A 107,313-nucleotide genomic window follows, 5' to 3' on the forward strand; every position below is an offset into this window, starting at 1 on the left:
GACCCACCCGCGCGCAGTCGTTCTCCCGCCCCGTCTGCGACACCTCGTTCGCCTACGGGGTCTCCCAGCAGACCGCGGGGCACTGACCACCGGCTCCCCGGCCGACCCGCCTATCGTTCACGGCATGATGACGTTTCCGACGCAGGCCGTGGTCCTCGCGGGCGGCCAGGGGTCGCGGCTGCGCCCGTACACCGACGACCGTCCCAAGCCGATGGTCGAGATCCCCGGCACGGGGACCCCGATCATCGGCCATCAACTCGCCTGGCTGGCCGCCGAGGGCGTCACGGACGCCGTGGTCTCGTGCGGCCATCTCGCCGAGGTGCTCCAGGAGTGGCTGGAGGCGTCGGAACTCCCGCTGCGTGTCACGACCGTGGTGGAGAAGGAACCGCTGGGGCGCGGTGGTGGCCTCAAGCACGCCGCCGCCCGGCTGCCCGAGCCCGGTCAGCCCTGGTACGCCACCAACGGCGACATCTGGACCCGTTTCTCGCTGCGCGAGATGGCCGCGTTCCACGCGGAGCGTGATGCCACCGCGACGCTCGCCCTCGCCCGGCCGCGGATTCCCTGGGGGGCCGTGGAGACCGACGAGTTCGGCCATGTACTGGACTTCATCGAGTCGCCGCCGTCGCCGTATCTGATCAACGCCGGTGTGTACGTGTTCTCCCCGGCGTTCGCGAGTCTGCTGCCCGAGCGCGGCGACCACGAGCGGACGACCTTTCCCGGGCTGGCGCGCGAGCGCAGGCTGGCGGGCTTCCCGCTGCCGCAGGGCGCGTACTGGCGGGCCATCGACACCGCGAAGGACCTCACGGAGGCCGCCAAGGAGCTGGCCGCCGCCGCCCGTTGACGTTCCTGTCGACGCCGAGCCTGTCGACGCCGAGGCCGAATCGGCGCGGGCGTTCCTGTTGGACGCAGAGCGGGCCTGACGGGGTTCGTCGCGGGCCGCGCGACCCCGGAGCCGTATCGGACGTCCCAGGCCCGTAGACGGGCGCACAGCACGCATACGAGGGCGGCCACCCCCTCATGCGGGGTGGCCGCCCTCGTACATGCGCCCGTGCGTCAGCCGAGCAGGCCGCCGATCGGGTTCTTGGCTCCGCCACCGCCGCCGGTGGACGAGCCGCCTCCGCCGCCCGTGGTGCCGCCGCCGTCGCCTCCGCCGGTCGTGCCGCCACCCTGGCCGCCTCCGCCGCCCGTCGAACCACCGCTCGTCGCGGGGCCCTGGCTGCTCGACGGCGGGGGTGCCTGCTCCGACGTCTGCGGGGGTGCCTGGCCGGTGCCCTGGGACTGGCTGGGCTGTCCGCCCGTGCCGGTCCCGCCGGGCTTGCGGGCCGGGTCCTCGCCCGGCTTCGACCGCTCGGCCGCCGGGCCGCTGGTCTGGCCGGCCGTCGGCGCCGTGCTGCCGCCGCTCTGGCGGGCCTCGCCGGTGGGCGTGCCGGACGCGCTGCTCTTGCCGGGCTTCTGTGGGAGCGGCGATCCGGGCAGTTGGTTGACCGGGTTGTTCGGTCCGGGCACGGTCACCATCTCCGTGGACCGTACGGCTCCGCCGAGCATGGAGCCGATGAGCAGCGTCAGGCCGATGACGACGGTCGCGACGACCGCGCCGCGGCGCAGGACCCGCCGCCGCAGGTCCCTCAGGGGAGAGCGCGGGCCGAGCTTGCGCCAGGCCTCGCCCGCGAGTCGCCCGTCCATCGAGTAGACGGGGGCGCCCGCGATGATCAGCGGGGACCAGGCGGCCAGGTAGATGATGTCGGGCGCGTCGTACGCGGGGACGGTGCGCCAGCTCACGGTGAGGATCAGCGCGGCCGAGAGCAGCGCCCCGAAGGAGGCGGCGAGCCGCTGCCAGAGACCGAGGACGGTGAGCACACCGGCCACGACCTGGAGGAACGCGACGCTGAGTCCGGCGCCGACGGGGTGCGAGAGGGCGAAGTCGCGCAGGGGCTCGGCGAGGGCCCACGGCTGCAGCGAGGTGAGCCAGGCGACCATGGAGCCGCGCTTGCCGCCGTCGAAGTAGACGGGGTCGCAGAGCTTGCCCATGCCCGCGTAGATGGAGATGAGACCGAGGAAGACGCGGAGCGGCAGAAGCACCACTCCGAGGTTCATGCGGCGGCCTGGGTAGTAGGCGTGGCGTACGGCGGCCTCGGAGGCCGCGATGTCGTAGCGCGCTGCGCGCCGGTCGCCGTCGTAGCCGCGGCCGTCGCCGTCCCGGTCGAAGTCCCGGTCGAAGTCGCGCTCGTACTCACGGTCGTCGCGGTCGTCGTGTCCGCCGCGGTGGCGTGCGCCGCCCGCGCCGTACGGGTCGGCCGGGTCGCCGTACGTGTCGTACTCCGGCGCGTCGTACGCGCCCACGGCCTGCCGCATGGGGGGCAGCAGCGGGGTGTCGGACCCCGCGCCGCCACCGCGCGGCGGTACGCGGGGCGTCGGCATGGTGTCGTCGCCCAGGTCGATCCGCGGAATGACCTGCGTGGAACCGCCGGCCCCCGTGTCGTACGGGCCGCCCGGCGCTTCGGCGAGGGCCGCGCCCGCCGCTCTCGCGGAGGAGTTCCGTACGGCCTGGAGGAGCCCGGTGGCCCCGAGGTCGCCCGGTTCCGACCTGCCGCTCCAGACGACGGGGGCCCGGCGGCGTGCCGCACCTCCGCCGCCGCTCATCGCGGGGATCCGCGCGGTGTCCGCCGTGGCGCGTGCGGGGCTGGGGCGCTGGCTCGATGCGAGCTTCACCCGAAAGCTGGCGTGGTTCACGATGACCTGCGCGGGATCGCAGTCCACCTTGACCATGCTCAGCGGGGGCTGTTCTTCGAACCCGGGCCGGGGCGTTCTGGTGTCCACACTCATCTAACCGAGTGACTTGTGTTTAGGACACTGCCTTGACGGCCGGTAAATGTCCGAGACCCGTCAAGAGTGCCGGGATGGGCACATCTGTACGGAGATCACGCCATCCGGCCCACTGCCGCGCCCACCACTCGACCGGAGCCGGGCCCACGCCCGGCCCGGCCGCTCAGGCGCGCCGGCGGGCCGCCTCGTACAGCACCACTCCCGCGGCGACACCCGCGTTCAGCGATTCGGCGCCGCCCGGCATCGGGATCCGCACCCGGTAGTCGCACGTCTCGCCGACCAGCCGGGACAGGCCCTTGCCCTCGCTGCCGACCACGATCACGACCGGGCCGCCGAGCGCCGGGAGGTCGCCGACCTCGGTCTCGCCGTCGGCGGCCAGACCGACGACGGTCAGGCCCGCCTTCTGGTAACTCTCCAGCGCGCGCGTCAGGTTGGTGGCGCGGGCGACCGGCGTACGGGCGGCGGTGCCGGCCGAGGACTTCCACGCGCCGGCGGTCATCCCCGCGGCACGACGCTCGGGCACGACGACGCCGTGACCGCCGAAGGCGGCGACGGAACGGACGACGGCGCCGAGGTTGCGCGGGTCGGTGATGCCGTCGAGCGCGACGATCAGCGGGTCCTCGCCCTCGTCGAAGGCGGCGGCGGCCAGGTCCTCGGGGTGCGCGTACTCGTACGGCGGGACCTGGAGCACCATGCCCTGGTGGTTGAGGCCGTTCGTCATACGGTCGAGCTCGGGCCTGGGGGCTTCCATCAGGTGGATGCCACCGCGGTCGGCGGCGAGCTGAAGGGCCTCGCGCACGCGCTCGTCGTTCTCGATGTACTGCTGTACGTAGAGCATCGTCGCCGGTACGCCGTCGCGCAGCGCCTCGAAGACCGGGTTGCGGCCGACGACCATCTCGCTGGTGCCCTTGCCGCCACGGCGGGCGACCTGGCGGCGGGCGGTCAGCTTGGCCTTGGCGTTGGAGGCGCGGTTCTGCACATGGCCCTTGCGGGCGGACGCGGGCGGCGTCGGGCCCTTGCCCTCCAGGCCGCGGCGTCGCTTGCCACCGCTGCCGACCTGCGCGCCCTTCTTGTTGGACGTGCGGCGGTTCCTGCGTTGGCTGTTCCCGGCCATGACCTACCTGTTTCGTTGCTTTCGTCGGTTCGTGAGAACTTCACTTCGTTCACGCGAGTGTGCCGCCCGGCGGCCGGACAGCACAATCGGGGCCCCGGCCGGGGCCCCACGGCATTCCGCGCGCCCGCCTCCTCAGGAGGTCGCGGCGGTCGCGGCGTTTGTTTCGTTCAGCGCGGGCCCAGCGTCCACCGCGGGCCCGCCGGACCGTCCTCGATGACGAGTCCGGACTGCTGGAGCTGGTCGCGGATGGCGTCCGCCGTGGCCCAGTCCTTGCGGCCGCGCGCCGCCTCGCGCTGGTCGAGCACCAGCCGTACGAGGGTGTCGACGACGCCGTTCAGGCTGTTGCCCTCGCCGTCGGGGCCGCCCTCGCCCGCGCCCGCTCCCGTCCAGTGTGCGTCCAGCGGGTCCAGACCGAGAACACCGAGCATCGCGCGGACCTCGGCGAGACGGGCGACCGCCGCTTCCTTGTCGTCGGCGGCGAGCGCCGAGTTCCCCTGCCGGACCGTGGTGTGGATGATCGCGAGGGCCCCGGGGACACCCAGGTCGTCGTCCATCGCCTCGGCGAAGGCGGGCGGCACCTCGCCGGCCGGCTCGACGGTGTGCCCGGCCAGCTCGATGACGCGCTGGACGAAGCCCTCGATCCGTCCGAAGGCGGACTCGGCCTCGTGCAGGGCCTCCTCGCTGTACTCGATCATCGAGCGGTAGTGCGGCGTGCCGAGGTAGTAGCGCAGGACGATGGGCCGCCACTTCTTGACCATCTCGCTCACCAGGACCGAGTTGCCGAGCGACTTGGACATCTTCTCGCCGCTCATGGTGACCCAGGCGTTGTGCACCCAGTACTCGGCGAAGTCGTCGCCGTACGCCTTGGCCTGGGCGATCTCGTTCTCGTGGTGCGGGAAGACCAGGTCGAGGCCGCCGCCGTGGATGTCGAAGGCGCTGCCGAGGTACTTGTGCGCCATGGCGGAGCACTCCAGGTGCCAGCCGGGCCTGCCGCGGCCCCACGGCGTCTCCCAGTCGGGCTCGCCGGGCTTGGTGGCCTTCCACATCGCGAAGTCGCGCTCGTCGCGCTTGCCGGTCTCGCCCTCGCTCGACGGCTGCCTCAGGTCGTCGATGTCCTGGTTGGTGAGCTGGAGGTACTCGGGGAAGGACCGCACGTCGAAGTAGACGTTGCCCTCGCTCGCGTAGGCGTGGCCCCGCTCGATGAGACCGCGCATCATCTCGATCATCTCGGGGATGTGGCCGGTGGCGCGCGGCTCGTAGGTGGGCGGCAGGCAGCCCAGGACGTCGTAGCCGGCGTTGAAGGCGCGCTCGTTCTCGTAACCGATGGCCCACCAGGGGCGGTTCTGGACGGCCGACTTCGCGATGATCTTGTCGTCGATGTCGGTGACGTTCCGTACGAAGGTCACGTCGTAGCCGCGGTAGGCGAACCAGCGCCGCAGGATGTCGAAGTTGAGCCCCGACCTGATGTGCCCGATGTGCGGTGCGGCCTGCACGGTGGCGCCACAGAGGTAGATCGAGACACAGCCCGGAACGAGCGGGGTGAAGTCACGGATCTGCCGGGCGCCGGTGTCGTACAGCCGAATGGTCACGCAACAAGGGTAGTGCTCCGGAGGCAGTGCCCCGGGCCCCTTGGGGCCACGGGACACCGAAGCGTGACGTTGGGCGCGCCGGACGGCCCTCGTCAGAGGGTTTCGGAGGGCCGTCGGAGAACTGTCCTGGCGCTGTCCGGCATCGGACAGCGGCGGACGCGGCACGAGCACCAAGGGATGCGGCGCGGGCGCCGGGCCGTGCCCGGTGGCGCGTCAGATGCGGCCGACGACCTTGCGCGGCGTGATCCGGACGGTGACGCGCTGCCCCTCCTGCGCCCCCTTCGGGTTGAAGTCGGCGTACAGCTTGCCGGTGTACTTGATGGACAGTTCGTCGATGAGTTCCTGTCCGCCCTCCGTACTGAGGGTGGCCGAACCGCGGATCTCGGCGTACCGGTACGGGTCGTCGAAGGGCTGGAGCATGACCGTCACCCTCGGGTCGCGGCTCAGGTTCTCCGCCTTGCGGCGGCCGACGGCCGTCGAGATGAGGATGTCGTTGCCCTCGCGCTTCACCCATACCGGCGAGACCTGGGGGCTGCCGTCGGGCTGGACGGTGGCGATGGCGACGAAGACGGTGCCGTCGAGGAGCTGCTTGAGCTCGTCGGAGAGAACAGCGACTGCCATGGATGGTGCCTTCCTGAGGAGGGGGTTCACTGCGGTACGCGTACCCGGCGATGTTTCCTCAACCGGCGTCGGCCCGGCGGTATTTCGGGCCACGCCGATCGCGGGGGAAGCCCGTGGCGGAAGCCCGTCGGGGAAGCCGGTCGGAGATGCTCGTCGGGGAAATACCTCAGCGCTCGCGTACGAGCAGCGCCGTGGCGATCGCCGCCAGGCCCTCGCCCCGTCCGGTCAGCCCCAGCCCGTCGGTGGTCGTGCCGGACACGGAGACGGGCGCGCCGACGGCTTCCGACAGCGTCTTCATGGCTTCGGCGCGCCGCTTGCCGACCTTCGGCCGTACGCCGATGACCTGGACGGCGACGTTGCCGATGGCGAAGCCCTCTGAGCGGACGATCCTGGCCGCCTCCTTGAGGAGGGTGACGCCGGAGGCTCCGGACCACTCGGGCCGCGAGGTCCCGAAGTGCGCGCCGAGGTCGCCGACGCCGGCCGCGGAGAACAGCGCGTCGCAGGCGGCGTGGGCGGCGACGTCGCCGTCGGAGTGCCCTGCGAGGCCGTAGCCGTCGTTCTCGGGGCCGTCCCACAGCAGGCCGGCGCACCACAGCTCACGCCCGGCCTCGAAGGCGTGCACGTCCGTACCGATGCCGATCAGCGGCAGTCCGGCCGGCGCGGGTCCTGTGGACTCAGAATCCATCGTTGGCCCTCCTGCGGGCGAGTACGGCCTCGGCGAGCACCAGGTCCAGCGGCCGGGTCACCTTGAAGGCCTCCTCGTGGCCGGGCACGACCACGACGGGCCGGCCGAGCTGTTCGACGAGCCCGGCGTCGTCCGTGGCGCCCTGGCCGGCGAGCGGCACGCTCAGATGCGCGCGTACGAGCGTGTCCCGGTCGAAGCCCTGCGGGGTCTGTACGGCACGCAGCCTGGCCCGCTCGGGGGTGGCGACGACCGGCTCGGGCTGGTCCTTCCCGCCCGGCTCGACCTCTTTGACGGTGTCGGCGAGCGGCAGGGCGGGGACGACGGCGGGCGCTCCGGCCCGTACGGCGTCGACCACCGCGTCCACCGTGTCGACCGGCACGAGCGGCCGGGCCGCGTCGTGTACGAGAACGGTGGTGATGTCGTCCGGCAGGGCCTCCAGGCCGCGTCGTACGGACTCCTGGCGGGTCTCGCCGCCGGGCACCACGAGGTAGTCGGTGCGTACGGGCAGCGAGTGCTCGCCGAGGAGCAGCTTCACCGCCGCGGTGTCTTCGGGCGGGGCCACCACGACCACGAGGGAGACCGCGCGGGAGGCCGCCATGGCCCGTACCGCGTGGACCAGCATCGGGGTGCCGCCCAGGGTGCGGAGCGCCTTGGGGGCGCCGGGGCCGAGCCGTATGCCACGGCCCGCGGCGGGGATCACGGCGGCGGTGCGGTGTCGGCTCGATTCGTCTGACATCGGTTGCACTCCGGCAGGTTTGTTTCCTCGGCCGACATGGGTATGGCCTCAAGCGTGCCGGGCGCGGCACCTTGACCGGACCCTTCCGTGACACTGGTCGAGACCAGCTGCGCCAGCTGCCCCGGGCCCGGCACACCAGGATCTCGCCAGGATCGGGCGGGGAATTCGGTTGGTGTGACGGGGTGTCACAGCCGAACAGATCTTAAGGGCCAGAGGGGCCCGTGAAGAGATTCCGGTTGTGAGGTTCACCAGAGGCGACTGAGGTGAAGCTCTCCGGGCATGCCGCAGTGCCCGGCGACGCAGCATGGGAATCACTACTGGTCAGCGGGCACCGCGGCATTGATGCAATTCGCGCGTGGCCTCGTGCGTGGCCTGTTTCACGCCGCGCCTATTTCACGCCGCCTGGTTCACGCCTCGGCTGCTGATCGGTCCAGATGCGCGAATGACGCGCACATCGACCGTGTAGGACAGCCGGGACGTCCGGGTCAGGACCCGGTCAGGACGCGAGAACCTCGTCGAGCAGAGCCTCGGCCTTGTCCTCGTTCGTGTTCTCCGCGAGAGCCAGCTCGCTCACCAGAATCTGGCGCGCCTTGGCGAGCATGCGCTTCTCACCTGCGGAGAGTCCACGCTCTCGTTCCCGACGCCAGAGGTCACGGACCACTTCGGCGACCTTGATGACATCGCCGGAGGCGAGCTTCTCAAGATTTGCCTTGTAGCGCCGGGACCAGTTCGTCGGCTCTTCTGCGTACGGCGCCCTCAGAACCTCGAAGACCCGGTCCAGCCCATCCTGACCGACCACATCGCGCACTCCGACGAACTCCGCATTGTCCGCCGGGACACGAACCGTCAGGTCGCCCTGGGCGACCTTGAGCACCAAGTAGGTCTTGTCCACGCCTTTGATCTGACGAGTTTCGATAGCCTCGATCAGCGCGGCCCCGTGATGGGGATAGACCACGGTGTCGCCAACCTTGAACGTCATGTGACAGGTACCCCTTCCGTGGCTATCCAGGGTAACACGGGAACGGCCTGTTCTGAATGGCGTTTTCGCAGGTCAGGGCGCATCTCGGGGCTTGACAACAGCAATAGGAACGTGCTGCGAGCGGCTTCCGGAAGCGGGTATTCGCAGGTGGGAGCCGCTGCGAAGCCGGACGGAAACACGCATGTTCCACCGCCCCGAAGCCCATCCCGATGGGGTGAACCTCCGCATTTGTCGGGTTCCAAGAGCCGAACTTCCCATGCTCCGTTCGGATGTCGGTCACGCGTACGGACGGAAGTGTGAACCCAATCCGAATTTGATCACCGGAGTCCTCGCGGCCCTATGCGGAGCTATTCGTAAGGAATGTGTGTCGGGTCGGGGAATTGATCACCGGAGTTATGTGAACGGCGTACTAAACATGCCGTCGACACTCACTTCCGCCCTCCACCAAGTCCAGCGGGCGCAGTTGAGGGCGGGTCGGGTGCGAAGGCGCGACGGGGGCTCGGTAACCTGAGCCCGCTGAACCATCGTTAGCCGTCCTCAGCCCGCCCGTACGTCCAAGGAGTTGCCGCCACCGTGAGCCGCAGCCTTCGACGCGGCACTCTCGCCGCGTCTGCCATCGCGTTCTCGATCGCCTCACTCGCCGCGTGCGGTGCCGGCAACGACGCGCAGACGCTCGGCGTCCGACCTGACAACGCCGCGACCTCGATCGGTGACATCACCGTCCAGAACGCCACGGTCGTCACCCAGCCGAAGGCCGGGGCCGAGGGCCCCGCCGCCGTCACGGCGAAGCTCTTCAACAACGGCCGCAGCCAGCAGACGCTCGACGCGATCACCCTGCCGGGCAGCGGCGCGACGGTGAAGATCACCCCGGCCAAGGGCAAGGGACCGGTCACGGTGCCCGCCAACGGCTCCGTCCTGATCGGCGGCAAGGGCAACGCCTCCGCCGTGGTCGACGGCGGCGGCGAGGCCGCGCGGAACGGCGACGCCCAGCGGGTCGTGTTCCAGTTCAGCGACACCGGCGACGTCGAACTCGACGCCTTCGTGGTGCCGGCGACCGGCCCCTTCACCGACTTCGGGCCGAGCGCGCTGCCCACGCCGTCGACCAGTCCGTCGGCGAAGCCGAGCGGATCCCCGTCGGGCACCGCCGACGAGGAGACCGGGGAGACCGGCGAGACCGGGACGCCCGGCGGCGACGCCGAGGACACTCCCGGGGGCACCGCCGAAGAGGGCACCGCCGAAGAGGGCACCGCCGAAGGCGCGGACCAGGGCACCGACGAGGGCGACGCGTCCACGGCGACGGACGCCGCCTCCGCGTCCTCGGACACCGAGCACTGAGCCGCTGAGCCACTGAGTCGCCGAGCACCACCGCGCCGCCGAGACCGACGGTCGGCAGTCGGCGGTCGGCGGTCGTACGTGTGAGGGCGCCGCACCGGGATTCCGGTGCGGCGCCCTCGTACACACGACGGGTGGGGTTTCGCGGTTTACGGCTCGAACTTGTAGCCGAGACCGCGCACCGTCACCAGATACCGCGGCGCGCCCGGATCCGGCTCGATCTTGGCCCGCAGCCGCTTGACGTGGACGTCGAGGGTCTTGGTGTCCCCCACGTAGTCCGCGCCCCAGACCCGGTCGATCAGCTGCATACGGGTCAGCACGCGGCCCGCGTTGCGCAGCAGCATCTCCAGGAGGTCGAACTCCTTGAGCGGCAGGTCGACCTTGCCGCCGGAGACCGTCACGACGTGGCGGTCCACGTCCATCCGGACCGGCCCCGCCTCCAGCGCGGCCGGCGCGACCTCCTCCGGCTCGCCCCTGCGGCGCAGCACCGCGCGGATGCGCGCCACCAGCTCCCGCGAGGAGAAGGGCTTGGTCACATAGTCGTCGGCTCCTATTTCCAGGCCGACGACCTTGTCGATCTCGCTGTCCTTGGCGGTCACCATGATCACCGGGACATTGGACTTTCCGCGCAGCTGCCGGCACACCTCGGTGCCGGGCAGACCGGGCAGCATCAGGTCGAGGAGGACGAGATCGGCGCCGTTGCGTTCGAACTCGTCGAGCCCCGCGGGCCCGGTGGTCGCGATGGCGACCTCGAAGCCTTCCTTGCGGAGCATGTAGGAAAGAGCGTCGCTGAAGGATTCCTCATCCTCGACGACGAGCACTCGGGTCACGGAAGGACCTCCGGGGCAGGGATCTCAGTCGATTGGTCAAGATCGTTGACGTCGTGATGAAAGCGGCGCTGGGCGACTTCGTCCGGGCCGGTGGGTGTGCGGTCCCGTCCGGCGCCCGCCTCTGGGAGCCTCAGGGTGAAGGTGGAGCCCTGGCCTTCGGAGCTCCACATCGTGACCTCCCCGCCGTGCGAGGCGGCCACGTGCTTGACGATGGCCAGGCCGAGGCCCGTACCACCGGTGGCCCGGGAACGGGCCGGGTCGACACGGTAGAACCGCTCGAAGACGCGCTCGCGGTCCTTCTCGGAGATGCCGATCCCCTGGTCGGTGACGGCTATCTCGATCAGATCCCCGCCGGGTACGGCCACGTGCCGGGCCGCGATGCCCACACGGGTGCGGGCCGGGGAGTAGTTGACGGCGTTCTCGACGAGATTGCCGAGGGCGGCGGCCAGCTGGCCGCGGTTACCCCAGACTCGCAGATCGGCGGCGCCACCGGCGGCCATGGTGATCTGCTTGGTGGACGCGGCGTGCCGGGACCTGTCGATGGCCTCGGCGACCAGTTCCTCCACCCGTACCGGCTCGGCGTCCTCCAGCGGGTCGTCGTTCTGCACCCGCGAGAGGTCGATGAGTTCCTGTACGAGATTGGTGAGCCGGGTCGCCTCGATCTGCATACGGCCGGCGAAGCGGGTGACCGCCTCGGGGTCGTCGGAGGCGTCCATGACGGCCTCCGAGAGCAGGGAGAGCGCCCCGGTGGGGGTCTTCAGCTCATGGCTGACGTTCGCCACGAAGTCACGCCGGACCGCTTCGATCCTGCGCGCCTCCGTGAGGTCCTCGACCAGGAGCAGGACGAGACGGGAGCCGAGCGGTGCCACCCGGGCCGATACGGCCAGGGCCTCGCCGCGGCCGGTGCCGCGCCGGGGCAGATCCAGCTCCACCTGGCGTATCTCGCCGTCGCGGCGGGTGTCGCGTGCCATGTGCAGCATCGGGTCGACGGCCAGTTTGCCGCCCCTGACCAGGCCCAGCGCGTACGCGGCGGAGCTGGCCTTGACCACCGAGTCGCTCTCGTCGAGCACGACGGCGGAGGAGCGGAGAACGGAGAGCACGGTGTCGACGCCGGGTGGAAGCCCGGCCTCCGTATGCAGTGAGCTACGGGTGGGCCTGGCCTGGTCGCGCTCGCTCCAGCGGAACGCCAGCATGGCGATCACGCCGGTACAGGCCCCGGCGATCGCTGCCAATGCGGCGACTGCCGCGTTCACGTCCATGCATCCAGGTTATGCGTGGTAGGGGACACTCTCCCAGCCGTACAGGTGTCTCCTCGAACACTCGTCGCCCAGAGTTCACCGTGGAGAAAGTGCCGGTTCACTTGGGAGGGAGCATCCGGACTCCTGACGGGCCGAACGTGGGAGCGTGGGGGTGCGACAGCCCCCGACCCCTGGCGGTCAGTCGGCGTCCGTACGACGAGGACAGTGCTGTTCGGGGGCCTTTCGACGTACTCGGACACCCCGGATCACCAGCAGGAAAATCCAGAGAGGGACACCCATGCGGGACGCGTACCACGAGGAACTTGACTCGATCGGCGAGGGCCTGGTCGAGATGGCCCGACTGGTCGGGTCGGCGATCGGGCGCGCCACCACGTCCATGCTCGACGCGGACCTGAAGCTCGCCGAGAGCGTGATCGCCGGCGACCAGAAGGTCGACGACCTCCAGCACGACCTGGAGGCCAGGGCCATCGCGCTGCTGGCGCGGCAGCAGCCGGTCGCCACGGATCTGCGGATCGTGGTGACGTCGCTGCGGATGAGCGCGGACCTGGAGCGCTCGGGCGACCTGGCGCAGCACGTCGCCAAGCTGGCGCGGCTCCGCTTCCCGGTCAACGCCGTGCCGCACGACCTGCACGCGACCATCCTGGAGATGGGGCAGCTCGCGCAGCGGCTGATGGCGAAGGCGGCCGAGGTCATCATCACCAAGGACGTCGATCTGGCGCTTCAGCTGGAGCAGGACGACGACGAGATGGACCTGCTGCACCGCACGCTGTTCCAGCACCTGATGGACGACCGCTGGAAGCACGGCATCGAGACGGCGGTGGACGTGACGCTGCTCGGCCGGTACTACGAGCGGTTCGCCGACCACGCGGTGTCGGTGGCCAAGCGTGTCGTGTACCTGGTGACGGGTGAGCACGCGGACGAGATCCAGCAGGCGGAGGCGCCGGTCGAAGGCGCCTGACGGCCTTGACGGCCGGCCGCGCCGGCTCGGCGGTCGGCCTGGCGGTGGGCCTGTCGGGTTGGCCTGTCGGTCGGCTCGGCAGTTGGCTTGTCGGTCGGGGGCGCAGGGGGGCGTATCGGGGTGGCATTGGGGGGCGCCTGCGCGCATGCGCCGTTGATGCGCCCGCCACCCGGGGGATGCAATGGGCGCAGACGCCACCCCGTACGCCCGTGCACCCCTTCGAGGAGGAACCCATGGCCGAGTCCCCCATGACCGATACCCAGCAGGAAGCACCTGGCGAGCGGGTGCGGCTGCCGATCCTCGGCGCCTGCGGCTGCGGCTCGGGCTGCGGCTGCGGCTGCCAGTCGGGAGCGCCGTGCGCCTGCGGGGGCAGCTGCGGCTGACATGGACAAGGGCCCGGTCCGGTGGTGGACCTCCACCCGGACCGGGCCCTGCTACGTACGGCCCCGCTTACGTACGACGGGCTCCGCCCGCCGTACCGCTACTGCGTGAAGGCGGCCGCGACCCGCTGCACGGCCTCGACCACCGGGACGCCCACCCCGCCGACCATCGTCGCCACCCCGGCGATCCCGGCCAGAGCCCGGCGGAAACGGCCCTCGTCCCCGTCGCCCGCGGTGAGTTCGTTCAGGGATTCGTCGATCACGGCGCGGTCCGCGGGATTCACCTGTCCCCGCAGAATCTGCACCGCCGCGATCATTTCGCGGAAAGCCACCTGCGGGTCGGCCGGCGCCGAATTCTTGATCATGCCGATGTTGCCGTCACCGTGCTGCTCGACGGAGTCCCCGTAGTAGTTGTTCGTACTCAAGTCGTCGCCTGCTTCCCCACGTTGCGGTCCCCGGTCTGCTTGATCACATCACCGTGATAGTGCTTCACGTTGTAGGTGAACGCCGCCTCGGCATTGTCGATCGCGCCCATGATGTCGTGCACGATTCGGATGACCAGATCCCTGTCGTCACTGGTCAGTGCGTGATTGGGCGATCCCGCGGTCTCGATCACCAACGAGTAGAGCGTGGGCGTCGACAGGACGCGGACGAGCGTGAACAGCTTGTAGGCGAGGACGGCGAGGACGACCGCGATCATCGCGATCCTGATGTCCGAGGTGTCATCACCGCCGAGGCTCAACGCCGCCCAGCCGATCGCGCCCAGAACTCCCCACCTCAGAACGGCTTTGACGAAGGCCCATATCGCGGCCCCGCGATTGACGAACGTCTCCAGGGTCGACGCCCGTGCGATGTTCTGCAGCGGATAGGCCTGACTGCCCACCCACAACACACGTCGGCTCACTTGAACTTGGATGTCTTCGCTCTTGTACGACACCGTGCGTACCCCCCTGCGATGGAGATTCAGGATCCTCCACCGGGGCTCTCTTCGCCAGGAAATCGCATTACTCCGCGGCACGTATTTTCACTGGTCGTGGCGGTGCGCCGACCTTTGGGACAGGAGTTAACGCAAGTGACCACCGGGAATACGAAAAGGGGAACACGAAAAGCCCCCTGCCGCGCGGAGAATCCGTGCGGCAGGGGGCTGTGACGACAGGTGAATGCTTACTTCTTCTTGCCCTGGTTCTTCACGGCCTCGATCGCCGCCGCCGCCGCGTCCGGGTCCAGGTAGGTGCCGCCCGTCTTGACCGGGCGGAAGTCGGCGTCCAGTTCGTAGGCGAGCGGGATGCCCGTGGGGATGTTGAGGCCCGCGATGTCCGCGTCCGAGACGCCGTCCAGGTGCTTCACCAGCGCGCGCAGGCTGTTGCCGTGCGCGGCGACCAGGACGGTGCGGCCGGTCAGCAGGTCCGGGACGATGCTGTCGTACCAGTACGGCAGCATGCGGACGACGACGTCCTTGAGGCACTCGGTGCGCGGGCGCAGCTCCGGCGGGATCGTCGCGTAGCGCGGGTCGTCGCTCTGGGAGAACTCGGTGCCGTCCTCCAGCTCCGGCGGCGGGGTGTCGTACGAGCGGCGCCAGAGCATGAACTGCTCCTCGCCGAACTCGGCGAGCGTCTGCGCCTTGTCCTTGCCCTGGAGCGCGCCGTAGTGCCGCTCGTTCAGGCGCCAGGAGCGGCGGACGGGGATCCAGGAGCGGTCGGCGGACTCCAGCGCCAGCGTGGCGGTGCGGATCGCGCGCTTCTGCAGGGAGGTGTGCAGGACGTCGGGCAGCAGACCGGCGTCCTTCAGCAGCTCACCGCCGCGCACGGCCTCCTTCTCGCCCTTGTCCGTGAGATTGACGTCCACCCAGCCGGTGAACAGGTTCTTCGCGTTCCATTCGCTCTCGCCGTGGCGGAGGAGGATCAACTTGTACGGTGCGTCGGCCATGGGCCCGAGCCTAATCGAACGTTTCCGATTGACGCCTGCCGTCAATTGACTGGTGGCCGAGGGACGCGCGTACGTAAGTTGCGGTTGACCAGTCGGCCACTTACACCGCCGGACCGGCCCCCGCGGGCCGGTCCGCGGCACCTCGGGGGAATGACGCATGTCCATCGCCGGACTGAGACGCGCCACGGGCGAGAGCGTCAGACGGAGTGTCTCGGGGCTGCCCCGGGAGTTCTGGTGGCTGTGGACGAGCACGCTGGTCAACCGGCTCGGCGCCTTCGTCGCCACCTTCATGGTGCTGTATCTGACCATGGAGCGCGGCTACTCGGCGTCGTACGCCGGTCTCGTCGCCTCGCTCCACGGCCTCGGCGGTGTCGTCTCCTCGGTCGGCGCGGGCGTGATGACCGACCGGCTCGGGCGGCGGCCCACGCTGCTGATCGCGCAGTCGTCGACGGCCGCGTCGGTCGCGCTGCTCGGCTTCATGCAGCATCCGGCCGCCATCGCGGGCGTCGCGTTCCTCGTCGGTATGACCTCCAACGCCTCGCGCCCCGCCGTCCAAGCGATGATGGCGGACATCGTGAAGCCCGAGGACCGGGTGCGGGCCTTCTCGCTCAACTACTGGGCGATCAACCTGGGGTTCGCGATCTCGTCGGTCGCGGCGGGCTTCATCGCCGAGTTCAGCTATCTCGCCGGCTTCCTGGGCGAGGCGGCGATGACGCTGGCCTGCGCCGTACTGATCTTCCTCAAACTGCCCGAGTCCCGGCCCGAGCGCGTCCTGGTGGACGGGAAGAGCGAGCCCGAGGTCGGGATGCGGACCGTCCTGCGGGACGGCCGCTTCATGAGTGTGGTCGGTCTGTCGTTCCTGGTCGCGCTGATCTTCCAGCAGGGGTTCGTGGGACTGCCGGTCGCGATGGGCACGGACGGGTTCAGCAGCTCCGACTTCGGGATGATCATCGCGTTCAACGGCGTGCTGATCGTCGCGCTCCAGATCCCCGTCACCCGTTTCATCGAGCACCGTGACACCCGCAGGCTGCTGATCCTCTCCTCGGCGCTGGCGGGGTACGGCTTCGGGCTGACGGCCTTCGCCGGGTCGCTGGCCGTCTACGCGCTGGCGGTGTGCGTGTGGACGTTCGCCGAGATCATCAACGCGCCGACGCAGACCAGCATCGTGGTCCGGCTCTCGCCGGTCCACGGGCGGGGCCGCTACCAGGGCATGTACACGATGTCGTGGGCGGTGGCCGGTCTGGTCGCCCCGCTGATGTCCGGCTTCGTGATCGACCACTACGGCGCCGACTGGCTGTGGGGCATCTGCGCGGTGCTGGGGACGCTGGCCGCCGGTGGGTACTGGCTGCTGATGCGGGGGCTTCCCAAGGAGGGCGTGGACGTCGGGTTCGACCGCGACCCCGGCGCCGACGCCGATGCCGACGCCGGCTCGCGTACGGAGCCGGCGCCGGGGCGGGAGGATGTGGCGAAGTCACCTGTCCCGTAGGGGCGTTCAGCGCACCTTGAGCCCGCGCTGCGCCTCGTACAGATTGCTCGGCCGCAGGTCCTGCGGCGTGCCGTACGCCTCCAGCCGGGTGTTCAACTCGCCCTTGAAGTCCGGGACATCGATCTGCCCGAACTCGCGCACCTCGCTGATGCCGGCCGTCACGCTGTACGGCGCGATCCCGTCGATCTTGATCAGACCGGCCCGCTCGTTCTGGACAGTGACGTTCCAGTGGGTGAACCGCGCCCCGTACAGCGGTCCCGCGGACGCGTCGCCGCCGTGCGTCCCGTTGTTGTCGAGCGTGATCTCCGTACGGAGGTTGGCGAACGGCAGGCCCCGGTGGGTGTCGAAGGTGCCCATCTCCATCACGCCGCGCGACCAGACGTTGTAGCTGGAGAGGCCCTCGACGTTGATGCCGTGCAGTTGGGTGCCCGCAGGGGCCGGGACGGTCCGCGCGCCGATGAAGAAGTCCTCGACGAGGTTGTCGTGCGAGGCCTCGCGGCAGAAGTACGGATGGTGCGAGCCGCGCCCCTCCACCCGGGTACGGCGCAGCGTGCAGGCGGAGGCGGCGACGAGACCGAAGCTGTTGTCGCAGTGCCGGACGGTGACGTCGTCCGCCCAGCAGTCGTACGCGCACTGGAAGGTGACGCCGTTGTGGCCCTTGTCCAGCAGGTGCGGCGACTGCGGCGTCTCGACCGCTTCGAGCGTAAGCCCCTCCACACCGGAGCCGGTGAGCGGTGTGACGAGCGTGGTGATCATGGTGTTCCACTCGGGGCGGATGTCCACCGGGAGCGGTCGTTCCAGGGTGACTTGGCGTCCTCTTACAGAGGTGACGCGCACGGGCCACTCGTACGGCACGTAACTCAGCAGCTTCGACTTGTCGGACCAGTCGTACGCCTCCGTCGCCGGGCCGCCGCCCGACATGTGCTCCAGGAGCGTGTGGTCCGCGTCGTCGGCGACCCGGAAGAGGACGATCTCGCCGCGCTTGATCCTCGACGCGTCGTCGACGGTCACGGTCAGATCGCCGCGGCGGGCGGGCGCGACGGCGGTGAGGGGCTCGAACTCCGTGCGCTCGTTGCCCGTCCAGCCCTCCAGGGGCCACTTCTTCGCCTTGATGGACTCGATGAGCGAGTTGAGCCGCGCTTCCGGGGCGAGCCAGATGAGGCCGCCCGCCCAGGACCAGCTCGACTTGTCGCCGCCGAACCGGCTGCCGTACGGGCCGATCAGCTCGGTGAGGTTCTTCGTCGCGTACAGCTTGGTGCGCTTGCTGCCCGCGCCGCGCAGCACCACGTTGCTGTGCGAGATACGGATGATGTCGTCGATGCGGTAGGTGCCCGCCGGGACGAGGACCGTGCCACCGCCGCGCCTGCCCGCCTCGGCGATGGCGCGGTTGATGGCGGGGGCCGCGTCGGCGGAGCCGTCGCTCTTGGCGCCGTACGCGCGGACGTCGGCGACCACGCGGGGGCGCGGGAAGCGCTCGGACCCGGCGCGCTGGCCGGCCCGGCCGACGTAGGGGATCTGGGGGTGGGTGAACGGTGACTCGGTGAACTCACGCCAGAGCGGGGAGATACGCGGGGCGCGGGGTGACCGGGGTGACCGGGGCGCTCGCGGCACGGCCGCAGAGGCGGAACCGCTCGCGGCACCGGCCGCCGCCACGGCGATGGCACTGGTGAGCAGAGCCCGTCTGCTGATGGTCCGTCGAACGTTCCCCACACTCATCAACCTCCACATATATGAACTCAGTTCAGGTCTGCGGTCATCGTGAGCATGCCACGGTGCGAGGGAGAGAGGGAAGAGTCGTGCAGAGGATGCCGGGCGGTCAGCTCGACGGGCGTTCGGGGCGCTGCGTCAGATGCGTGAAGGCATCGAGATTCCGCGTGGACTCGCCACGGGAGACCCGCCACGCGTACTCCTTGCGGATCGCGCTCGCGAACCCCAGCTCCAGCAGTGTGTTGAAGGATCCGTCGGCCTCTTCGAGTACGGATCCGAGGAGCCGGTCCAGTTCGTCCTCGCCGACGGCGGACAGCGGCAGTTTGCCGGAGAGGTAGATGTCGCCGAGCCGGTCGACCGCGTACGCCACCCCGTACAGCTTGAGGTTGCGCTCCAGCAGCCAGCGGTGGACGGCCCCCTCGTTCTCGTCCGGGTGCCTGACGACGAAGGCGTTGACGGAGAGGGAGTGGCGGCCGACGCGCAGGGAGCAGGTCGTGGAGAGCTTGCGGGTGCCGGGGAGCGTGACGACGAAGGAGCCGGGCTCGGGGCTCTCCCACTCCAGACCGGAGGCGAGCGCGGCGGCCTTCAGGCTCTGTTCCACGAGGTGGGCGGCCTGGGCGCTGTCGGCGGTGTGGGTGGTGTGGTCGGCCCGAGTGGCTTGGGTGGCGTGGGCGGTGTCGCTTGCCTCGGCTCGCGCTTCGTCAGCCATGGTGCGAGCGTACGCGACCTCGGTGATCATGCACGGCGGCCGTGTAGACGTCCGCCGTCGCCGACGCCGCCGTGTCCCAGCCGAAGGACTGCGCGTGCCGCGAGGCCGCCAGTCCCATCCGGTCCACCAGCTCGGGCCGGTCGATGAAGCGGGCGAGGGCCTGGGCGTACGCCTCCGGCTCGTGGCCGGGGATCAGGAAGCCGGTCTGGCCGTTGCGTACGGCCACCGGGAGACCGCCCACCGCGGCCGCGACCACCGGGGTCCCCGCCGCCTGCGCCTCGATGGCGACGAGGCCGAAGGACTCGCTGTACGACGGCATGACCAGCACCGACGCCGCGCGGAACCAGTCGGCGAGCGCCTCCTGGCCGACCGGCGGGCAGAACCGTACGACATCGGCGATACCGAGCCTGGCCGCGAGCTTGTGCAGCCCCTCGGGCTTGGCCAGACCGCTGCCGCTCGGGCCGCCCACGACCGGGACGACCATCCTCTTACGGAGGCCCGGACATCGCTCCAGCAGGACGGCAACGGCACGCAGCAGGACGTCCGGGGCCTTGAGCGGCTGGATACGGCCGGCGAAGAGCGGCACGAACGCGTCCTGCGGCAGCCCCAGGCGGGCGCGCGCCGCCGCGCGGCCGTCGGCCGGGCGGAAGACGTCCAGGTTCACGCCGGGGTGGACGACGGCGACCTTCGCGGGATCCGCTTCGTAGAAGCGGACGAGTTCGTCGGCCTCCTCGGAGGTGTTCGCGATCAGCCGGTCGGCGGCGCGCACGATCTGCGTCTCGCCTATGACGCGGGCCGCGGGCTCGGGGGTGTCACCTTCGGCGAGCGAGGCGTTCTTGACCTTGGCCATCGTGTGCATGGCGTGGACGAGGGGCGCGCCCCACCGCTCGGCGGCGAGCCAGCCGACATGGCCGGAGAGCCAGTAGTGGGAGTGGACGAGGTCGTAGTAGCCGGGGCGCTGCCCGGCCCAGGCCTGCATCACGCCGTGCGTGAAGGCGCAGAGCTGCGCGGGCAGCTCCTCCTTGGCCAGGCCCTCGTACGGACCGGCGTCCACATGCCGTACGAGCACGCCCGGCGCCAGCTCCACGCTGGGGGGCAGCCCGCCGGTGGTCGATCGCGTGAAGATCTCGACCTCGATGTCGATGGCGGCCAGGCGCTTGGCCAGCTCGACGATGTAGACGTTCATGCCGCCCGCGTCGCCGGTCCCCGGCTGGTGCAGCGGGGAGGTGTGGACGCTGAGCATGGCCACGCGCCGCGGTTTGCGGGGGTGGCCGGGGATCCGGAGCCGGGGTGGTGACACCAGGGTGCCGGCAAGCCTGGACACGTACTGGCTCACGTCGACTGACCTCTCGCTCGGAGCATGACTAGGGGAGGGTGTGGGGACCCTCTGGGACGCGACAACACCGGAACGCGCCCCTTCATTTCCGGCTTTGCCGAATCGTTGCCGTTTACTGCTCAACCCTGGGCGCGGGTTCGTCGGCGCCGGCGTGGGCTGCCCGCCGCCGTTCGTCACCGTCCGTCGCGTCGTTAGGCTCACCGGCATGCCCGCGCGCCCGCCCTCCTCGCCCCGCCGCCGCCCCCTGGGCACGGTCACGCGCGGCACGACCAACCCGAACCGGCTGCGCCGCATGGACCGCTGGATCGCCGCTGTGCACGGGCCGGTACTGCGCCGCTCGGCCGACCCCGTCGCGGTCGACCTCGGGTACGGCGCCGCGCCCTGGACCGCCGTCGAGCTGCTGCGGCGGCTGCGGGCGGCCGAGCCGCGCACCGAGGTGGTCGGCGTCGAGATCGAGCCCGCGCGGGTCGCGGCGGCGCTTCCGTACGAAGAGGACGGGCTCAGCTTCGTACACGGCGGCTTCGAGATCCCGCTGCCCCCGGGGCCGGGCCCGGACCCGCGCTCCCCGGACGGCCGCAGACCGCTGCTGATTCGGGCGGCGAACGTCCTGCGGCAGTACGACGAGAGCGAGGTCGCGGCGGTCTGGACCCGGCTCCGTGCCCGGCTCGCGCCCGGCGGCCTGCTGGTCGAGGGCACGTGCGACGAGATCGGGCGGCGCCATGTCTGGGTCGCCCTCGGTACGGAGGGCCCGCGCACGGTCACCTTCGCCACCCGGCTCGGCTCGCTCGACCGTCCTTCGGACCTGGCGGAGCGGCTGCCGAAGGCGTTGATCCACCGCAACGTGCCGGGCGAGCCGGTGCACGCGTTCCTGCGGGACTTCGACCGGGCGTGGGCGGCGGCGGCCCCGTACGCCTCGCTCGGCGCCCGGCAGCGGTGGATCAGGACCGTGGAGGATCTGTCGGCGGACTGGCCGCTGGCCGGCCCGGCGGCCGGCGGCGGCAGGAGCAGATGGCGGCAGGGTGAAGTGACGGTGGAGTGGAGTGCTCTGGCGCCGAACTCCAACGAAACGGATGCGTTCAAGGGAACGTGAACGGCGGGTCGTTCGTCCCTGACGGGTAGACGCGGCCGTGTGAACAGGCGCTGCCCCCTGTCGTTCCGGGGGTGGGCATGGCACGATCGCGTCGGCGGAGAACAGTTACTGACAGTAAGTCAGATGTATTCGTCCGAAGTCCGGAGGGGGAGCTTGTGAACCGACGCCGCTGTGTCACAGCCGCGATCACGGTCGTCTGCGCTCTGTCGGTGCTCACGTCACCGGCGTTGCTGAACCAGGCGTACGCAGCTCCCGCGTCTCCGGCCTCCCCTGCGTCCCCGGCTTCTCCCGCCTCCCCGTCGTCCCCCGCCTCGCCGAGTGACCCGCCGGTGGCGCCCCGGCCGTTCGACCGCACCCTGCCGCCGGGGGCGGACGGCAAGTCCTCCGGCGCGGACGACTCGAAGCTCGAAGCGGTGCGCCGGAAGATCGACGGACTGTACGGCCAGGCGACCTCGGCCACCGACGCGTACAACCTCGCCGAGGAGCGCGCCGACAACCAGTCGGCCGAACTGGTCAGGCTGTCCAGCGAGATCGTCAACGGCCAGGTCCGGATCGACCGGCTCAAGCGCCAGGCCGGCGCCGCGGCCCGCGCGCAGTACCGCGCGGGCGGACTGCCGCCCGAGGCCCAACTGCTGCTCACCGACGACCCTCAGCTCTTCCTCGACGGCGCGGGGCGCGTCCAGCGGGGCCAGAAGGCGACCAAGGACCTCCTCGGTCAAATGACCAAGGCGCAGGACGACTTGACTTCGTACACGAAGAAGGCCGGCGCCGAGTGGACCAAGCTCGAAGCGAGCCGGGTCAAGCAGGCGAAGGCGAAGAAGGAGATCAACGAGAAGATAAAGGCCGCCAAGAAGATCGAGGCGGGGCTGGAGAAGGAGGAGCGCGACCGGCTGCTGATGCTGGAGCAGCAGGACGTGGCCAAGGCGCAGGAGGCCTGGCTGGGATCGGGCGCGCTCAAGGACATCAACGGCAAGGCGAGCGCCCAGGGCAAGAAGGCGATCGCGTACGCGACGGCGCAGATCGGCAAGCCGTACGTGTGGGGCGCCGAGGGTCCGGCGTCGTTCGACTGCTCGGGGCTGACCTCCGAGGCGTGGCGGGCGGCCGGCAAGGTCATCCCCCGCACCTCGCAGGAACAGTGGAGGCTGCTCCCCCGTATCCCCGTCTCGGAGATGCGGCCCGGCGACCTGGTCATCTACCACCAGGACGCGAGCCATGTCGGCATGTACGTGGGCGACGGCTCCATCGTCCACGCACCGCGGCCGGGCCGGCAGGTGACGCTGACGGGGGCGGGCTCGATGCTGATCCTCGGGGTCGTCAGGCCGGACAAGTAGGACCCGAGCAGGACCCGAGCAGGACGCGGCAAGCAGGACGCGGCAAGCAGGTCCGGACAGGCAGGTCCGGACAAGTCGGAGCCTGTCCTCTCCGTGGGCCCCTCCCTCTCCACGTGATGTTTGTCATGGCCGTTTTGGCCGCTTCGGCGGGCCGATCGTGCCGGATGCGTGGCGGGAAGCGGCATATGGCGCGGGATCTCCTCCGTACGGCGTTCCGTACGCCATTCCTTTCGGGCGTCGGCTACCGCTATGGTCCCGGTCGGTGGGGCGTCGATCGGCGTTTCACCGTGCCCTCGGGGGGAGGGAAGGACTCACAGACCGATGGCCGTACCTGTACCGGTGCCGCGACAGCGCACCGCCTCGACAGTCGAGAGTGCGCCCGCCCCGGAGACCTCCGGCGGAGGCGGCGACCTCACACTCCTCGTCATCGAGGACGATCCCGCGGGCACCTTCAGCGCACCGGAACTTCCCGACGCGGCGGGCACCCGGGTCCGTATCCGCACCGCGCGCAACCTCACCGAGGCCGAGCGGCTGCTCACCGACGACATCCAGTGCATCCTCGTGGACCTCGCGCTGCCGGGGCGCTACGACGGCGACGGCGACGGCCTGGCTCCGCTGAAGCATGTGCTGCGGCTCGCGCCCCGCCACGCCGTTCTCGCGCTGGCCGCCGAAGGCGACAGCGAGCGTGCCGCCGCGGCGGTGCGTGTGGGCGCGCAGGACTATCTCTTCCGCGACGAGCTGGACAGCCGGCTGCTGAACCGCGCCATCCGCTACGCCGTCGAACGCAAGCGCGCGGACGTCGCGCAGCGCCAGCTCACCGAGTCCCGGCTGCGGGCGCAGGAGAACGCCCGGCTGGAGCGCGGGCTGCTGCCCACACCGCTCCTCCAGGGGTCGAATCTGCGTTTCGCCTCCAGATACCGGCCCGGCCGCTCCCGCGCGCTGCTCGGCGGCGATTTCTACGACACGGTCCGTACGCCCGACGGCACGGTCCACGTGATGATCGGCGACGTCTGCGGCCACGGCCCGGACGAGGCCGCGCTGGGTGTGGAACTCCGGATCGCCTGGCGGGCGTTGACCTTCGCCGGGCTGAGCGGGGACATTCTGCTCTCGACGCTCCAGAAGGTCCTGGAGCACGAGCGGGAGAGCGAGGAGATCTTCGCGACCCTCTGCACGGTCGACATCGCGCCCGACGGCCGGCGGGCTGGGCTCTGCCTGGCCGGCCACCCGTCCCCGCTGGTCGTCCGCGCCGGCCGGGCGCCCGAGCTGCTGCCGTACGACGAGGGCGGCCCCGCGCTCGGCCTGCTGCCGCGCGCCCGCTGGCCGCGCCGGGAGGTCGAGCTGGGTGAGGCGTGGAGTCTGATGATGTACACGGACGGGCTGATAGAGGGCCGCGTCGGGGCGGGGACGAAGCAGCGGCTCGGCCAGGAGGGCATGGTCGAGATGATCACTGGCCTGCGGACGCTGGGCCTGAGCGGCGAGGACCTGCTGGAGGCCGCGGTGGCTCAGGTGCGGGAGCTGAACGGCGGCGAGCTGACGGACGACGTGGCCGTACTGCTGCTGGACCGCGGGCGGGTGGCGGAGCGGGCGGTCACCGCCTGAGGTCTGACGCAGCGGACGTACTTCACGGGCCTGGCCCGCTCAGCCCGACCCGCCCCGCTCAACGACCGCCGTTGTACGGCCCGTACGGCCCGTCGCTGCTGGAGCCACCGCTGCGGCCACTGCGGCCACCACCGCCGCCGACCTGCTTGATCGCGGGGCGCACATCGACGAAGTACACGATGATCGCGATCAGCCCGATGATCGGCAGGAAGGACAGCAGCGGGAAGATCAGGCTCACCACGAGGGCGATGCCGAGAATGATCAGCCAGAACGGCTTGGTCTGCTTGTCCGCGGCGCGGAAGGCGTCCTCACGCCGGATGAACGCGTCGACCAGCGCGAAGGCGCCGAACACGGTCAGCGGGATGCTCAGCAGAGCCACAAGCCCGTCGAAGCCAGCCATCAACACGTTGCCCACCGCCCGTTTCTGTCCGAATCATGTGCCGCCAAGGTACCCGTACAACGGTCCGGACACCGCTGTGGTGCCCGGACCGTTGTATTGGCCGACGTACTCTCGCTCGTCCTGCTCGCTTCTACTTGCTCGCGGGCGGCGTGGCCTTCTTGGCCGCGGCCGGCTTGCGCGTGGCGGTCGTCTTGCGCGCGGCGGGCTTGGCACCGGTGGCCTTGGCCTCCGGCTTCGCCTTGGCGGGCGCGGGCTTCGCGGGAGCCGGCTTGGCCGTCGACTTGGCGGGAGCCGGCTTGGCGGCCTGCTTCGTCTCGGGCTCGACGGCGATGGCGATCTCCGTCATCTCGTCGGCGGCCTCGCCCCGCCAGGTCCGTACGGACTGCTCGCCGCGCTCGGCGACCTTCTCGTACGTCTCACGGGCCTTGACCGCGTACTCCGCGGCCACGCCCACGCCCCGCAGCGCGAGGTCCTGAGCGGTCTCGCCGAGCTTCTTCAGGTCGGTGTCGAGCGACCCGAGCACCTCGGTGACCTTGGACTGAACGGTCGTCTGCGCTTCCTTGGCCTGCGAGGCGACCTTGTCCTGGACGATCTTGGGGTCGGCGTTGCGTACCGCGTCGATACGGCCCGGGGCCTCCGCGCGGAGCTGCTCGATCAGCCCGGGAACCTTCTTGGCCTGCTCGACGGCGAGATCCGCCGTACCGGCCGCGAAGTAGAGAGGGGTCGGGTCGCTGAACGTCTTGCGCAGGTCATCGGCGATGGCCATGACTGTGTTCCTCCGGATCAGTGTGAGGGTGGGGTGACAGCACCGCCGCCGGCCGTACCGGACGTGTCCCCGTCGGCGTCCCCGCTACCGGTACCGGCGCCCTTACCGGCCGATTCCGCGGTCACCGTCGCTTCCGTGTTCGTCGTCCCGAGCCCGTTCTCCTTACGGAAGGACTCGTAGATCTGCAGGAGCACCTGCTTCTGCCGCTCGTTGATCGACGGGTCGGCGAGGATGACGGCACGCGTCTCCAACTCCTCGCGCTCCCGCTCGTCGAGCATCCCGGCCTGCACGTACAGCGTCTCGGCGGAGATCCGCAGCGCCTTGGCGAGCTGCTGCAGGATGTCCGCGCTCGGCTTGCGCAGACCGCGTTCGATCTGGCTGAGATACGGATTGGACACCCCGGCGGCCTCGGAGAGCTGCCGCAACGACAGCTGCGCGTTGCGCCGCTGCTCGCGCAGATACTCACCGAGATTGCCGACGTTGAGTGATGCCATGACTCCAGGCTGCCCCCTCTTGCTAACTATTGCAAGCACCCGCTTGCAAAAGTGTTCCATGCAACAGGGTGACCGAGCGTGACTCGCAGCGATATCTGGCACCGGGCGCGGCAAGGCACGTGCCCACGCCACGTATATGCTCGCCGCCGTGCGCCGCCGGCCGTGGGTGCGCCGCGTCGGTCGTGCTCGACGCAGCCGCAGTTACGTGTGAGACGCGCGGTGCGCGGACGGCAGAAGCCGACCGATGGCGAACGGAGCGCGGGAATGGTGAGTATGTGGCCCGACACGATCCGGTCCCCGGCCGATCCCGACCGCCGCCGGATCTTCGAGCGTGGTGACGTGATCGGCGCGGGCGCACTGATCGCCTGCGTGGTGGTCTCGGTGATCGCGGCTGACGGGGCGGCGCTGAAGGTCGTCGTCGCCGTGCTCGGGCTCTGCGCGGAGCTGGGCCTCGTGCTCAGTGGCCGGGCCCTGCCGACGCCGCTGACCTGGTTCGGCGTCGCGCTGACCATCGGGACCGGCTTCGCCATCATGGCTCTCGTGCCCGACGGGCTCGGCGAGGTTCCGGTGCTGGCAGGCGCCGCCGTGCTGCCGAGGTGCATCCCGGCCGGGCCGGTGCGCACCGCCTGCGTCGCGCTGCTGGCGGTCGGCTTCGGCGTCGCGATCATGGTGATCTTCGGCAGCGTGGCCGGCCTGCTGTCGGCCGTCGGCGTGTGGCTGCTCGCCGACCGTTCGATCGAGCGGGCCGCGCTCCAGGCCGAGCGGGACCGCGCGGTCGCGCTGCTGGCCGAAGTGGAGGCGTCCCGCGCATCCCGGCAGGAGGCGGCGGCCCTTGAGGAGCGGAGGCGGATCGCCCACGAGCTGCACGACGTGCTCGCGCACAGCCTCGCCGGACTGTCCATGCAGTTGCAGGCGATCAGGGCGATCGCGCGGCGGGACAACGCTCCGGCGACGTTGACCGCGCCGCTGGACCGCGCCGCCGAGCTGGCGCGCGACGGAGTGCAGGAGGCCCGTGCGGCGGTGGGTGCGCTGCGTTCCGTACCGCTCCGGGGCGTGGCCGATATCGACGGCCTGACCAGGAGTTTTCCGGGCGAGGCGCGGCTGCGCGTCAGCGGCCCGGCCGGTCGGCTCACACCCGAGGCCGGGCACGCGGTGTACCGGGCGGTGCAGGAGGCCATGACGAACGCTGCGCGGTACGCGACCGGTAGTGCCATCGACGTGGACCTGGCGTGGGAGGGCTCCGAGATGCGCGCTGTCGTGCGGGACCGTGGGCTGCCGGCCGGTCGCGGCCCGTCGGGAGTACAGGGCAGCGGCACGGGGCTGCGCGGCATGGCCGAGCGGATCGAGGCCGTCGGCGGCTCGTTGACCGCCGGACCCGCGCCCGAGGGACCGGGCTGGCGGATCGCGCTCCGTGTGCCGGTCGTGGAGGACGCCGGCGGCATTACGGCAGACGGGAAGGATGACGCGTGACAATTCGGGTGCTGGTCGCGGACGACCAGGCGGTGGTGCGGGACGGGGTGGTGCTGCTGCTGACCTCGGCGGAGGACATCGAGGTGGTCGGGCAGGCCGGCGACGGGAACGAGGCGGTGCGGCTCGCCGTGGCGAAGCGGCCCGATGTCGCCCTCGTCGACCTGCGAATGCCCGGGCTCGACGGCGCGCAGGTGACGGCCGAGGTATTGGCGGCGGGCATCGAGACACGGGTGCTGATCCTGACGACGTACGCCGACGACGACGCGGTGATGCCCGCGCTGCGGGCCGGCGCACTCGGCTACCTGACCAAGGACGCGACCGGCGAGGCGGTGCTGGCCGCGGTCCGGGACGTGGCGGCCGGTCGGACCGTCCTCGACCCGGCCGTGCAGCGGCGGCTCGTACAGCTCGTCGTGACGGAGCCCAAGGCGCCCGCCGCCACGCCCGCGTCCTCGCCGGCGATGCTTCCTCCCGAGGCCGAGGGGCTGACCAGGCGGGAGGTCGACGTCGTCCGGCTCCTGGCGAAGGGGCTGAACAACCGGCAGGTGGCGCGCGAGATGGTCGTCAGCCAGGCGACGGTGAAAACGCACCTCAACCACGTCCTGGCCAAGCTGGCGCTGGACGATCGCGGCGCGCTGATCGCCTGGGCCTGGCGCTTCGGCCTGGTCGACAACACCGAGCAGTAGCGGCGCGGACTTCAACCCGGACCTCCACCCGGGTTACAACCCTGGGTTGAAGGAGTTCGGGGCGCGTCGGCAGATGCTCTGAGACATGACAACGACCGACTGGTTCATCGACATCGCGCTCCTGCTCATCGTTCTTCGCCAGATGCGCGAGGAGCGGCTGACCACCCGCACCATCCTGCTCCCGCTCGGCATGATCGCCTGGGCCGCCGGCAACTACCTGACCGACATCCCGACCGCCGGCAACGACGTGCCGCTGGCCGTGATCTTCGCGGCCACCGGGGTCGTCTTCGGCCTCGCCGGCGGTCTGCTCACCCGCGTCCGGCACGCCGACGGGCACGTGCTGATCAAGGCCTCCCGCGGCGCGGCCGCACTCTGGATCATCAGCATGGGCTTCCGCCTGGGCTTCGCGGTGTGGTCCACGCATTCCTCCGGCGCCGCACACCTGACCAGCTTCTCCGCCGCGCACAACATCACCAGCGGCCAGGCCTGGGTCGTCGCCCTGCTCCTGATGGCGGTCGGCGAGGTCGTCGTCCGCCTGGGCACGATCGTCATCCGCGGCCAGCTGCTGCAGGCACGGGCCGACCGCGATGCGAACAAGCCGGCCCACCGCCCGGGCGCCTACGTCTGAGCCGCGAAACAGCCCGCCGCACGGCGCTCGACCCGCGTACCGAACCCACAGCTCATCGTGCTCAACACCCCACCCACGCATGATCAGCACGGAGGTCCCTCATGTCCGCACCTCGTGGTGGTATCCAGTCCCATGGACAACCAGCGGCGCGTCCTCCTCGTGGCTTACGACGACGCGCAGATTCTCGACATCGCCTGCCCCAGTGGCGCTCTGGACATCGCCAACCGGTACGGCGCGGCCCCGCCCTACGCCATCGAGCTGGCCACCCTCGGCCGCCGTGCCGCCCGTAGTTCGGCCGGGATCGTGCTCGGGGCGGGGCGAGCGCTGGAAGCGGTGACCGGGCGGCTGGACACGTTGATGGTCGTGGGCGGGGTCGGGTACGAGCGCGCCGCCGCGGACGAACGGTTGCTGGCGCAGGTACGGCGGCTGGCCGAGCGCAGCCGGCGCGTCGCCTCCGTCTGCACCGGCACCTACGTGCTCGCCGCCGCCGGGCTGTTGGACCATCGGCGGGTGGCGACCCACTGGGGGTACGGGGAGCAACTCGCCGCCCGCCATCCCGCGGTGGCCGTCGACGTGGGGCCGCTCTACATCCGTGACGGCAACGTCTACACCTCCGCCGGGGTCACCAGCGCGCTCGACCTGACGCTGTCCCTGATCGAGGACGACCACGGGCCGACGCTGGCCCGCGCCGTCGCCCGTGAACTCGTCTCGTACCTGCACCGGCCCGCCGATCAGGCCCAGATCAGCATGTTCCTGGCCGCCCCACCGCCGGGTGACCGGCTGGTGCGGGACCTCAGCGGCTACATCGCCGGCCACTTGGCCGAGGACCTGACGCCCGGGACGCTGGCGGCTCGGGCGGGGGTGAGCCCCCGGCATCTGACTCGTCTGTTCACCGAGCATCTCGACACGACTCCGACAAGGGCGGTACGGGCGGCCCGTACGGAAGCGGCGGCGCATCTGGTGCGGTCCAGCGGGTTGTCGCTGGCCGCGATAGCCCGGCGGTGCGGGTTCGGGTCGGCGCAGACGCTGCGGCAGGCGTTCCTGGATCACTACGGAATCAGCGGGGACAGGATTCGCAGGATGCCGGACATGCCGCGGGCGCGCGTCCCGTCGGGACAGAAGACTCCCGTGTCATGACGAATTCGACGACACGCAGGACTCTGCTCCGCGGGACCGTGGCCACCGCCGCACTCGCCGCCGCCGGTGCCACAACCCAGAGCGGGGTCGCACACGCCGAGCGGCGGGCCGGCGAGGGGCCGGCCATCGGCATCCTGTTGTACGACGGCTACAGCCTGCTGGACCCCACGGGCCCCGCGGAAGTGCTGTCCCGGCTGCCGGGCGCGACGGTGACGATGATCGCGGAGCGCCGAGGACCGGTCCGTACGGACACGGGAGACGTGGCCGTGATGGCCGACCGTTCCATCGCCGAGGTCGATCGCCTCGATGTCCTGCTGGTGCCGGGCGGCGGCAATCGCGGCACGGTGGGGGCGATGGAGAACGAGGCGCTGCTCACCTGGATCCGCCGAATCGACCGCCACAGCCGGTGGACGACCTCCGTCTGCACAGGAACGCTCGTCCTGGCGGCGGCGGGTCTGCTGGACGGGCGCCGGGCGACGACCTACTGGGCCTCCGCCGGCTATCTGGAGTCCGAGTTCGATGTGACCTATGTGCCGGAGCGCTATGTACGTTCGGGAAAGATCGTCACGGCGGCCGGGGTCTCGGCGGGCCTGGACATGGCCCTGTACCTGGCGTCCCTGATCGCCGGAGACACCACGGCGAAGGCGATCCAACTGGCCGTCGAATACGACCCGCAGCCCCCGTTCGACTCCGGCAACGCAGCGGACGCCGACCCCCAACTCAAGGAACTGGCACTGCGGTTGCTCGCCGAGTCGCAGGTGTGACGGGCCAAGCCCCGTTCTCAGCCGGGCTGTTCGGCCATGACGACCAGGCCTGGGCCGGTGTGCTCGCCCGCGGGGAGCCGGAGTTCGGCGACCGGGCGCAGTCCGGCCTGCTCGATCAGGTCCACGAGTTGTTCCGGCCGCCATTTGTGGGTCGTCCAGCGAACGGGCACACCTCCGTACGCCTCGGTGCGCACCACGTCCTCGTCGCCGACGTGTGTACCGGTGATGAAGTGCCCGCCCGGCTTCAGGGCGCGCGCGAACAGGGCGAGAACCTGAGGAAGCACGTCACGGGGGAGGTTGAACAGTGACCACCACCCGAGTACGCCGCCGAGGGACGCTTCACCGAGGTCGAGGTCGGTGGCGGAGGCGACGTCGAAGCGGCATCGCGGATGGAGACGGCGCGCGTTCTCGATCATGCGAGGAGAGAGATCGACCCCGGACACGTCGAGTCCGCGTTCGGCGAGGTAGGCGGTCACCGTTCCGGGTCCGCAGCCGACATCGAGGACGGGCCCGAGGTCGCGCACGGTGTCGGCGAAGGCGTCGATCGATGCCTTGAGCCATGGCTGGCTGCGGATGTCGCCGACTCCCGTCGTTACCACCATGTGGGCGTAGTTGTCGGCCACGCGGTCGTAGGACTCACGGACCATGTCGAGATCGGCCGGGCGGGCCGGGCGGGCTGGGGTGTCAATGTCGTGGGCGCGCATCGGCCAACGGTATTGCGCGACGGGCCCGGAGGGAAGAATTCCTATGGCGCCCCGGCCCCGGCCCCGCCGCCGCGCAGGTTGCGCAGCCACCTCATGAACGGTCAGACCCGCAGGCCGTCCAGGGTGAGGTCGAGCAGGCGCTCGGCCCGCTCTCGTCGTTCGGGGCTCGCCGAGGTGAGGGCGATGCCTTCGAGTGCGGCGGCCATGTCGGCGGGACCGATGTCCGTACGAATCGTCCCGGCGGCCACACACGTGTCCATCAGGGCGGTGACGGCCGCCAGGATCATGTCCCGGCTGTGGCCGTAGGGGTTGCTTCCTGCCGCGGCGATGGCCCGCAAGGCGTCGGCCATGCCGTACTTGGCGGTGACGTAGTCCAGGAAGAGGCGCGTCCAGGCGCGCAGGGCTTCGTAGGGCGGGTGCGCCGCGAGCAGGCCGGGGACGGCGTCGCACAGCTGGGTCACCTCGTTGCGGTAGACCGCCTCGATCAGTGCCTCGCGGGTGGGGAAGTTGCGGTACAGGGTCGCGCTGCCCACGCCCGCCTCTTTGGCGATGCGCTCCAGGTGCGCGTCCAGCCCCGCGTCGGCGAACACGCGCACCGCGGCCGCGAGGATCTTGTCTCTGTTACGCCGTGCGTCAGCTCGCAACGGGCGTTCTGCACTGCCGTCCATCAGCGGTCGCCGTCCCCTCTCCGGTCCTTCGACTTGCTAAACGGAGGCGCGCCCACTTAGTCTGACGTAAGTGGTGGAGCCCCCACTTCCACTCTAGGTCATGGGCTGACCTGCGCACATCCCCCTTGGAAGGACGTTGATCATGTCAGGCATCGAGGGCAAGGTCGTAGCGATCACAGGTGCCAGCAGTGGCATCGGAGCGGCGACGGCGGCCTACCTCGCCGAGAAAGGGGCCCGGCTCGTGCTCGGGGCCCGGCGGGAGGACCGGCTGACGGCGGTGGTAGACGAGATCACGGCGCGGGGCGGCTCGGCCGTCGGAGCCGTCGTCGACGTGACGCGCCGCGAGGACCTCGGGCGCCTGACGGACACGGCGGTCGACCGGTTCGGCCGGCTCGACGTCCTGGTCTCCAACGCCGGCACGATGGCGGTGTCACCGTTCGACGAGCTGCGCCAGGACGACTGGGACGCCATGGTCGCCACGCATATCACCGGCCTGCTGAACGGCATCGGGGCGGCACTGCCCGTCTTCCGGCGGCAGAATTCCGGCCAGTTCGTCAACGTCGCCTCCACCGCGGCGTACGTCGTGAAATCACCGCAGGGCGTCTACGCGGCCACCAAGACCGCGGTGAAGGTGCTGACGGAAGGCCTGCGGCAGGAGTCCGGTCCCGACCTGCGTGTCACCCTCGTCTCACCGGGGTTCACCAACACCGAGGGCGTCGGCAAGGGAGCGAGCCCCGAGACAGCGGCGGCGATGACCCGGCAGCGCGACGAGATGGCCATCCCGCCCTCCGCCGTCGCGTCCGCGATCGGTTACGCGATCGAGCAGCCCGCCGGCATCGACATCAGCGAGATCGTCGTCCGGCCCACCGCGCAGGCCTGAGTCCCCCGGCTCGTACAACTCAGGCTCCGCACAGACCACTCGGCCCCCGGCTCGTACAACTCAGGCTCCGCACGGACAACTCGGCGACCGGCTCGGACAACTTCAGCGCGATCCGCCCGCGTTGACGCTCTCGACTCCCAGCACGTTCAGCAGAGCCAGAGCCTCGGCGTCCCGGGATCCTTGCGGCGCGCTGTAGAGCACGAGGTGCTGGTCGCTGTCCGTGAGCGCGAGCGAGTCGCAGTCGACGGTGATCTCCCCGACGACCGGGTGCCGGAACGTCTTCGTGAGCATCGGCGCGACCTGTACGTCGTGCCGCTCCCAGAGCCGGGCGAACTCGGGGCTGCCGTCGCGGAGTTCGTCGACGAGTCCGGTGACGGCGGGGTCGGACGGGTACCGGGCGAGTGTGGACCGGAGCCCCATGACGACGTGGTGCCGGAACTCCGCGGTGTCGGAGACCCCGTACAGCGGCGCGTCGGCGCGCACCGGCCCGAGGAACGCGCGGCGCGCGAGATTGCGGTCCTCCGGGGCGAGTTCGGCGAAGTTCTCCATGAGCGCGGCCGCGAGGTCGTTCCACGCGAGCACCTCGAACGCGGCGGAGGTTACGAAGGCGGCCGTCTGCGGCAGCCGTTCGAGGAGCGCGAGGATGCTGGGGCGGACGTCGCGCCGGTGCAGTCCGGTACGGCTCGGGGCGGTGCCCGCGAGCACGTGGAGGTGGTCGGACTCGGCGTCCGTGAGCCGCAGCGCGCCGCCGATCCCGGCGAGGACCTCGCCCGACGGGCGCGGCGCCCTGGCCTGTTCAAGGCGCACGTAGTACTCCGTGGAGATGTGCGCGAGGACCGCCACCTCCTCGCGGCGGAGGCCCGGTGTCCGGCGTCGGGGGCCCGAGGGGAGGCCGACGTCCTCGGGCCGCAGCCGCTCGCGACGGCTGCGGAGGAACGCTCCCAGCTCCTGCTTGTCCATACCCCCAGTGTGCGCGCCGCGTGGCGGCGGATCCTGGTACCGGCTGTGCCTGTATCGGGATCCGGGCGGCCGCGACGCTGTCGGTATGACGAACAGCATCCACACCACCCCCATCGGCCTGCTGACCGGCAAGGTCGTGTTCATCACCGGCGCCAGCCGAGGCATCGGGGCGGCCGCCGCCCGGCTCTTCGCCGCCGAGGGCGCCGCCGTCGTGCTCGCCGCCCGCGGCACCGACGCCCTCGACCGCGTCGTCACCGAGATCCGCGCCGACGGAGGCGTCGCCGACGCCGTAACCCTGGACCTCGCCGACCGTACGAGCATCCGCGCGGCCGTCGACCGCGTCGAGGAACTGCACGGCCGGCTCGACGGCGCCTTCAACAACGGCGCGGCCATCCAGCAGCGGCCCGGCCCGCTCGACACCACGGCCGACGAGGACATCGACGAGCAGTTCACCGTCAACTTCCGCGCGCACTGGACCGCCATGAACGCCGAGGCCGCGCTCATGCGCCGGGGCGGTGGCGGGGCGATCGTCAACACATCGAGCATCGGCAGCCGCCGCGCGAACCCGGAACTCCCCGCGTACGGCGCGATGAAGCGCGCGCTCAACAGCATCACCGAGACCGCCGCGGTGAGTTGGGCCCGTAACGGTATCCGGGTGAACGGCATCACCCCCGGCGGCACCGCGACGGAGATGATCGACGCGTGGGAGGCGGCGTCCCCGGGCATTGTCGAGCGCTTGAAGCCGGCCATCCCGCTCGGCCGGATGGCGGAGCCCCGCGAGGTCGCGGAGGCGGCCGCGTGGCTGCTCAGCGACCGGGCCTCGATGGTGACCGGCGCGATGGTGCCGGTGGACGGCGGCGCTGGCGCTTGAGGGAACGGCCGTTCCGACGTCGGCGCCTGAGGGGATGGCCCCTCCCCGGCGGCCGGGCAGGGCTCCACTACTCCGTGGCGGCGGGTTCCGGCGCGCCGCCCGGACGCGTACCGGGGACGGCCGGCCGTCGTACCTCGTGTCTGCCCAGCGCCGCGAGGGCCAGGGTCGGTTCTGTACGTGCGGACGGCGGCCGGGGTGGTGCTGATGGAGGCGTCGGGCTCATGACTGCCGAGTGGATCGTCGTAATCTGGCACGAAACTTGACACGAACACCGTTCGCACCTAGAACGGTGTTCGTGACGATGAATGTGGAGCAGGAGACGGATGTGACCGTGGTCGGCGCCGGCCCGGTGGGCCTCGTGCTCGCCGCCGAGCTGGCGCTCTCCGGGGCGACGGTGCAGGTACTGGAGCGACGGGCCGAGCGGGACGAGGCGATGAAGGCGCAGTCGATCAACGTGCCGACGGCCGAGGCACTCGACCGCCGCGGCCTGCTGCCCGCCGCCGAGCAGGTACAGCGGGAGACGCTGGAGCGGATGGGGTCGTTCGCTCGCGCGGCAGGCGACAGACCGGCCGACGACAGACCGGCCGGTGCCGGCCGCCCGGCGCGCGAGACGCGATTCACCGGGCACTTCGCGGGCATGGTCCTCGATCCCGACCTCGTGGACTGGACCGACCCCGACCTCGCCGCGCACGCCGCCGCCGACGGCGCGCGGATGGTGCCGCAGCCTCAACTGGAGGCGCTGCTGGCCGAGCACGTCGAGCGGCTGGGCGTCCGGGTACGACGCGGGGTGGAGGTCACCGCGCTCGACGACACCGGCGACGGCGTCCTCGTCGGCACCACGGCCGGCACGGTGCGCACCGGGTGGCTGGTCGGGTGCGACGGCGGACACAGCGCCGTACGCCGCCTCGCGGGCATCGGCTTCCCCGGCACCGACCCCGAACTCACCGGCTACCAGGCGGTGGTCAACATCGCCGACCCTTCGCTGCTCGCCGACGGATGGGTGTGGTCGCCCCGGGGGGTGTACCGCTGCGGGCCGCAGCCCGGCCGGGTGGCGACCGTGGAGTTCGACAGCCCGCCCGCCGACCGCTCGGCGCCGGTCACCCTCGAAGAGGTGCAGAGCGCTCTGCGCCGGATCTCGGGCACCGACGTCACGCTGACCGCGCTGCGCGCCACCCCGACCCGCTGGACCGACAACACCCGCCAGGCCGCGGCCTATTGGTCGGGACGGGTACTCCTGGCCGGCGACGCCGCGCACGTGCACCCGCCGTTCGGCGGCCAGGGGCTCAACCTCGGGGTCGGCGACGCGATGAACCTCGGCTGGAAGCTCGGTGCCGTGATCGCCGGATGGGCACCCGAAGGGCTGCTCGACACGTACGACGCCGAGCGTCGTCCCGTCGGCGCCTGGGTGCTGGACTGGACGCGGTCCCAGATCGGGGTGCTGCGCGGGGACGCCAAGTCGGCCGCGCTCCGGGAGGTCGTCTCCGATCTGCTGAGCACGCGGGACGGCACGACGTACGCGGTGAAGCAGATCTCCGGCGTCACGCAGCGCGCCGACCTGCCCGGCGACCACCCGCTGGTCGGCCGGTACGTCCCCGACCTGTGGCTGAAGGACGGCTCCCGTCTGGTCGACCACGGCCACGGCGGCGGATTCCTGCTGCTCGACCGCACGCCGGACGGCGCGTTCGCCCGCCACGCCGCGGCCTGGGCCGGGCGCGTGAGCGGCGTGACCGACGTGAGCAGCGTGAGCGACGAACACGCGGCGCCGACAGGGGTGTTGGTACGCCCTGACGGGGTGGTCGCCTGGGCCACCGACACCGCCTCCGCCTCCGCCACCACCGACACCGCTGCCGTCACCGGCCTCGAAGCCGCCCTGCGCCGATGGACCGGCACGCCGTAAGCCGCGACTCCGGCCCCGGCCGGTCAGCCAGCGGGCATCGACCGGACCCTCGCCGTCGTCGACTTCGCGGAGACCTTCCTCGGCGGCGTCACCGAGGAGTGGACGCGCGGCTGGAACGACGCCAAGCACCTGTTGGGCTTCCGGGTCTTCGGCGTGGCCGTCGGCGCCCCGCGCGCGGCCGAGGCCGGCTCGGTCCTGGAGGCCCTGTGCGGCAACCTCCGCTCCATCGAGGACCTGACCGACGTGCACGCCGCCGCCGACCTCTTCCGCGTGATCTGACCCGGGCTCCCGTCATGTGGTGGTGACCGCCGGTTCCGTCTCCCTTGCGGGCGTGGGGGGTTGCGGGCGCCGGGGGCCTCGCGTGAGGACGTACACGAACAGGAGAGCCATGACGGCGACGCCCGCCCACATGGCCTGCTGCCAGCCGTCGACGAACGACTCCTGGGCTGCCCGGATCAGGGCCTGTGCGTGCGGGCCGCCGCCCGCCTTGTCCGCGACCTCGACGGCGTTGGCGATGCCTTCGCGGGCGATGCCGGCGGTGTCGGCCGTGGTCTCGGGTACGGCTTCGAGTCGGCCGTCGATGGCGCCGCGGTAGCCGGACGACAGCAGCGCCCCGAGGAGGGCGACGCCGAGCGCGGTGCCGAACTCCCTGGTGACGTCGTTGAGTGCGGACGCGACGCCTTGACGTTCCCGGGGCAGGGCCCCGGTGATGGCCTCGGTCGCCGGGGTCATCGTCAGGCCCATGCCGATTCCCATGGCGAGCATGCCGGGCAGGACGGAGAGGTAGCCGCCGCCGACGGAGACGAGGGTGGCCATGAGGGCCAGACCCGCGCCGCCCAGGAGGATTCCGCAGGCCATGGTGGAGCGGCTGCCGACGCGTTCGGCCACGCGGGGCGCGAGCCCGGAGGTCATCATCATCAGTACGGCCATGGGCATGAGCGCCAGGGTGGACAGGAGACCGGACCACCCGAGCACGGCCTGGAGGAACGGGAACAGGACCACGAAGATGCCGGCCTGCACCCCGAAGACCGCGAGGAGTGCCACGGAGCCACTGGCCAGGCCGCGTTCGCGGAAGAGGCGTACGTCGAGGAGTGGGGCGGGCCGGCGCAGTTCCCACGCCACGAAGCCGACGGCCGCGAGGACGCCGGTCAGCAGGCTGAGGAGGGTCACGGGTGCGGTCCAGCCCCGCTCGGGGCCTTCCTGCAGGACGAAGATGAGCCCGACCACGGCGACGACCGAGGTCACCGCGCCGACGGCGTCGAAGGAGTGCTTGGAGTCCTCGCGCGAGTCGGGAACGGTTCGCACCGTCATGACGAGGGCGACGAGCACAAGCGCGATCGGGAGCAGAAAGAGCCAGCGCCAGTTCGCCACATCGACCAGGGCGGCCGACAGGAACATGCCCAGGATGCCGCCACCACCGGCGACACCGGTCCATACGCCGATCGCCCGACCGCGTTCTTCCGCCGGGAAGGTGGAGGTGATGACGGCAAGGGTGACGGGCATGATCATCGCCGCGCCCACGCCGCTGAGGACGCGTGCGGCGAGCATGATCTCGGCCGATGTGGCGAGGGCGGCGACAGCGCCTGCGACCCCGAAGACGATCAGGCCGGCGATCAGTACCGGCTTACGGCCCCACCGGTCACCGACCGCGCCGAGCGGCAGGAGCAGCGCGGCCAGGCTGAGGGTGTAGCTGTTGATGATCCACAGGATCGTGGGCTGTGAGGCGTCGAACGCGACGGCCATGTCCGGCTGGGCGACGTTGAGGCCCGATACGGACGCGATGACGGCCATCAGGGCTATGCAGACCGTGATCAGGATGGCGCGCCGCCGGCGCGGGTCGTCAATGCCCGCACTGGTCCTTTCGGCGCTTACCTGCGCGGGCGGTTTCGTGGGCCGGTTCGTACTCATGGGGACGGACCTTTCGGATCACTGGAAGCGCGACGTGGCACGTGGGGCGGGATCGGGACGATCGTGGCGAGGGCCGGGCGGATAGGCAAAGATGTTTGCCGATCGGCAAACCGCCGGACAGACTGGCGGCATGGATGACGACGATGTGGACCGCACGCTCGACGCCGTCGGCCCCCGGCTGAAGCAGCTGCGCCTCGCCCGGGACATGACGCTGACCGGCCTCGCGGAGGCGACGGGCATCTCGGTCAGCACGTTGTCGAGACTTGAGGCGGGCCTGCGGCGCCCCACGCTCGAACAGCTCCTGCCGCTCGCCCGCGTCCACGGCGCCACCATCGACGAGCTGGTCGACGCGCCCCGTACCGGCAACCCCCGCGTCAACCTCCGCCCCATCGCCTGCGGAGACGGATCAACCGTGTTGCCCCTGACCCGCAGGCCCGGCGGCATCCAGGCGTACAAGTTCGTCCTGCCCGCTCCTGCGGCGGGAGGCGACGTGGAACCCGTCCTGCGTACCCATGAGGGCTACGACTGGATCTACGTCCTCAACGGCACGCTCCGCCTGCTGCTCGGCGAGCACGATCTCGTACTCAAGCCGGGCGAGGCGGCCGAGTTCGACACCCGTACACCGCACTGGTTCGGCGCGACCAGCTCCGGCCCCGTCGAATTCCTGAGCCTGGTCGGCAAGCAGGGCGAGCGCGCGCATGTGCGCGCGGCGCCGAAGGCCGGTGCCTAGGGGGTGTCTGACGCATAGCGCCGTCCGCCCGCAAGGCGGAGGATCGGCGTCGCAGATGGCCCGGCCGTACGTGGGCGACCGACGACAAGGCAGGGGGCGCCTCCCGTGCCCGAAGCGCTACGGGGGAGAGCGGATCGTCCGGGCGCCGCGCGCCAGGCGGGGCAAGTCGGACACGGCCTGGGGGTGTCTTGTCGATCAGGCCGGATCAGGGAGCGCCCGCCGCGGCAGCGGCCTGGTGTCACGTTGGTGCGTGCGATCGCAAGGCGGAGGAGGGAGGCATGGCGGAGCCATGCCGACCGACGACAACGGAGGGGGCACCTCCCGTGCCCCCTCGGGGGCTACGGGGGAGAGCGTGCGTGCCAGGGACCGCGAGCCCGGCAAGATCGGCAAGACACCCCCTAGAGCGTGACTCGCCGCGCGGCGGCGAGGGCCGCGTCCGTGTCGGCGGTGGCCAGGTCGGCGTTGATGTGCGCACCGGCCAGGGCGCCCGCGGCGGCGGAGGCGCCGACCTGGGCGGTCGGGTCGGTGGCGTTGCCGGCCACCCATACGCCCCGGACCGGGGTGGTCCCGGCCATGCCGGTGGCGAAGTGGCGGCCCATGCCGCCCGGCAGGTCCTCCATCGGCAGATCCAGCCCGGCCAGCCCCTCGGTACGGGCCCGCATGACGGTCGCCACCGCGACGACGCGGCGCGGCACGAACTGCCCGTCGGCCAGCCGCACGCCCGCGATGCCGCCGTCCTGGCCGGACTCGACCGCCGCGACAGGGGTGTCGACGACGCGGATGCCGCGAGCGGCGAACCGCGCCCGGGTCTCCTCGTCCGGGCCGGTGCCGCGGGTGAAGTAGACCAGGTCGTCGGTCAACTGCCGGAACAGCAGGGCGTGGTGGACGGAGGCCGGGCCGACGGCCAGGATCCCGATCGGTTCGTCGCGCACCTCCCAGCCGTGGCAGTACGGGCAGTGCACCACACCGTGTCCCCAGTGCTGGGCCAGCCCGGGAACGTCGGGCAGTACGTCGCGCAGCCCGGTGGCGATCAGCAGCCGGCGCGCCCGCAGGGCGCTGCCGTCGGCGAGCGTGACCGTGAAGCGCGGATCGCCCTCGGCGGTGGGGCCGGCGGACGGGTCGGCGGACGGGTCGGCGGGGACGGCGCTGATCACCTCGCCGGCCACCACCTTGCCGCCGTAGCCGCGCACTTCCTCGCGCCCCCGGCGCAGCAGTTCCGCCGGCGGGACGCCTTCCTGGCCGAGCAGGCCGTGCACGCCGTCGGCGGGCGCGTTGCGGGGCGTGCCGCCGTCGATCACGACGACGGAGCGGCGGGAGCGGGCGAGCATGAGCGCGCCGTTCAGGCCTGCGGCTCCGCCGCCGATCACGACGGCGTCGACGGTCGTGTCGGTGTCGGTGTGGGTGTCGGTGTCGGTGTCGGTGTCGGTCGTTACGGGCATGGCGTACGTCTCCTTAGCGGTGAGGGGGCCCCCGAGCGAGCCCTCGTACGGCCACCCTAAGCACTGTTTGCGCATGCGGCATAAGATGTTGCCTATGACGCAAGACGATGGAGATCTCGACAGCCTGGTACGCAAACGGGTCCGCGCCCTGCGCGTGGCACAGGGCTTGTCCCTGGACGAGCTGGCCACCCGTGCCCGCCTCAGCCCCTCCACGCTCAGCCGGATCGAGAACGGTCAGCGCCGCCTCGCTCTCGACCAGCTCGTCACCCTCGCCCGCGCCCTGGACACCACCCTCGACCAACTGGTCGAGACGGCCACGGACGACGTCATCTCCAACCCGACGATCGACGCCGCCCACCAGCAGATGCGCTGGCCCGTCCGGGCGGACCCCGGCCTGACCGTCATACGTCAGCGCATGACGGACCCCCCGCCCGACAGCCCCTCGCGCATGCGCGCCCACCCGGGCCGCGAATGGCTCGTCGTCCTCTCCGGCACGGCCGTGCTGCTCCTGGGCAACCGGCGCTTCCGGGTGGAGACCAACCAGGCCGCCGAGTTCCCGACGATGCTTCCGCACGCGATCGGCGCGGAAGGGGGACCGTGCGAACTCCTGGGCATCTTCGACCGCGACGCCCGGCGGGGCCATCAACGCGGCGACGACAGCCCGCCGCAGTGACGGCCCCATGGTGACGGCCGCGTTGACGTGCGCTTGCGCGGCGAGCAGGCCAGGCGCCACCTTCTTGCCGTTCCCGAAAGCGACCGGGCAGCACGCTCATGATCCTCATAGCGTGGCCGCCATGACCCACGCCTCGCACGACGCCCACGCTCACGCTCATGCCCTGGACGGCCACGACGACCACGACGACCAGTCGGAGATCCTCGACCTGGACGCCGAGGTGCTCGCCGAGCACATCGCCTCCATCACCGCGTGGCTCCCCGTCAAGGCCGACCCCCGCCACATCGTGGACCTGGGCTGCGGAACCGGGGCCGGCACCCTCGCCCTGCTCAAGCGCTTCCCCCAGGCCGAGGTGACCGCCGTCGACACCTCGACCAGCCACCTCAACCGCCTGCGCCAGAAGGCCGAGGCAGCCGGTCTCGCCGATCGGGTACGCACCGTTCAAACCGACCTCGACGGGGCCTGGCCGGACCTCGGCACGCCCGAACTCGTATGGGCGTCAGCCTCCATGCACCACATGGCCGACCCCGACCGCACCCTGCGCCAGGTCCACGACACGCTCGCCCCCGACGGACTGTTCGCCGTCGTCGAACTGGCGGGCTTCCCGCGCTTCCTGCCCGAAGACGCCCCGGCGGACCGCCCCGGACTCGAAGAACGCTGCCACGCCGCGATCGACCACCACCATGCCGAGCACCTGCCCCACCGCGGCGCCGACTGGGGCCCCAAGCTGACCGCCGCCGGCTTCTCCGTCGAGGGCGAACGCACCATCACGGTCGACCTGGGCCCGCCCCACACCGAGGCCGTCGGCCGCTACGCGCTCAGCAGCCTGACCCGCATGCGGGGCGGCGTCGCCGAGGAGCTGACGCCCGAAGACCTCACCGCGCTCGACCAGCTGCTCGACACGGAAAGCCCTCACAGCATCCTGCGCCGCGACGACCTGACGGTCCGCACCGAGCGCACGGTGTGGGCGGCACGCCGTACCTGAACACCGGGGTGCCACACGGCACATGGGCCGCCCGGACGGGTGGCCCCACCTGTGAAAAGGTGCCGTGTGACCTCTCCTGACGACGACGCCATCGACGAGCAGGCGGGCGTGACCATCCGCTGTCAGGACAACCTGTCCGTCGGTTTGCGGTTCTGCGATCGGTTCAGCGTCGACGAGGACTCCGTGCACTACGCCGTCGAGGCATGGGCTCCCGGGCTGACCGCCCGCGTCGGCGAGGTGGTGGCCTGGGTCTGGGACAGCGATCTCGCGCCGTTCCTGGCCGAGTTGGCCGCCGGCCACCGTGGCTGGGACGGCGAGCGGACCTGGCAGAACGACGACCGGGACCTGGCTGTCTCGGCCGTGTTCCGGTCCGGTGGGCATATCGGTCTGACCTGGACGCTGCGCCCGTGGCCCGACGCCGCCGGCGGCTGGAGTGCGTCGGTGACCACGTGGTTGGAGGCCGGGGAGCAGATGTCGTCCTTCGCCGCCGACGTCCGGCACTTCCTCCGCACCGCCCGGGGCTGAGCCTCGGTCCGCCCCGGTCACCTGGCGAGTACGGCCGGTTCGTCCAGGCGCGTCAGCTTCCCTGGGTTTCTCATCACATAGATCCGGGTGACCCGCCCGTTCTCGACCACGAGGCTCACCGCGGTCGGCTCACCGTCGAACTCGATCCGGGCCGCGGGCGCGCCGTTCAGCCAGACCGGCGTCGCCGCGAACTCGGCCGTCACCTGGTCCGCGTGCTGGTTCGCACGCGCGAGCAGCTTCGCCACCGGTTCGGCCCCATGGATCGGAGCCAGTAGGGCGGCCACCACCCCGCCGCCGTCGGCGACCAGGACCACGTCCGGCGCCATGACCTCCAGCAGTTCCCGCAACTGCCCTGTGCGCAGCGCCGCCAGGAACCGTGCCACCACCGCCTGCTGCTCCGACCGGCTCACCCGCACCCGTGGGCGCCGGGCCGACACATGCTCGCGTGCCCGCCGTGCGATCTGCCGTGCCGTGGCCGGAGACTTCCCGACGACCTCGGCGATCTCGTCGTACGGCATCTCGAAGACCTCGCGCAGCACGAACACCGCCCGCTCCGCCGGACCGAGCGTTTCCAGCACGGTCAGCATCGCGATCGACACGCTCTCCGCGAGTTCCACGTCCTCGGCGACATCGGGGCTGGTCAGCAGCGGCTCGGGCAGCCACTCGCCCACGTACTCCTCGCGGCTGCGCGACAGCGTGCGCAGCCGGTTGAGCGCTTGGCGGGTGACGGTTCGGACGAGGTACGAGCGCGGGTCACGCACCTGCGACCGGTCGACGCCGGCCCATCGCAGCCAGGACTCCTGCACCACGTCCTCCGCGTCGGCCGCCGACCCCAGCATCTCGTAGGCGACCGTGAACAGCAGGCTGCGATGGGCGACGAACGGGTCCTCGGTCATGCCGTGGACGCCGCGCCGGACTTCTCAAGCCGCCCCGGACGAGCGGCCAGCGGGATCTCGCACGCGGCGGAGAAACCCTGCGACTCGATCCCGTGGGCCGAGTTGTTCCTGGTCGCCATGTTGGCGAAGGCGATGAACGCGGTGAGTTCCACCATCGCCGCCGGGCCGAGCCGGTCGAGCAGACTCGCGTGCAGTTCGTCGGTGACGGTCGGCGGTGTGTTCGTCATGGCCTCGGCGTACTCCAGCACGTCCCGCTCCAACGGCGCGAACACGTCCGACTCCCGCCAGCGCGGCACCTGGCTCGCCTTGGCCAGGTCCAGGTTCTGGTTCCGTGCCTGGAAGTACCCGACATCGAGGCACCAGCCACAGCCGACCTGCGCCGCGACGGCCATGTGCGCGAACGACTTGAGGCTCTCGTCGGCCACGTCCCACTCGCCCACCTTGCCACCGAGCACCAGGTTGGCCTCGGCGACCTTCGGGTTGTGCCACGTCACCTCGACGGGTTCGGCGACGGCACCGAACTGCTTGATCATGCTCTCGCTCATCTCGGTGCCCAGCTCCGCCTTCGGAATGCGCAGTGCCACGGTGTTCTCCTTGGTAGGTCTGTCTGTTCGCTCGTTCGACATGAAGACACCGGCGGGCTCCCAGGTGTGACAACCTCCGGCCCCGGCAAGGAGAGCGGGGCCGGAGGCCGAGGGGTTAATTCGGTGGCTCCCGTGCCGCCCGGCGGCGGCGGTACGGGAGTTGCACCGTGTCGACCTGATGGGGGCGTCTCGTACGGGGGACCTCAGCTGGTACCGGGGTGGCAGCCTGCGGGAGTGCGATCAGTGGGTCAGGCGGTCTCTCGCCGACTGCCGGAGCACCGTGGGTACGGAGCTCGACGTCGACACCTTGGAGCAGTTGTGGCGAGCCGCGCTCGTACTGCCCGAGCCTTCCGCGCCGCATGTATGGCTCCACGGCGACCTCAAGCCCACCAACCTCCTGGTCCAAGAGGGCAAGCTGCACGCGCTCATCGACTTCGGGTGCCTCTCGATCGGGCATCCGGACGCCGAGCACTCCGCACTCTGGGATCTGCCGCCCCGGGCGCGGGAGATCTACTGGGGCGCACTCGACCTGGACGATCCGACCTGGCGCCGTGCCCGTGCCTGGGCCATCGCGGTCGGTGTCGGCGGAATCTCGTACTACTGGGCCACCTATCCCGCGTTCGTCGCCGAGTGCCGCGCGCGACTTCGGGCGATTCTGGCCGACGCGGCTGGACGAGGCTAACCCGGCTGACACGGCAGAGCGTTGACCGTCGAGCGAATCAGACGGTCTGCTTCTCCCGACCCCGCGTCTCCTCTTCCGGCTTCTTCTCCTCCGGCTTCTCCTCCTCCTGCTTCTTCGCTTCGGGAGTCGGAGCCGCCTCTACCGCGCCCGAGACCGCCTGCACGGCCTGCGCCGCCTCGGCGGGTGTGGCGCGTTCAAGGAAGCGGAGCAGTTCGACGGGGAAGGGCAGAACGAGCGTGGAGTTCTTCTCGGCGGCGACAGCCACCACGGTCTGCAGCAGCCGCAGTTGAAGCGCGGCCGGCTGCCCGGCCATCTGGCGGGCCGCCTCGGAGAGCTTCTTCGACGCCTGCAGCTCCGCGTCCGCGTTGATCACCCGCGCGCGGCGCTCACGGTCCGCCTCGGCCTGCCGAGCCATCGACCGCTTCATGGTCTCCGGCAACGACACGTCCTTGATCTCGACCCGGTCGATCTGCACGCCCCAGCCGATGGACGGGCTGTCGATCATCAACTCCAGGCCCTGGTTCAGCTTCTCGCGGTTCGAGAGCAGATCGTCCAGATCGCTCTTACCGATGATCGACCGCAACGACGTCTGCGCCATCTGCGACACCGCGAACCGGTAGTCCTCGACCCGGATCAGCGCGTCCGCCGCGTCGACGACCTTGAAGTAGATGACCGCGTCCACGCGCACGGTGACGTTGTCGCGCGTGATGCCGTCCTGTGCGGGGACAGGCATCGTCACGATCTGCATGTTGATCTTGTTCAGCCTGTCCACGAACGGGACGATCAACGTGAACCCGGGCCCTCTGATGCCCTCTCGCAGCCGCCCCAGACGGAAGACCACGCCGCGCTCGTACTGCTTGACGACCCGCGCGGCCGCCAGCGCGTAGATCCCGCACGCGCAAATCACTGCTATGACCGCTATGACCAGTTCCTCGCCCATGATCAACCCCTGACGCCGGACCGAGGTGTCAATAACCACGATATGCCTCAAATGACCGGATGGTCGATCTCCGTCGAACCGTCCGTGGGGAGCAGGGGCTTCCGCGCGACGAATCCCCACTGGTCCACGGGCTCGGGGTCCGGTTCGGTCGGGTGCCAGAGGGAGATGGGGCCGACCGGGGCGAGGAATTCGAGGCCGGCGCCGGCGGGCTCCAGTTGGGCGGCCGTGCGGAGGTAGATCGGTGGGCCGCCGCCCGCCGCGTACGCCGCTGCCGCCGCCCGCATGTCCGGGGAGTCGTACGAGTCGCAGGTGGCGAGATAGCTGCCGGGCGCCATGGCGCGCATATAGCGCTGGGCGATCTCGCTCGCCTCTGCGGGGTTCTCGATGTGCCCGAGCATGGACAGCATCAGGACCGTGACGGGCCGGTCCAGGTCGAGGGTCCTGCGGGCTTCGTCGAGGGTCTTCTGTACGTCGCGGACGTCACCGTCCACGTAGTCGACGGCGCCTTCAGGGGACCCGATGGCCATCAGCGCGCGGGCGTGCTCGATGACGGTCGGGTCGTTGTCGACGTACACGACCCGCGTGTTCTTCTCGATGGCCTGCGCCACCTCGTGCGTGTTCGGTTCGACGGGCAGCCCCGTGCCCAGATCGAGGAACTGCTCGATACCCGCCCGTGCCGTGTGGTCCACGACCCGCTCCAGGAAAGCGTGCGAAGCGCGGGCAGCCGAAGGGACGACGGGAAAACTGTGCCCGATCGCCTCGGCCAGTTCCCTGTCCGCCTCCGTGTAGACGTGGCCCCCGCCCAGGCAGCACCAGGTGCCCGCCGACGACGGGCCTTTCGGCTGAAGGTCGCGCTCACTCATACAAGCCACTCTCTCCGCTATCGGTCGTCGTGACGTCCGGGCCCCGATCCTGCTCCGATCCCTTCCCTCACTGTCAGTGGCGGTCGGTACGCTCGCGGGCATGGTCAGTGATCTCGGCTTCACTTGCTCACGCTGCGGGGAGCACCACTCCGAGCCCCCCATGAACTACTCCACCACGGCGCCCGACGTCTGGGACGAGAGCTGCGCCGACGACCCGGACAGCATGCTCTCCTCGGACCAGTGTGTCGTCAGAGCGCAGCACTATTTCGTCAAGGGTCTGATCGAGATACCCGTGATCGGCGGTACCGAGTCCTTCTCCTGGGGTGTCTGGGTATCCCTGAGCGCGGACAACTTCGCGCGGGCGCTCAAGGTCTGGGACAGGCCGGGTCGTGAGTCCGAGGAGCCGTACTTCGGATGGCTGACCACCAAGTTGGGGCTGTACGCGCCCAGCACGATCAATCTGCGGACCCATGTCCACACGCGTCCGGTCGGGCAGCGCCCCCTCATCGAGCTGGAGCCGACCGACCATCCCCTGGCCGTCGAGCAGCGCACCGGAATCACGCCGGAGCGGATACGGGAGATCACGGAGGCCGTCCTGCACCCGGGCGGCTCGGGCACCTCCGGCGGCTCGGGCACCTCCGGCAGCTCCAGCGAAACCGGCAGCTCGGGCAATCTCGGCACCTCCGGCAGCTCCGGCAGCTCCGGCAGCTCCGGCAGCTCCGGCAGCTCCGGCAGCTCCGGCAGCTCCGGCAGCTGAAGCGTTACGCGTCGAGTACCGCCACCTCCACCTGACCCAGGCGATCCTCGTCCGCGATGATGTCGATCTCGGTGACCCTGCCGTCCGCGATCGTGAACGCGAGGACCAGAAAGAGCCGTCCGCCCGGGGCCATCACCAGTCCGGGCGACCCGTTCACCAGCGCGGGCCGGGTGAACCTGACGCGTTCCGCGGCCATGGACGCGCCCTTCGCCACGTTCTGCGCGCCACGGAGCACGATCGGCGCGCGGGTGGGGCCCGCGGCACGGTCGGCGCGGAGGATCACGTCCGAGTCGAGCACCGCGACCAGCGCCTCGAAGTCCCCGCCCCGGGACGCCGCGAGGAAGGCCTCGACGACCTGGCGTCGGCGCGCCAGATCCGCTTCGGGTACGGGCGAAGCCCCCTTGACCCGGCGGCGGGCGCGGCTCGCGAGTTGTCTCGTCGCCGCCGGTGAGCGCTCAAGCAGTGGGGCGATCTCCTCGAAGGGCACGGCGAACATGTCGTGCAGCACGAAGGCCAGCCGCTCGGCGGGCGTCAGCGTGTCGAGCACCACCAGCAGGGCCAGCCCGACCGAGTCGGCGAGCACCGCCTCCTCCTCGGGGTCGGCCCGACCGACCTGATCGGCCTGATCGACCTGATCGGCCCGACCGCCGCCCCGCTCACCGTGCACGCCGGTGTCGAGCGGATCCTCGCGCCGCGAGGCACGCGTACGCAGCATGTTCAGGCACACCCGCGCCACCACCGTGGTCAGCCACCCGCGCAGATTCTCGACCTCGCCGGTGTCGGCACGGTTGAGGCGCAACCACGCCTCCTGGACGGCGTCGTCGGCGTCGCTCGCGGAGCCGAGCATCCGGTAGGCGACCGCGCGCAGACGAGTCCGGTCTTCCTCGAAACGCTCCAGAAGCCGTGTGCTCTCGTCCATCGGGTTCATCGGTCACATTCCCCGCTCGCCAGGTGTCAGTGAGGTAGATCCTCTCAACCCCGTGGATCCGACCGGGAAAACCCGGTCCGCGAGAGCTTGGAGAAGCCATGACGTCCTCCATCCTGGTCACCGGCGGTACGGGCACCCTCGGCCGCCTCGTCACACCCCTGCTGCGCGACGCCGGCCACAAGGTACGGGTGCTCAGCCGGCACGGCCGCGAGCCCCAGGGCGGTGTCGAGTACGTCACCGCCGACCTGCTCAAGGGAGACGGGGAGGGAGCTGGAGAGAGCGGCGGGATCGCGTCCGCCATCGACGGCACCGAGATCGTCCTGCATCTCGCGGGCGGGCCCAAGGGCGACGACGAGGGGACCCGGAATCTGGTGCGGGCCGCGTCACGTGTCGGCGTACGGCACCTGGTCCACATCTCGGTCATCGGCGCGGACCGGATGCCGATCGGCTACTTCAGAGCCAAGCTCGGCGCGGAGCGGGCCGTGGCGGACTCCGGGCTGCCGTGGACGACACTGCGGGCGGCGCAGTTCCACGACCTGATCCTCACCATGACGCGCACGATGGCGAAACTGCCGGTGCTCCCGGCCCCCGGCGGGCTGCGGATGCAGCCGGTCGACGCCCGCGACGTGGCGGCCCGGCTCGTGGAGCTGACCCTCGGCGAACCGGCCGGCCGGGTGGCCGACCTGACCGGACCGAAGCTGTACGGGCTGAGCGAGCTGACCCGCGGCTACCTCCAGGCACGCGGCAAGCGCCGGCCGACGATGCCGGTCCGCGTGCCGGGCAAGATCGGCCGCGCGTACCGCGCCGGGGACAATCTGACCCTCGACGGGGCCGACATCGGGAAGCGGACCTGGGAGGACTTCCTCGCGGAGCGGGTGAGCGGCAGCAGTCGCTGAGCCGGGGGTGGGACGGGGTCCGTACACGGGGCCATATTGCGTGGCCGACCTCCCGTCCCGTCCGGCACAGTGAGCAACGTGCACCCCCACCCCCGCCCCGACTTCATCCCCGGCCTCGACCTCTCACGCATCCTGTACGAGGAGGCGGTACGGCCCATCCTCGACAGCGCGTATCCGGGGCTGCGCTACGCCGCCGCGCGCGTCGGCTCCGGCTCCGAGGTGCTCGGGTTCGACTCGGCCCGGTCCGCCGACCACGAGTGGGGGCCGCGCCTGAATCTGTTCCTCGCGCCGGACGAGGCCGCCGAGCACGGGGCGGAGCTGCGCCGGCTGCTCGCGGTACGGCTGCCGAAGCACGTACGCGGCTGGCCCACGCACTTCCGTCGCCACGACCCCGAAGTCCCCATCGGCTTGATGGAGTTGACGGAGGGGGAGGTCGACCACCGCGTCTCGGTCGACGATGTCGGTAACTGGCTGCGCACCGAGCTGGGGGTGGCGGCGGCGGAGCCGTCCGTACGCGACTGGCTCGCCATGCCGCAGCAGCGCCTCGCGGAGGTCACCGGCGGCGCCGTGTTCCACGACGGACTCGACACGCACGGCCTCGGCGGCACGCTGGGCGCGGCGCGGGCCCGGCTGGCCTGGTACCCCGATCAGGTGTGGCGCTATCTGCTGGCCTGTCAGTGGCAGCGGATCTCCCAGGAGGAGGCTTTCGTCGGCCGGTGCGCGGAGGCGGGGGACGACCTCGGGTCGGCGGTCGTCGCGGGGCGGCTGGTGCGTGATCTGATGCGGCTGTGCCTGCTGTTGGAGCGGACGTACGCCCCGTACAGCAAGTGGCTCGGCAGCGCCTTCGCGCGGCTCGCGGTCGCCGAGGAGCTGACGCCGTCGCTGGCGGGCGCCCTGGCGGCGACGGAGTATCCGGTACGGGAGCGGCATCTCGGTGACGCGTACGAGTTCGTGGCCACGCTCCAGAACGGGACCGGTCTCGCGGACCCGGTGGACCCGGCGCGCCGGCCGTACCACGACAGGCCGTTCCAGGTGCTGCACGCCGAACGCTTCGCCCAGGCCCTGGCGGCGACCGTCACCGACCCCGAACTGCGCGGTCTGCTGCTCACCGGCGGGGTGGATCAGTGGGCGGACAGCACGGACTTCCTCGGGCTGACCGGCCCCCGACGCGCCGCGGTCGACGCCCTCGCCCTCAACGTCAACGTCAACGTCAACGTCACGAGATCTCCTTGACGACCGCGTTCCCGGCCGCCGCCGCGCGGGCGTAGAAGTCGCGCACCACCCGCAGGCTCTCCGCCAGCGAACCGTCCTCGATCATGCTCATGCGCGTCGCGCGGCCGTCGGGCGATCCGACCAGCATGCGGAAGGAGTACACGTCGGCCGCCTCGATCAGCGCCGCGCGCTCGCGTATCCGGGCGGCGATGTCCGTGTCCCGTGCGGCGAAGGACCGCAGGAACCGCTCCGCCGCGCGCACCTCGGCGGGCAGCAGCAGCCGCGCGTTGCCGAGGCGGAGAGCGCTGTCCTCCAAGTCGTCCTGGCCCTTGCTCATGAGGGGCAGCCCGCCCAGCACCACGTCCCGCGCGGGCACCGGGCCGCAGGGCACCTCGTGGTCCTCGTCGGTGTGGTTGACGCAGCCGGTCAGCAGAACGTGCATGCCGTCCCAGTTACGGGCGATGCCGTGGCTCTCCTCGACGAACTCCAGCGCGGGCGAGCCGCCCGCCCCCTCGTCCCAGGCCTCCCACAGCCGCAGCCGGCCCGCCCGCTCCCCGTCCGGGTGCCGAAGGAGCGCGGCCACCTGCGCCGCGTCGTGCCGCGACAGAGTCATCCAGAAGCCCACCGCGTCCCACCCCTCTCACTTCCGGAGCGTGCCGAACGTGCCGAATGTTCGGAATACGCGGAAGAACTCCCGTACGTCCGCCACCAGCAGCTCCGGCACCTCCAGGGCCGCGAAATGGCCGCCCCGGTCGTACGAGGTCCAGCGCGTGATGTTGTTCGTCAGGTCCGCGATGTGGCGCAGCGGAATGAAGTTGTCGTGCGCGAAGTCGGCCAGCGCGGTCGGGACCGTGGACGGGTCGGGCGGCGAGCCCCAGTAGGCGGCGTGCGCCCGCTCGTAGTAGATGCGGACTGACGAGCCGATGGTGCCGGTCAGCCAGTACAGCATCACGTTCGTGAGCAGCCGGTCGCGGTCGATGGCGCCGTAAGGGCGGCCGTCCGTCGTGTCGGCCCATTCGTGGAACTTCTCGGCGATCCAGGCCAGTTGACCGACCGGCGAGTCCGTCAGGCCGTACGCCAGCGTCTGCGGGCGCGTCGACTGGATGTCGGCGTACCCCTGGCGGTCCCGGGCGAACTCCCGCCCCCGCTCCCACGACGCCTGCGTACGCCGGCGCTCCTCCGGGCTCAGCGGGGCCAGTTCCGCCTCGGTCGGCTCGTGCGGCTGGCCGCCGCCCGGCAGCAGATTGAGGTGTACGCCGACGACGTTGCCGGGCCGGATGCGGCCCAGTTCGCGGGAGACGGCCGCTCCCCAGTCGCCGCCCTGGGTGCCGTACCGCTCGTAGCCCAGCCGCTCCATCAGTACGGCGAACGCCTCGGCCACCCGCCGGAACTCCCAGCCCTTCTCCCGCGTGGGACCGGAGAGACCGAAGCCGGGGATGCTCGGCAGCACCAGGTGGAACGCGTCGGCCGGGTCGCCGCCGTGTGCGCGGGGGTCGGTGAGCGGGCCCGCCACGTCCGCGAACTCGACCAGCGAGCCCGGCCAGCCGTGCGTCATGATCAGCGGCGTCGCGTCCGGTTCCGGCGAGCGGATGTGGGCGAAGTGGATGTTCGCGCCGTCGATCGTGGTGGTGAACTGCGGCCACCGGTTCAGCTCCGCCTCGGCCGCCCGCCAGTCGTACGTGTGCCGCCAGTGGTGCGCCAGCTCGCGCAGGTGGTCGAGCGGGATGCCGTACGCCCAGCCCGCGCCCGGCAGTTCGTCGGGCCAGCGGGCGCGGTCGAGACGGTCGTGGAGATCGTCCAGGTCACCTTGCGGGATGTCGATACGGAACGGGCTGATGGAGGAAGGGCGGGAGAGGTCGGACCCGGACGGATCAGGATCGGACGGATCGGACGGACCAGGATCGGACGGATCGGACGGATCGGGGCTCATGGTCACGCATCGTAATTCCGGCCGCCCGGACAGCCCCACCCATTTTCACCTTGCCTTCGCCTTGACCCTCACACTGATGTCAGTGTCTGAATCTGTGGCCATGGACAACGAACTCTTCGACTACAGCCCGATCACCGAACGTCCCGCCATCCACTGGCCGAACGGCGCCCGTATCGCCTTCTACGTAGGGCTCAACGTCGAGCACTACCAGGTCGACCGCCCCTCCACGAGCATCTTCGCGGGCACCGCCGGCCTCGCACCCGACCCGTTGAACTACGGCTGGCGCGACTACGGCCCCCGGGTCGGCATCTGGCGGCTGATCGACAGCCTCGACCGGCACCGCGTACGGGCGAGCGTGATGCTCAACTCCGACGTCGGCACCCGCTATCCGCAGATCGTCCGCGCGGGCCGCGACCGGGACTGGGCGTGGATCGCGCACGGCAGGAACAACTCCATCTTCCAGGCCGACATGACCGTCGACGAGGAGCGCGCGTATCTCACCGAGGTGGTCGACACCATCGAGCGGGACACCGGCCGGCGCCCGCGCGGCTGGCTGGGTCCGGCGCTCACCGAGACGTTCCAAACCCCGGCGCTGCTGGCCGAGTTGGGCCTGAGCTATCTGCTGGACTGGTCGAACGACGACCAGCCGTACCGGCTCAACGTGCCCGGCATGCTGAGCGTCCCGTACTCCATCGAGGTCAACGACATCAGCCTGTTCGTCGGCAAGAGCCTCAGCGGTCCGGACTTCGTGCGGATCGTCAAGGACCAGCTTGAGCAGTTGTACGAGGACGCGGCGGACAGCGGGCGGGTGATGTCGCTGGTGCTGCATCCGTTCGTCATCAACCAGCCGTTCCGGCACAAGTATCTGGACCAGGCGCTGGAGCACATCGCGAACCACCCGGGCGTCTGGCTGACGACGAGCGACGAGATCGCCGAGCACTACGCGCACCACGCGCACCACGCGCACCACGCAGAGGGATGAAGTCGGTCGCGCCGGGCCGGTGTTCCGTCCTACCGTTCTCGGCATGGACCAGCAGACCGACGCGCCTTCGGCGGTGACCCACGCACGCGCCCTGTGGACCGAACTCGCAGGCGTTCCAGTGGAGTTCACCTCCCCCGCCGACGTCGTGGTCGCGCCCGACTCGCTGCTCTGTCCGCCGGGCTGGGCCGGGATCGTACGGATCGGTGACGCCGCCGTCATCACCGCGCCGGACGCGCGGAGCGCCGAGGCGATGGGCGAGGCGGCACGGCAGCTGTCGTACGAGGAACTGGTCGACCCGGTCCGGCTCGGCGTGGCACTGAGCGGTACGGCTCCGCTGCTCGACGTGCTGGGGCCCGCCGCGCTCAGCTACCTGGAGCGGGGCCGGGATTCGTTCGTACCGTTCGTACCCGCGAAGGCGCGTCCCGAGGAGACGGGCGGCACCGTCGAGCGGGCGGCGAGCGACGCGGGCGCGCTCAACGCGCTGCTGGCCACCGTCGGGAAGGACGACGCGGACGAGGCGGGTCTGGACGAGATCACCTCACCGGCGTTCCTGCTCCGGGAGGGCGGCGGCGGGGGCGAGGGCGGTGACGTGGTCGCGGCGGCCGGTTATGCGGCCTGGCCCCGGTCGGTCGCCCACCTGTGCGTCCTGGTCGCCCCGCACCACCGGGGCCGGGGCCTGGCGACGATCGTGGCGTCGGCGGCGGTGTCGCACGCGCTCGACGCCGGTCTGCTGCCGCAGTGGCGGGCCCGGCCGTACCCCTCGCGGCGAGTGGCGGCGGCGCTCGGTTTCCGGGAGCTGGGCGCTCAGCTCAGCGTGCGGATATAGGTCGTTCCGGGGCGGCCGGTGAGTTCGATCCTGCCGGTGGTCACGAATCCCGTACGCTCCAGCACCGCGCGCGAAGCGGTGTTGTCGTCGGTCGTCTTCGCGCGCAGCTCCGTCAGCCCGTACGTCTCGGCGGCCAGCACACAGATCCGCCGGACGGCGTCCGTCGCCAGGCCCTTGCCGGCCGCCTTCTCGGCGATCCGGTATCCCAGCTCGGCCGAACCGTCCGCCACGTCGACGAGGTTGACGCGCCCGACGACCTCGTTCGTCGTGCCGCCGTCACCGTTCACCAGCACGTGGAAGTAGCACAGCCCGGTCGCCTGCTCGGCGAGCAGGTCCGCGTGCCGCTCGCCGAAACCGGTGAAGTACGCGTCACCCCGGTCGGGAATCGACGCGGCGAAGTAGGCCCGGTTCTCCTGCTCGAAGGCGAGCAGTGCGGGGGCATGGTCGAGGCGGAGCAGCTGAAGTTCGGGCACGTCCGCACGTTAGCGGGCGGCGGCCGGGTCACGCTGGGAATTTCCGGCTCGGAACGCACGTCAGAGGCCGTACGGCGGCATATTCGGTGGGGCCGGCAGCCGCCCACGAGTACCGTTCCGTCGCGTGACTGCTGACCTCGATCATGAACTCGATCATGAACTCGATGATGAACTGGCCGAACTCGTCGACGCGGCGACCCGCCTCGTCGTGGCCCATGCCAAGGGCGACGACCACACCGTGGCCTGCGCCGCCCGCGACCGTGACGGCCGGATCGTCACCGGTATGAACGTGTACCACTTCACCGGCGGTCCCTGCGCCGAGCTGGTGACCATCGGCGCGGCCGCGGCCGTCGGCGCGTACGACCTGGTCACCGTCGTGGCCGTCGGGAGCGACGGGCGGGGGGTGCTGCCGCCGTGCGGGCGCTGCCGGCAGGTGCTGCTGGACTACTTCCCGCGGATCGAGGTCGTCGTGGGGGCGGAGAACGGTCTGCGGGCCGTGCCGGTACGGGAGCTGCTGCCGTACGCCTACGAGGTCGCCGAGCACGCGGCGGACCCCGCATGATGCACGCCGACGAGGTACCGACCGATGTCGCTCTCGTACACCGGCTGCTCGCCGCGCAGTTCCCGCACTGGGCCGGGCTGCCGATCGAGCCCTTCCCGTCCAGCGGCACCGTCAACGCCGTGTACCGGCTCGGGGACGACATGGCCGTACGGCTCCCCCGTATCGAGGGAGGCGTCGAGGACCTGGCGAAGGAGCAGCGCTGGCTGCCGTCGCTCGCCCCGCAACTCCCGGTCCCCATCCCCGTCGTCCTCGGCGCGGGCACGCCCGCCGAGGGCTACCCCTGGCCGTGGTCGGTCTACCGCTGGCTCGACGGGGCCCACCCGGAGGCCGGGCATCTCACCGAACCCGAGCTGCTGGCAACGGACTTGGCCGACTTCGTCCTGGCGCTGCGCCGGATCGACGCCACGGACGGGCCGCCCGCCTACCGGAGCGGGCCGCTGTCCGCGCACGACGACGGGGCGCGCGCGGCCATCGCCCGGCTCCGTGAGCTGGGCGGGCTCATCGACACCGAAGCGGCGACGGCGGCGTGGGAGGCGTCCCTGCGAGCGCCCGAGTGGGACGGCCCGCCTGTCTGGCTCCACTCCGATCTGATGCCGGGAAATCTGCTGGTCGAGGGCGTCCACGGGGCGGACGGGGCCAACGGGGCCAACGGAGCCGACAGCGGACGGCTCAGCGGCGTCATCGACTTCGGCACCGTGGGGGTGGGCGAACCCGCCTCCGACCTGATCCCCGCGTGGAACCTCCTCCCGGCCGGCGTACGGGACGGCTTCCGCACCGCCCTGGACGCCGACGACGCGACATGGGCGCGCGGACGCGGCTGGGCGCTGTTGATGGCGCTCAACCAACTCCCGTACTACCTCCACACGAACCCGCCCCTCGCGGCCAACGCGCGCCATGTGATCACCGAGGTCCTGGCCGATCAGGCCACGTCCTAGGACCTGTCCGGCGGCCGGCTTCGAAGACGCTTCGGGGGGTGACCGGATCTCAGGTGGAGGCGGCCTGGAGAAGAGTCTCGGCCGCAGCCGTGCGGGCGTAGAGAACGGAGCGGCCGGCGCGGTGCGCACTGACCAGGCCCGCGTCCTTCAGCGCGGTGAGATTCTGGGACACCCCGGCGGGGGACAGTCCGGTGCGGTGGGCCAACTGTGTGGTGGAGGCGGGGGTCTGCAGCTCGGTGAGCAGCAGGGCTCGCGAGCGGCCGAGTACGGCGGAGAGCGCACCGGTCCGGGTGGCAGGCCGTGTTGACCACAGCGAGCCGATGCCGCGTGCCGGATAGGCGAGTTGCGGTGGATCGGGCGGCGCCGTCCGGGTGCGCACGCCCGGCCCGGTGAAGGCGGAGGGGATCAGCAGCAGCCCCGCGCCCGCGCTCGTGCGCGTCATCGGCTGCTTTCGGCCGTTGACCCGCAGCACGTCGTCGTCCCAGCTCAGCGAGGCGTGCAGGTCGTTGAGGAGGTGGCCCGCGCCGTGTTCGGCGACCATGCGGGCCCGGTGGAGGATGTCCGCGTCCAGTACGGCCCGGATGCGCGCCCAGTAGGGGGCGAGTGCCAGCTCCCAGTACGTTTCGATCTCTTCGACGAGCTTGGCCAGACGCCCCGGCGGGTCGGCGTGCAAGGCCCGCAGCCGGGGGCCGAGGCCGCCCTCGTGGCGGGCCAGGTGCTCCAGATCCCGGCGTACCCGGTCGGCGGGCGAGGCCCGGATCGCGTCCCACTCGTCCTGCGGTGCGGGAGTCGGCACGAGGGGGGCGGGGTTGAGGAAGTCGGGGACATAGCGGGCGGGCGGCACCAGCTCGGACAGCCAGCCCCGGTCCAGCCCGGCGGCCAGCAGGCGCGGCCGTACCTGGTCGGCCCACGGACGGTGGACCGGATGCACGGTGCCGGACCGCAGCAACCGCAAGCTGGGCGCGACCTCCCACATCGGAGAGACGGCGAACCGCACCCGCGCCAGATCCCCCACCGAGAACGCCAGCGCCGCCAAGACCACCACTCCTCGGGGGATGCGTTCGATTCGGTTCGATTCGGTTCGATTCAGTCATACCTTAATCAATGGCAGGGCGGCCTCCCGGGCGAACATCATCACGCCATGACCACACCGACGACCCCCTCTGCAGCGGCATCCGGCACCTGGACGCTCGGCGACCGCACGGTCCACCGGATCGGCTTCGGCACGATGCGCCTGCCCCAGACCGGCGCGGCCTTCGCCGCCGACACCGTCCCACGCGACCGGGACCAGGCGATCAACGTGCTGCGCCGCGCGGTCGAGCTGGGTGTGAACCACCTCGACACCGCCGCGTTCTACTTCTCACCGCTGCGGTCGGCCAACGAACTGATCAACCATGCGCTGGCCCCCTACCCGGACGACCTCGTCATCACCACCAAGGTCGGCCCCGGCCGCGACCTCGCCGGCCAGTGGCTGCCGCACGCCACCCCCGGCCAACTGCGCGGCCAGGTCGAGGAGAACCTGCGCCAGCTCGGCCGCGACCACCTCGACGTGGTGAACCTGCGCGTCGTCGGCACCGACTCCGTCGCGGAACGCTTCGGAGCACTGGCCGATCTGCGCGCGGCCGGACTCATCAGGCACTTGGGCCTGTCCAACATCCGCCCCCACCACCTCGCCGAGGCCCGGGCCATCGCGCCGGTGGTCTGCGTCCAGAACATGTACGGCGTCGGTGCGTCGGCCGAGCAGAAGGAACTGGTGGACCTCTGCGGCGAGCAAGGCATCGCCTTCGTGCCCTTCTACTCCATCGCCGGCACCGGACGCGACGCCGGCGCGACCACCGACGACAGCCGGGCCGTGCGGACCGCCGCCCGCGCCCATGGTGTGAGCGCGGCCCAGATCCGGCTGGCATGGACCCTGCACCAGGGCTCCCACGTCCTGGCCATCCCCGGCACCGGCGACCTCGACCACCTCGCCCAGAACGTCGCCGCAGGCTCGCTGCGGCTGACCGAGGACGAACTCACGGCCCTGGCCTCGTTTTCTGACCTCGCTCCCTGATCCGGCCTGATCGACAAGACACCCCCTGGGGCGCCTTGCCTCCGGCTCCGCACGCCCAGAACGCCCAGAACGGCCAGAACGGCTAGAACGGCAGCTCCGCGCTGTGCAGCACATGCAGCCGCGACACCGCCCTCGTCAGCACCACGTACAGCCGGTGCGCGCCGCGTCGTTCGGATGCCGCGATCGTGGCCGGTTCGACGGCGACGACATGGTCGTATTCGAGGCCCTTGGCGAGCGACGCGGGCAACAGCGTGACGCGGGCGCCCAGTTCGCCGGGGGCGGGGGACGCGGGCGCCAGGCCCGCCCCGGTCAGCGCCTCGCGCAGGCGCGCGATGTCGGTGTCGGCCGCGATGACTGCGATCGACCCCTCGTACGGCAGCGCCGCCCGTACCGCCCCGACCACGGCCGCGCCCATCCCCGCCGCCTCCGGCACCTTCTCGATACGCAGTTCGCCGTCCGCGCGCAGGGACCGGGCGGGCGGCAGATCCACCTCCAGGGTGCCGAGCAGCCGGTTCGTCAGTGACACGATCGCGCCGGGTACGCGGAATCCGACCGTCAGTTGAGCCACCGACGCGTCGGGCGCCCCCAGATGCGCGAGGTGTTCCGGCCAACTGCGGGCGGCCCACGGGGTGGTGCCCTGCGCCAGGTCGCCGAGCACGGTCAGCGAGCCGAATCCGGCGCGGCGGGCAATGGCGCGGCACTGCATCGGGGAGAGGTCCTGGGCCTCGTCCACCACGATGTGGCCGTAGCTGTCCTGGCGTTCGAGGAGTCCGGCCACCTCGTCCAGGAGCAGCAGATCGGCGGCGGACCACGGGGCCGTACGCGCGGAACGAGGCCGCGCCCACGTCAGCGCGCGCCGCTCGGCCGCGTCGAGGATGCCGTCGGCGGCGTCGGCGGGATCCGCCAGCAGCTCCGCGACGACCTCCTCCGGGCTCACCTTCGGCCAGACCTCGTCCACGAACGCGGAGACCGGCCGGGCGCGGGAGATCTTCTGGAGCCAGGCGTTGCTCCTGACGCCCGAGCGCCGTTCGGCCTGCTGCTGGATCAGCCGTACGGCGCGGGTGCGGACGCGCTCGCGGCCGATCGCGTACGGCGGCGCCTCCTGCCGTACGTCGGCGACGATCTGCTCCAGGTCGGCGACCGGCAGCCGCCAGCGGTACGAACCGTCCGGCAGCTCAAGGGAGTTGACGGGGGCGCGCACCCGCCCGTACAGCGCGCGGCGCAGCACGGCCGCCATCCGCACGTCGTGTTTGACGAGCGCGGCGGCCTCGTCGTCCTCGGCCCGGACCGGGTGGCGCGCGACCTCGTCCTCGACCGTCGACTGGCGGACGCCCGTCTCGCCGAGGGAGGGCAGCACCTCGGCGATGTAGGAGAGGAACGTGCGGTTCGGCCCGAGGATGAGCAGTCCGCCGCGCTTGATCCGGTCGGGGTGGGTGTAGAGGAGGTACGCGGCGCGGTGCAGGCCGACGGCGGTCTTGCCGGTGCCCGGGGCGCCCTGGACGCAGACGGACGTGGCGAGTTCGTCCCGTACGAGATCGTCCTGCTCGGGCTGGATGGTGGCGACGATGTCGCGCATGGGGCCGACGCGCGGGCGCTCGATCTCACCGGCGAGGATCGCGCCGGGGGCCGAGCCTGGGCCGGGGACCGAACCCGGTCCGGTCGTCGCATCGGTATCGCCGGCCGCCTGGAGGGATTCGTCCTCCAGGCCCGTCAGATCCTCCGACACCCCCCTGCTCCACGGCGCCCAGCCGAACCGGCGGCGGACGGCTACGCCGCGCGGATCGGCGGCGCGGGCCTGGTAGAACGCCCGGGAGACGGGGGCACGCCAGTCGATCACGAGGGGCGGGGACGCCGGGTGTTCGCTGATCCGGATACGGCCGATGTGGTAGCTCTGCCCGGCGTGATCGCCACCGCCCGGTCCGAAGTCCAGGCGCCCGAAGAACAGCGGGCCGTCCGGAAGTTCGGCCAACTCCTTTGCCTGGCTGCGGAATTGGTAGCCGAGGACTTCCGCGTCCGCCCCGGAGGCGGAGACGTCGGCGCCGGTGGCGACCCGTTCCTCGGCGCCGTCGATCATGCCCTTCAGGGCCGTACGGCAGGTGTCGTGGTAGGTCCGCTCTGCGCCGAGCGCGTGGCTCAGCTCATGGTCGAGAGGGTCGAGTGACGTCATTCCATCGAGAATAACGCAACCGAGTAAAGTTTATTACCGAGATTCAGTTCACCTGCGGCCCGAAGGTGAGCCCGTCCCGCAACTGCCCGAACCCCAGCTCCGCCGCCGCCACCGCGTCCGGATACACCCCGTCGGCGCTCTCGCCTGCCGCGATCCGCCGCCAGTTCTCCTCGGCGAGTACGCGCTGCACGGCGACGATCTGACCGGCCGCGAGCCGTGCGGCCACCACCGGCCCGCCCGGGAGGCGTGCCCCCATCAAGGCCCCCGTCAACGCGCTCGCCAGCACGGCCTCCGACCGGCCCTGATACGCGTACGCCCGCGCGACCAGCGACGGAGTCCCGTACAGCAGACCGTGGAAGGCGAGCACTCGCGGATCGTCGTTGAGCCCGGTCACCGGGTCCCGGCGGGCCAGCCCGTCCGCGAAGTGCCGGTGCAGCGCCTCCAGCGGCGCCCCCGCCCCCTCGCCCGCGACCACCCGCGCCGCCTCGTCCTCGTGGTCGGCGAACCGGTGCAGGACCAGGTCCTCCTTGGCGGGGAAGTAGCGGAAGAGCGTCGGCTTCGAGACGTCGGCGGCAGCGGCGATCTCGGCCACCGACACCTTCTCGAAGCCCCTCTCCAGGAAGAGCGCGATCGCCGTCTCGGACAGCCGCTCGTACGTCTGCCGCTTCTTGCGCTCGCGCAGACCGTCCACCGCCGCCCCCGTCGTCTCGCCCTTCGCACCCGTCGTCTCGCTCATGGGGATGAAGCGTACGCAGCACGGGGCAGGTCGGAGCGCCCGGAAAATCCCCTTCCGGATAATCCGTCACGGACCGAATTGTTACGCTGGTGAGCATGACCGCCATGACGCCCGCCCGCACCGAACCGGATCTCTCCTACCTCCTCGACCACACCAGTCACGTCCTGCGTACCCGCATGTCGGCCGGGCTCGCCGAGATCGGGCTCACCGCGCGCATGCACTGCGTGCTGGTGCACGCCCTGGAGAAGGAGCGCACCCAGATCCAGCTCGCCGAGATCGGCGACATGGACAAGACCACGATGGTCGTCACCGTGGACGCCCTGGAGAAGGCCGGACTCGCCGAGCGCAGGCCGTCCAGCACGGACCGGCGCGCGCGGATCATCGCGGTCACGAAGGAGGGCGCCCGGCTCGCCGTGCGGAGCCAGGAGATCGTCGACGGCGTGCACCGGCAGGCACTGTCGGCCTTCTCCGACGCCGACCGCGAGACCTTCCTGCGGTTCATGAACGGCCTGACCGAGGGGGAGTTGGCGACGCCGTCCGAGACTCCGCGAGCGGCGCGACGGGCGCGCCAGCGCGAGAAGTAGCCGCCGGGAGCGCCGGCGACCAAGGAAGACCGAGGAACTTCCGAGAGAGATAGTCTGCAACGGAACTATCCGCTAGAGTTCTTTCCTGTTGCCCCATTGAGGGCGAGCCATCGACAGGAGAGACCCATGTCCACAGAGACAGACGCAGAGACAGGCGCAGGCACGAGCGCCGGCACAAGCGCAGACACAGCACTCACCACCCCACCCCGGACCTCACGCCGCACCCGCGCGCTCGCCCTCGGCGTCCTCGCCTCCGGCATGCTGATGATCGTCCTCGACGGCTCCATCGTCACCGTCGCGATGCCCGCCATCCAGGACGACCTCGGCTTCTCCCCCGCCGGCCTCAGCTGGGTCGTGAACGCCTACCTGATCGCCTTCGGCAGCCTGCTGCTCCTCGCGGGCCGGCTCGGCGACCTGCTGGGACGCAAGCGCATGTTCCTCGCGGGCACCGGCGTGTTCACCGCCGCCTCGCTCCTGGCGGGCGCTGCCACCTCCCCCGCCGTACTGATCGCGGCCCGCTTCCTGCAAGGCGTCGGCAGCGCGATGGCGGCGGCGGTCAGCCTCGGCATCCTCGTCACGCTGTTCACCGAGCCCGGGGAACGGGCCAGGGCCATCGCCGTCTTCAGCTTCACCGGCGCGGCCGGGGCGTCCATCGGCCAGGTGGTGGGCGGGCTCCTCACCGACGCCCTGAGCTGGCACTGGATCTTCTTCATCAACCTGCCGATAGGGCTCGCCGCTCTCGCCCTCGCCGTCCGCGTACTGCCCCGCGACGTACTGCCCCGCGACGTACTGCCCGGCGACGTACTGCCCGGCGACAGAGGCACGGGCAAGGGCCGCAACCTCGCCTCCGGCGCCGACGTCATCGGCGCGCTGCTCATCACCGCCGGGCTGATGCTGGGGATCTACACCGTCGTCAAGGTCGAGCAGTACGGCTGGGTCTCGGCCCACACCCTGGGTCTCGGCGCCCTCGCGCTCGCCCTCATCGGCGCGTTCGTCGCCCGCCAGGCGACCGCCAGGACCCCGCTCCTGCCGCTGCGGATCTTCCGTTCGCGCAGTGTCGTCGGGGCGAACGTCGTCCAGATGCTGATGGTCGCCGCGCTGTTCTCGTTCCAGATCGTCCTGGCGCTGCACCTCCAGCGGGTGCTCGGATACGACGCAGCCGAGACCGGTCTCGCGATGCTCCCGGCCGCGGTCGTCATCGGCGCCGTGTCGCTGGGGGTCTCCGCCCGGCTGAACGCCCGTTTCGGCGAGCGCAACGTCCTGCTGACCGGCCTTCTGCTGCTGATCACTCTGCTCGTACTGCTCACCCGGGTGCCCGAGCACGCGAACTACGCGACCGATCTGCTGCCGCTGATGCTGCTGGCCGCCGGTTTCGGGCTCGCCCTCCCGGCCCTGACGTCGCTCGGGATGTCCGGCGCGGGGGAAGAGGACGCGGGGCTGGTGTCGGGGCTGTTCAACACGGCGCAGCAGATCGGTGGCGCGGTGGGCGTCGCCGTCCTGTCGACGCTGGCGGCCTCGCGGAGCGAGAGCCTGCTGGCGGACGGTGCGAGCGGGGCCGCGGCGCTGACCGGCGGCTACCACCTGGCCTTCGGCGTCGGGGCCGGACTGCTGATCAGCGCGTTCGTGGTCGCGTTCGCGGTGCTCAGGCCTCGTACTCGGTGAGGTCGATGGAGTGGATGTTCAGCGCGAAGCCGTACTCGGGGTGCTTCGTCTCGCGGTCGAGGACCAGGTCCAGCTTGCGCAGCACGTTCTCGGACTCGTCGTTGCCCATCCGGTTGACGGCGACGACACGCTCCAGACCCCGGTCCTGGAGGGCGAACTCCAGCACGGCGTGGGCCGCCTCGGAGGCGTAACCCTGGCCCCAGAACTGGGCGCCGAGCCGCCAGCTGATCTCCACGTCGGGCAGCACCTCGGGCAGGTACTCGGGAACGGAGAGGCCGGCGAAGCCGATCATCTCTCCCGAGGCGAGCAGTTCGATCGCGAAGAGTCCGAAGCCCTCCTCGTCCCACTCCTCCTCCCAGCGCTCGATGTCCTCGGCCGTCTCGTCGAGGTCGCGGACCGAGCCGTCGCCGATCCAGCGCATGACCTGCGGGTCCGAGTTGATCTCGGCCATGGCGGCGAGGTCGTCGTCGGTCCAGCGGCGGAGGAGGAGGCGGGGCGTGCGGATCTCGGTCATGCGCCCCATCCTGTCAGGGGTTCAGGGGTGCACGAGCGAGTAGTCGGCCGTACGCCACGCGGCGCGGAAGCCGTCGTACGCGCCGTGCGTCCCTCCCTCGTCACCCGCCCCCCAGATCCGTACGGTGTCCGTCCCCCAGCCCGGCTCGCCCGTCGCGGCGAAGTCCGCCCACGCCCGCACCATGCGGCGCGACAGCTCGTGGTCCTCGGCCGTCGGCGGGCCGCCGATGAGGAACGCGACCTCGGGGAGGTCGACGGTGCCGAAGGCGAACGGAACGTCTGCGCAATGCCATGGGCGTACGACTCCGTCCTCAGTCGCGACTCCGTCCTCAGTCGCGACTCCGTCCTCAGTCGCGACTCCGTCTCCCGTCGCGACTCCGTCTCCCGTCGCGACTCCGTCCTCCGTCACAACCCCCACTTCCGTTACGACTCCGCCTGCCGTGCCGCGCTTCCTGGCGAAACGGGAGAGATACGTCCTGCGGCCCGCGGCGGCGTGCCGCTCCGCGAGGCGGCTGCTGTACTCGCCGAAGGACATGTCGCCGTAGATCGCGAGGTACACGTCGAGCACCGGCGCGTCGGGCAGCAGCGCCCGATACGCCGGTACGAGATCGTCGGGCAGCCCGAACTCCTTCGCGAACGCGGCCAGTTGGCTCTCCGTCGTGATCTTCTTGCTGCTGCCGACCGCGTCCAGCAGCCAGTACTCCTCCGTCGTGTGGCAGACCAGCAGATCGACGTCGGCGCGGTCCGCCGCGCCGACGGCGAGAGGGTCGGCGGGCAGCAGGACCCCGTCGGCGACCGGGCCGTACAACACCGGGTCGTAGTGGCGCGCTCCCGCCGACGGGTCGTCGCGGAGGCGGGCGACCACCTGGTCGGACGCGCGGACCAGGTCGTACGGCGACGCGGCCGTCAACCCGGCCGCCGTGGGCGGGACTTCGGCGGCAGCCGCCACGAGCTGCGTGGTGTCGGCGGCGAGCCGGGGCGAGTAGACCGGGCCGACCACGCTGTGGGCGATGGCGCGGTGGAACAGCCCGCGTGCCCGTTCCATCACCGTGAGACAGGCGATGGACGCGGCGCCGGACGACTGACCGGCGACGGTGACGTTGGCGGGGTCGCCGCCGAAGGAGGCGATGTTGTCGCGTACCCACTCCAGGGCGGCGATCTGATCGAGCAGACCCCGGTTCTCCGGGAACTCGGAGTCCGGGATATGGCCGAACCCCTCGAAGCCGAGCCGGTAGTTGAGGCTGACGACGACCAGTCCGGCGCGGGCGAGCGCCGTACCGTCGAAGTCGGGCTGGGCGGACGAGCCGAAGGTGTAGGCGCCGCCGTGAATCCAGAAGAGAACCGGCCGCTCGCCGGCCTCGTCATCCGTCCAGACGTTCAGGTTCAGCACGTCCTCGTCGCCGGGCGACCACGACGGCGCGCCCGGCAGTTCGGCGGACTGCGGCGCGACCGGCCCGAAGGCGACGCACTCCCGTATGCCCTGCCATGAGGGCGCGGGCCGGGGCGCCTTGAAGCGGTCGGGGCCGAACGGCGGTGCGGCGTAAGGAATGCCGAGCACCGCGACAACGCCGGGGGCGGTCCGGCGGCCCCGTACCGGCCCGTTCAGGGTCGAGAAGAGACTCACCGGGCCATACCCCGCCCACCCACACCGCTGTCCCCGCCGCGCTCCCGCACCAGCAGGTCGATTCCGTCCAGCATCCGTTCGAGTCCGAAGACGAACTCGTGGTCGGGGCCCTCCGGTTCGTCCGGTACGTCCATCACTCCGGCCGCCAGCATCTCCGCGACGGACGGGTAGCGCGCGGGGTCGGCCAGCTTCTGGATCGTGCGCCCGTATCCGGCGAGTACGTCCTCCGCCGACCTGCCGCTCGCCGTCACCGCGGCGGCCAGGTCCGCCATCAGCGTCGCCTCGTTCCGCACATAGCCGTTGACCATCAGCATCACCGACAGCTTCTCGCCCCAGTCGAGCCGGGTCCCCTCCAGCGCGACCAGCCCCCACTCCCACCAGGCCACCATCCGGGGCGTGGCGGGCGGGCTGGAGACGGGGATACGGAGCGCCCACAGGTTCTCGTAGATGATCCGGCGCATCGCCCAGGCCCAGTCCGCCATCGCCGTACGCCAGTCGGTGCCGGGCGCGGGTGGCGCCGGCGGGTCGCCGATGATCGCCTCCTGCATCAGCACGTACAGCTCGTCCTTGGCCGCCACGTACCGGTAGAGCGACATCGGCGAGACGCCGAGCTTCTTGGCGACGCGGCCCATCGAGACCGCGGGCAGCCCCTCCGTGGCGGCGACGGTGACGGCCGTGTCGACGATCCGCGCCAGGCTGAGGCCGGGCTTGCGCCCCTTCGTCGGGCGCTCGCGCAGTCCCCAGGCGGCTTCGATGCTGGCCGGCAGCCCCGTACCGCTGTCGCCGCCGTCGCCGTTCTCGTCCGTCACGTCTCCGCCTTCCCCGCTCACACTCCCGCTTGACGCCATCCTAGTTATGCGTAACCCTTACACATCAAGCGTAAGGGTTACGCATAAACGTCTCGACGTCCCGCAACGGAGGAGCGACGCCCATGAGCCCACCCATGAGCCCGCCCATGACCCCCCAGCAACGAGCGATCAGCGCCATCGGCCTGGAGAAGTCGTACGGGCGCGGCGACCAGCGGGTGAAGGTGCTCGACGCCATCGACCTGTCCGTCGAGCGCGGCACGGTCTTCTCCCTGCTCGGCCCGAACGGCGCGGGCAAGACCACCGCCGTACGGATCCTCGCCACGCTCGCCGACGCCGACGGCGGTACGGCCAGGGTGGCGGGTTACGACGTACGGACCCAGCGGCGCCAGGTGCGCCGGGCCGTCAGCCTGACCGGCCAGTTCGCGTCGGTCGACGAGAAGCAGACCGGCGAGGAGAACCTGCGCATGATGGCGCGCCTCGGCGGCCTGCCACGCGCGGCCGCGCGCCGCCGGGCCGCGGAACTGCTGGAAAGGTTCGACCTCACGGCCGCGGGCCGGCGGCTCACGGGCACGTACTCGGGCGGTATGCGGCGACGGCTCGACCTCGCCGCCGGGCTGGTCGGCGAGCCGGAGGTCATCTTCCTGGACGAGCCGACGACCGGGCTGGACCTGCGCAGCCGGCAGGAGCTGTGGCAGGTGGTGCGCGACCTGTCGGCGGGGGGCTCCACGGTCTTCCTCACCACCCAGTATCTGGAGGAGGCCGACCAGTTGTCGGACCGTATCGCCGTACTCGACGGCGGCCGGCTGGTCGCCGAGGGAACCGCGGCGGAGCTGAAGGGCCGGGTCTCCGGGCACCGTCTCGATCTGGTGGTCGCCGACGCGGCGGCGTACGAGCGCCTCGCGCCGCTCGCCGTACAGCGGTCGCCCGACACGCTCACGCTCGGCCTGCCGACGGACGGCACGGCGGCGCGGGTGCGGGCGCTGCTGGACGAGATCGATCCGGAACGCCGGGACGTCGTGAGCTTCGCCGTGCACAGCGCGACGCTGGACGACGTGTTCATGGCCCTGACCGGCCGCGGGAAGACCACCAAGGAGCCGACCCATGTCTGACGCCGCGACGATGTCCCCGGCGGGCCGGGCGCTGAACAACTCCCTTGTCATGACGGCCCGTTCGATCCGCCTCAGCACCCGCAACGTGGACGCGATCTTCACCTCGCTGATGCTGCCGGTCATGCTGATGCTGATCTTCGTCTATCTCTTCGGCGGCGCGATCAGAACCGGTACGGGCGAGCCGTACGTCGCCTACGTCGTACCGGGCGTCCTGCTGCTCTGCGCCGGCTTCGGCTCCTCCAGCACGGCCGTGAGCGTCAACGAGGACATGAAGGGCGGCATCATCGACCGGCTGCGCTCCCTGGACGTCGGCGGCGCGTCGATCCTGGCCGGCCACGTCGCTTCGAGCACCGTCCGCAACGCCGTCTCGACGGTCCTGGTCCTCGGCGTGGCCCTCCTGATCGGCTTCCGCCCGTCCCCGACCCTCCCGGCCGCCCTGGCGGCGGCGGGCCTGCTGCTCGCCTTCATCGTGGCGATCTCCTGGCTGGCGGCGGTGGTGGGCCTGCTCACCAAGTCCCCGGAGGCGGCGGGCTCGTTCTCGTTCTTCATGATGTTCCTGACCTACCCGAGCAGCACGTTCGCCCCGATCGACACGATGCCGACCTGGATCCACGGCTTCGCCTACAACCAGCCGGTCACCCCGGTGATCGAATCCCTCCGCGGCCTCTTCCTGGACCAGCCGGTGGGCTCGGACCCGTGGGTGGCGCTGGCGTGGTGCGCGGGGATTCTGCTGGGGGCGCTGGGGCTGTCGGGGCGGCTGTTCAGGAACCGTACGGCCTAGTCGGATCAGCCACCGGCTCCGATCAGGTCCCCGCCCGGCAGCGCCCGCGCGAGATACGGATGGGCGAGATGCCTGGCCCGCAGCCCCAGCGAGGCGGTGGCGCCGGAGAGCGTCAGGGAGTACGAGTCCACCGCCCGGCGGACGTTGGGCGCATCGAGGCTCACGCCCGTGAGGAGCCGGTCCAGGTCGATGTAGGCGGAGCGGACGATCTCCATCCAGCGGTAGAACCTCCAGTCCTCCTCCCAGCCCTTGGTGTACTGCGCGTCGAGTTGCCTGTTCCACCGCCTGAGCATCCGCTCCCTCGTCTGCGGGCCGTGCGGCGTCAGATGGAGGTGCCGGACCAGATCGTAGAGAGGGTCGCCGACCATCGCCATCTCCCAGTCGATGATCGTCAGGCGGTCGCGTGTCTCGCTCCTGATGAGATTCCCGGGGTTGAGGTCACCGTGCAGCAGCGCGGGAGTGCGAAGGAGGACGCACCTCCGCCCCACAAGAAGCTCCCGCAGCCGGTTCGCGTTGGGCAGCCCCAGCACAGCCGCGAGACGGAGCGACTCCTTCGGCAGGTCGGCGACCATCTCGATGAGCCGACCGCTGAGCCACTGGTAGAAGTCGTCGTACATGGCGTCGGGATCGACAGCGTCCGTCGGCACCTCGATGAGTGCGCACAGTTGGTCAACCAGATCGTCCGCCTCGCGCAGGCTGAGCCCGTCGACGGGATGCTCGGGCGGATGTGTCCCGCCGACCGGCCCGACGTAGGAATGGATGACGAACTGGTCGTCGAGGTTGCTGATGCCACGCGCCAGGACCTCCGGAGCGCGCACCCTGGGCCACACCGGTTCCAGCGCGCGGAGTACGAGGTGCTCGTCGAGGAAACGGCGCTCCCGCCTCTCGGCGTCCAATCGCTCGCGCCGTATCACTACGCACTGACTGCCCCGGCCTGCTCTAACGACGGTGCTGCGGTGCCGACTGCCGTCGAAGACGTACACGCTCTCTCCCGCCGCCTCCGCCGACAGTGCGGCCGAGACGGCTTCCGCCGAAAACCCGCTCCGCTCAAATGCCCCCGCGTCGGGCACCCAGGGCACCGGGCGGACGGAATAGGGCACTTGAGCCGCCCTGCCCGACTGGGCCGCGTGCCAGCGGCAAAGGGCCCTGCTGATCTCCATCGCCCCCGCGACGCGCTTGAGCCGCAGCGGCTCACGCGCCAGTTCGAGGGCTGTCTGAAGCACTTCGGTGGCCCGCTCCAGACCGACGGGCTCAGCGGCGAGGCCGAGCGACTGAGCGGCCCGCATCACAGCTGGGTAGACGGACTGGGCGCGCTCGAAGTTGATGTAGTGCGGGAGATCGGTCTCCAGACCTTTCACCGCCTGTGGACGAGAACGCCGCGTCGCCTCAGCCCACGCCGCCTTGACCTCGTCCCACTGGTTCGCTGGGTATCGCATACGTACGAGATGGGTGGCGAGGCCGTGCAGCGGGTCTCCGTAGGAGGCCAGCTGCCAGTCGACGCAGATCAACGGCGCCTTGGGTTTGAAGTAGGAGAGGATCACGTTGTCGCGGTGCAGGTCCGTGTGCAGGAGGCTGAACGGCCTGGCGGACATCGCGGGAACCCGCCCGGCGAAGTCGATCAGCGCTCCCTCGGGCACGCCGAGGGCCGCGAACAGCCCTCCGAAGAGAGCCCGGTTGGGCCGACAGATCTGCTGGTCCGTCAGCACCGCGAGGGTCCGGAGAAATGAACGACTCGCGCCGTCGGGCGGCCAACCGGCGGGCAGTTGTGGGAGGTGGCCCCGGTGGATGGCGGTCATCTCGGCCAGCAGGCCCACCAGTGCTTTGAGCAGCAGGCTGTCGAGCGGCCGACCGCCGGGACAGATAGCGGAGAGCGGAACACCCTCCACGTAGCTCTGCACGGTGAATTCGTCCATCTTGACCAGGCACTTGGGGACGTACTTCAGCAGATCTTGGATCGAGCGGAGGATCTCCGACTCGTCGCGCCAGGTCCGGAGCGCCACCGGCAGCACACCCGGATTCCTGCGCCGCAGCATGACGCGCGCTCCCGGTTCCAGGCCCAGTGAGCCCGCCAGTTGCTCGGTCGGCGCGGCCAGATAGATGTCGTGGTAGCGGCCTCGTTGTTGGACGCCCTCAGCCAGGGCGTGGCGCACGAAATCGCTGTACAGATCCGACGATGCGTCTTCGGACATTTGAGTTGCGCACCTCACGGGGGAATGCCCACGGAGGCGGCTCCGGGTGGACGGCCGACATTCGGTGGGGTGCACATCCTAGCCACCAATTCGTTGGCGTCATGTGCCACTTGGATCAGAACACTGCCAACCGGGTGGACGGTTACTCCGGACGTACTGACGGTGACTGTACAGACGAATCCTCGCCAAGTATTGTCCAGTGCTTGTCGAACCACGTTTGCGCGGAATCAACAAAAAGTGACCCTTGGGAATCCTCCTGATCTTTCATGTAATGGAAGAGCGTCGCGCCGAGTCCCAGAACGTCGAGCGCCTCGACCTCCTCGCCGTCGTCGAGCCGCATCGCCCGTTCCGTCAGCACATACAGGCCGTGCAGTGCCTGGGTCTCGTTGAGCAGGTAGAGCTTGAAGGTGGGCGTGAAGGGCACCGTCCTGACCTGGACGTCCACCGCGTTCACCAGCCCCTCCGTCCGGAGATCCTCCAGCGCGGCCCGCAGGGACTCCGTATGCCGCTGGGTGATCCGGCGCAACCGGTCGAGCGGTCTCGCATCCTCCGTGTTGTCCTTGCCCTTCAGCCGGGGGTAAACGAGCGTGGCGGCCTGCGCCGGCAGGAGCAGCCGCACCGAAATACTCTCCGGATGAATCCTCCCGGCCCGCACCCGTTCCGCCTGGAGCCAGATGTGCGCCTCCAGCGATTCGGAGGTGAGCGTGGCTACGTCCAGCGTGACGTCCTCAGCCTCGAACGCTTCCGCGATGAAGGGCCCTAGCGCCGGACGGCCGCTGTGCGTGGGCAGGGCGGAGCTGGTGTGTACGTGCTGGCGCTCCTCAGTCTGCGCGCTGAGCACCCGGGATCCGATGCCCTGCCTCGACTCGATCACACCGTCCGCGACCGGAACGCGCAGCGCCCGCTGGACGGTGTCACGCGAGACACCGAACCGCACCACCAGTTGACGCTGGGGCGGCAGGTAGTGGCCCACGGGATACATCCCGTCGCCGATCTCCGCCCGCAGCGCATCCGCGATGCGCTGGAACTCCCCGCCTTCAGCACCGGTTGACACTCATACCTCCCCCTGTACCCCCTTGCTTACGGACGACCACGTCCAGCACCAGCCCCATCGACGCGACGACGGTGGTCGCGCCTGCGCTCAGCAGCAGATCCCGCTTCGCCTCGTTACGCGCGTAACCGACGAAGGCGACGCCCGCCTTCCGGGCCGCTATGCAGTCCGCAGGAGTATCACCGATCATCAGCGCCCGCTCCGCGACGACCCTCGTGGAGTCCAGAGCCCGCAGCAGGCAGTCCGGATCCGGCTTGAGTCTCAGCAGGTCCTGTGTACGGCCGTGGATGTGGTGCCCGAAGCAGTCCACCAGGCCATGGCCAGTCAGGTAACGCTCCACGACGGAGGCCGAGTTGTTGGTCGTGATGGCCAGCCCGTAGCCGCGCAACTGAAGGTCGTGGATCAGCTCGTCCGCGGCCGGAGTGGGATCCGCCGTCTCCGTGGCAAGCAGCTCGTGCCTGGTGAGCTCGGCCTCCAGCTCAGCGAGGAACCCACTGCCCGGAGCGGTGAGGGCGACCGCGCGCAGCACCGCGTGGGGGTCGTCCGAGCGGGCCTCGTCCTCAGTCAGCAGGCCTTCCCGTCCTTGCCCGCGGAGCCGGCCCACCAGGTCGGCGGCCACGCCCTCGGCGGGATATCCGGCGAACAGCCGACAGACGGGGCCGTCGAAGTCGAAGAGCACACACGTTGCCGAATCGAAGAGTTCGCGCAGATCGCTCATCGACCGGGTGGATAAAGTTTCAGCATGCCGTGCGCATGCTGCCAGAGCCCGTCGAACTTGGCCCGGAATTCGGTGAAGTAGAGGGGCCCCTGAGTCTCACTGTCGGTTGCCGAATGGTAGAAGAGATTGCTCTGCAGCCCGAGAACATCGAGAGCCAGAACCACTGAATCGTCGTCGAGGATCATGTTGCGCGGCGCCAGCGCATAGAGCCCGAAGAGCAGCGTTTCGTTGTTCAGGATGTAGAACTTGACCGTAGGGGTCAATTCAATGCGTTTGATCTCCAACCGGATGTCGGTGGTCGACCTGTCGCTGTCGCGAACCATCAAGATTTTATTCTTCAGCGTGGTCAAGTGCCCGTCCGCACTCCGACGCCAGCGCTCGAAAGGGCGGCTGTCGCTCTGGTCCACTGCCGCCGGATAGGCAAGCGGGGAATCCCCCGAGGGGACCAGAAGGCGCAGCGTAATACTGTCGGGCCGCAGATCACCCCGACCCACCGCGTCCAGCTGCTTGCCGAGGTGGCGGCCCAGCGACTCGGTGGTGAGGGAGTAGGCGTCCAGCGTCACGTCCTTCTCCAAGAACGCCCGCTGGATGACTGATTCGAGGCTGCGCGCGTCGGCGTCGTCGCGGCGAGAGTCCGTGTGGATCTGTCGGCTGCGGACGACGGAGGTCTCATCTGCCTCCTCGCCCGGGGCCAATACCCCCTGGGTCCGGGTGACCTCGGACCTCGCACCCTGCCGTGTCTTGATGAACCCTTCGCTCTCAAGTCGGTCCAGGGCGCCCTTGATCGTCTCCCTGGAGACACCGAACTCGTGGGCGAGCAAACGCTGGGAGGGCAGCTTCTCTCCCAACGGATAGACCTGATCTTCTATCCGCGCCCTCAACTTGTCGGCGATCTGTAGTGGTAGTGGGGCGCTTGGCCGTTCGGTAGGCATCTCAGCACTCTACAACCGGACCAGCCACCTAGGATAGTTTCCGGCCAACTTACCGATCTGGACTGCCAATCAGAGAAGATTCCTGCCTTACTTGCAGACAAGTAGTCCAGTTGCTAGACAAGTTAACTCTGACAGCGGAGACATCATGGCTGCTTCAGTGCTCTACCAGCTCTGCGGACCCACGCCGCACCACATCCAGACTCCGAGCGATGAACGGCTCGGGCACACCGGCGCCGCGCAGTTCGCGGTACTTCCGCTCATTCCGGGCGTACCCCACGAACGACACTCCTGCCGCCTTCGCCGCCGCCACGTCCGAGGCCCCGTCACCGATCATCAGCGCCCCCGACGCCGGCAGACCGAGCCCGTCCAACGCGCGCAGCAGCGAGTCGGGGTGGGGCTTGAGCAGGTCCAAGTCCTCCGTACGCCCGTGGATATGAGCGGCGCCGAAGTACGGGAGAAGGTTCCTGTGCGCAAGGTAAAGACGGGCGGCATCGGCCGAGTTGTTGGTCGTCACCGCGAGACGGTGGCCGAGCCGCGCCAGGGTACGGATCAAGGGCCCGGCACCCAGGGTCGGTTTGGCGGAACGGGCGGCCTGTACCTCCTCCTCGGTGAACACGGCGTGCAGTACCCGCGTGAGCGGGTGGCCGGGCCTCCCACTCGCGAACAGTCTCAGGACGCGGAAGGGGTCCCGGGTGGACAGCAGGTCGTTCCCCAGCTCTTCGGCCGGAATGTCCCGCAGGATGCGCTCCACGAGCTGACCGGCGATGTCTCCCGCCGGGCGGCCTGCGAAGAGGCGGCACACCGGCCCGTCGAAGTCGAAGAGCACACACCGCGCTTCGGAGAACTGATCACCAATCTCGGTCACTGCGGCACCCTATCCGGCGACTCCGCACGGGTCGCGGCCTCCCGCGCGGGCGCGTACACCCCATCCCTGAAGGAGGGGCCATGTGGCCTCTGATCGGCTTCGCGTTCGAACAGTTCGTCCAGTGGAAGTACGGCACGGTCGGAGCACTCGCGCTGCTCCTGCTGGTCGTCGGATTGAAGATCAAGAACTCCACATGCGCCGGTATCGGCTCGATCGTCCTGGCCCTGCTGGCCATGCAGCCCGGCATGGGCTGACGGGGAGGGAGGGCAACCGGTCCGGCGACAGGACGTCAGTCCAGCGTCAGATCGCTGGCGATCGTCGTCCAGAGCGCGTTGAACCAGGCCTGCGACTGTACGACGAATGCTTGGTCCCGATGGGCCTGACCGTCTCCCGCGCCGAACGAGAAGAGAGGCGACTCGCCCCCCAGCGCGTCGTACATCTCCACCGACTCCCGGCCGATCTGCTCCTCGCGCTCCGTGACCCTGTAGTACGCGAACAGCGCCTCCGCGCCGTTGAGGAGATACAGCTTCACCGGCGGTGTGAAGGGCAGCGCCTTGAACTGCACGTCCACGTCGATGCCGTGCGCCGCGCCCAGCCCCCGCAGATGGTCACTGAGGACGGTCCCGTGCGCGTTGCGCATCGTCAGCCAGCGGCGGTGGACAGGATCGGCCTCCTCGGGGCTGCTGATCATCCGGGGAAATGCCAGATCGATGTCCCGGTTGGGCATCAGCACGCGCACCGTGACGGTGGCAGGCATGGATTCCCGGGTGTGGACGAGCCTGCGCTGCTCGCCGACGGCCGCGCTCAGCGACTCCGCCGTGAGGCAGAGGGCGTCTATCCGGACGTCGGCGGCGCCGAAGGCCGCGGTGATGCGGGGGGCCAGCGCGACCATCGTCTCCCGGGTGCCGTCGGCCGCCTCCGTACGGGAGGAGCGGTCGGCGACGCGGGCCGGGGAGCCTCGCGTGACCTCGGTGAGCAGCCCCTCCTGCTGGAGGATCTTCAAGGCCTGCCGGACCACACTGCGCTGCACCTGGAACTCCGCGACCAGGGCGGCCTGCGTCGGCATGGCATCGCCGACCTCAAGTTCGCCGGACTCCATCCGCCCACGGAGAGCCTTCGCCACATTCTCCGACGTGGGCTTCTCCGTGCCGTTCAGTGCACTGCGTTCAGGGTTCACAGCGCTGACGCTACAACTTCTCCCCATCCATGGGGAGTTGTCAGAACACGTCCGGGCACCAAGGCCTCCGTGACGTGCGGAACAGCGTGTCCGTCCGGGACGCCGCTCCCGGCTTGTCCTCCGTCACCGTGCCCAGCGCCGACAGCCGGACCGCCGACTCGTCGCCCAGGTACAGCGCCCCCAACTCCCGCACGTCCAGCGTCAGATCGGCCGACTCGGTCGTCGGCACGCAGGTCGTGCCCGACGGGGACGTGTCCAGGCGGTAGCGGCCCGAGGCCAGGGACGAGCGGTCGTGGACGGCCAGGACCAGGGTGCCGGCAGTCGCGTACGTGCGGGACTCCAGCGCGCGTACGGTGTCGAGGATCCGCACCCACAGGAAGTCCGCCTGCGTGACGATCCTCGCCGCGCGCGGGTCCGGGAGGAAGAGCGGCAGCAGGTCGTCGGGGGCCCGGTGGCCGGTGCGGACCGTGGTGATCCAGTCGATCGAGCAGACGTAACGCCACAGCGCCCGCTCCGCCGCCGTCGTCACGGCGATCGCGTCGAGCACCGTCGCCGTGTTCAGCGGCTGCTTGGCGTCGCCCCACACCTCGTCCGCCTTGTACGTCAGCAGTCCCTCGACCTCGCCCGACGCCGAGCGGTACACCGCGTAGAACGGCTCGGTCCACGGTGCGCCGTGCGAGGTGGCCAGGCCCGTGTGGACCCGCCACCAGCGCTCGTTGCGGCTGATCACGCCGTGCCGCAGGGAGCGCAGCCGGTCGTGCAGTTCGGGGCCCAGCTTCCGTACGTCCTCGGCGTCGACCAGGTCCACCCGGCCCCCGTCGTCCGGCCGGCCGGACGCGCGCGGGTCGAGGCCCGCGCGGGGCACGTCGATCGACCAGTCGGTGATCCAGGCGGCCGGGCCGAAGCCGTACCGCCCGTAGATCGGGTACTCCGCCGCGATCAGCGTGGACACGACGTCGCCGCGCTCCTTCGCCTCCGCCAGATCGTCGTTGATCATCCGGCTGAGCAGCCCGCGGCGGCGGTGTGTGGCCGAGACCGTGACGTTGGAGATCGCACTGGCCGGCAGCGGGGCGCCGCCGACGGCGGTCAGTTCCTGCGGGAAGGTGCGGTACGTCGCCACGCAGCGGCCCTCGTCGAACGCGCCCCGCATACGGCGCACGTCCATGTACGCCCTGCGGTCCTCGACATCCTCCTCGCTCACCGCGGGCGACCTGAGGAAGCCGGTGTTCAGGGCGCGGAGCCAGGCGGGAAGATCGGAATCGCTGATCACTCGGACGTCGATGGCCATGTCCGTACGCTAAACACAGCAGGGGTGGAAAGTCCTGCGGATTTCCCCCGGTCCGGCGAGGACAGCGAGAACGACGGTGGCGACGCGCGCGGTCAGAACGCCGCGCGCACCTCGCCCACCTCCGCGTCGCCCCCCAGCAGCGGCGCCCGGCCGATCCGCTTCAGCACCGGCCCCTCGACCCCCAGCAGCCCCAACGCCCGCGCCAGCACCGGCCCCAGCGCGCGCATGCCGCCGTCGTCCACCTTGAACGCCAGCGCGCGGCCGTCCGCCAGCGCCACCGCCTGCACGGCCTCCGCGCCCATCTTCGACAGCGCGCCGGGCACCTCGCGCATCAGCCAGGTGTCGGCCCTGCGCGTGCCGGCCACGTACTCCGGGTGGGCGCGCATCGCGTCCGCGACCCGGCGCTCCGCCGTGCCCGGCTCGGCGAGTACGAAGTGGCGGAAGGCGCGGGCGAGTCCGGTGAGGCTGATGGCCATCAGCGGGGCACCACAGCCGTCCGTACCGACCGCCGCGACCCGCTCCCCCGACGTCTCCTCGACCACGTCGGCGACGAGCCGCTGCAACGGATGGGACGGCTCCAGATACGTGGCGAGCGGCCAGTCGTTGCGTACGCAGGCCGCCAGCATCGCCGCGTGCTTGCCCGAGCAGTTCATGGTGACCCGGTCCCTGACCCGCCCCGCCGCCAGATACGCCTCGGCCTCGACCGGGTCCAGCGGCAGATCGGCGGGGTTCAGCAGATCGTCCGCGGTCAGTCCCGACTCGGAGAGCATCTTCTGTACGAGATCGAGGTGGAAGTCCTCGCCGGAATGGCTGGCCGCCGCCAACGCCAGCCGCTGACCGGCCAGTTCGGCCCCGGAGCGCAGCACGGCGGCCGCCTGGAGGGGCTTGTTGCTGGAGCGCGGGAAGACCGGGGCGGCCACATCGCCCAGCGCGAACTCCACGCTGCCGTCGGCCGCGAGGAGCACCAGCGAGCCACGGTGCCTGCCCTCCACGAAGCCGGACCGCACGACCTCCGCAAGTACGGGGACGAGGACGGGGCCAGGGACCGGGACGGGGACTTCGGGCGGCTGTACGGCGCTGGTCCTGCGAGTCGTCATCATCGGCCTTCCGGGCGGGGACCGCTCCGGAAGGCAGTCACGGCATTACGTGAGCAGGTCGTCTACTTGGGCTTCGCCTTCACGGTACCTGCGCGCGATCTCCGCGCTGCACTCGTCCGCCGTCCGCTGGAGGAGGTGCCGACGCTGCGAAACCTGCTGCTCATGACGGACCAGCCGCCCCATCGCGGCCCCCAACTCCTCGTCCGTACGGGCCTCGAGGTCCGACAGCTCCACCTCGGCGAGCGCTTCGGCGGCCAGCAGCCGGAACTCCTCGTTCCGCGGTGTGGAAAGAGTCACATGCCGGGCCGACGACCGGTGGAGGGACGGAGCGTCCGCCAGGATCTCGGACAGCCGGTCCACGACCGGCGTCTCGGGCGCCGCCCGGCGCGCCAGTTCGGCCCGCAGGATGTCGATACGGCCCTGAAGCAGCCGGCGCAGATAGCTGAGGTCGGCCTCGTCGCGCGTCGCGTCCCGCCGTACGGCGCGCAACTCGGGCAGCCGCAGGGCGTTCTCACCGCCCGGTGCCCGCTGTGCGGGGGGCCGGACCGTCGCCGCACCGGCACCGCCAACGGCACCAGCACCGCCACCGGCACCCCTGCCGGACGCCGTACTGCCGATGATCGGTACAGGACCGGGCGACTGCCCGGCACCAGATGTGCTCATGCGCGCTTACTTCCCCTCAGTCCGCCTGCGTGCATCGTGCCACTCCTGCACGTGCACCTGCAGGCGATCTGCACCCGTTCGGCCCTGGATGGGCGTACGTCGGTGCCTGGATAGGTTGGTCCGTATGCGAGCAGTGGTGCAGAGAGTCGACGGCGCGAGCGTCGCCGTGGTGACGGAGTCGGGGACCGAGACGGTCGGCGAGATCGTGGGCGAGGGGCTGTGTGTGCTGGTGGGAGTCACCCACGAGGACACGAAGGAGAAGGCGGCCCAACTGGCCCGCAAACTCTGGACACTACGGATCCTCGTGGGCGAGAAGTCCTGTTCGGAGGTGAACGCCCCGCTCCTGGTGATTTCGCAGTTCACTCTCTACGGGGACGCGCGCAAGGGCCGCCGCCCGACCTGGAACGCGGCGGCGCCGGGAGCGGAGGCCGAACCGCTGGTGGACGAGGTCGTGGCGCGGCTGCGTGAACTGGGGGCGACCGTCGAGACGGGCCGGTTCGGAGCGGACATGCGCGTCTCGCTCACGAACCACGGCCCGTTCACGGTGCAGTTGGAGATGTAGTGGGAGATGCAGGCCAAGGCCGGAGGGGTCGCGCGGTCAGACCTGGACGACCACTTCCTGCGCCGCCGCCGTGTTCCCCGCCATCAGCGGCGCGTCCAGCGGCACATTGCGCTTGACCAGGGCCAGCGCGATCGGCCCCAGCTCGTGGTGGCGGGCCGACGTCGTGATGAAGCCGAGCTGGCGGCCCTCCTCGCCGTCGGCGGCCAGCCGTACGGGCGTCCCGTGCCCCGGCAGCAGCACCTCGCTGCCGTCCAGGTGCAGGAAGACCAGCCGCCGCGGCGGCTTCCCCAGGTTGTGGACGCGCGCCACCGTCTCCTGGCCCCGGTAGCAGCCCTTCTCCAGATGGACGGCGGTGCCGATCCACCCCAGCTCGTGCGGGATGGTCCGGTGGTCGGTCTCGAAGCCGAGGCGCGGCCGGTGGCCCTCGATCCGCAGGGCCTCGTACGCGAGGATCCCGGCCGGCGGGCCGTTCTCGCGGGCGTACGACTCCAGGTCGGCGCGCGGCAGGAAGATGTCACGGCCGTACGACGTCTCCCGTACGACGGCCCCGTCCGGCGCCTCGGCGATGGACCCGGCCGGGACGTGGACGACGGCGAAGTCGTCCGTACGGTCGGCGACGTCCACCCGGTAGAAGAACTTCATCGACTCCAGGTAGGCGATCAGCGCCTCCTGCGTGCCGGGCTCGACATGCATCCACACCGTCTCGCCGTCGTCGACGAGATACAGCGCGTGCTCGATGTGGCCGTTCGCGGAGAGGATCAGCGCCTCGGTGGCCTGCCCGGCGGGCAGCGCGCTGACGTGCTGGGTGAGCAGCAGATGGAGCCAGCTCAGCCGGTCGTCGCCGGTGACGGTGACGACACCGTGGTGCGAGAGGTCCACCAGGCCCTTGCCGTCGGCGAGCGCCCGTTGCTCGGGGAACAGATCGCCGTAGTGCGCGGCGACACCTTCGTCCTGTCCTTCGGCGGCCACGGCACCGGGCAGGGAGAGGAGCGGGCTGGTCGTTGACTGTCGCTGCATGACGACAAGCGTACGACTCGGCCAGGAGTCCCCGCTTTACGAGTCGTCCTACGGGTCGTCTTACGGGTCGTCTTACGACTCGTCTCTCGCCGAAACCGCGGCGGTGCAGTTCTCGCACCTGCCGAAGATCGCGAAGTGCTTCATGTCCGTCGTGAAGCCGAACGTGTCGCGCAGCTTGTCCGTGAAGTCGGTGGCGACCGAGACATCCGCCTCGATGACGTTCGTGCAGTCGCGGCAGACCAGATGGATGTGGTGGTGCCGGTCCGCGAGGTGGTACGTCGGCGCACCGTGGCCCAGATGCGCGTGGGAGACGAGGCCCAGCTCCTCCAGCAGCTCCAGCGTCCGGTAGACGGTGGAGATGTTCACGCCGGACGCCGTCCTGCGTACTTCGACCAGGATGTCGTCCGGCGTCGCGTGCTCCAGGGTGTCGACGGCTTCGAGGACAAGCTGGCGCTGCGGGGTCAGGCGGTAGCCGCGCTGCCTCAGGTCACTCTTCCAGTCGGTGCTCACCACGCGCCCAGTGTAGGCAGGGTCTTCCCGTGGAGCCTCTGGTGCAGCCTCTACTTGAAGAAAGCGATGCCGTCGTCCGGCAGATCGCCGAGGTCCTTCGCCCAGGCCGCGACCTGCTCCGGCGAGACGATCTTCTTCAGGTGCGCCGACATGTACGCGCGCAGCGGGACCTCGGGGGTGGACTTCTCGCCGACCCACATCAGGTCGCTGTTGACGTAGCCGTAGAGCCGCTTGCCACCGCTGTACGGGTCGGCCGACGCCGTACGCGCGACCGCGTCCGTGACGAGGTCGATCTGCGGCTTCTGGTCGGCCAGCTCCCCGTACCAGATCTCCACGATGCCCTGGTCACGCACCATGACGACCTCGACCTTGCGGTCCTTGTCGATGCGCCAGAAGCCGGACTCGGACTCGATGGGGTGGAGCTTGTTGCCCTCGGCGTCGAGCGCCCAGGTGTGCGAGGCGTACTCGATGAAGTCCCGGCCGTCGTGGCTGAAGGAGACTTCCTGGCCGAAGTTGGCCTTCTCCTCGCCGGGGAAGTCGAAGACACCCACGCCCTCCCAGTCACCGAGGAGGAAGGCGAGCGGGACAAGGTCCGGGTTGAGGTCGGACGGGATCTCGATCATGAGCGGCTCAGGCGATCTGTAGAGATGGGAGATGCGGGGCGGGAGGGGACGGGATCAGTTCTGGCCCTGGTAGAGCTTCTTCACGGCCAGCACGGTGAACGCCAGGATCGCCACCGCGATCAAGGCGAGCAGGGCGGAGAAGAAGTTCTCAAGCACGGGGTGCTCCTCGAAGAGTGTCGGGGCGGCCGACGGTGAAGGGCCGGTCCCCAGCCTAATGGGTGGGGACCGGCCACTCTCCGCAGCCCTCGGCCGTCAGCCGAGCAGCTGGTCCTGGAGGATCACCGTCTGGTTGAACGGGACGGCGGGCGCGGAGCCCTTGCGGGACTGGATGACCAGCGCGAGCGTGTCACCGGCGCTGATGTACGCGTGCCGGACATGCACCGGGCCGCGCGGTGCGACCTCGTTGTAGAGGTACGTCTCCGTCCCGTGGACGGCCTTGGCGGGGAACGTCTCGTCGGCGGTGGACAGCTTCTCGACGTCCGTCACCTTCTGCGGTGCGTCCGTGGCGCCCTGGAGATGGCTGCCGAAGAAGAACAGCGTGGACGCGGCGGAGTTGAAACGGAGCAGGTAGACGCGGGTGGAGGTGCCGTCGTCCGCCATGGTCCAGCCGCGCGCCGCGATGTGGCGCAGGCCGTTGTCGCGGAGGTCGGCGGCCATCGCGCCCCGGCTGCTCTTGTCGTACTCCTGCAGGAAGCGGCTGACCGGCACCCGGCTGTTCTTGTCGCCCAGCGCCGGGTCCGGGCGGCTTCCCTCGGGCGCGGGAAGCAGCAGTTGCGCCAGGTCCGCGTAGTGGATCTGGCCGGAGTTGCCGCGGCCGGAGGGGCCGACCGCGCCCGCGGGCAGGGTCGGCTTGGCGAGCGGCGGGTACGTCCAGCGGCCGTCGCTCTTGGTGGCGAGGGTGGGGACGTCCGTGCGGTCGCGGTCGGTCACGACGTACGCGACGGCCGTGCCGAGCACGCCGAAGACGGCCACGGCGGCGGTCCAGCGCAGGGCGGCGAACAGCGCGGCGGTACGGCGGCGGGGCGCGGGCTCCGGGGCGGGTGCCGTGCCCGCGTCCGTGCCTGGGTCCGTACCCGGGGCCGTACTCGCGTCCGCCGGGGCGGTGACCTCTTCGACGGGCGAGATGGCGGTGGTGGTCCGGTCGCTCACGCGGACTCCCCGGAGGCCACGAGGCGGTCGAACTGCTCGGTGAACATGCGGTCGATCTCCTTGGTGTCCAGCTTCGCCGCGCCGTACGCGTACGCCGTGACCAGGACGTCGTCCGTGGTCCACGTGCACAACATGGCGTCGAGCTTCGGTTCTCCGGCGTCCGGCAGCAGGAAGCACTTCTTCGACGGGCCCTCGCGGAGCCCGTCGAGGACCGGCTCGACGTCCGACCGGAACCGGGAGAGCGCGCGCTCCGCCCCGGCCTCCTCGACCTGCGCGAGGTGCATCTCCACGACGAACAGGCTGTCCGCGCCGCTGTAGCTGCGCTGGGCCCCGCCGATGAATTTCAGCTTCTTCAGAGCCTTGGCGAAACGTTCCCGCTCCCCCGCGTCGAGGCCGCGTACCGCGTCCTTGGCGTGCTCGGCGGTGCGCTCGGCGTCCAGCACGTTGTCGTTGCCGAGCGACCCGATGTCCGGGCCAGGCAGATAGCCGTCCGGCTCATAACCGTCGCTCAGCGGCAGCAGCTTGGCGCCGACACCGCCGGGCAGGACGAGCTTCGCGTCGGTGGGGCCCGCCTCGTCCGACAGGGACGCCGGCCAGGCGCGGGTGGCGGCTGTGCGGTCGGCGTCGCCGACCTTGCCGACGGCCCAGATCCCGCCGCCGACGGCGACGGCGAGCGCGAGCACGGCCGAGACCCCGACGACCACCCTCCTGGGGAGGCGGCGCGGCGGCACGGCCGAGCCGATGACGTCCTCAGGAGTCCGCGACGGCTCCGACTGCTCCGACTGCTCCGACTGCTGATCGTGACCGGTCACAGGAGCTCCAACTGTCGCTTGGCGAGGGCCTCGAAGGCCTTCTTCGGGACCGGGCCCCGGTTGTTGTCGTAACGGATGTCCATGACGATGTCACCGCGGAACGCGACGGCGCGCGCCTGGTAGTACGGCTCGTAGCCCGGCCGCCGGTCCGGCTCGTCGAACACCCATGTCCGGCCGCTCCCACTGCCCGAAATGGCCGAGCCCTTGTTGCCGGCCCAGTCGGCGTCACCCATGTACTGCTGCTGGTTCGTCGCGAACGCGGACGCCTCCAGGCTCCGGTCGTCGCGGAACTGGACGATCGTGATCGTCACGTAGATCGCGCCGCCCTCGGACCAGCCGACGGTCGCGGCGCGCCGGAAGTCGGTCTTCGCCAGGTCCTCGAAGATGTCGTCGGGCCGCTCGAACCCGGCCGAGAATTCGGAGAGATCGAGCCAGCCGGCCTTCTTCTCGGTCCGCGCGCCCTCCGGCTTCTTCAGCAGCAGCTCGCGCAGATCACCGTCGGTCTTGTCCCACCGGTTCGCGGACAGCGACCGCGCGGTGGTCTTCCCGTCGGCAGGCAGGACCACCGACATGAGCGGGTCGGCCTGGGCCAGCGGCGGCAGTGGCGTGGGCTCACGCTGGTACTGGACCGCGTATCCGGTGACGGCTCCGGCGAGTACGCCGAGCACGGCGGCCCCCGCGATCAGAGCCGTGGTGCGCCGCCCCCGGCGCGGGCGCGGCGTCCCGTACAGGTCAGGGCTCGTTCCCTGATCGGGCACGGTTTCGGGCGATTCCAAGAGGTCCCCCCACAGGACTGAGGCGCGGATTCCGAATGCCCGCGCAACCAACAGACCTGTCGCGCGCCAACGGGGTTGTACAGGCGCGCATTACAGTTCGGATCATGGCGAAGAAGCTCGTGATCAAGGTAACCGCCGGCGCCGACGCCCCCGAGCGCTGCTCGCAGGCCTTCACCGTGGCGGCGGTCGCCGTGGCGAGCGGGGTGGAGGTGTCCCTCTGGCTGACCGGCGAGTCGGCGTGGTTCGCCCTGCCGGGCCGGGCCGCCGCGTTCGAACTGCCGCACGCCGCGCCGCTGCCGGACCTGATCGAGTCGATCCAGTCGGCGGGCCGGATCACCCTCTGCACGCAGTGCGCGGCGCGCCGGGACATCGCGGAGAAGGACGTGCTGGAGGGCGTACGGATCGCGGGCGCGCAGGTCTTCGTCAGCGAGGCGATGGCGGACGACGCGCAGGCGCTCGTCTACTGAGCCCGCGCTGCCGCCGCACTGAAGCCGCACGCACTGAAGCCGCACGCACTGCCTCCGCACGCATCGCCGCCGCGCAAGGCTCGTCCGAAATCCGGTCGCCGCGCGCCCACCCCGCCTCCTACCGTCACCGCATGACGGCACACGAGCCCTCCCCCTTCGGGCCGCTCCTCGACACCCGCCCCCTGTTCCCGCGCGAACGGCACGCGCTGCTCGAACTGCTCCGGTCGCTGGAACCCGACGACTGGACGGCGCCCACGGTCTGCCCCGGCTGGGACGTGCACGACATCGCCGGGCATCTCCTCAACGACTACCTGCGCCGTATCTCGGGCGGCCGTGACGGCCACCGCGGCGCCGTGTTCGAGAACGACGAGACGCTGCCGGCCTATCTGGCCCGGGTCAACGGCGTCTTCGTGGAGGCCACCCGCCAGATCGGCCCACGCGTCCTGACGGACCTGCTGGCCCACCTCGGCCCCCAGCTCGACGCGCTGTGGGCGACGGTCCCGCTCGAAGGCCCCGCCGGGATCGACGTCTCATGGGCGGGCACCGACGAGCCGAGCCCGGCCTGGCTGGACGTCGCCCGCGAGTACACGGAGTTCTGGGTCCACCAGCAGCAGATCCGCGACGCGGTGGGCCGCCCCGGCGCGGACGGACCGGAACTGCTCCACCCCGTGATCGACACGTTCCTGCGCGCGCTGCCGCACACCCTGCGGGAGCACGAGCGCCCGGACGGCACGTCCGTACGCTTCGAGGTCACCGGCCCGGCGGGCGGCACGTGGTCGGCGGTACGGCGCACGGGCCGCTGGCTGCCGTCGCACACCGCCGCCGACGCCGCGGCGCACGTGACGACGGACCAGGACACGCTGTGGCGCCTGGCCACCCGGGGCATCACGGTCGAGGAGGCCCGCGGGCGCAGCGTCCTCGCGGGCGACGAAGCACTGACCCGCGCGGCGACGACGCTGCTCGCGGTGGTCGCGTAGCGCGGCGACGCATGGCGCGGTGGTGCTCTACGAGAGGCGGTACCGCACGTGCGTCACCGTCGGCGAGGCGACCACCTCCACCGGGTCCAGTGCGAGCCCGGCAGCGCCCTCCAGCAGCCGCTCACCCGCCCCGAGGGTGATGGGCACGATGTGGAGGAGCAGTTCGTCGATCAGCCCGGCGGCGAGGTACTGGCGGATGGCGGTCGCGCCGCCGGCGATCGCGACCTTCCCGTCGCCGGCCGCCTTCTTCGCCTGCTCCAGTGCCGACTCGATCCCGTCGGTCACGAAGGTGAACGTCGTGCCGCCCTCCATCGTCAGCGGCTCGCGCGGGTGGTGGGAGAGCACGAACACCGGAGCGTGGTACGGCGGGTTCGGGCCCCACCAGCCCTTCCACTCCTCGTCCCACTCGCCCGTCCCCGGGCCGAACATACGGCGGCCCATGATGTAGGCGCCGACGCCCCGGCCGGCCTGCGCGAGGATCTCGGCGTCGGCGGAGCGGCCCTCCTGGTCGGTCTCGAACTGCCACTGGGGAAGGCCCATCCCGCCCTCGCCGAACGGGTTCTCCAGGCTCTGGCCGGGAGCTGAGGTGTAGCCGTCGAGGGAGATCGAAACGCGGCACGTCACTGAGGTCATGCTCAAGTAGACGACGGCCGGTCAGGAAAGTGATCGGCGAACCGCCGAACATCATTTCGAAGGCGGCTGGGACGGTGGCGGCGGCGGCTTCTTCTTGCCGTCCAGCTCGTCCCACCACTCGTCCGACTTCGGATTGTCCGACGGGTCGTCCCACCACCGGTCGTCCGGACCCCGCGCGTTCGCGACCATCGCCGCGATCGGGGGGATGACCATCGCGACCACGCACATGCCGATCGCCACCGGCACCGACCACAGGCGCACGAACGCCCACGCGGAGACGAACAGGGCGATGCATCCGCCCATCAGCACGAAGTAGCGGCGACGGCGTCGCGTATACATACGCCGAGCTTACCGACGGCGCGAAGGGCCGCACCCCGTCTCAGGAAGCGTCCAACCCCCTGGGGTGCGGCCCTCCGGCCGATCATGTCCTGGTTCGGCTCAGACCGCGATGGCCACCTCGGCCAGACCACCGGTCTGTGCGACGACCGTACGGTCCGCCGTACCGCCCGGCACCAGCGCGCGCACGGTCCACGTGCCCTCGGCCGCGTAGAAGCGGAACTGTCCGGTCGCCGAGGTCGGGACCTCCGCGGTGAATTCTCCGGTCGAGTCCAGCAGGCGTACGTAACCGGTGACGGGCTCGCCGTCACGGGTCACGGAACCCTGGATGGTGGTCTCACCGGGCTTGATCGCCGAGGCGTCCGGGCCGCCGGCCTTCGCTCCACACATATGGGATCTGTCCTCCGGGTCAGGCGGGTGGTCTCGCGGAACAGGTTGAGCAGGATGGGTCGAACAGGATCAACTCGTCTACCGACCGGGCAAAACCGGGCTACTTCGCCGCGCCCAGCTCGATCGGCACGCCGACGAGGGAGCCGTACTCGGTCCACGAACCGTCGTAGTTCTTGACGTTCTCCTGGCCGAGCAGCTCGTGCAGCACGAACCAGGTGAGCGCGGAGCGCTCACCGATGCGGCAGTACGCGATGGTGTCCTTCGACAGGTCGACCTGCTCGTCCTCGTAGAGGGCCTTGAGCTCGTCGTCCGACCGGAAGGTGCCGTCGTCGTTGGCGTTCTTCGACCACGGGATGTTGCGGGCGCTCGGCACGTGGCCGGGGCGCTGCGACTGCTCCTGCGGGAGGTGCGCCGGGGCGAGCAGCTTGCCGCTGAACTCGTCGGGCGACCGCACGTCGACCAGGTTCAGGCTGCCGATCGCGGCGACGACGTCGTCACGGAAGGCGCGGATGGACTTGTCCTGGGCCTTGGCCTTGTACTGCGTGGCCGCGCGCTCCGGAACCGCCTCGACCAGGTCGCGCGAGTCCAGCTCCCACTTCTTGCGGCCGCCGTCGAGGAGCTTGACGCCCTCGTGGCCGTAGAGCTTGAAGTACCAGTAGGCGTAGGACGCGAACCAGTTGTTGTTGCCGCCGTAGAGGATCACGAGGTCGTCGTTGCCGATGCCCTTCGCGGACAGGAGCTTCTCGAAGCCCTCCTGGTCGACGAAGTCGCGGCGCACCGGGTCCTGGAGGTCCTGCTTCCAGTCGATGCGCACGGCGTTACGGATGTGGTTCTTCTCGTACGCCGAGGTGTCCTCGTCGACCTCGACGATGACGACCTTCGGGTCGTCGATGTGGGCCTCGACCCAGTCGGCGTCTACCAGGACGTCGCTGCGGCTCATTGTGTTCTCCTCCGGGGCAGTGTGCGGCGGGTGGTGCGGGCGGCGGCGCCTTCCGGGCACGGGGGCGCGGCGGGCTGCGTACGGCACGGGGTGGCCCTGACGTGTCAGAAGGCCGGGGAGAGGTGGCGGGACGGACGTATCCCGCTCAGGCGGTGCGACAGAGCATGGCGGCGACGCGGCACAGATCGACTGCCCGCCGCTTCGTGAGGTTCGCCTGTCCCCGCTGCTGGAGACCGCTGATGAAGCACTGCATGCGTCCGATCGTAAGGACGGATACGGTGCGATGTCACCGGCGTGTCGGATGGTGAGACGGGATCGTCCGAGATGTGGGACGGATGAGCGTTCCGGGTGACCGGGAGGCGGCTCCGGCGTCTCTCGTACGCCTGTTCCCGCTGCGGGATGGACATTCGCGTCTCACGATACGGCGGCCGGTGGAACGGGGCCGTCAGTCAGACGGCCCGGCGCGTCGGGCCGTCAGCTCGTCAGGTCGACGTTCTGGCCCGTGCCCGAGAACCGCAGACCGTCCTCCGTCGCCGTGGCCTTGTCGAGCTTGATGGTCGACGGCAGCCCGTCGATCGTCAGGTCGTAGTCGACGACGTCCTTCAGCTTGTCGTCGACACCCGGCACCGGCAGCTCGGGAAGATCCTCGGCGCGCAGCCGGACCTTGTCGCCGTCCTCCAGCGTGACGGTGCTGTACGTCGTGAAGTCGTCCGTCAGCAGCCCCTCGAAGGCGGCCGGCACGTCGATGCCCGCGCCCTCCACCAGGTCGCCCAGCGGCCCCGAGACCTTGACCTGGCCCTTCGCCGCCCGCTCCGCCCCGGCGTAGCCGACCGTCGCGCCCTTCGGCGCGGACTTGGTGAGGTCCTCGTACGAGATCAGTGCCGAGCCCTCCGCGCTGCGCGCGACCGCCGACGAGAAGGTGCTGTTCACCTCGACGTCCCGGAGCTTGCCCTTCACCTCGGTCACCTCGACCTCGCGGCCCTCGGTGGTCGCGGTTATCCCGCCGATGCTGACCTCGATCTCGTCCAGCGACGAGCCGGCGACCTGGGTGAGGAAGGGGAAGCCCTTGATGGAGACCTTGGGCTCGCTGCTGAGTCCCTGGCTGCTTTTGATCTTGCTCGCCGCCTCGCTCTCGGCGAAGTACACCGCGGCCCGGTCGACGGCGACGAACAGCCCGCCGAGGATCACGACGAAGATCAGCAGAATTCGCAGTGCACGCATTGCTCGGTGTCCCCCACCCTGGTCGTACCAGCCCCCATGACGACCGTGAGCCTAATGGCAGCGTTGTCGCTCTGGTCATGCGGATCGATCTCGATGCGGCTGTGCGCCGTGCGGCGGCCGCACTGGGTCGACGTCCGGGGCCGTGGTTCGGTTCCCGGGGCGGGTCTCGCCGGAACGGGCAGGTGTATCAGGCGGGTGTTACGCCAGGGCCCGGCCCAGCAGGTAGATCGCGGGCACGGCGACCGTCAGCGGCAGCGCCACCCCGGCCGTCATGTGGACGAAGCGCGACGGGTAGTCGTAGCTGGCCACCCGCAGCCCGATCAGCGCGCACACACCGGCGCCGAGGCCGAGGAGCGCGCCCTGGCCGCCGATGTCCGTCAGTCCGCCCGCCGCGACTCCGGCGCCCGCGGCGGCCGCGAGCGCGACCACGATCGAGACGAAGCCCGGCAGCGGGAGCGCACGGGCGACGGTCGCGGCGGCGACGGCGATGGCGCCGACCGTCACGGCGTCCGACGAGGCGGCGAGATTCCCGGTGGCGATGATGGCGAGCGAGGCGGAGGCGACGGTGGCCATCAGGCCCTGCATCCGTTCGTCGGCGCCCGCGTAGCTGCGCAGTTGCAGCACGACCGTGAGCAGCACCCACGCGCCGAGCGAGCCGAGGATCGCGGCGAGCGCGTGTTCGTCGCCGACGGCGAGCACCGCGACATCGGCGACGAGCGCGCCGGCGAAGGCGAGCGCGATGCCCTGACGGGCGGGCCACATGCCGTTCAGCCGGAACCAGCCGGCGGCCGTGACGGCCTGCAGGATGACGAGCGGGACGAGGAGCGCGTACGGGCCGACGGCCGCGCCGCCCGCGAGCAGCAGGGCGAGTACGGCGGTGAGCCCGGCGGGCTGGGCACCGGGCGGGATGATCGGCGACCGGCCCTCGGCGCGGGCGCGCTGGGCGTCGGTGATGCGGGGGTTGCCCATAGTGGTGGGCGGGCTGTAGCTGTCCGGGGCGGGGGCCGCGGGGACGGCGGCGGCGGCCGGGGCCGGGGTCGTGGGGGGCACGGGCTGGTAGGGCTGCTGTCCGGCGGCCGGGACCTCGGGCGGCAGCGGATACGCGCCCGACTGCTGCGGCAGATAGGCCGTCTCGGCGGCGGCCTGCGGCTGCTGAGGTTGTGGCTGGTGGGGCTGCTGGTACTGGACCTGCGGCTGGTACTGCGTGTCCCAGGTCTGGCCCTGCCAGGTCTGCGCGTCCTGCGTGTTGGCGGGCTCCTGGTACGGCTGCTGGTGCGGCTGCTGGTAGGGGTCGTACGCCTGGGCCGGTCCAGGTACGCCGTACTGCTGCTGCGCGTACTGCTCGGAGTCGTAACTCTGGCCGTAGCTCTGCCCGTTGCTCTGCCCGTAACCGCGGTTCGGATCATGCTGGTCGTATTGGCTGTACTGGTTGTACTGGTCGTCGCTCATGCTCTGCTGTTCACCCTCCTGCGAACGGCGGGAGCACTTCGACCGTGCCGCCCTCGGCAAGCCGTACGGTCTCATGCCCGCGGGTCCCCACGGGGTCACCGTCGATCAGGAACGAACACCTCTGGAGTACGCGCACCAGCTCACCGGGGTGCTTCTCCCGCGCGACGTCGAGCGCCTGAGCCAGGTTGTCCGCCGTGTAGGGCTCCTCGGCGAGGCCCGCCGCGGCCTTGGCCGCGGCCCAGTAGCGGATGGTTCCCGTAGCCATCGCGACTCCTTCCGCTAATTTCTCGGCAATATTCCCGTCGATTCCCGTCGGCCCTCCATGATGGCCGATCCCCAGCCCCGCCACGGCATCGGCGCCCTTCGGGGCAGGCCCGGGACCGGTCCCACGGGCGGATAACCCACTGTCCGCACCCTCTGACACTGAGCACCTGTGGGTTATTCTGCTGCGGAAGAGGATCCGGGCAATGTAGCCCCCGGGTCCTTTTGCGCTTTCCGACCCCAGGGCGCGGGACGGTCAGCGGTGCCACATACGCCCCCACTCCCTCCGGGTGTGGGAGGTGCCCCCTTGCAGGGACCGAGGAGGAACCACGTAATGGGCGAGCCAAAGACGCGGATGACGCAGATGACGCAGACACATGAAGATTGTCCGACCCGGGCAGGTGGGCGGCGATGAGTTCTCTGCTGCTGCTCACGAACGCCCTCCAGCCGTCGACGGAGGTGCTGCCCGCTCTCGGACTGCTTCTGCACCACGTACGGGTGGCCCCGGCCGAGGGTCCGGCCCTCGTCGACACCCCAGGTGCCGACGTCATACTGATCGACGGCCGGCGCGACCTGCCCCAGGTGCGGTCGCTGTGCCAGCTGCTGCGCTCCACCGGACCCGGCTGCCCGCTGATCCTCGTGGTGACCGAGGGCGGCCTCGCCGCCGTCACCGCCGACTGGGGCATCGACGATGTCCTGCTCGACACCGCGGGCCCGGCCGAGGTCGAGGCACGGCTGCGGCTGGCCACCGGACGCCAGCAGATCTCGACCGACGACTCCCCGATGGAGATCCGCAACGGTGATCTCTCGGTGGACGAGGCGACCTACAGCGCGAAGCTGAAGGGCCGGGTCCTGGACCTGACCTTCAAGGAGTTCGAGCTGATCAAGTACCTCGCGCAGCACCCCGGCCGGGTCTTCACCCGGGCGCAGCTGCTCCAAGAGGTCTGGGGCTACGACTACTTCGGCGGTACGCGGACGGTCGACGTGCACGTACGGCGGCTGCGCGCGAAGCTCGGCCCCGAGCACGAGTCGCTGATCGGGACGGTCCGGAACGTCGGTTACCGCTTCGTCACGCCGGAGAAGGTCGAGCGCGCGGCGGAGGAGGCGAAGGCCAAAGCCGTCGCCGAGGCGACCGCGAAACTGAAGGCCACGGGACCCGCGGAAGCTGCCGAGGACGACACCACCCATTCGGCCGACACGTCCGAGGTACGCGAAGGAGCCGTGCGGCCTGCCGGGCGGTAGGTCACCACGCGTAGACTGCCGCGCGTGGCCAAGGTGACGCGGGACGACGTGGCACGACTGGCGGGGACTTCGACCGCGGTCGTCAGTTACGTCATCAACAACGGACCGAGGCCGGTCGCCCCGGCCACGCGCGAGCGTGTACTCGCCGCGATCAAGGAGCTGGGCTACCGGCCCGACCGGGTCGCGCAGGCGATGGCGTCGCGGCGGACCGACCTCATAGGGGTCGTCGTGCCCGACGCGCGGCAGCCGTTCTTCGCGGAGATGGCGCACGCGGTCGAACAGGCCGCCGCCGAGCGCGGAAAAATGGTGCTCGTCGGCAACTCCGACTACCGCAACGAGCGCGAGGTCCACTACCTGCGGGCCTTCCTCGGCATGCGGGTCTCCGGGCTGATCCTGGTCAGCCAGGGCCCGAGCGAGCGCGCCGCCGCTGAGATAGAGGCGTGGGACGCCCGCGTCGTACTGCTCCACGAGCGGCCCGAGGGCATCGACGACGTCGCCGTCGTCACCGACGACATCGGTGGCGCGCAGCTCGCCACCCGGCATCTGCTGGAGCACGGCTATCCGTACGTGGCGTGCCTCGGCGGCGTCGAGTCGACGCCGGTCGTCGGCGACCCGGTGACCGACCACGTCGAGGGCTGGCGGCGGGCGATGCGGGAGGCCGGTCTGTCGACGGAGGGGCGGCTGTTCAAGGCGCTCTACAACCGTTACGACGCGTACAACGTCGCACTGACACTGCTGGCCGGCCCCGACCGGCCCCCGGCGATCTTCTGCTCCACCGACGACCAGGCGATCGGCGTCCTTCGGGCGGCCCGCGAACTGCGGATCGACGTCCCCGGCGAACTGGCGGTGGCCGGCTTCGACGACGTCAAGGAGGCGGGCCTCACGGACCCGCCCCTGACGACGGTCTCCTCGGACCGCCCGGCGATGGCACGGGCCGCGGTGGACCTGGTGCTGGACGACGGGCTGCGGGTGGCGGGCTCGCGCAGGGAACGGGTGAAGCAGTTCCCGTCGACCCTCATCGTGCGCCGCTCGTGCGGCTGCGCCTGAGCCCGCTCGCCGGGGTCACTCCGGTGTGAACTCGTACCGCAGTTCATACAGATGACCGGCCTTGGCCATCACCGTGACCTCGATGGGGTGCTCGTCGGCGCCGTACACCACGCGCAGTGTGCGCAACACGGGCAGAGCGCCGGGCAGTTGGAGCGCTTCGTACTGCTCCTGCGTCGGTATGCGCGCGGAGACATGGTCGACGCTGAGCCGGGGCGGGTGGCCCAGTTCGGTCAGCAGGGTGGGAGTTCCGCCCTTGATCCGGCGCTGCTCGGCCAGCGGGGTGCCGCGGGCGATGTGCGGCGGGTAGTAGGAATGGACCAGTTCCACCGGGTCGCCGTCGAGTGTGAGTACCTGATGCCGGAGGACCGCCGTTCCGTCGGCGGGCAGGCGCAGGGCCGCCGCGACTTCTGCCGGCGGCGTCACCTCCGTAACGGCGAGAAGTGTGCTCCGGGCCTCCCCGCCGCGCTTCGCGATCTCCCCGAGCCAGGGGTAGGGATCGCCGGTGGCGGCCGGGGCCAGGGAAGAGGCGGGGCGCACGGTCGACTGCCGGTGCTCCCGTACGGTCACGGAGGCGCCCGCGCGGCCGACAACCAGCCGCTCGCCCTTGAGGAGTTGCAGGGCCTTCTGCACCGTGGCGTTCGAGGCGTCGAACCTCTCCTTGAGCCGCACGGTGGACGGCAGGCTGGCGCCGGGGGCGAGATCCCCGGTCATGATCTCGTCACGCAGATCGGCGGCGATCCGCTCGTGGAGCGAGCGCCGGTCGTACCCGTTCTCGTCGGTGCGTGGCACGGTCGTCATCCGATCCCGATCCCGATCTCGTAGCGCAGCCGCTGACGGTGCGCGGGCATGGTCATCACGTCGGCCTGGATGGGCTGTTCGGCGGCGTCGAAGGTGACCCGGACCAGCCGGAGCACCGGCTCACCCGGCTCGGTACGGAGCGTTTCGCGCTCCTCCTCGTCGGGCATCCGGGCGGTCACGTCTTCCCGGACGCGGACTCCGGTGTGCCCCAGTTCGGCGAGGAGCGTGACGGCGCCGCCGGGGATCTTCGCAGTCCCGGCGAGAGGTGTGCCGCGCGCGAGGGACGCGGGGTAGTAGGTGTCCGTCAGCTCGCAGGGCACGTCCTCCAGGAGCATCACCCGCCTCCGTACGACGACGGCCTCGCCGGTGGCGATCCCCAGCAGCCCGGCCACCTCACCGGACGCGGCGACCTCTCCCGCACCCACGATCCGCTGCCCGCCCCGCCGCCCCCGGGCCGCCAACTCGGCGCCCCACGCGTCGGGTTGACCGTCGCGTCGCGGCGTCAGATACGGCATCGAGGTGCTGATCCAGGCGGCGGCGCCCATGACGTCCTCCTGTGCTGCTGACGGGATCTTGGCCTTACCGCTTTACACAGTAAGCGACTCAACTTCGCATCCCCCCAACAGGCAAGCTTGCCGCTTTTCGTGAATAGCAGTACGGTTCCCCCGATCGTACATCGCACGACCAGGCGAAGGCGCCTCGCGCCCCGGCGCACAGCCATCGCCTTGAAGGGGAGTGGAAAATGGGTGGAGTCCTTGCTCGTCTCTTCGGGGCGGGAACCCGGCAGCGCGCAGTCCGTGGCGCGGAGGTCGGCTGATGGGGTGCGACGGCGCGGTGGTACTCCGGTGGCGACGGCATCCGAGTTCCGTGGGATTGGCGCGCCTTGAGTTGCGCAAGGCGCTGGCCGGGTGGGGGCTGTCAGCACTGGAGGACTCGGCGGTTCTGGTCCTGTCGGAGTTGGTCACGAACGCGGTGCTGCATGCTCGTGTGCCGCCGGACCGGGAGATCGAGACGCGCTTTCTGCCGATGGTCCTCCCGGACCCCGACGGCCTGCGGATCGAAGTGCACGACGCGTCCGACCTGCGGCCGTACCGGCGAACGGGGGTGCCGGACGCGTGCGACGGGCGCGGCCTCCTCATCGTGGACGCGTTGGCCGACGCGTGGGGCGTCGCCGACCGGGTGGGCGTCGGCAAGCTGGTGTGGGCGCTGTGGCAGCCCACCGGTGGCGCCGAGGCCCGTGGCCGCAGTGACTGACCGGCCGCTCCGCCGGCTGTGGGCGTTCCTGCGGATACGAGTCGTCCGAAGCCGTGGCAACTGCCCATGGGGATGCTGCACGCTCAACGACGGCCCCCTGGGGCCCCGCTTCACAGAACGGTTCATCGCCTATCGGCGGGACGCGACGGACGCCCCGCCCCAGTAGCGCTCCGGCCGCCTTTATATGGGACATACACGGTTCTGTCGGGCTTCTCAGAACGTCTTCAGACTGCTCTCATCCAGCGGGCGGATTGTCGAAGACATGACCGACAACTACCGCCGCAGCGGCGACGAAGACGCGAACCAGCAGCAGGACTCCGGCATCGGTGGCGGGCAGGCGTACCCGCCACCGCCCCCGTACGACCCGGCCGCGCAGGCCGCGGGTCATCACGCTCAGCCGGGGCACGCGGCCTGGGGCTGGGGTGGGGCCGCGGCGGCGCATGCGCCCAGTCATGCCCGGCGCGCCAAGCGGCCCGTCGCGCTGCTCGCCGCCGCCGCGTTCGTCGCGGCCGTCGTCGGCGGTGGTACGGCCGCGCTGACCGCGACGCTGACGGACAACGACAGCAGCACCGGCGCGAGCACCGTCGCCACCGGTACGACCGTCTCGCAGAGCAGCAAGGGCACGGTCGCGGGCGTGGCGGCCGCCGTCTCCCCCGCCATCGTGGAGATCCAGGCGTCGTCCAACGCCGGGCAGTCCACCGGCTCCGGTGTGGTCATCACCAGCGACGGCGAGATCATCACCAACAACCACGTCATCGCGGGCGCGCAGACGGTGAAGGTGCAGCTCAGCACCGGCAAGTCGTACACCGCGGACGTCGTGGGCACCAGCCCGGACAAGGACCTCGCCCTGATCAAGCTCCAGGGCGCGAGCGGCCTCAAGACGGCGGCCCTCGGCGACTCCGAGAACGTGAAGGTCGGCGACGAGGTCGTGGCGATCGGCTCCCCCGAGGGGCTGACCGGCACCGTGACCAGCGGTATCGTCTCCGCGCTCGACCGGGACGTCACCGTGTCGAAGGACGAGGGTCAGGGCCAGCAGCAGCAACAGCAGCAGGGCGGTGGCGGCGGCCAGTGGCCGTTCGAGTTCGGCGGTCAGCAGTTCAACGGCGACACGGGCTCATCCACGACCACGTACAAGGCGATCCAGACCGACGCCTCGCTCAACCCGGGCAACTCCGGCGGCGCGCTGATCAACATGAACGGCGAGATCATCGGCATCAACTCGGCCATGTTCTCGGCGAGCGGTTCGAGCAGCGACAGTTCGTCGGCCGGCAGCGTCGGCCTCGGCTTCTCCATCCCGGTCAACACCGTCAAGGCCGACCTGAGCGACCTGCGCGCCGGGAACAGCGACTAGGAACACGCCTGACGTGCGAGGCTGAAGTGCCAGAGACCCGAGTGGCAGAGACCCGAGTGCCGGAGACCGGACTGCCGGCCCTCGAAGCCGTTCAGAGAAAGAGCGACGACATGAGCCCCGCCGAAGGCGATCCGCAACGTGTCCTGATCGTCGACGACGAGCCCGCCGTCCGCGAGGCGCTGCAGCGCAGTCTCGCCTTCGACGGGTACGGGACCGAGGTCGCCGTCGACGGTGTCGACGCGCTCACCAAGGCCGCCGCCTACCAGCCCGACCTGATCGTGCTCGACATCCAGATGCCGCGCATGGACGGGCTGACGGCGGCCCGGCGGCTGCGCGCCACCGGATCGACCGTGCCGATCCTGATGCTCACGGCACGCGACACGGTCGGCGACCGGGTCACCGGGCTCGACGCGGGCGCCGACGACTATCTGGTGAAGCCCTTCGAGCTGGACGAGCTGTTCGCCCGGATCCGCGCGCTGCTGCGCCGCAGTTCGTACGCGGGCGCGGCGGGCGGCGAGCCGCCGGAGAACGACATCCTGGCCTTCGCCGATCTGCGGATGGACCTGGCGACGCGCGAGGTCACCCGGGGCACACGCCGGGTGGAGCTGACCCGTACCGAATTCACCCTCCTTGAGATGTTTCTGGCCCACCCGCGTCAGGTGCTGACGCGCGAGCAGATCCTGAAGGCCGTCTGGGGCTTCGACTTCGAGCCCAGCTCCAACTCGCTGGACGTGTACGTGATGTATCTGCGGCGCAAGACGGAGAGCGGCGGCGAGCCGCGCCTGGTCCACACGGTGCGCGGGGTGGGTTACGCGCTGCGCGCCGAGGGCTCGGGCTCCCCCTCCGGCGGACACGGCGGCGCCGAGTGACCTCGCTCGCCCGGCGCTTGCGTACGCTGCCCCTCCGCTCCCGTCTCGCGATGCTCGTCGCCACCGCCGTCGCCGTCGCCGTCGCGGCGGCGGCGGTCGCGTGCTGGCTGCTGACCCGCGCCCAGCTGGAGTCGGAGCTGGACAACTCGCTGCGCAACACCTCGGCGCCCCCCAACGTGGTGCAGGACGTGCTGGGCCGGTGTGCCCCGCCGGAGCCGGCCACCGGAGGGTTCGCGTACGTCCAGGTCGTTCTCCCCGACGGCACACGGTGCGTGGACGCGGGCGCGCAGCCGGTGAAGGTCCAGCCCTCCGACATCGACGTCGCCCTCGGCAGGGAGAGCAGCGCCCTGCACGACTCCACCACCGACGGCGGCGCCCCGGTGCGCGTCCGCACCGTGCCGAAAGCGATCGGTCCGCGCGGCGAGGTTGTGGCCGTCTCCGTCTCCCGCCCCCTCGGCGAGATCGACGCCTCGCTGAACCGCCTCGCCCTGCTGCTGACCGCCGTCGCCGGCGCGGGTGTCATCGGGGCGGGCGCCGCCGGGCTCTGGGTCGCCAGGACCGGTCTGCGGCCGGTCGATGGACTGACCCGCGCGGTCGAACATGTCGCGCGGACCGAGGACCTGAGCCTGCGCATTCCCGCCGAGGGCGAGGACGAGATCGCCCGTCTCTCCCGCTCGTTCAACTCCATGACGGCGGCGCTCGCCTCCTCGCGCGACCGCCAGGCGCAGCTCATCGCCGACGCGGGCCACGAGCTGCGTACGCCGCTGACCTCCCTGCGTACGAACGTCGAACTGCTCGCCCGCAGCGACGAGACCGGCCGCGCGATCCCCCCGGAGGACCGTACGGCGCTGATGGCGTCGGTGAAGGCGCAGATGACGGAGCTGGCCTCGCTGATCGGAGACCTCCAGGAACTGTCCAGGCCGGACGCCCCCGACCCGGGCCCGCTCCAGGTCGTCGCGCTGCACACGATCGTGGAGAGCGCCCTGGAACGCGCCCGCCTGCGCGGACCGGACCTGACGATAGAGGTGACGCTGCACCCCTGGTACGTACGGGCCGAACCGGCCGCGCTGGAAAGGGCGTTGGTCAACGTCCTCGACAACGCGGTGAAGTTCAGCCCGCCCGGCGCGGCCATCGAGGTCGCGCTGAGCACCCAGGGCGAGTTGACGGTACGGGACCACGGCCCCGGCATCCCGCCGGAGGAACTTCCGCACGTCTTCGAACGCTTCTGGCGCTCCCCGTCGGCCCGCGCGCTGCCGGGCTCGGGCCTGGGCCTGTCGATCGTGGCCCGCACCCTGCAGCAGACGGGCGGCGAGATCGCGCTGCGCCGGGCGGCGGGCGGCGGCACGGTGGCGGCGATCCGCATCCCGGGCGCGCCGACCCCGCCGCCGGGCCGGACGGGCTACGGGGAGTCCGCGCCGTAGCGGAGCCCGTCGACAAGCTTCGGCTTCAAGCACCTGAGCGACGAGCGTCGGCCGGAGCCCTGCGTACGGGCCCCGGCCGAGTGGGACGTGCGCGCGAACTCGGCCGTCGTATCGGCCGTCGTGTCAGCCGTTGTGCCGGATCAGGGAATCCACCAGCCCGCCCCTGGTCTCCGGGAAGTCCAGCGGCACGATGCCCAGCCCGCGCCAGCCGGCGCCGGCCGACCCGTCGAGCAGCGTGTGCACCTGCGGGTTCAGCCGGTCGGAGTTCCAGCGGGGCGGCAGCAGCGCGGCCGTACTGACGAAGTTGATGTACTGCTTGCCCGGCTGCGTCGCGGCCTTACGGAAGTGCGCCTCGATCTTGGAGTACTTGGCGATCGGCTCGGCCTGGTAGTCGTCCTGGATGTCGAACAGCCCGCCGTCCCCGTACCGCACACCCGGCAGCCCGCCGTTGTCCGCGAGCAGCTGGACCTTGCCGCGCGCCTGACCGAGCGTGGGCAGATTGCTGTCGAGCCGGAAGAGGGACCGCCACCCCTTCCCGTCCAGGTACGTGTCGAAGATCCGCCGGAACTCCGCGTCGCTCACCGTCGAGTACTCCTGCTTGACGCGCATCAGCACGGTCTCGGAGGGGTGCGCCTGGAGGAAGTTGCGGCAGGCGGTGAGGACGTCGTCGAAGTTGAGGTTCTGGTAGTACGCGGCGTGGTGGATCGGGAACGCGTTCTCGAACGCCCGGCAGCGCACGTCCAGGAACCGGACGCCGGTGTTCAACTGCTCGGCGATGGTGGTCCCTTGGCAGGCGACGTACAGACCGCCGCTGCGAGCACCGGAGTTGTGGGTACCGGGGAGGGTCAGGCTCTGTACGGGGGTGGAGTCGCCGAACCCGGAAAGCCAGTCGGAGGGGGCGAGGGCGCGGCGGGCCTTCGCGCGGGCGGTGTCGGACGCGACGGCTGTCGCGGCGCCCGTACCGACGAGGGCGGTGGCGGAGACGGCAAGAGCGCCGGCGAGGATTCCTCGGCGGCCAAGTCCAGTACTGGTGGGGGAAGTTGTACCTCTGTCTGTGACCATGAGCCGAATTATGACGTGCACGCATCACACAGGGACAGGGCCCGATGCCTGTCTGGCGGATCTTGCCGGACAGGCACCGGGCCCAGGAGGATCTAACGCTTGAGCATGAAGGAGAAGTCGCCGGAGAGCTTGCCGCTCAGACTGACCGCCGAGACGATTTTCCCCTCCGCGATCAGTCTCCCGGCCTCGGCCCGCGAATGGCCGAAACCTTCGGCGATCAGCCGCACCGGCCGGACCGGGATCCGCGCCGCGAAGCGGACCGAGACCTCGATCGCCTCGTCCGCCTCGTCCGCCTCGCCCGCCTCGTCCTCCGACTGATCCGGCTGATCCGGCTGATCCGGCTGATCCGATACGCCGGTGTCGAGGCGCCAGGCGTTGTCCCAGTCGAGGGCGATGCGATTACGGCGCCGTACGACCGGATCCTGAAGCAACTCAGCAGCCAGGCCAAGGTCGTTGTCATGCAGCCGGTCCAGCAGCTCGGGTCGTACGGAGCGCACATTCATCCGCTCCAGGACCGTGAGCTTGGTGGTCTCCCCGCAAACGGTGCAGAGCGCGAGGAGCCAGGCGTCGATGAGCTTGTGGTGTGCGTTGACGCGAAATTTGCCGTTCGCCCGGAAACGCTCGGACGCGCACGTGTGGCATTGGCGGCGAACGAGTGGCAGGCAGGTGGGCATGACCACCCAGATTTTGAGCACAGAAGTACACCGGTTCCAGTGAGAAGTCCGCAGCAAAAAGGAGCGCGGCGCACATGCGCGACGCGCGACGATTCATCGCCCGGGAGGTCTCACTTGGTGTACAACGGCACGTCCTTGCCTTGACGCCTCGACGCCTCGACGCCTCGACGCCTCGACGCCTCGACGGCTTGGTCCGGCAGCACGGTAACGGCGCGCAGCGGCGCTGTTCCACCGGTTTTCGGGCGACGGCCGGCCGTCGCCTTGCCGAAACGGCAACGAGAATGGGCGGGCCCTGATGCGTCTGGCACCTTGACCGTTATGGACATCTTCCTCACCGGCGCGAGCGGCTACATCGGCGGAGCCGTCGCCAGGCGCCTCATCCGCGACGGGCACACCGTGCGCGGCTTGACCCGTACCCCCGGCGTGGTCGACGCGCTCGCCGCGGCGGGCATCGATCCGGTCGTCGGCGAGCTGGACGACACCGCTCTGCTTGAGCGCGAAGCCAAGCGGGCAGACGCGGTCGTCAACGCCGCACACAGTGATCACCGCGGCGCGGTCGAAACCTTCATCGGTGCGCTGCGCGACTCGGGCAAGGTCCTGATCCACACCAGCGGCACAAGCGTCATCGGCGACGACGCCCAGGGCCTGAGCGCCTCAAGCACGGTCTTCGACGACGCCGTGCCCTTCGGTCCGGGCGACCATGAGGTCCGACGGGCCCGTTACGCCATCGATCGCGCCGTGGTCGACGCCGGTGGTGGTGGAGAAGGAGGAGGGGGAGGAGGAGCGGGGCTGCGCACGCTCGTGCTGTGCAACTCGCTGATCTACGGCAACGGTACGGGCCCCCGCCCGCAGACCGTACTGATCCCACCCCTGGTCAACCAGGCCCGGAGCAGTGGCACCGTCCGCGTGGTCGGACGCGGCCTCAACCGCTGGTCGACCGTCCATCTCGACGACATGGCCGACCTGTACGAACTGGCTCTCACCGAACCCGCCGCGGAGGGCTTCTACTTCGTGGCGGGCGGCGAGGACGCCTCGTTCGCCGAGATCGGCCGGGCGATCGCCCGCCGGCTGGGCCTGGGGCCGGTCGAACCGTGGGATCTGGACTCAGCGGCGGCCGCGTGGGGAGCAGGATTCGCCCGCTACGCGCTCGGCGCCAACAGCCGTGTCCGCGCCACCCGGGCCCGCGCCCTCGGCTGGCACCCCTCGCGCCCTCCCGTCACCGCCTGGATCGAGGACGAGATGCCGTTGCCGTAGTTCCCCCACGGCTGCGGGGAACAGCGCATGGTGCCTTACGCGGCTCGGCGGCGGCCCACGACGGACCCTAGGGGGTGTCCCGCTTCCACTCCTCGACCAGGAGACCGAGCAGCACCTCGTCCAGGAACTCGCCCATCACCCAGGCCGCGGAGCGCAGCACGCCCTCGCGTACGAAGCCGTTGCGCTCGGCGGAGCGCAGCATCGCGGCGTTGTCCGACAGCGTGTCGATCTGCAGCCGACGCAGGCCGCGCATGACGAACCCGTAGTGGCACAGCACCGCGACCACGTCCGTGCCGTAGCCCTTGCCACGGGCGGACGGCAGCAGCCCGAGCCCGACATGCGCGGACCGGTTGTGGTTGTCGATGCCCCACAGCGTCGCGGTACCGACCAGCGCGCCACCGTCCAGCTCCACCACGGAGAACGGGACGCGCCCCTCCTCCTCGTTGTCCACCGCGAACCGCGAGCCTTCCGAGCCGGGCGAGATCGGCCGCCACGGCCGGGCGTCCGACCGCGAGGCGTTGACCACGTCGTCGTACAACTCGGTCTGCAGAACCGGAATGTCACCCTCGTGCCGGGCCCTGAGCCCGACCTTGCTACCTCTCAACATGCGAGATTCCTATCCGACCGGGCTCGGCGGCGGCAATCCAATAACCCGCAGGTCATAAGCCACTTCCGAACCGGGCCCCCGCCGCTGCCCCCGCCGCTGCCGCGAGTCGTCCTCGATCAGACGGTCGGCTCGTCCGGCATGATCTCCCGGACCTCCTGCGCACACCGGCACGCCGCAGCGATCTTGGCGGCCCACTCCAGCGCGTCCTCACGTGAGGGCACATCGATGATCGAGAACCCGCCGAGCACCGCCTTGGTCTCCGGGTACGGGCCGTCGGTGACGGTCCCGTCGGTGGCCACCACGCTCGCCCGCTGACTCTCCAGTCCACCGCCGAAGACCCACACACCGGCGTCCTGGGCCGCACGCACCACCGCGTGCGAGGCCTCGGACAGCTCGGGCAACTCCTCCTCGGAGAAGACCATCGAGCCGTCGTCGAACGAGATCAGGTACTGCGTCATCCGTGTCCCCCTTGACCGTTGGCCTCCTTCGGCCGCCCTCACCCTACGACGAACGTCTCCCCTCAGAACCGGCACTTCCCGGTTCCCGAAACACCCCCTAGCCCCGGTCCGGCGGCTCGGCGGGGTCGTGGGTGATCAGGTCTCCCGGCTGGCACTGGAGCACGTCGCAGATCCTCGACAGGGTCGAGAAGCGGATGGCCTTGGCCCGGTCGTTCTTGAGCACGGACAGGTTGACGACGGTGATGCCCACTTGCGCGGACAGTTCGGTGAGCGTCATGCCGCGCTCGACGAGGATCCGGTCGAGGTGGATCCGGATCGCGTGACGTTCCTCTTCGGGCATCAAATGGTCCCTTCGAGGTCCTCTCGCATGCGCACGCCGTCGCGCATGATCTTCCCCATGATCACCGCGGCGAGGCCGGCGAGGACGAGCACCACCGGTCCGGTGACCGTCGGCCCGGAACCCACGATCGGCGCCATGCTCCCCACGAGCCAGGACTGCGACCAGCCGACGACGAGGCCGGTCAGCGGCGTACCCACGGCGACGGACCAGCCGAGAACGGTGAGCCGTCGCGACACGGCTTCGGTGAACGGTCCCTGTTGCAGGACGGCGTCCAGCACCCGGGAGAAGAGCAGCAGGGCGAGTGCGCCGAACAGCAGCCAGGGCAGTTCGCTCCCGAGGTCGGCGGCGCGCTGACCCACGGACGGACTGTCCTGGCACAGGCGCGTGGCACTGGTGGACGCTTCCACGCCCTTGCCGATCGGCAGGCTGTCCGCCGGCGTGCCGTTCGCCCAGAAGTCCGTCCGCACGCAGACCGCCCCGTCGTCGAGCATGTGCGTGAGCCCCTTGCCTATGAAGGCGAGCCCGCAGATCGCCGCCAGGGCGAAGGTCACCGAGGCCAGGATCCTCGTCAGTCGCGTGTTCATCGTGCTCGTGCCCCATCCCATCGATTTTCGATATGCCGGAGCTTAGAGGACCATATCGATATTCGACAAGTCCCGGCCGGACCGGCCTCGGACCGGACCGAGTTCCCCGGAGTCCGCCGCGCGGCGCGCGGCGCTGCGCGGCGGACTCCGGGGCGTTGCTTTCAGCGGGAGCTACGGGAGCTACCGCGTGGAGCTACTTCCCGCCCCCACCACTCGGGGCGGGATCGCGCGGCGCCTCGGGCGGCTTGGGACCTCCGTCGTGCTTGCCGCCGTCGTCGTCGTTGTGCGTCGTGAGCCAGGACATGTCCTGCGAGTGACGGAACGGAACGCCCCGCCACTCCTCGACGTCCGGCGCGCGCGTCTCGTACGTATCGACGGTCTGTGCGCTCATGCGCCGACCTCCTCTTTCGCGTGGGGCCGCGCCGCCGTACCGTCGACGGCGTGACCGGTGAACCGCGAGGCTCAGGCCTCGCGGGTTGGTCATCCGCCCCGACCACTTGACCTGTCCAGGGTTCTCACCGGTCGGGGCGGACGTTCGATGGGGCGCCGGCACGGCTCGCGTCGAGGACCGGATACGGGCGTACGGTCCACTCGATCCACCGCCCCTCACTGCTGAGCGAGAACCCGCACGGCTCCCCGCGATGCAGCGCGGCGACAGCCCCGACGGACCCGCCGTACCCGGTCCACCGCAGCGCGCGATCCCGCTCGACGGCCGCCAACGTGTCCATGAGCGCGCGCACATCGACACGGATCGCGCGGATGGCCTCGGCGGGGTTGGGCATCGAGCAGCGCGAGATGTCGGTGCGGCTGTCGGCGTCGAGCGTTTCGTACACGACCCGCTCACACCAGAAGGCGGTGAGCGGTGGGCCCGGTTGAGGCGGTTGACACGGTTGTCGCATGCCGGAACCTCCTGGGTACGGCGCGGTAGCCGCCCCCTGCTCGTGGCCGGCGTGACGAGCGGCGAGCAGGGGGCAGCCCTTCGAACCGCTCCCCAACTGGCGCAGAGGCGAGGAGCGACGCTTCGAAGTTAGCGTTTGCTGTGCGTGCGTATCAAGTGTGTACCCTCTAACGAGTGATACGGAAACCACCAACGGGCGGCCCCACCTGTCCAGGTGGGGCCGCCCGTCGTGAACACGCCTCGGGTCAGATGAAGTTGTGGGTCACGAGGCTGGCGCGGGGCGCTCGGGGCCTACCAGTAGGTGGCCGGCCCCGCGAGGACCCAGCCCTCGTCGGTGGGCTTGACCCAGAAGCTCAACTCCACCTCGATCACCCGCGCGCGGTAGGCGATCTCGATGCCGACATGGCTGTCGGTGTAGCTCCAGCGGAAGTCCGCGAGATCGAGTTCGCCGAGCCAGGACAGGTCCCGCTCCCACCCGTCGGCGGCGGAGCTGCCGCTCGCATCGACGGAGGCGGTCCACAGCGACTTGAGTACATGCCGGACCGGGTAGTGATCGACGAGTTGTTCGGCCTCAGGGATCCGCCCCGCCCGGAGGAGGCCGAAGTAGCTGCGAAGGACCGCTTCGACGTCGGTCTTGCCAGGGCACTCCGTCCAGATCCTCATCGCGAAATGATAAGAGTTCGGCGCCGCCACGGGCGTCCGGGTTGTCAGGCGCGGTCGTGGAGGGTGATCTGGTAGCCGTCGGGGTCGGCGAAGGTGAATGTCCGGCCGAAGGGGCCGTCGATCGGTGCGGAGACGATGGTGTGACCGTCGGCGACGAGAGCGTCGTGGATGGCCTGGACGTCGGTGGCGTGGAGCCAGATCGCGGCACCGATGCCGGGCTGGGCGACGGACGCGAGATCGGTGCCGGGAATGATGTCGCGGAGTGCGAACGCGATCGGCTTCGTCTCGAAGACGACGGCGTGCGGGGGTCCGGCCTGCGAGCGGACGAGGCCGAGGTACTGCTCGTAGAACGCCTGCGAAGCGTCGAGGTCGCGGGCCTGGAGCGAGATGAAGTCGGGGCCGGTGGCGGGCATGATGATGCTCCTTCTCTTCGTGTCAGATTCCTGACACAGACCAACGTATGTCAGAATACTGACATGAGTCAAAACGACGCCGGCGTCGACCTGGACATATCACTGGGCTACCTGCTGAAACAGGCTTCGAGCGCCCTGCGCGCAGCCATGGAGGAGGTGCTACGGCCACTCGGGATGACCGTGACGCACTACTCCTGCCTCGAGCTGCTGGCCCAACGGCCGGGCCTGTCGAACTCCGAGCTCGCGCGGGGCGCGTTCGTGACACGGCAGTCGATGAACGTGCTGCTCCAGAACCTGGAACGGGACGGATACGTGACCAGGCCCGCGGAGGCACCCGTCGGGAAGGTCCTTCCCACGCGGCTCACGCCTCGCGGCCGACGGAGCCTGGAGAAAGCCTCCGCGGCGGTACGGTCCGTCGAGGTCAGAATGCTGGGAGGCATGACCGAGGCCGAGCAGTCAGGCGCGTTCCAGATCCTGCAGAGCATGATCCATTCCCTGCGCGACGGAAACGACGGCACATAGCCCGCTCCCCCGTGCACGTCTCGCAGCGGGCGGCCCCACCTGCGCCGGTGGGACCGCCCGCTGTGAACGCGCCTTGCGTCAGGCGAGGTTGTCGAACTCGCCCTCCTTGGCCCCGTCGAGGAACGCACGGAGCTTGGCCCGGGAGGTGCGGATGACCACGCCGGGGTTGTCGCTCTCACGCATCAGGATCTCGCCGTCGTGCTCGGCCAACTCCAGGCAAGCGTCGGCCTCGTCGTCTGCGGACTTCGAGGACTTGCGCCACTGAATTGCCATCGTTCTCACGCCTCCATCGTTGTCGTGTGATCTCACGGATGAAGTCCCGCGAACGCTCGACATAGAGCGTCTCGCAGGCACCGGAAACGGGCAACGGGCGGCCCCACCTGCGCCGGTGGGAACCGCCCGTTGCGAACGCGCCTTGTGTCAGGCGAGGTTGTCGAACTCGCCCTCCTTGGCCCCGTCGAGGAAGGCACGCAGCTTGGCCCGGGAGGTGCGGATGACCACGCCGGGGTTGTCGCTCTCACGCATCAGGATCTCGCCGTCGTGCTCGGCCAGTTCGAGGCAGTTGTTGCCCTCGGCTGTTGTCGATTTCGACGACTTACGCCATTGAATGTCCATACTTCTCACGCCTTCATACTTGTTGTGCGATCTTTCGAATGAAGTCCCGTGAACGCTTGGGATCGAGCGAACGCTCCTCGGTCCGGTCCAGTGCGGCCCGGTAGTTCACGAGATGCGTCTCAGCATCCAGGAATGCGGGCCCGTTCGTCGTGTCCGTCTGCACGGTGTCGAGCTGCGGGACGGGGCCGAAAACGTATTGCGTCGAACCACCAGTGTCCACGAAACCGCCCGCCGAGAACGGAATGGCCCGGACCGTGACGTTCTCGCGTTCGGACTCTTTCAGCAGGTAGTCGAGCTGGCCGCGCGCCACCGCGGAGCCGCCGAAAGTCATGCGCAGCGCGGCTTCATGAATCAGAAACGTGAACTCGGGGGGATTCTCCCGGTCCAGGACATCGCGGCGCTTCAACCGGTGCGAAAGTTGACGTCGCTGCCTTGTGACGCTCGGCGGAGGGACCGCCTCGGCCAACACGGCGCGCACGTAGTCCTCGTTCTGCAGCAGCCCCGGCATGGAGAGCATCTGCACACACCGGACGCCGACGGCGTGATGCTCCAACTCGGCCAA

At 70.6% G+C, this 107,313-nt stretch carries 121 protein-coding genes and 1 pseudogene (2 of these 122 running past the window's edge); 47 read left to right on the top strand and 75 right to left on the bottom strand.

Going from position 1 to position 107,313, the window contains the following annotated elements; all coding sequences use genetic code 11:
* On the top strand, positions 1-86 hold the final stretch of the coding sequence (locus tag ACFT9I_RS06270; RefSeq protein ID WP_382561345.1) for a hypothetical protein. Its footprint begins 337 nt before the window's first position; 86 of the gene's 423 nt are visible here — the last part of the coding sequence; the start codon falls outside the window, past its left edge; the stop codon is at positions 84-86.
* 38 nt (positions 87-124) lie between these two features.
* Positions 125-841: an NDP-sugar synthase gene (locus tag ACFT9I_RS06275; protein WP_382561347.1), complete on the top strand. Its 717-nt coding sequence runs from the start codon at positions 125-127 to the stop codon at positions 839-841.
* 212 nt (positions 842-1,053) lie between these two features.
* On the opposite strand, the gene ACFT9I_RS06280 is transcribed toward ACFT9I_RS06275, so the two are convergent.
* From ACFT9I_RS06280 to ACFT9I_RS06310, 7 genes are all read right to left on the bottom strand, one after another.
* Positions 1,054-2,823, bottom strand: a complete 1,770-nt coding sequence (locus ACFT9I_RS06280) for a DoxX family membrane protein (protein ID WP_382561349.1) — start codon at positions 2,821-2,823, stop codon at positions 1,054-1,056.
* A gap of 163 nt (positions 2,824-2,986) precedes the next feature.
* On the bottom strand, positions 2,987-3,937 hold the full coding sequence (gene rlmB / locus ACFT9I_RS06285; RefSeq protein WP_382561350.1) for a 23S rRNA (guanosine(2251)-2'-O)-methyltransferase RlmB: 951 nt from the start codon (positions 3,935-3,937) through the stop codon (positions 2,987-2,989).
* Between the two features lie 167 nt (positions 3,938-4,104).
* Positions 4,105-5,526 (bottom strand): cysteine--tRNA ligase, encoded by a 1,422-nt coding sequence (cysS, locus tag ACFT9I_RS06290; RefSeq protein ID WP_382561352.1) that lies wholly within the window; start codon positions 5,524-5,526, stop codon positions 4,105-4,107.
* Between the two features lie 213 nt (positions 5,527-5,739).
* A complete protein-coding gene (locus tag ACFT9I_RS06295; protein WP_382561354.1) occupies positions 5,740-6,147 on the bottom strand; it encodes a PPOX class F420-dependent oxidoreductase in 408 nt (135 codons plus the stop codon).
* Between the two features lie 166 nt (positions 6,148-6,313).
* The gene (ispF, locus tag ACFT9I_RS06300; protein WP_382561355.1) at positions 6,314-6,832 is read right to left on the bottom strand and encodes a 2-C-methyl-D-erythritol 2,4-cyclodiphosphate synthase; all 519 of its coding nucleotides are present in this window, start codon (positions 6,830-6,832) and stop codon (positions 6,314-6,316) included.
* Entirely contained in the window at positions 6,822-7,568 is a 747-nt protein-coding gene (gene ispD / locus ACFT9I_RS06305) for a 2-C-methyl-D-erythritol 4-phosphate cytidylyltransferase (protein WP_382561357.1), read from the bottom strand. Before ispD ends, ispF begins: the two co-directional genes overlap by 11 nt.
* Before the next feature lie 496 nt (positions 7,569-8,064).
* Positions 8,065-8,547 (bottom strand): CarD family transcriptional regulator, encoded by a 483-nt coding sequence (locus tag ACFT9I_RS06310; protein WP_003953493.1) that lies wholly within the window; start codon positions 8,545-8,547, stop codon positions 8,065-8,067.
* Between the two features lie 573 nt (positions 8,548-9,120).
* Here ACFT9I_RS06310 and ACFT9I_RS06315 point away from each other — a divergent pair.
* The gene (locus tag ACFT9I_RS06315; RefSeq protein ID WP_382561359.1) at positions 9,121-9,882 is read left to right on the top strand and encodes a DUF461 domain-containing protein; all 762 of its coding nucleotides are present in this window, start codon (positions 9,121-9,123) and stop codon (positions 9,880-9,882) included.
* Positions 9,883-10,028: 146 nt separating this feature from the next.
* Here ACFT9I_RS06315 and ACFT9I_RS06320 read toward each other — a convergent pair whose 3' ends face one another.
* Positions 10,029-10,709 carry a response regulator transcription factor gene (locus tag ACFT9I_RS06320; RefSeq protein ID WP_189110519.1) on the bottom strand — a complete coding sequence of 227 codons (681 nt, stop codon included), beginning with the start codon at positions 10,707-10,709 and terminating at the stop codon, positions 10,029-10,031.
* The gene (locus ACFT9I_RS06325; protein ID WP_382561361.1) at positions 10,706-11,968 is read right to left on the bottom strand and encodes a sensor histidine kinase; all 1,263 of its coding nucleotides are present in this window, start codon (positions 11,966-11,968) and stop codon (positions 10,706-10,708) included. Before ACFT9I_RS06325 ends, ACFT9I_RS06320 begins: the two co-directional genes overlap by 4 nt.
* Positions 11,969-12,245: 277 nt before the next feature.
* Between ACFT9I_RS06325 and phoU the strand changes: the two genes are divergently transcribed.
* Positions 12,246-12,926 (top strand): phosphate signaling complex protein PhoU, encoded by a 681-nt coding sequence (gene phoU / locus ACFT9I_RS06330; protein WP_078076550.1) that lies wholly within the window; start codon positions 12,246-12,248, stop codon positions 12,924-12,926.
* Between the two features lie 233 nt (positions 12,927-13,159).
* The gene (locus ACFT9I_RS06335) at positions 13,160-13,309 is read left to right on the top strand and encodes a hypothetical protein (protein WP_382561363.1); all 150 of its coding nucleotides are present in this window, start codon (positions 13,160-13,162) and stop codon (positions 13,307-13,309) included.
* Positions 13,310-13,407: 98 nt separating this feature from the next.
* Here the strand turns inward: ACFT9I_RS06335 and ACFT9I_RS06340 are convergent, their stop codons facing one another.
* From ACFT9I_RS06340 to ACFT9I_RS06350, 3 genes are all read right to left on the bottom strand, one after another.
* On the bottom strand, positions 13,408-13,731 hold the full coding sequence (locus tag ACFT9I_RS06340; protein WP_382561365.1) for a hypothetical protein: 324 nt from the start codon (positions 13,729-13,731) through the stop codon (positions 13,408-13,410).
* A complete protein-coding gene (locus ACFT9I_RS06345; RefSeq protein WP_382561366.1) occupies positions 13,728-14,243 on the bottom strand; it encodes a DUF6232 family protein in 516 nt (171 codons plus the stop codon). Before ACFT9I_RS06345 ends, ACFT9I_RS06340 begins: the two co-directional genes overlap by 4 nt.
* Positions 14,244-14,470: 227 nt before the next feature.
* Positions 14,471-15,232 (bottom strand): phosphoglyceromutase, encoded by a 762-nt coding sequence (locus ACFT9I_RS06350; RefSeq protein ID WP_382561368.1) that lies wholly within the window; start codon positions 15,230-15,232, stop codon positions 14,471-14,473.
* A gap of 157 nt (positions 15,233-15,389) precedes the next feature.
* Between ACFT9I_RS06350 and ACFT9I_RS06355 the strand changes: the two genes are divergently transcribed.
* Positions 15,390-16,718, top strand: a complete 1,329-nt coding sequence (locus ACFT9I_RS06355; RefSeq protein WP_382561370.1) for an MDR family MFS transporter — start codon at positions 15,390-15,392, stop codon at positions 16,716-16,718.
* A gap of 6 nt (positions 16,719-16,724) precedes the next feature.
* Here the strand turns inward: ACFT9I_RS06355 and ACFT9I_RS06360 are convergent, their stop codons facing one another.
* The 3 genes from ACFT9I_RS06360 to mshA all read right to left on the bottom strand — a co-directional run bounded on the left by ACFT9I_RS06360 (position 16,725) and on the right by mshA (position 20,470).
* Positions 16,725-18,434, bottom strand: a complete 1,710-nt coding sequence (locus ACFT9I_RS06360; protein WP_382561372.1) for a glycosyl hydrolase family 28-related protein — start codon at positions 18,432-18,434, stop codon at positions 16,725-16,727.
* 100 nt (positions 18,435-18,534) lie between these two features.
* On the bottom strand, positions 18,535-19,134 hold the full coding sequence (locus ACFT9I_RS06365) for a YbjN domain-containing protein (protein WP_382561373.1): 600 nt from the start codon (positions 19,132-19,134) through the stop codon (positions 18,535-18,537).
* Positions 19,127-20,470: a D-inositol-3-phosphate glycosyltransferase gene (gene mshA / locus ACFT9I_RS06370; RefSeq protein ID WP_382561375.1), complete on the bottom strand. Its 1,344-nt coding sequence runs from the start codon at positions 20,468-20,470 to the stop codon at positions 19,127-19,129. The genes ACFT9I_RS06365 and mshA overlap by 8 nt, the downstream gene beginning before the upstream one ends.
* A 205-nt stretch (positions 20,471-20,675) precedes the next feature.
* Between mshA and ACFT9I_RS06375 the strand changes: the two genes are divergently transcribed.
* The 3 genes from ACFT9I_RS06375 (at position 20,676) to ACFT9I_RS06385 (ending at position 24,490) form a co-directional block, all read left to right on the top strand.
* Positions 20,676-21,560, top strand: coding sequence for a class I SAM-dependent methyltransferase (locus ACFT9I_RS06375; RefSeq protein WP_382561377.1), 885 nt, complete (start codon positions 20,676-20,678; stop codon positions 21,558-21,560).
* A gap of 155 nt (positions 21,561-21,715) precedes the next feature.
* Positions 21,716-22,891 carry a C40 family peptidase gene (locus ACFT9I_RS06380; protein WP_382561378.1) on the top strand — a complete coding sequence of 392 codons (1,176 nt, stop codon included), beginning with the start codon at positions 21,716-21,718 and terminating at the stop codon, positions 22,889-22,891.
* 321 nt (positions 22,892-23,212) lie between these two features.
* Complete coding sequence (locus ACFT9I_RS06385) at positions 23,213-24,490, top strand: PP2C family protein-serine/threonine phosphatase (RefSeq protein WP_382561380.1); 1,278 nt, start codon at positions 23,213-23,215, stop codon at positions 24,488-24,490.
* A 58-nt stretch (positions 24,491-24,548) separates the two neighbouring features.
* Here ACFT9I_RS06385 and ACFT9I_RS06390 read toward each other — a convergent pair whose 3' ends face one another.
* The 3 genes from ACFT9I_RS06390 to ACFT9I_RS06400 all read right to left on the bottom strand — a co-directional run bounded on the left by ACFT9I_RS06390 (position 24,549) and on the right by ACFT9I_RS06400 (position 26,150).
* Positions 24,549-24,896 carry a DUF2516 family protein gene (locus ACFT9I_RS06390; protein WP_382561634.1) on the bottom strand — a complete coding sequence of 116 codons (348 nt, stop codon included), beginning with the start codon at positions 24,894-24,896 and terminating at the stop codon, positions 24,549-24,551.
* A 124-nt stretch (positions 24,897-25,020) separates the two neighbouring features.
* The gene (locus tag ACFT9I_RS06395) at positions 25,021-25,656 is read right to left on the bottom strand and encodes a hypothetical protein (protein WP_382561381.1); all 636 of its coding nucleotides are present in this window, start codon (positions 25,654-25,656) and stop codon (positions 25,021-25,023) included.
* Positions 25,657-25,673: 17 nt separating this feature from the next.
* Positions 25,674-26,150 (bottom strand): helix-turn-helix domain-containing protein, encoded by a 477-nt coding sequence (locus ACFT9I_RS06400; protein WP_382561383.1) that lies wholly within the window; start codon positions 26,148-26,150, stop codon positions 25,674-25,676.
* 264 nt (positions 26,151-26,414) lie between these two features.
* Between ACFT9I_RS06400 and ACFT9I_RS06405 the strand changes: the two genes are divergently transcribed.
* The 5 genes from ACFT9I_RS06405 (at position 26,415) to ACFT9I_RS06425 (ending at position 30,832) form a co-directional block, all read left to right on the top strand.
* Positions 26,415-27,620, top strand: coding sequence for a sensor histidine kinase (locus tag ACFT9I_RS06405; protein ID WP_382561385.1), 1,206 nt, complete (start codon positions 26,415-26,417; stop codon positions 27,618-27,620).
* Entirely contained in the window at positions 27,617-28,303 is a 687-nt protein-coding gene (locus tag ACFT9I_RS06410; RefSeq protein WP_382561388.1) for a response regulator, read from the top strand. The genes ACFT9I_RS06405 and ACFT9I_RS06410 overlap by 4 nt, the downstream gene beginning before the upstream one ends.
* Before the next feature lie 85 nt (positions 28,304-28,388).
* Positions 28,389-28,931 carry a hypothetical protein gene (locus ACFT9I_RS06415; RefSeq protein ID WP_382561390.1) on the top strand — a complete coding sequence of 181 codons (543 nt, stop codon included), beginning with the start codon at positions 28,389-28,391 and terminating at the stop codon, positions 28,929-28,931.
* A gap of 132 nt (positions 28,932-29,063) precedes the next feature.
* Complete coding sequence (locus tag ACFT9I_RS06420) at positions 29,064-30,068, top strand: GlxA family transcriptional regulator (RefSeq protein ID WP_382561392.1); 1,005 nt, start codon at positions 29,064-29,066, stop codon at positions 30,066-30,068.
* A complete protein-coding gene (locus ACFT9I_RS06425) occupies positions 30,065-30,832 on the top strand; it encodes a DJ-1/PfpI family protein (RefSeq protein WP_382561394.1) in 768 nt (255 codons plus the stop codon). The genes ACFT9I_RS06420 and ACFT9I_RS06425 overlap by 4 nt, the downstream gene beginning before the upstream one ends.
* A gap of 17 nt (positions 30,833-30,849) precedes the next feature.
* Here the strand turns inward: ACFT9I_RS06425 and ACFT9I_RS06430 are convergent, their stop codons facing one another.
* Entirely contained in the window at positions 30,850-31,536 is a 687-nt protein-coding gene (locus ACFT9I_RS06430) for a methyltransferase domain-containing protein (protein ID WP_382561396.1), read from the bottom strand.
* Positions 31,537-31,637: 101 nt separating this feature from the next.
* A complete protein-coding gene (locus ACFT9I_RS06435; RefSeq protein ID WP_382561398.1) occupies positions 31,638-32,204 on the bottom strand; it encodes a TetR/AcrR family transcriptional regulator in 567 nt (188 codons plus the stop codon).
* Positions 32,205-32,346: 142 nt separating this feature from the next.
* Between ACFT9I_RS06435 and ACFT9I_RS06440 the strand changes: the two genes are divergently transcribed.
* Positions 32,347-33,084, top strand: coding sequence for an SDR family oxidoreductase (locus tag ACFT9I_RS06440; RefSeq protein WP_382561400.1), 738 nt, complete (start codon positions 32,347-32,349; stop codon positions 33,082-33,084).
* Between the two features lie 102 nt (positions 33,085-33,186).
* Here ACFT9I_RS06440 and ACFT9I_RS06445 read toward each other — a convergent pair whose 3' ends face one another.
* A complete protein-coding gene (locus ACFT9I_RS06445; RefSeq protein WP_382561402.1) occupies positions 33,187-34,044 on the bottom strand; it encodes a helix-turn-helix transcriptional regulator in 858 nt (285 codons plus the stop codon).
* 85 nt (positions 34,045-34,129) lie between these two features.
* Here ACFT9I_RS06445 and ACFT9I_RS06450 point away from each other — a divergent pair, with 85 nt between their 5' ends.
* The 3 genes and pseudogenes from ACFT9I_RS06450 to ACFT9I_RS06460 all read left to right on the top strand — a co-directional run.
* Positions 34,130-34,915, top strand: a complete 786-nt coding sequence (locus ACFT9I_RS06450; RefSeq protein ID WP_382561404.1) for an SDR family NAD(P)-dependent oxidoreductase — start codon at positions 34,130-34,132, stop codon at positions 34,913-34,915.
* A gap of 301 nt (positions 34,916-35,216) precedes the next feature.
* Complete coding sequence (locus tag ACFT9I_RS06455; RefSeq protein ID WP_382561636.1) at positions 35,217-36,812, top strand: FAD-dependent oxidoreductase; 1,596 nt, start codon at positions 35,217-35,219, stop codon at positions 36,810-36,812.
* 15 nt (positions 36,813-36,827) lie between these two features.
* Positions 36,828-37,091 (top strand): annotated as a pseudogene (locus ACFT9I_RS06460) (hypothetical protein); the annotation flags it as partial.
* A 12-nt stretch (positions 37,092-37,103) separates the two neighbouring features.
* Here the strand turns inward: ACFT9I_RS06460 and ACFT9I_RS06465 are convergent.
* Positions 37,104-38,720, bottom strand: a complete 1,617-nt coding sequence (locus ACFT9I_RS06465) for an MFS transporter (protein ID WP_382561406.1) — start codon at positions 38,718-38,720, stop codon at positions 37,104-37,106.
* A 130-nt stretch (positions 38,721-38,850) separates the two neighbouring features.
* Between ACFT9I_RS06465 and ACFT9I_RS06470 the strand changes: the two genes are divergently transcribed.
* A complete protein-coding gene (locus ACFT9I_RS06470; RefSeq protein WP_382561408.1) occupies positions 38,851-39,450 on the top strand; it encodes a helix-turn-helix domain-containing protein in 600 nt (199 codons plus the stop codon).
* 398 nt (positions 39,451-39,848) lie between these two features.
* On the opposite strand, the gene ACFT9I_RS06475 is transcribed toward ACFT9I_RS06470, so the two are convergent.
* Positions 39,849-40,889 carry an NAD(P)/FAD-dependent oxidoreductase gene (locus ACFT9I_RS06475; protein ID WP_382561410.1) on the bottom strand — a complete coding sequence of 347 codons (1,041 nt, stop codon included), beginning with the start codon at positions 40,887-40,889 and terminating at the stop codon, positions 39,849-39,851.
* A 94-nt stretch (positions 40,890-40,983) separates the two neighbouring features.
* On the opposite strand from ACFT9I_RS06475, the gene ACFT9I_RS06480 reads away from it, so the two are divergent.
* From ACFT9I_RS06480 to ACFT9I_RS06490, 3 genes are all read left to right on the top strand, one after another.
* The gene (locus tag ACFT9I_RS06480; RefSeq protein WP_382561412.1) at positions 40,984-41,562 is read left to right on the top strand and encodes a helix-turn-helix domain-containing protein; all 579 of its coding nucleotides are present in this window, start codon (positions 40,984-40,986) and stop codon (positions 41,560-41,562) included.
* Positions 41,563-41,683: 121 nt separating this feature from the next.
* Positions 41,684-42,547, top strand: a complete 864-nt coding sequence (locus ACFT9I_RS06485; protein ID WP_382561638.1) for a class I SAM-dependent methyltransferase — start codon at positions 41,684-41,686, stop codon at positions 42,545-42,547.
* A gap of 66 nt (positions 42,548-42,613) precedes the next feature.
* The gene (locus ACFT9I_RS06490) at positions 42,614-43,072 is read left to right on the top strand and encodes a DUF6228 family protein (RefSeq protein WP_382561413.1); all 459 of its coding nucleotides are present in this window, start codon (positions 42,614-42,616) and stop codon (positions 43,070-43,072) included.
* A gap of 17 nt (positions 43,073-43,089) precedes the next feature.
* On the opposite strand, the gene ACFT9I_RS06495 is transcribed toward ACFT9I_RS06490, so the two are convergent.
* Together ACFT9I_RS06495 and ACFT9I_RS06500 are read right to left on the bottom strand one after the other, a co-directional pair.
* Positions 43,090-43,968, bottom strand: coding sequence for an RNA polymerase sigma-70 factor (locus ACFT9I_RS06495; protein WP_382561415.1), 879 nt, complete (start codon positions 43,966-43,968; stop codon positions 43,090-43,092).
* Entirely contained in the window at positions 43,965-44,552 is a 588-nt protein-coding gene (locus ACFT9I_RS06500; protein WP_382561417.1) for a carboxymuconolactone decarboxylase family protein, read from the bottom strand. The genes ACFT9I_RS06495 and ACFT9I_RS06500 overlap by 4 nt, the downstream gene beginning before the upstream one ends.
* A gap of 118 nt (positions 44,553-44,670) precedes the next feature.
* On the opposite strand from ACFT9I_RS06500, the gene ACFT9I_RS06505 reads away from it, so the two are divergent.
* Complete coding sequence (locus ACFT9I_RS06505) at positions 44,671-45,234, top strand: phosphotransferase (protein WP_382561640.1); 564 nt, start codon at positions 44,671-44,673, stop codon at positions 45,232-45,234.
* 37 nt (positions 45,235-45,271) lie between these two features.
* Here the strand turns inward: ACFT9I_RS06505 and ACFT9I_RS06510 are convergent, their stop codons facing one another.
* Complete coding sequence (locus tag ACFT9I_RS06510) at positions 45,272-46,174, bottom strand: slipin family protein (RefSeq protein WP_382561418.1); 903 nt, start codon at positions 46,172-46,174, stop codon at positions 45,272-45,274.
* A 47-nt stretch (positions 46,175-46,221) separates the two neighbouring features.
* Positions 46,222-47,037, bottom strand: a complete 816-nt coding sequence (locus ACFT9I_RS06515; protein ID WP_382561420.1) for an SAM-dependent methyltransferase — start codon at positions 47,035-47,037, stop codon at positions 46,222-46,224.
* A 100-nt stretch (positions 47,038-47,137) separates the two neighbouring features.
* Between ACFT9I_RS06515 and ACFT9I_RS06520 the strand changes: the two genes are divergently transcribed.
* Positions 47,138-47,794 (top strand): DUF2199 domain-containing protein, encoded by a 657-nt coding sequence (locus ACFT9I_RS06520; protein WP_382561422.1) that lies wholly within the window; start codon positions 47,138-47,140, stop codon positions 47,792-47,794.
* 4 nt (positions 47,795-47,798) lie between these two features.
* Here ACFT9I_RS06520 and ACFT9I_RS06525 read toward each other — a convergent pair whose 3' ends face one another.
* Positions 47,799-48,713: a sigma-70 family RNA polymerase sigma factor gene (locus tag ACFT9I_RS06525; protein ID WP_382561642.1), complete on the bottom strand. Its 915-nt coding sequence runs from the start codon at positions 48,711-48,713 to the stop codon at positions 47,799-47,801.
* A 107-nt stretch (positions 48,714-48,820) separates the two neighbouring features.
* Between ACFT9I_RS06525 and ACFT9I_RS06530 the strand changes: the two genes are divergently transcribed.
* Together ACFT9I_RS06530 and ACFT9I_RS06535 are read left to right on the top strand one after the other, a co-directional pair.
* The gene (locus tag ACFT9I_RS06530) at positions 48,821-49,618 is read left to right on the top strand and encodes an SDR family oxidoreductase (protein ID WP_382561424.1); all 798 of its coding nucleotides are present in this window, start codon (positions 48,821-48,823) and stop codon (positions 49,616-49,618) included.
* Positions 49,619-49,696: 78 nt separating this feature from the next.
* Entirely contained in the window at positions 49,697-50,851 is a 1,155-nt protein-coding gene (locus ACFT9I_RS06535; RefSeq protein ID WP_382561426.1) for a DUF4037 domain-containing protein, read from the top strand.
* Here the strand turns inward: ACFT9I_RS06535 and ACFT9I_RS06540 are convergent.
* Positions 50,835-51,443, bottom strand: a complete 609-nt coding sequence (locus ACFT9I_RS06540; RefSeq protein ID WP_382561427.1) for a DUF1877 family protein — start codon at positions 51,441-51,443, stop codon at positions 50,835-50,837. The genes ACFT9I_RS06535 and ACFT9I_RS06540 overlap by 17 nt on opposite strands.
* 27 nt (positions 51,444-51,470) lie before the next feature.
* Positions 51,471-52,760 carry an epoxide hydrolase family protein gene (locus tag ACFT9I_RS06545; RefSeq protein WP_382561429.1) on the bottom strand — a complete coding sequence of 430 codons (1,290 nt, stop codon included), beginning with the start codon at positions 52,758-52,760 and terminating at the stop codon, positions 51,471-51,473.
* 82 nt (positions 52,761-52,842) lie between these two features.
* On the opposite strand from ACFT9I_RS06545, the gene ACFT9I_RS06550 reads away from it, so the two are divergent.
* Together ACFT9I_RS06550 and ACFT9I_RS06555 are read left to right on the top strand one after the other, a co-directional pair.
* The gene (locus ACFT9I_RS06550; protein WP_382561431.1) at positions 52,843-53,742 is read left to right on the top strand and encodes a polysaccharide deacetylase family protein; all 900 of its coding nucleotides are present in this window, start codon (positions 52,843-52,845) and stop codon (positions 53,740-53,742) included.
* A 43-nt stretch (positions 53,743-53,785) separates the two neighbouring features.
* Positions 53,786-54,568: a GNAT family N-acetyltransferase gene (locus ACFT9I_RS06555; RefSeq protein ID WP_382561433.1), complete on the top strand. Its 783-nt coding sequence runs from the start codon at positions 53,786-53,788 to the stop codon at positions 54,566-54,568.
* Here ACFT9I_RS06555 and ACFT9I_RS06560 read toward each other — a convergent pair.
* Positions 54,547-55,041, bottom strand: coding sequence for a GNAT family N-acetyltransferase (locus tag ACFT9I_RS06560; RefSeq protein WP_382561435.1), 495 nt, complete (start codon positions 55,039-55,041; stop codon positions 54,547-54,549). The genes ACFT9I_RS06555 and ACFT9I_RS06560 overlap by 22 nt on opposite strands.
* Positions 55,042-55,165: 124 nt before the next feature.
* Here ACFT9I_RS06560 and ACFT9I_RS06565 point away from each other — a divergent pair, with 124 nt between their 5' ends.
* Together ACFT9I_RS06565 and ACFT9I_RS06570 are read left to right on the top strand one after the other, a co-directional pair.
* Positions 55,166-55,603, top strand: coding sequence for a cytidine deaminase family protein (locus ACFT9I_RS06565; RefSeq protein WP_382561437.1), 438 nt, complete (start codon positions 55,166-55,168; stop codon positions 55,601-55,603).
* Positions 55,603-56,538: an aminoglycoside phosphotransferase family protein gene (locus tag ACFT9I_RS06570; RefSeq protein WP_382561644.1), complete on the top strand. Its 936-nt coding sequence runs from the start codon at positions 55,603-55,605 to the stop codon at positions 56,536-56,538. The genes ACFT9I_RS06565 and ACFT9I_RS06570 overlap by 1 nt, the downstream gene beginning before the upstream one ends.
* A gap of 49 nt (positions 56,539-56,587) precedes the next feature.
* Here ACFT9I_RS06570 and ACFT9I_RS06575 read toward each other — a convergent pair whose 3' ends face one another.
* Positions 56,588-57,580: a DUF5937 family protein gene (locus ACFT9I_RS06575; protein WP_382561439.1), complete on the bottom strand. Its 993-nt coding sequence runs from the start codon at positions 57,578-57,580 to the stop codon at positions 56,588-56,590.
* A gap of 99 nt (positions 57,581-57,679) precedes the next feature.
* Here ACFT9I_RS06575 and ACFT9I_RS06580 point away from each other — a divergent pair, with 99 nt between their 5' ends.
* Positions 57,680-58,591, top strand: coding sequence for an aldo/keto reductase (locus ACFT9I_RS06580; protein ID WP_382561441.1), 912 nt, complete (start codon positions 57,680-57,682; stop codon positions 58,589-58,591).
* 82 nt (positions 58,592-58,673) lie between these two features.
* Here the strand turns inward: ACFT9I_RS06580 and ACFT9I_RS06585 are convergent, their stop codons facing one another.
* Both ACFT9I_RS06585 and ACFT9I_RS06590 read right to left on the bottom strand, forming a co-directional pair.
* Positions 58,674-60,758 carry a HelD family protein gene (locus ACFT9I_RS06585; protein ID WP_382561443.1) on the bottom strand — a complete coding sequence of 695 codons (2,085 nt, stop codon included), beginning with the start codon at positions 60,756-60,758 and terminating at the stop codon, positions 58,674-58,676.
* A gap of 43 nt (positions 60,759-60,801) precedes the next feature.
* Positions 60,802-61,494, bottom strand: coding sequence for a TetR/AcrR family transcriptional regulator (locus ACFT9I_RS06590; RefSeq protein WP_382561445.1), 693 nt, complete (start codon positions 61,492-61,494; stop codon positions 60,802-60,804).
* A gap of 95 nt (positions 61,495-61,589) precedes the next feature.
* On the opposite strand from ACFT9I_RS06590, the gene ACFT9I_RS06595 reads away from it, so the two are divergent.
* Both ACFT9I_RS06595 and ACFT9I_RS06600 read left to right on the top strand, forming a co-directional pair.
* The gene (locus tag ACFT9I_RS06595; protein WP_382561447.1) at positions 61,590-62,078 is read left to right on the top strand and encodes a MarR family winged helix-turn-helix transcriptional regulator; all 489 of its coding nucleotides are present in this window, start codon (positions 61,590-61,592) and stop codon (positions 62,076-62,078) included.
* 258 nt (positions 62,079-62,336) lie between these two features.
* Positions 62,337-63,740 carry an MFS transporter gene (locus tag ACFT9I_RS06600; protein WP_382561646.1) on the top strand — a complete coding sequence of 468 codons (1,404 nt, stop codon included), beginning with the start codon at positions 62,337-62,339 and terminating at the stop codon, positions 63,738-63,740.
* Here ACFT9I_RS06600 and ACFT9I_RS06605 read toward each other — a convergent pair.
* The 3 genes from ACFT9I_RS06605 to ACFT9I_RS06615 are packed head-to-tail and all read right to left on the bottom strand — an operon-like array spanning position 63,721 to position 66,686.
* Positions 63,721-64,254, bottom strand: a complete 534-nt coding sequence (locus ACFT9I_RS06605) for a GNAT family N-acetyltransferase (protein WP_382561449.1) — start codon at positions 64,252-64,254, stop codon at positions 63,721-63,723. The genes ACFT9I_RS06600 and ACFT9I_RS06605 overlap by 20 nt on opposite strands.
* Before the next feature lie 21 nt (positions 64,255-64,275).
* Positions 64,276-65,877, bottom strand: coding sequence for a carboxylesterase/lipase family protein (locus tag ACFT9I_RS06610; protein ID WP_382561451.1), 1,602 nt, complete (start codon positions 65,875-65,877; stop codon positions 64,276-64,278).
* Positions 65,874-66,686, bottom strand: coding sequence for a TetR/AcrR family transcriptional regulator (locus ACFT9I_RS06615; RefSeq protein ID WP_382561453.1), 813 nt, complete (start codon positions 66,684-66,686; stop codon positions 65,874-65,876). Before ACFT9I_RS06615 ends, ACFT9I_RS06610 begins: the two co-directional genes overlap by 4 nt.
* 122 nt (positions 66,687-66,808) lie before the next feature.
* Between ACFT9I_RS06615 and ACFT9I_RS06620 the strand changes: the two genes are divergently transcribed.
* Positions 66,809-67,795 (top strand): ATP-binding cassette domain-containing protein, encoded by a 987-nt coding sequence (locus tag ACFT9I_RS06620; protein WP_382561455.1) that lies wholly within the window; start codon positions 66,809-66,811, stop codon positions 67,793-67,795.
* Between the two features lie 10 nt (positions 67,796-67,805).
* Positions 67,806-68,576: an ABC transporter permease gene (locus ACFT9I_RS06625; RefSeq protein ID WP_382561648.1), complete on the top strand. Its 771-nt coding sequence runs from the start codon at positions 67,806-67,808 to the stop codon at positions 68,574-68,576.
* Between the two features lie 5 nt (positions 68,577-68,581).
* Here ACFT9I_RS06625 and ACFT9I_RS06630 read toward each other — a convergent pair whose 3' ends face one another.
* From ACFT9I_RS06630 to ACFT9I_RS06650, 5 genes are all read right to left on the bottom strand, one after another.
* On the bottom strand, positions 68,582-70,765 hold the full coding sequence (locus ACFT9I_RS06630) for a phosphotransferase (protein WP_382561456.1): 2,184 nt from the start codon (positions 70,763-70,765) through the stop codon (positions 68,582-68,584).
* Between the two features lie 142 nt (positions 70,766-70,907).
* A complete protein-coding gene (locus ACFT9I_RS06635) occupies positions 70,908-71,819 on the bottom strand; it encodes a GntR family transcriptional regulator (RefSeq protein ID WP_382561458.1) in 912 nt (303 codons plus the stop codon).
* Positions 71,803-72,534, bottom strand: a complete 732-nt coding sequence (locus ACFT9I_RS06640) for an HAD family hydrolase (RefSeq protein WP_382561460.1) — start codon at positions 72,532-72,534, stop codon at positions 71,803-71,805. The genes ACFT9I_RS06635 and ACFT9I_RS06640 overlap by 17 nt, the downstream gene beginning before the upstream one ends.
* A complete protein-coding gene (locus ACFT9I_RS06645; protein ID WP_382561462.1) occupies positions 72,531-73,466 on the bottom strand; it encodes a winged helix-turn-helix domain-containing protein in 936 nt (311 codons plus the stop codon). Before ACFT9I_RS06645 ends, ACFT9I_RS06640 begins: the two co-directional genes overlap by 4 nt.
* Positions 73,467-73,620: 154 nt before the next feature.
* Complete coding sequence (locus tag ACFT9I_RS06650) at positions 73,621-74,331, bottom strand: HAD family hydrolase (RefSeq protein WP_382561464.1); 711 nt, start codon at positions 74,329-74,331, stop codon at positions 73,621-73,623.
* 80 nt (positions 74,332-74,411) lie between these two features.
* Between ACFT9I_RS06650 and ACFT9I_RS06655 the strand changes: the two genes are divergently transcribed.
* A complete protein-coding gene (locus ACFT9I_RS06655) occupies positions 74,412-74,585 on the top strand; it encodes a hypothetical protein (protein ID WP_382561466.1) in 174 nt (57 codons plus the stop codon).
* Between the two features lie 35 nt (positions 74,586-74,620).
* Here the strand turns inward: ACFT9I_RS06655 and ACFT9I_RS06660 are convergent, their stop codons facing one another.
* The 4 genes from ACFT9I_RS06660 to ACFT9I_RS06675 all read right to left on the bottom strand — a co-directional run bounded on the left by ACFT9I_RS06660 (position 74,621) and on the right by ACFT9I_RS06675 (position 78,556).
* Positions 74,621-75,508, bottom strand: coding sequence for a winged helix-turn-helix domain-containing protein (locus ACFT9I_RS06660; protein WP_382561468.1), 888 nt, complete (start codon positions 75,506-75,508; stop codon positions 74,621-74,623).
* A gap of 40 nt (positions 75,509-75,548) precedes the next feature.
* A complete protein-coding gene (locus tag ACFT9I_RS06665; protein ID WP_382561469.1) occupies positions 75,549-76,796 on the bottom strand; it encodes a GNAT family N-acetyltransferase in 1,248 nt (415 codons plus the stop codon).
* A 92-nt stretch (positions 76,797-76,888) separates the two neighbouring features.
* Entirely contained in the window at positions 76,889-77,893 is a 1,005-nt protein-coding gene (locus ACFT9I_RS06670; protein ID WP_382561471.1) for an asparaginase, read from the bottom strand.
* A gap of 45 nt (positions 77,894-77,938) precedes the next feature.
* Positions 77,939-78,556: an ABC transporter substrate-binding protein gene (locus ACFT9I_RS06675; RefSeq protein ID WP_382561473.1), complete on the bottom strand. Its 618-nt coding sequence runs from the start codon at positions 78,554-78,556 to the stop codon at positions 77,939-77,941.
* Between the two features lie 124 nt (positions 78,557-78,680).
* On the opposite strand from ACFT9I_RS06675, the gene dtd reads away from it, so the two are divergent.
* A complete protein-coding gene (gene dtd, locus ACFT9I_RS06680; RefSeq protein WP_382561474.1) occupies positions 78,681-79,118 on the top strand; it encodes a D-aminoacyl-tRNA deacylase in 438 nt (145 codons plus the stop codon).
* Positions 79,119-79,154: 36 nt separating this feature from the next.
* Here dtd and ACFT9I_RS06685 read toward each other — a convergent pair whose 3' ends face one another.
* The 6 genes from ACFT9I_RS06685 to ACFT9I_RS06710 form a co-directional block, all read right to left on the bottom strand.
* Entirely contained in the window at positions 79,155-80,135 is a 981-nt protein-coding gene (locus ACFT9I_RS06685; protein ID WP_382561476.1) for a YgfZ/GcvT domain-containing protein, read from the bottom strand.
* Between the two features lie 72 nt (positions 80,136-80,207).
* Entirely contained in the window at positions 80,208-80,648 is a 441-nt protein-coding gene (locus ACFT9I_RS06690; RefSeq protein WP_382561477.1) for a Fur family transcriptional regulator, read from the bottom strand.
* A gap of 47 nt (positions 80,649-80,695) precedes the next feature.
* Positions 80,696-81,268: an FABP family protein gene (locus tag ACFT9I_RS06695; protein ID WP_382561479.1), complete on the bottom strand. Its 573-nt coding sequence runs from the start codon at positions 81,266-81,268 to the stop codon at positions 80,696-80,698.
* 252 nt (positions 81,269-81,520) lie between these two features.
* Entirely contained in the window at positions 81,521-82,417 is an 897-nt protein-coding gene (locus ACFT9I_RS06700; protein ID WP_382561481.1) for a hypothetical protein, read from the bottom strand.
* Positions 82,414-83,229 carry a hypothetical protein gene (locus tag ACFT9I_RS06705; protein ID WP_382561483.1) on the bottom strand — a complete coding sequence of 272 codons (816 nt, stop codon included), beginning with the start codon at positions 83,227-83,229 and terminating at the stop codon, positions 82,414-82,416. Before ACFT9I_RS06705 ends, ACFT9I_RS06700 begins: the two co-directional genes overlap by 4 nt.
* Complete coding sequence (locus ACFT9I_RS06710; protein WP_382561485.1) at positions 83,226-83,987, bottom strand: hypothetical protein; 762 nt, start codon at positions 83,985-83,987, stop codon at positions 83,226-83,228. The genes ACFT9I_RS06705 and ACFT9I_RS06710 overlap by 4 nt, the downstream gene beginning before the upstream one ends.
* A gap of 122 nt (positions 83,988-84,109) precedes the next feature.
* Between ACFT9I_RS06710 and ACFT9I_RS06715 the strand changes: the two genes are divergently transcribed.
* Entirely contained in the window at positions 84,110-84,472 is a 363-nt protein-coding gene (locus ACFT9I_RS06715) for a DsrE family protein (protein ID WP_356587362.1), read from the top strand.
* Positions 84,473-84,603: 131 nt separating this feature from the next.
* Positions 84,604-85,449: a maleylpyruvate isomerase family mycothiol-dependent enzyme gene (locus tag ACFT9I_RS06720; protein WP_382561487.1), complete on the top strand. Its 846-nt coding sequence runs from the start codon at positions 84,604-84,606 to the stop codon at positions 85,447-85,449.
* 27 nt (positions 85,450-85,476) lie between these two features.
* Here the strand turns inward: ACFT9I_RS06720 and ACFT9I_RS06725 are convergent, their stop codons facing one another.
* From ACFT9I_RS06725 to ACFT9I_RS06760, 8 genes are all read right to left on the bottom strand, one after another.
* Positions 85,477-86,082: a dihydrofolate reductase family protein gene (locus tag ACFT9I_RS06725; protein ID WP_382561489.1), complete on the bottom strand. Its 606-nt coding sequence runs from the start codon at positions 86,080-86,082 to the stop codon at positions 85,477-85,479.
* 51 nt (positions 86,083-86,133) lie between these two features.
* Positions 86,134-86,421: a DUF3099 domain-containing protein gene (locus ACFT9I_RS06730; protein WP_382561490.1), complete on the bottom strand. Its 288-nt coding sequence runs from the start codon at positions 86,419-86,421 to the stop codon at positions 86,134-86,136.
* A 99-nt stretch (positions 86,422-86,520) separates the two neighbouring features.
* Positions 86,521-86,808 carry a DUF1416 domain-containing protein gene (locus ACFT9I_RS06735; protein ID WP_078076505.1) on the bottom strand — a complete coding sequence of 96 codons (288 nt, stop codon included), beginning with the start codon at positions 86,806-86,808 and terminating at the stop codon, positions 86,521-86,523.
* Between the two features lie 100 nt (positions 86,809-86,908).
* The gene (locus ACFT9I_RS06740; protein WP_382561491.1) at positions 86,909-87,748 is read right to left on the bottom strand and encodes a sulfurtransferase; all 840 of its coding nucleotides are present in this window, start codon (positions 87,746-87,748) and stop codon (positions 86,909-86,911) included.
* A 145-nt stretch (positions 87,749-87,893) separates the two neighbouring features.
* The gene (locus tag ACFT9I_RS06745) at positions 87,894-88,001 is read right to left on the bottom strand and encodes a putative leader peptide (protein ID WP_023540667.1); all 108 of its coding nucleotides are present in this window, start codon (positions 87,999-88,001) and stop codon (positions 87,894-87,896) included.
* A gap of 221 nt (positions 88,002-88,222) precedes the next feature.
* Positions 88,223-88,969: a DUF2993 domain-containing protein gene (locus tag ACFT9I_RS06750; RefSeq protein WP_382561493.1), complete on the bottom strand. Its 747-nt coding sequence runs from the start codon at positions 88,967-88,969 to the stop codon at positions 88,223-88,225.
* Positions 88,970-89,167: 198 nt separating this feature from the next.
* Positions 89,168-90,418 carry a hypothetical protein gene (locus ACFT9I_RS06755; RefSeq protein WP_382561495.1) on the bottom strand — a complete coding sequence of 417 codons (1,251 nt, stop codon included), beginning with the start codon at positions 90,416-90,418 and terminating at the stop codon, positions 89,168-89,170.
* Positions 90,419-90,428: 10 nt separating this feature from the next.
* Positions 90,429-90,683, bottom strand: coding sequence for a MoaD/ThiS family protein (locus ACFT9I_RS06760; RefSeq protein WP_382561496.1), 255 nt, complete (start codon positions 90,681-90,683; stop codon positions 90,429-90,431).
* A gap of 407 nt (positions 90,684-91,090) precedes the next feature.
* On the opposite strand from ACFT9I_RS06760, the gene ACFT9I_RS06765 reads away from it, so the two are divergent.
* Together ACFT9I_RS06765 and ACFT9I_RS06770 are read left to right on the top strand one after the other, a co-directional pair.
* Positions 91,091-91,921, top strand: coding sequence for a response regulator transcription factor (locus ACFT9I_RS06765; RefSeq protein ID WP_382561498.1), 831 nt, complete (start codon positions 91,091-91,093; stop codon positions 91,919-91,921).
* Between the two features lie 24 nt (positions 91,922-91,945).
* The gene (locus ACFT9I_RS06770; RefSeq protein WP_382561500.1) at positions 91,946-92,968 is read left to right on the top strand and encodes a LacI family DNA-binding transcriptional regulator; all 1,023 of its coding nucleotides are present in this window, start codon (positions 91,946-91,948) and stop codon (positions 92,966-92,968) included.
* A 15-nt stretch (positions 92,969-92,983) separates the two neighbouring features.
* Here the strand turns inward: ACFT9I_RS06770 and ACFT9I_RS06775 are convergent, their stop codons facing one another.
* Together ACFT9I_RS06775 and ACFT9I_RS06780 are read right to left on the bottom strand one after the other, a co-directional pair.
* Positions 92,984-93,766 carry a GntR family transcriptional regulator gene (locus ACFT9I_RS06775; RefSeq protein WP_382561502.1) on the bottom strand — a complete coding sequence of 261 codons (783 nt, stop codon included), beginning with the start codon at positions 93,764-93,766 and terminating at the stop codon, positions 92,984-92,986.
* Positions 93,763-94,311, bottom strand: a complete 549-nt coding sequence (locus ACFT9I_RS06780) for a GntR family transcriptional regulator (protein ID WP_382561503.1) — start codon at positions 94,309-94,311, stop codon at positions 93,763-93,765. The genes ACFT9I_RS06775 and ACFT9I_RS06780 overlap by 4 nt, the downstream gene beginning before the upstream one ends.
* Positions 94,312-94,633: 322 nt before the next feature.
* On the opposite strand from ACFT9I_RS06780, the gene ACFT9I_RS06785 reads away from it, so the two are divergent.
* The 4 genes from ACFT9I_RS06785 to ACFT9I_RS06800 all read left to right on the top strand — a co-directional run bounded on the left by ACFT9I_RS06785 (position 94,634) and on the right by ACFT9I_RS06800 (position 98,661).
* Positions 94,634-95,020 (top strand): ATP-binding protein, encoded by a 387-nt coding sequence (locus ACFT9I_RS06785; protein ID WP_382561505.1) that lies wholly within the window; start codon positions 94,634-94,636, stop codon positions 95,018-95,020.
* Positions 95,021-95,282: 262 nt separating this feature from the next.
* The gene (locus tag ACFT9I_RS06790) at positions 95,283-96,371 is read left to right on the top strand and encodes a S1C family serine protease (RefSeq protein ID WP_382561507.1); all 1,089 of its coding nucleotides are present in this window, start codon (positions 95,283-95,285) and stop codon (positions 96,369-96,371) included.
* A gap of 110 nt (positions 96,372-96,481) precedes the next feature.
* Positions 96,482-97,240, top strand: coding sequence for a response regulator transcription factor (locus tag ACFT9I_RS06795; protein WP_382561508.1), 759 nt, complete (start codon positions 96,482-96,484; stop codon positions 97,238-97,240).
* A gap of 50 nt (positions 97,241-97,290) precedes the next feature.
* Positions 97,291-98,661 (top strand): sensor histidine kinase, encoded by a 1,371-nt coding sequence (locus tag ACFT9I_RS06800; protein WP_382561510.1) that lies wholly within the window; start codon positions 97,291-97,293, stop codon positions 98,659-98,661.
* Between the two features lie 123 nt (positions 98,662-98,784).
* Here ACFT9I_RS06800 and ACFT9I_RS06805 read toward each other — a convergent pair whose 3' ends face one another.
* The gene (locus tag ACFT9I_RS06805) at positions 98,785-99,723 is read right to left on the bottom strand and encodes a phosphatidylinositol-specific phospholipase C (RefSeq protein WP_382561512.1); all 939 of its coding nucleotides are present in this window, start codon (positions 99,721-99,723) and stop codon (positions 98,785-98,787) included.
* Between the two features lie 92 nt (positions 99,724-99,815).
* Complete coding sequence (locus ACFT9I_RS06810; protein WP_382561514.1) at positions 99,816-100,418, bottom strand: DUF1062 domain-containing protein; 603 nt, start codon at positions 100,416-100,418, stop codon at positions 99,816-99,818.
* A 297-nt stretch (positions 100,419-100,715) separates the two neighbouring features.
* Here ACFT9I_RS06810 and ACFT9I_RS06815 point away from each other — a divergent pair, with 297 nt between their 5' ends.
* Entirely contained in the window at positions 100,716-101,651 is a 936-nt protein-coding gene (locus ACFT9I_RS06815; RefSeq protein WP_382561515.1) for an NAD-dependent epimerase/dehydratase family protein, read from the top strand.
* Between the two features lie 67 nt (positions 101,652-101,718).
* Here ACFT9I_RS06815 and ACFT9I_RS06820 read toward each other — a convergent pair whose 3' ends face one another.
* The 8 genes from ACFT9I_RS06820 to ACFT9I_RS06855 all read right to left on the bottom strand — a co-directional run bounded on the left by ACFT9I_RS06820 (position 101,719) and on the right by ACFT9I_RS06855 (position 105,614).
* A complete protein-coding gene (locus tag ACFT9I_RS06820) occupies positions 101,719-102,258 on the bottom strand; it encodes a GNAT family N-acetyltransferase (RefSeq protein ID WP_382561517.1) in 540 nt (179 codons plus the stop codon).
* 116 nt (positions 102,259-102,374) lie between these two features.
* On the bottom strand, positions 102,375-102,716 hold the full coding sequence (locus ACFT9I_RS06825; protein ID WP_382561519.1) for a YciI family protein: 342 nt from the start codon (positions 102,714-102,716) through the stop codon (positions 102,375-102,377).
* 97 nt (positions 102,717-102,813) lie between these two features.
* A complete protein-coding gene (locus tag ACFT9I_RS06830; protein ID WP_382561521.1) occupies positions 102,814-103,056 on the bottom strand; it encodes a helix-turn-helix domain-containing protein in 243 nt (80 codons plus the stop codon).
* On the bottom strand, positions 103,056-103,640 hold the full coding sequence (locus tag ACFT9I_RS06835) for a DUF2975 domain-containing protein (protein ID WP_382561523.1): 585 nt from the start codon (positions 103,638-103,640) through the stop codon (positions 103,056-103,058). The genes ACFT9I_RS06830 and ACFT9I_RS06835 overlap by 1 nt, the downstream gene beginning before the upstream one ends.
* A gap of 193 nt (positions 103,641-103,833) precedes the next feature.
* Complete coding sequence (locus tag ACFT9I_RS06840; protein ID WP_382561525.1) at positions 103,834-104,031, bottom strand: hypothetical protein; 198 nt, start codon at positions 104,029-104,031, stop codon at positions 103,834-103,836.
* Between the two features lie 124 nt (positions 104,032-104,155).
* Positions 104,156-104,473, bottom strand: a complete 318-nt coding sequence (locus ACFT9I_RS06845; protein ID WP_382561527.1) for a hypothetical protein — start codon at positions 104,471-104,473, stop codon at positions 104,156-104,158.
* A 356-nt stretch (positions 104,474-104,829) separates the two neighbouring features.
* Entirely contained in the window at positions 104,830-105,201 is a 372-nt protein-coding gene (locus ACFT9I_RS06850) for a hypothetical protein (RefSeq protein WP_382561528.1), read from the bottom strand.
* A gap of 44 nt (positions 105,202-105,245) precedes the next feature.
* Positions 105,246-105,614 (bottom strand): VOC family protein, encoded by a 369-nt coding sequence (locus ACFT9I_RS06855; RefSeq protein WP_382561530.1) that lies wholly within the window; start codon positions 105,612-105,614, stop codon positions 105,246-105,248.
* A gap of 63 nt (positions 105,615-105,677) precedes the next feature.
* On the opposite strand from ACFT9I_RS06855, the gene ACFT9I_RS06860 reads away from it, so the two are divergent.
* The gene (locus ACFT9I_RS06860; protein WP_382561532.1) at positions 105,678-106,136 is read left to right on the top strand and encodes a MarR family winged helix-turn-helix transcriptional regulator; all 459 of its coding nucleotides are present in this window, start codon (positions 105,678-105,680) and stop codon (positions 106,134-106,136) included.
* A gap of 78 nt (positions 106,137-106,214) precedes the next feature.
* On the opposite strand, the gene ACFT9I_RS06865 is transcribed toward ACFT9I_RS06860, so the two are convergent.
* The 3 genes from ACFT9I_RS06865 to ACFT9I_RS06875 form a co-directional block, all read right to left on the bottom strand.
* Positions 106,215-106,409 (bottom strand): DUF397 domain-containing protein, encoded by a 195-nt coding sequence (locus tag ACFT9I_RS06865; protein ID WP_382561534.1) that lies wholly within the window; start codon positions 106,407-106,409, stop codon positions 106,215-106,217.
* A 147-nt stretch (positions 106,410-106,556) separates the two neighbouring features.
* Positions 106,557-106,751: a DUF397 domain-containing protein gene (locus ACFT9I_RS06870; protein ID WP_354605560.1), complete on the bottom strand. Its 195-nt coding sequence runs from the start codon at positions 106,749-106,751 to the stop codon at positions 106,557-106,559.
* A 13-nt stretch (positions 106,752-106,764) separates the two neighbouring features.
* Positions 106,765-107,313, bottom strand: the 3' portion of a protein-coding gene (locus ACFT9I_RS06875) for a Scr1 family TA system antitoxin-like transcriptional regulator (protein WP_382561535.1). It continues 303 nt past the right edge of the window; 549 of the gene's 852 nt are visible here — the last part of the coding sequence; the start codon falls outside the window, past its right edge; its stop codon occupies positions 106,765-106,767.

The sequence above is a fragment of the Streptomyces sp. NPDC057137 genome, assembly GCF_042670825.1.
Taxonomy (GTDB): domain Bacteria; phylum Actinomycetota; class Actinomycetes; order Streptomycetales; family Streptomycetaceae; genus Streptomyces.

Excerpts from the sequence above, each read along its gene's own strand:
- ACFT9I_RS06275 (WP_382561347.1), top strand. The coding sequence starts at position 125 with ATGATGACGTTTCCGACGCAGGCCGTGGTCCTCGCGGGCGGCCAGGGG.
- ACFT9I_RS06280 (WP_382561349.1), bottom strand. The coding sequence starts at position 2,823 with ATGAGTGTGGACACCAGAACGCCCCGGCCCGGGTTCGAAGAACAGCCC.
- rlmB (WP_382561350.1), bottom strand. The coding sequence starts at position 3,937 with ATGGCCGGGAACAGCCAACGCAGGAACCGCCGCACGTCCAACAAGAAG.
- ACFT9I_RS06295 (WP_382561354.1), bottom strand. The coding sequence starts at position 6,147 with ATGGCAGTCGCTGTTCTCTCCGACGAGCTCAAGCAGCTCCTCGACGGC.
- ispF (WP_382561355.1), bottom strand. The coding sequence starts at position 6,832 with ATGGATTCTGAGTCCACAGGACCCGCGCCGGCCGGACTGCCGCTGATC.
- ispD (WP_382561357.1), bottom strand. The coding sequence starts at position 7,568 with ATGTCAGACGAATCGAGCCGACACCGCACCGCCGCCGTGATCCCCGCC.
- ACFT9I_RS06310 (WP_003953493.1), bottom strand. The coding sequence starts at position 8,547 with ATGACGTTCAAGGTTGGCGACACCGTGGTCTATCCCCATCACGGGGCC.
- ACFT9I_RS06325 (WP_382561361.1), bottom strand. The coding sequence starts at position 11,968 with ATGGACGTGAACGCGGCAGTCGCCGCATTGGCAGCGATCGCCGGGGCC.
- phoU (WP_078076550.1), top strand. The coding sequence starts at position 12,246 with ATGCGGGACGCGTACCACGAGGAACTTGACTCGATCGGCGAGGGCCTG.
- ACFT9I_RS06335 (WP_382561363.1), top strand. The coding sequence starts at position 13,160 with ATGGCCGAGTCCCCCATGACCGATACCCAGCAGGAAGCACCTGGCGAG.
- ACFT9I_RS06350 (WP_382561368.1), bottom strand. The coding sequence starts at position 15,232 with ATGGCCGACGCACCGTACAAGTTGATCCTCCTCCGCCACGGCGAGAGC.
- ACFT9I_RS06355 (WP_382561370.1), top strand. The coding sequence starts at position 15,390 with ATGTCCATCGCCGGACTGAGACGCGCCACGGGCGAGAGCGTCAGACGG.
- ACFT9I_RS06360 (WP_382561372.1), bottom strand. The coding sequence starts at position 18,434 with ATGAGTGTGGGGAACGTTCGACGGACCATCAGCAGACGGGCTCTGCTC.
- ACFT9I_RS06365 (WP_382561373.1), bottom strand. The coding sequence starts at position 19,134 with ATGGCTGACGAAGCGCGAGCCGAGGCAAGCGACACCGCCCACGCCACC.
- ACFT9I_RS06375 (WP_382561377.1), top strand. The coding sequence starts at position 20,676 with ATGCCCGCGCGCCCGCCCTCCTCGCCCCGCCGCCGCCCCCTGGGCACG.
- ACFT9I_RS06385 (WP_382561380.1), top strand. The coding sequence starts at position 23,213 with ATGGCCGTACCTGTACCGGTGCCGCGACAGCGCACCGCCTCGACAGTC.
- ACFT9I_RS06395 (WP_382561381.1), bottom strand. The coding sequence starts at position 25,656 with ATGGCCATCGCCGATGACCTGCGCAAGACGTTCAGCGACCCGACCCCT.
- ACFT9I_RS06400 (WP_382561383.1), bottom strand. The coding sequence starts at position 26,150 with ATGGCATCACTCAACGTCGGCAATCTCGGTGAGTATCTGCGCGAGCAG.
- ACFT9I_RS06405 (WP_382561385.1), top strand. The coding sequence starts at position 26,415 with ATGGTGAGTATGTGGCCCGACACGATCCGGTCCCCGGCCGATCCCGAC.
- ACFT9I_RS06415 (WP_382561390.1), top strand. The coding sequence starts at position 28,389 with ATGACAACGACCGACTGGTTCATCGACATCGCGCTCCTGCTCATCGTT.
- ACFT9I_RS06420 (WP_382561392.1), top strand. The coding sequence starts at position 29,064 with ATGGACAACCAGCGGCGCGTCCTCCTCGTGGCTTACGACGACGCGCAG.
- ACFT9I_RS06425 (WP_382561394.1), top strand. The coding sequence starts at position 30,065 with ATGACGAATTCGACGACACGCAGGACTCTGCTCCGCGGGACCGTGGCC.
- ACFT9I_RS06430 (WP_382561396.1), bottom strand. The coding sequence starts at position 31,536 with ATGCGCGCCCACGACATTGACACCCCAGCCCGCCCGGCCCGCCCGGCC.
- ACFT9I_RS06435 (WP_382561398.1), bottom strand. The coding sequence starts at position 32,204 with ATGGACGGCAGTGCAGAACGCCCGTTGCGAGCTGACGCACGGCGTAAC.
- ACFT9I_RS06440 (WP_382561400.1), top strand. The coding sequence starts at position 32,347 with ATGTCAGGCATCGAGGGCAAGGTCGTAGCGATCACAGGTGCCAGCAGT.
- ACFT9I_RS06445 (WP_382561402.1), bottom strand. The coding sequence starts at position 34,044 with ATGGACAAGCAGGAGCTGGGAGCGTTCCTCCGCAGCCGTCGCGAGCGG.
- ACFT9I_RS06450 (WP_382561404.1), top strand. The coding sequence starts at position 34,130 with ATGACGAACAGCATCCACACCACCCCCATCGGCCTGCTGACCGGCAAG.
- ACFT9I_RS06455 (WP_382561636.1), top strand. The coding sequence starts at position 35,217 with ATGAATGTGGAGCAGGAGACGGATGTGACCGTGGTCGGCGCCGGCCCG.
- ACFT9I_RS06465 (WP_382561406.1), bottom strand. The coding sequence starts at position 38,720 with ATGAGTACGAACCGGCCCACGAAACCGCCCGCGCAGGTAAGCGCCGAA.
- ACFT9I_RS06470 (WP_382561408.1), top strand. The coding sequence starts at position 38,851 with ATGGATGACGACGATGTGGACCGCACGCTCGACGCCGTCGGCCCCCGG.
- ACFT9I_RS06475 (WP_382561410.1), bottom strand. The coding sequence starts at position 40,889 with ATGCCCGTAACGACCGACACCGACACCGACACCGACACCCACACCGAC.
- ACFT9I_RS06480 (WP_382561412.1), top strand. The coding sequence starts at position 40,984 with ATGACGCAAGACGATGGAGATCTCGACAGCCTGGTACGCAAACGGGTC.
- ACFT9I_RS06485 (WP_382561638.1), top strand. The coding sequence starts at position 41,684 with ATGACCCACGCCTCGCACGACGCCCACGCTCACGCTCATGCCCTGGAC.
- ACFT9I_RS06495 (WP_382561415.1), bottom strand. The coding sequence starts at position 43,968 with ATGACCGAGGACCCGTTCGTCGCCCATCGCAGCCTGCTGTTCACGGTC.
- ACFT9I_RS06510 (WP_382561418.1), bottom strand. The coding sequence starts at position 46,174 with ATGGGCGAGGAACTGGTCATAGCGGTCATAGCAGTGATTTGCGCGTGC.
- ACFT9I_RS06515 (WP_382561420.1), bottom strand. The coding sequence starts at position 47,037 with ATGAGTGAGCGCGACCTTCAGCCGAAAGGCCCGTCGTCGGCGGGCACC.
- ACFT9I_RS06520 (WP_382561422.1), top strand. The coding sequence starts at position 47,138 with ATGGTCAGTGATCTCGGCTTCACTTGCTCACGCTGCGGGGAGCACCAC.
- ACFT9I_RS06525 (WP_382561642.1), bottom strand. The coding sequence starts at position 48,713 with ATGGACGAGAGCACACGGCTTCTGGAGCGTTTCGAGGAAGACCGGACT.
- ACFT9I_RS06530 (WP_382561424.1), top strand. The coding sequence starts at position 48,821 with ATGACGTCCTCCATCCTGGTCACCGGCGGTACGGGCACCCTCGGCCGC.
- ACFT9I_RS06540 (WP_382561427.1), bottom strand. The coding sequence starts at position 51,443 with ATGACTCTGTCGCGGCACGACGCGGCGCAGGTGGCCGCGCTCCTTCGG.
- ACFT9I_RS06545 (WP_382561429.1), bottom strand. The coding sequence starts at position 52,760 with ATGAGCCCCGATCCGTCCGATCCGTCCGATCCTGGTCCGTCCGATCCG.
- ACFT9I_RS06555 (WP_382561433.1), top strand. The coding sequence starts at position 53,786 with ATGGACCAGCAGACCGACGCGCCTTCGGCGGTGACCCACGCACGCGCC.
- ACFT9I_RS06570 (WP_382561644.1), top strand. The coding sequence starts at position 55,603 with ATGCACGCCGACGAGGTACCGACCGATGTCGCTCTCGTACACCGGCTG.
- ACFT9I_RS06580 (WP_382561441.1), top strand. The coding sequence starts at position 57,680 with ATGACCACACCGACGACCCCCTCTGCAGCGGCATCCGGCACCTGGACG.
- ACFT9I_RS06585 (WP_382561443.1), bottom strand. The coding sequence starts at position 60,758 with ATGACGTCACTCGACCCTCTCGACCATGAGCTGAGCCACGCGCTCGGC.
- ACFT9I_RS06590 (WP_382561445.1), bottom strand. The coding sequence starts at position 61,494 with ATGAGCGAGACGACGGGTGCGAAGGGCGAGACGACGGGGGCGGCGGTG.
- ACFT9I_RS06595 (WP_382561447.1), top strand. The coding sequence starts at position 61,590 with ATGACCGCCATGACGCCCGCCCGCACCGAACCGGATCTCTCCTACCTC.
- ACFT9I_RS06600 (WP_382561646.1), top strand. The coding sequence starts at position 62,337 with ATGCTGATGATCGTCCTCGACGGCTCCATCGTCACCGTCGCGATGCCC.
- ACFT9I_RS06605 (WP_382561449.1), bottom strand. The coding sequence starts at position 64,254 with ATGACCGAGATCCGCACGCCCCGCCTCCTCCTCCGCCGCTGGACCGAC.
- ACFT9I_RS06620 (WP_382561455.1), top strand. The coding sequence starts at position 66,809 with ATGAGCCCACCCATGAGCCCGCCCATGACCCCCCAGCAACGAGCGATC.
- ACFT9I_RS06625 (WP_382561648.1), top strand. The coding sequence starts at position 67,806 with ATGTCCCCGGCGGGCCGGGCGCTGAACAACTCCCTTGTCATGACGGCC.
- ACFT9I_RS06630 (WP_382561456.1), bottom strand. The coding sequence starts at position 70,765 with ATGTCCGAAGACGCATCGTCGGATCTGTACAGCGATTTCGTGCGCCAC.
- ACFT9I_RS06640 (WP_382561460.1), bottom strand. The coding sequence starts at position 72,534 with ATGAGCGATCTGCGCGAACTCTTCGATTCGGCAACGTGTGTGCTCTTC.
- ACFT9I_RS06645 (WP_382561462.1), bottom strand. The coding sequence starts at position 73,466 with ATGCCTACCGAACGGCCAAGCGCCCCACTACCACTACAGATCGCCGAC.
- ACFT9I_RS06655 (WP_382561466.1), top strand. The coding sequence starts at position 74,412 with ATGTGGCCTCTGATCGGCTTCGCGTTCGAACAGTTCGTCCAGTGGAAG.
- ACFT9I_RS06665 (WP_382561469.1), bottom strand. The coding sequence starts at position 76,796 with ATGGCCATCGACGTCCGAGTGATCAGCGATTCCGATCTTCCCGCCTGG.
- ACFT9I_RS06670 (WP_382561471.1), bottom strand. The coding sequence starts at position 77,893 with ATGACGACTCGCAGGACCAGCGCCGTACAGCCGCCCGAAGTCCCCGTC.
- ACFT9I_RS06675 (WP_382561473.1), bottom strand. The coding sequence starts at position 78,556 with ATGAGCACATCTGGTGCCGGGCAGTCGCCCGGTCCTGTACCGATCATC.
- dtd (WP_382561474.1), top strand. The coding sequence starts at position 78,681 with ATGCGAGCAGTGGTGCAGAGAGTCGACGGCGCGAGCGTCGCCGTGGTG.
- ACFT9I_RS06685 (WP_382561476.1), bottom strand. The coding sequence starts at position 80,135 with ATGCAGCGACAGTCAACGACCAGCCCGCTCCTCTCCCTGCCCGGTGCC.
- ACFT9I_RS06695 (WP_382561479.1), bottom strand. The coding sequence starts at position 81,268 with ATGATCGAGATCCCGTCCGACCTCAACCCGGACCTTGTCCCGCTCGCC.
- ACFT9I_RS06715 (WP_356587362.1), top strand. The coding sequence starts at position 84,110 with ATGGCGAAGAAGCTCGTGATCAAGGTAACCGCCGGCGCCGACGCCCCC.
- ACFT9I_RS06720 (WP_382561487.1), top strand. The coding sequence starts at position 84,604 with ATGACGGCACACGAGCCCTCCCCCTTCGGGCCGCTCCTCGACACCCGC.
- ACFT9I_RS06725 (WP_382561489.1), bottom strand. The coding sequence starts at position 86,082 with ATGACCTCAGTGACGTGCCGCGTTTCGATCTCCCTCGACGGCTACACC.
- ACFT9I_RS06730 (WP_382561490.1), bottom strand. The coding sequence starts at position 86,421 with ATGTATACGCGACGCCGTCGCCGCTACTTCGTGCTGATGGGCGGATGC.
- ACFT9I_RS06735 (WP_078076505.1), bottom strand. The coding sequence starts at position 86,808 with ATGTGTGGAGCGAAGGCCGGCGGCCCGGACGCCTCGGCGATCAAGCCC.
- ACFT9I_RS06740 (WP_382561491.1), bottom strand. The coding sequence starts at position 87,748 with ATGAGCCGCAGCGACGTCCTGGTAGACGCCGACTGGGTCGAGGCCCAC.
- ACFT9I_RS06745 (WP_023540667.1), bottom strand. The coding sequence starts at position 88,001 with ATGCAGTGCTTCATCAGCGGTCTCCAGCAGCGGGGACAGGCGAACCTC.
- ACFT9I_RS06750 (WP_382561493.1), bottom strand. The coding sequence starts at position 88,969 with ATGCGTGCACTGCGAATTCTGCTGATCTTCGTCGTGATCCTCGGCGGG.
- ACFT9I_RS06755 (WP_382561495.1), bottom strand. The coding sequence starts at position 90,418 with ATGAGCGACGACCAGTACAACCAGTACAGCCAATACGACCAGCATGAT.
- ACFT9I_RS06760 (WP_382561496.1), bottom strand. The coding sequence starts at position 90,683 with ATGGCTACGGGAACCATCCGCTACTGGGCCGCGGCCAAGGCCGCGGCG.
- ACFT9I_RS06765 (WP_382561498.1), top strand. The coding sequence starts at position 91,091 with ATGAGTTCTCTGCTGCTGCTCACGAACGCCCTCCAGCCGTCGACGGAG.
- ACFT9I_RS06775 (WP_382561502.1), bottom strand. The coding sequence starts at position 93,766 with ATGACGACCGTGCCACGCACCGACGAGAACGGGTACGACCGGCGCTCG.
- ACFT9I_RS06780 (WP_382561503.1), bottom strand. The coding sequence starts at position 94,311 with ATGGGCGCCGCCGCCTGGATCAGCACCTCGATGCCGTATCTGACGCCG.
- ACFT9I_RS06790 (WP_382561507.1), top strand. The coding sequence starts at position 95,283 with ATGACCGACAACTACCGCCGCAGCGGCGACGAAGACGCGAACCAGCAG.
- ACFT9I_RS06795 (WP_382561508.1), top strand. The coding sequence starts at position 96,482 with ATGAGCCCCGCCGAAGGCGATCCGCAACGTGTCCTGATCGTCGACGAC.
- ACFT9I_RS06800 (WP_382561510.1), top strand. The coding sequence starts at position 97,291 with ATGCTCGTCGCCACCGCCGTCGCCGTCGCCGTCGCGGCGGCGGCGGTC.
- ACFT9I_RS06805 (WP_382561512.1), bottom strand. The coding sequence starts at position 99,723 with ATGGTCACAGACAGAGGTACAACTTCCCCCACCAGTACTGGACTTGGC.
- ACFT9I_RS06815 (WP_382561515.1), top strand. The coding sequence starts at position 100,716 with ATGGACATCTTCCTCACCGGCGCGAGCGGCTACATCGGCGGAGCCGTC.
- ACFT9I_RS06820 (WP_382561517.1), bottom strand. The coding sequence starts at position 102,258 with ATGTTGAGAGGTAGCAAGGTCGGGCTCAGGGCCCGGCACGAGGGTGAC.
- ACFT9I_RS06825 (WP_382561519.1), bottom strand. The coding sequence starts at position 102,716 with ATGACGCAGTACCTGATCTCGTTCGACGACGGCTCGATGGTCTTCTCC.
- ACFT9I_RS06830 (WP_382561521.1), bottom strand. The coding sequence starts at position 103,056 with ATGCCCGAAGAGGAACGTCACGCGATCCGGATCCACCTCGACCGGATC.
- ACFT9I_RS06835 (WP_382561523.1), bottom strand. The coding sequence starts at position 103,640 with ATGAACACGCGACTGACGAGGATCCTGGCCTCGGTGACCTTCGCCCTG.
- ACFT9I_RS06840 (WP_382561525.1), bottom strand. The coding sequence starts at position 104,031 with ATGAGCGCACAGACCGTCGATACGTACGAGACGCGCGCGCCGGACGTC.
- ACFT9I_RS06850 (WP_382561528.1), bottom strand. The coding sequence starts at position 105,201 with ATGAGGATCTGGACGGAGTGCCCTGGCAAGACCGACGTCGAAGCGGTC.
- ACFT9I_RS06855 (WP_382561530.1), bottom strand. The coding sequence starts at position 105,614 with ATGCCCGCCACCGGCCCCGACTTCATCTCGCTCCAGGCCCGCGACCTC.
- ACFT9I_RS06860 (WP_382561532.1), top strand. The coding sequence starts at position 105,678 with ATGAGTCAAAACGACGCCGGCGTCGACCTGGACATATCACTGGGCTAC.
- ACFT9I_RS06865 (WP_382561534.1), bottom strand. The coding sequence starts at position 106,409 with ATGGCAATTCAGTGGCGCAAGTCCTCGAAGTCCGCAGACGACGAGGCC.
- ACFT9I_RS06870 (WP_354605560.1), bottom strand. The coding sequence starts at position 106,751 with ATGGACATTCAATGGCGTAAGTCGTCGAAATCGACAACAGCCGAGGGC.